The sequence below is a fragment of the Bradyrhizobium genosp. A genome, from assembly GCF_049949275.1.
Classification (GTDB): domain Bacteria; phylum Pseudomonadota; class Alphaproteobacteria; order Rhizobiales; family Xanthobacteraceae; genus Bradyrhizobium.
In genome coordinates this window covers 2407015-2522357 of sequence record NZ_CP188196.1, presented here as the reverse complement: position 1 = coordinate 2522357, position 115343 = coordinate 2407015, and the positions used below count along the sequence as shown (strand labels likewise).

Here is a 115343-nt window from a genome sequence, read left to right as displayed (position 1 = left end):
TTGCTGGCGGCCGTGTAAGCGACGAGCGACGTACCGAGCCCCAATGACTTGCAAGTTGGAAGACCGCATTTGGCGGGGAGCGTGGGGTTCGCTCCGCACAACGTGGTGAGGGCCCCATCAAGGGCGGAGAAGGGATTGACGGTCGGCGCCGGCATATACGTCAACGCCGTGTTGCAGAACGACGCGGCACCCGTGCAGCCACCGACAGTCGATAGCGAGCCGAGATTCATCGTCATCCCGCCGCCGGTAAAGTTTATTGCATTGGCGGCCTTATCGTTCGAGGCCATGCCGCAATTGGGCGCATTGATGTTCGGGCTGCCTTGGAAACTGATAGAGCCTGTCAATGTCAGAACGCAAGGCGGGAACGTCACAGTGTTTACTGTGGCAACGGCTGTCGCGGGTATCGTGACAGTATTCAAACCAAGCACACCCGCCAGATAGGTCGGCTGTGTTTGGCTAACAGTGGCCTGAACGAAAGTTCCGGCTGTCCCGTTCCATGAACCGAGCGAAGCGATCGTGACGGTCTGCGAGACTCCGGCCGGAAGGCTGGTGCCACACGTGGAGCCGGGATAGGAGGTACTGCCCGCGTTGCAGAACGAATTCTGTGCCGCGGCTTGCTTGGCGCGATAGTCCATTGTTTGTGTAACCGTGCACGATGATGGATCCGATAAGCACAATTGCTGAACGGCACCCGAATAGGCCGCCGCATCGGCCGCATTCTGCGCGTGTTGCCTGGTAACGTACCACGATCCCGCCTCGCCCCCGAGTGCGACCACGCCGACCAGCGGCACCAGGGCGATCAGGGTTGCGAATGCGGCTGACCCTCGGCGGCAACGGAGCAAGCTGCGCATGGAACACTCCTACTGAAACCGTTCTGCGTAAGACAATGTGAACGAACAAGGATCGGCGTTGCCACTTCGACACATCGCCGCGCTCAATACCAAGGGCGCGATGGTGACGGTCGTCGTGTACGTATAATGCTTGGGCGAATCAAAGTTGGTTGCGGAGCAGGCAGCCATGGAATCGCTGCAAACCACCTGGAGATTGTTGATGGGATAACCTGACACTGACGTGGGAAGCGTCGACTTCCAGCTCGACCAATTGGTAACGTCAGGTGGCGGGTTGTACTGGATCGTTTGCCCAAGGGCGCGCAATGCCTCCCATGCAGCTACGAACCGAAAGCCCGCGGCAGCAAGGTCGGCAAGCGGCAGCATCAGGCCCGTCCCCAGGATAAAGAACATGATCAGCATCTCGAACGCGACGGCGCCGCGCCGATCTGCAATGAAAATCGCTCTCCCGCGCGAGAGCCTATTTCGACAGGGCAAATGCAGCACGTTGGCACCTCAGTCAGTATCGGACCGGCGCAGATCACGACGAGCAACATATCGATCAGCAGCCATTTGCGGCCGCTCACCAAACATGAGGAATCAATCTCCAGCGCGACGCTTCGTAACGGGAATACTCAGGGCAATTGCGCCGAAGCAGGTCTTCTTCGTAAAGAATTCGGCAAACCTGGACGCCGATATGCAGGATCAGCACGATCACCGTGACCGATGACAGGTGTTGCAGCACGACGCCCAGCACCACGATTTCTTCCGACAAATAGAGCGGGTGCTTGATCCTTCGATAGGGACCGGTTTGCACCACCGATCGTGCCTGCGGCACCAGGCTGAACGCCCGCCCCAGGTGCCGGATCGTGACAAGCATCATGACCATGCCGATCAGCACGCAAGCGGTTGACAGCAGGTTTAGCGACGCCTGGTCGGTGGCGCCGAAAAAGCTGATCATCCATGGCAAATAGGAGCCGACGAACGCAGCTATTCGAGGCGGCAGGCCATCCGCTTGCGCCTTCGCCGGCGGCCGGGTCATGATCATCAGCGCCACGAGCACGTAGAAGATGGCAAGGCAAAAGCTCGACAAAAGCGATGGCCAGGGCTCGGTCAATGACCCAATTCTGACGGCGACACAAAGTGCCAGCAGCATGAACCACATGCTGCCAAACAGCTGCATCGTCCGCTCGTAAGACCAGTTTTTCGACAGGGCAACCGTGCTCATGGCTTACTTGCCCCCGATGCTGGAGAACGTACGCACGAGGTGCAGAAACGGACTTCCGCCCAGAATGACGAACATGGCTGGAAGCATGAACAACACCATCGGAATGGTCAGCTTGGCGCCCAGCTTGTGTGCTCTTTCTTCCAGATTGGTAATACGTTCTCGCCGAAGGTCGACAGCGATGCTGCGCAGCGCCTGGCTCAACGGCGTTCCATATTGCAGGCTTTGGCCAACCATGATGCCGAACCGGCGTAGTCCTTCGGACGTAGATGCCAGTTTCTCGAATGCCTCGGTGCGATTTGGCAATATGCGGAGATCATCAAGAAGGCCGCTTAAGACCCGGGTCATCGCAGGATTCGTCTGGTTCATTTCTTCTGCGACGCGTTCCAGCGCGCTCTCCAGACCCATTCCCGCCTCGCTGCAAACAACCAGCAAGTCGATCATGTCCGGCGTGCCCAGCCGAATGCCGGCATTGAATCGCCGCCTCATCACCAACAGGATCAGCCGCGGCCCTACAATTCCGATCACCACGCCAATGAGAGTGAAGATCAGCAGGTCAGTCAGAGACTTCCCAAGGAGCTGCGCAGCAAACAAGGCAGCGATCGGGAAAACGAACGTGCTGACTGTTTTGACACCGATCCAGATCGGCAAGGTTCGATGAGGATTGAAACCTGACGATTGAACGATTGTTCGGAGCTCCTCCAGATTTTCTGAAGAGTAAAAGCGCCGATACCGCTTGCCGAGCGATGAAAGCCAACCGGCCATGTCCCGGAAGGGCGCGGACTGGCCGGGAACGCCCATCACCGCGCTCGTCACCCGCATGTTCAGCGCACGAAGGTGCAGTTCGTGGATGATCAACACGAGAGTCGCAGTCGCAAGTGCTATGGCGAGGGCCACCAAACTGAGACCAAAGGTCATAGCTCTGTTTCCCTTCTGACCATCCAACGTATCACGAGGGACCCGATAATCACCGAGGCTGCTGCGTAAGCGAGGAGCCTGTTTCCGGTCGGATCGTAGAGCAGCAGATCGACCGTTTCCGGATTGATCGCGTAGAGTAACCCACCCACGATGACGGGCGAGACTGAAAGCGCGCGTGAGGAAAAGATCACTTCTCCAGCCAACGCTTTCGCGCGCGCGGCGAGCGCAACGCGCTGCCTCACAGTGTCTCCCAGAGTCTGCAAGGTTTCGGTCAAACTGCCTCCTGACTTCAGCTGGACCGCAAGTGTCACCGCGAAGATCCCATACTCGACCACTTGCGTTCGCCGATAGACGGCGTCTACGGCCTCCTCTGGAGGTCTCCCCATACTGATTTCGCTGCAAACGATGGCGAACTGTCCAGCTGTTGGTTGCGGCATCTCGCGAGCGATGGTTCGAAATGCTTCGTTCACGGGCAGCCCGGAGCGAACTGTACTTGTCACCAGCTGGATCGCGTCGGGTAGCTGTCGAAACAGTTGTTGGGCAAGCCGACGCCGCTGCCATCCGAACAGCCCCCGCACCACCATGACCGCCACAATTGCAGCCGCCGGATAGGCGTAAACGTCAGGAAAATGCAGCACAGTATTGGCATAAAGGATCGCGGCCGCTGCGGTCGCGCCGGCAAACAGCACGTATGCGGGGTGCCAGGCGTAATCCATCCCAACCTTGTAATCGACGATACGGTGGAGAAACTGCCACCGGGACTCGGCCTCCAACCGACGAATGGAGGGCAGGTCCGCCGAATGCGAAGCCGGCAGGGCCACTGCCAGCTGACGGTCGATGCGCCTTCCCCGCGCGTCGAGCCACAATGCCACGGCTGCCGCGTACAACAGGAGCACCAGGTCAATGATGGTCAACTCCGGCATTACAGTTGCCTCATGGCTTCGACCCAGGCTCGATCCAGCCCATAATAGGTGAGACGGCTCTTGAACTTCGGGATTGCGTTGGTGGACCGGTAGCTGCCCGATATCCGCCCGTGAACGTCTTCCTGCTCGTACTCGAACGCCGCGATGTCATTGGTGGTGATCACCTCGCCTTCCAGGCCGATCACCTCGCTGATTTGGATCACGCGACGCTGTCCATCCCGCATGCGCTCCACTTGCACGATGATATCCAGCGCAGCCACGATCTGAGATCGAATGGCCCGCAGCGGCAGATTCGGCTGTCCCATCTGCACCATGTTTTCAATACGCGTCAGCGCATCGCGGGCGGAGTTGGCATGCACCGTGGAGATCGAACCATCGTGGCCGGTGTTCATCGCCTGGAGCATGTCAAACGCCTCGGCTCCGCGCACCTCGCCTACGACAATCCGGTCAGGACGCATCCGCAGCGCATTCCACACCAGATCGCGCTGCGTCACCTGCCCCGTGCCTTCGAGGCTGGGAGGCCGGGTCTCCAGGCTGATCACGTGCGGCTGTTGAAGCTGCAACTCCGCTGCATCCTCGATGGTGACAATGCGCTCACTGTGATCGATGAATTGACTCATGGCGTTCAACAGCGTCGTCTTGCCGGACCCCGTACCGCCGGAGACCAGAACATTGAGCCGGGACCGGGCGGCAATTTCCATCAACTGTCCCATGGCCGCGGTCATTGAGCCGTTTGCGATCATGCCGGCCATGTCCAGGCGGCGACTTGGAAATTTTCGGATGGATATGCAGGGGCTATGGATCGCCAGCGGCGGGAAGATGATGTTGACCCGGCTTCCATCCGGCAAGCGGCAATCCACCATCGGACTGGATTCGTCGATCCGGCGTCCGACTTGTGCAGCAATTTTCTGCGCCACCGACGCGATGTGGCCATTGTCGCGGAATCGCACCGCGATCCGTTCCAGCTTGCCCTTTCGCTCGACATAAATGTTGCTCGGCCCGTTGACCATGATGTCGTTGATCGATTCGTCCAGCAGGAGCGGACGAAGCGGCCCGTAGCCGGTCATGTCGTCCGCCAGTTCGTCCGCCAGCTGAAATTGCTCGCGGCCCGACAGTTCGAGCCGCTCCTCGTTGGCGATTCCGTGGATGATCTCTTCGATCTGCCGCCGAAGAACGTCGCGCGAAACAGTTGCAGCCACCGATGGCTCGATCTGCTCGATGACGCGTTCGCGCAGCGACGCCAGCATCGCGGGCTGCTGAGTTGAAGGTTCGTCGCGCCTTGGCGTCGATGCAGCCAGGCTTGGTGCCGGTGCGGGCAAGCTTGGCGCCAATGCAGGCAAACGAGCCGGCGTATCGTCTTCGCGCCTACCAAATCTCTTCATAGCCCGAGCAGCCTCCTCAACCGTCCCTTCGGCTCGGCGCCCACGCCCGAGATCTCCCGTACAATCGGGGCGAGGTGACGTCGCAGTCCTGATACGTGTTTGAGAGCCGGAATTCCGAGATTGACTGCCTGGGTCATCCCTTTCCCGAGATCGGGAATCACCATGTCTGGTTCTGCGCCCAAAGCCTTGGCGATCGTGGCCCTGGGAAGGCCCCCGGGGCGACCGGCGCGATTGAGCAAGGTAAAGACCCGATCCTTGCCGGCGATGTTGGTGACGGCGGCGCGCAGTGCATGGGCATTGCGAAGTCCCGTCACCTCGGCTTCCAGCAGCACGAGCACATGGCGCGAGTGTGTGATCACCGGATGGAGGGACGGCGGAAACGGGACGGGCATATCGACGACAATGTAATTGAACCGCTGACGAAGCAGGCCCAGCACGTGCCTCACGCCCGCTTCGGTGATGTCCAGCTGCGCATCCAGGTCCTCATCGGCGGAAATCAGGCATACCCGTTCGTTGACATCGATTGCCGCGCGTTCAAGGAACAGCGTGTCCGCCCGCATCGGGTTTTCCAGAGCGATGCGCAGCCCTGGCCCTGGCCGAACGCCCAACATCACGGCTGTTTCGCCGCCTTGCAGATGAAGATCGAGCAGCGCGACCTTGGCCTTGGTGGTTTCGGCGAGTTGCAGTGCGAGATTGATCGCGACACTCGTCGCTCCCGCGCCCCCTTGCGCGCCGCAGATCGAGATCACGTGCCCGCCACGATCGGTCGGACCCGGCGCCACGTCGCCCAGCAGCTTCGGACGCAGCTGATCCAGCACGATGTCCCGCGTGAGCGGCCTCGGCAGATATTCCGTCAGGCCGATCTCCATGAGCTCGCGGTAGAAGGTGATCTCCCTGCTCTCGCCGATCAGAGCCACCTGGACGTCGGGTGGGCAGACACCGGCCAACCTTTCCAGTTCGGTGAACGGATCATCGATCCCACTGATATCAGCTACCACTGCGAACAGATCCGTATCGGTTTCGAGCATCCGTGTGGCATGGCGGATCGTGCCGCGCCTGATCGACAAGTTGGTGCCTTCGAGGCCCTTGCGCAGAGCTGCGGCACTAAGCTCGTCATTGACGAAACAGACGATCCGGTTGCGCGTGACGACGGATGTCGTTGCTTCGGCCGGCCCCACCTCTGCGATGTTGACGTTCACCATTGCCCCCTCCTTACCAACGAACGGCACTTTGTCGCGCAAATTCCGGCGAGACATCGCCACTCAACATGGTGCGCGCATTTCCTGTATCGTCTTTCCTGACCGAGTATTTCGTGCTGCCATTGCGGGCATAGACCACCACGGTGGTGTCCGAGTCGGCAACATCCTGTCGATCGACCGCGGATCGAACCGCCAGGGTGAGCTTGCCGAGCTGTGCTGCGACCGTAACTTTCTTGACCTGCTCTGGTGCGAGCTGCAGCGATACAGTATGCGCGACCTTTCCGACCGCCGCGTTGCCGGCCGGGCCGGCTTGCACGATCTCCTGGTCAATCGCGACAATGCGAACATTTTGAACGACGGTTTCGCTCAGCGTGCCATGCTGATGGTCTGGATTCTTGTTCTCGGCCGCCATCGCTGTCGTCGACTCCTGCGTCAACACGACGTCCACATAGTCACCCGGCCAGATCAGTCCAGAGACACCAGACGCCGCATCCACGTTGATGCTGACGGCACGGCTATCCGGTGCCAGGACGGTGGCGAGAAAACCCCGCTCGCGCGGGTGCAAGATGTCTTTTGATGTGACAGGACTACCGGTGTCGAGGAAGTTGCGAACCAGAGCTCCGCGAAGTCCGATCTTGACGTCGGCCGTATCAAGGAGTGCCCCTGCTGGAACGGCGTCCGACGACGGCACCGACCGCACTGTAAAATCGTCATCGCGAGCCAGCGTCCCCCTCGGTAGCGGGTGTGCCGCGACAAGGTATCCTACAGTGGGCGCCGGCGCCTTTTCCGTAACCTCCAGCACCGGGATCTGCGCCTTCGGCATGTTCATGTTGTAAGCAATGAGCCCGAGCGCAACAGTTGCGAGCAAGAACACGAAAATGATCGACAGACGCAGACTGGATGACATGTCAAAGTCCTCGGTTCAGAACGGTCAAAATGCCAGCGCACGCTATGGCGACTCCGTAGGGCAGCGGTGCACGCCGCAAATGGCGCCAACGCTCGATCGCGTAGACACGGCGTACGAATGACGAGCCGGCGGGTGCCAGCCTGGGATATGGCAAGAGGCGCATCATCAAATGCGCCAGGGCAAGAACGCCGCCGGCCATCGCGGTTACGGTCAACAACTGGATGACGCCTGTCAGCGGGAGGCCCATCGCCAAGGCAACCAGCAACTTGACGTCGCCGCCACCAATCCACCCCCGCTGATAAATCATGAACAGCAGCAAGAACAGGATCGCCGCCGCGATCAGGGATTCGACAAGTTGCATCGGGCTGACCAATTGACCGGCGATCCCGAGGAGCGCCAGCGCCAGGCAGATGTCATTTCGGATCAAGCGAGTCGCGACATCAATTGTTGCGACATACAGCAACAACAGGATTTCGAGAAACGAGGTTATGGGAACGATCCAACTCACGAAATGCAGCCTCAAGAAAAGCGAGCGCACATCAACACACTTAGAGTGGGGTCACATGAGAACTTTAAGAAGCGGGGGGGCACATTCCGATGCCCCTCCGGCGTCAGACAGCTTTATTACACGGCCGCAGTAAAAGCTGTGGTGATAGTGGTGATGCCGGTAGACAAGGCCGTCCCGATAGCACCACCGGCTCCCGTACCGAACGCAGCAGCTACTGCGCCGATGATACAAGCGGCGACGATGATGTACTCGAACGACACCACGCCGTCCTGATCGTCGCGCAGATTTTTCAAGGCCTCGGTGGTCTTGATGTAATAGTCCAACATCGGAGAATCCTTCTTGCAAGATGAACCACGACCAACCCTAAGCGGGAGGCATATTCCGATGCCCCCCTCCGGGTCAGATACCGTATTTATACGGCGGCGGTGAAAGCCGCGGTGATCTTGCCGATCCCGCCGGTCAGCGCCGTCGCGATGGCACCACCAGCTCCGGTACCGAACGCTGCAGACACTGCGCCGATGATGCAAGCCGCGACGATGATGTACTCGAACGACACAACGCCGTCCTGGTCCGTGCGCAGATGCTTCAACGCTTCCCTGGTCTCAATATAGTACTTCAACATAGGACAATCCCTTCTTTGGAGGTGACAGACATCGCAACCGTCGTTGGCAAAAACACCCTGCCGCCAACTGGATCGAGTTATAATGTCTGGCCCGAAGATTACGCGTGCTCCATAGAGTGGTAACGCGGATCAAAAGGAGTAATCCTCCCCTGCGTAAACCATCCGCTGACCGGGCATTCCGCACCTCGGACAGCGAGCGGCGCCGGCATGACCGATCGCCGGCCCTTCGCATGAAGCACGGACAGCAGCTGGCGGCACATCCCCTCTCACGCCGCAAGCTTCGCCTCGTGTGCGAAATCCCAATATAGCTTTCGCGCACGCGCATAAAAGCGCCCGGGCTTGAGTTGCCTGTCGTCGATCCGGATCACGGGCGCGACCTTGGCGAAGTTGCCGGTCGAAAAGATCTCGTCCGCGGCGACGAAATCGGCGTAGCGCAGCGTTGCCTCCAACACCGCGATGCCGTCTCCGCGCAAGAGTTCGATCACGCGCTGCCGCGTGATTCCGTTCAGGAAGGTACCATTTGGCGCCGGCGTATAGACAACGCCCGCTTTTGCCATGAACACGTTGGAATTGCCGAACTCAGCGACGTTACCGAGCATGTCCAGCATCAGGCAATTCTGGAAGCCGCGCGCGGCGGCCTCCTTGAGCGCACGGGAGCTGTTCGGGTAGAGACAGGAGGCCTTGACATCGGCCGGCGCGCATTCGGCGGTCGGTCTGCGGAACGGCGACATCGTAATCGCGCTGCCGACTGGCTCCGGGATCGGCGATTCGTAGATGCAAAGGCACCAGTCCGTCGTTTCCGGATCGAACAGCACGCCGCCGCCGATGCCGTTCTGGGGCCAGTACATCGGGCGGATATAGAGTTCGGCATTGGCCGGGAAACGGGCGATACCTTCACGCGCCAGTCCGAGCCACGCGTCGAGATCGACGACCGGTTTGAGCCCGAAGTTGACCGCAGATTGATTGACGCGGGCGCAATGACGATCGAGGTCGGGCGTAACGCCCTCAAAGGCGCGCCCGCCATCGAAGATGGTCGAGGCGAGCCAGAGTCCATGGGTGCGTGGCCCCATGATCGGCACGTTGCCCTCGTGCCACTCGCCTCGGAAGAATGTCCATGTCCTCGAATGGCTGACGGGCTTGGTGTCGGGAACCATGACGAACCTCCATTCTGGAACGACTGCGCTATGGCCCGTAGATCACCAGCTTAGAATCCGACAGATCGGCAAGCCGGGGGCAATGCGGACCCTTGAAGTACTTGCAGCCGATCGGCTCCCTGTAGAGGCCGACCAGGCCACTCACGGGGCCATTGGCGTCGAGTGCAATCGATATCCGGCCGCGCCGGAGCACGAAACGGCCGATGGCGCCGGCGCACACGACATAATCGGCCACATCGGGGCAATAAATCATCTGGAGCGCCGGCAGCCTGATGCGACCGACGTGCATCGACTGGAGGACGAACGGAAAGGCGAGGCCATCGGCGTCGCGGCATACCAGGCTGAGGCAGCCGTAGGCTGCATGACGTGCAAGCAGCGCGACGTCAGCTGCGGACAAGCCGTCGACCGCCTGCGCGTCCTGCCGCACGACCTCGACACGCATAGTCTTGACCGGACGCGACAGCGCTGGAAAGGAGAAGAACAAGCCGCCGCAATAGCGGCGGAATCCCTGCGCCTCGATAGCTTTCCAAGTCCATTGCGCCGGACTGATATTGACGTAGGTGACGTCGTTGTGGCGCTGCGCGACCTTGGTCAGCATCGGTGCGTAGCTGCGAAACGCAGGCTCTACATACCAGCTGGAGAGATTGCAGCGGATGGAGGTGCAGCCGCCATCGTTCCGTGCGGTGTGGATCAACAGCAGAGCGCCGACGGGCCTGCGGTCATGCTCGAGCATGTAGCCGAAGCGCGGGAAACTGTCGGGCGTCTCGCGCACGGACAAGCGCCGGAGTCCGTCGATCCAGTAGTCGCTTGAGCGGATCGGAAAGCCGCGTGTGAGAAGATCGGCGATGGCGCCAAGATCGGCTGTTCCTATCTCGCGGCATCGGATCATGGTCCGAACTCTCACTCATAATATCCGAGCCGCTTCTTGTTCTTGGTCAGGTTTAGCAAGCGCGCCAGGCGTGCGGATCGAGCGGCAACCAGCTTGCGTCCATGGCGACGCGCCGGAATTCCGGCTGCGGAGAGAGCCACTTCTCGCGCGCCCGACGGCTTTGAGCGCCCAGCTCGCTGCGACACCATGTACAACAACCAGTTGCGGTAGATGCGTTTGGCCGGCTGATGCCAGACGTTGCTCAGATCCTTCGCCGCCTGATCGGCTGGAAAGTCGGCGAACAGCTCCGGGCGCCTGTCGGAAAGGGCTTTCTGTCGGAAAGCGATCAGCATCTCTTCCGCCTTCTCGTCCAGATACCCACTCGGTATCGTCGGACAGACTTCGTTCTCTCCGCGGAGGAAGCGACCCATATCTCTCCTGTACTCGCCCAACAGGGTCCGGGTTTCGTATTCCGGGTGGCCCTGGAAATGGACGAAAAGGCTCTTCTTCTGCTGCTTGACGAAGCAGTCGACCCCAGCCTCCGCCGACCAGGTGAGAACCGAATATCCGCAGTTCGAGAGATCCTCCTCCTGCACCTCGTTCCACCGGGCATGCGGCATTCGGAAGGCCCTCGGCACATCTTGCATCAAGGGATGAAGACTCGTCTTCGTTTGAGCGAAGACGCCGAAGCATTTGGTAGGCAGCTTGTGGCGCGCCACGCCGTCCATGTGCAGGACGGCTCCATGGACGGCCAGACAGGAAAACACCGACGACACGGTATTTTCCCTGGCCCAGTCGGCGATCTCGGCGAAGGTGGTCCAGTATGGCTCTTCCGTCAGACTGGCGGCTCTCGGCTCGGCACCGGTCACGATCACTCCATCCAGGCTCCTGTTCAGCAGATCGTCGATGCCGCGGTAGTATCGACGCACGTAATCCCGCCCCCATTCCGAACGGGGGGTCGCCTCCATCGAATAGAAATGCAGCCTGACGAGAAGTCGTCCGGCCGCCGCATCGAGCAGGTCGAAGAGCTGGCGCTCGGTCGACATCAAGGCAGAATCCGACATGTTGTTGATGAGCCCGATGTCGAGGCACTCCACCCGTTTTCCCGATGACACCATTGCGCAAGTGCCTCCGCTCGGTACTCTCGAGAAGAGGTGGTGCTCGTATGAATCTATGTCGACTAGGACAGCCATCCGAATACCTTCATCGTTGACGTAACATCAATTCGCCGCACGGAGGGCCTGATCAAGATCTGCGACGATGTCGTCGATGTGCTCGATTCCAACGCTCAGCCTGATCATCTCGGGCCGCACGCCGGCTTTGTCCTGTTCTTTGGGCGACATCTGCCGGTGCGTTGTCGATGCGGGATGGCAGGCGAGCGTTTTCGCGTCGCCAATATTGACCAGTCGCTTGCAGAGCTTGAGCGTGTCGTAGAACCGCTTGCCCGCCTCGAAGCCGCCAGCCAGGCCAAACGTCAGCAGCGAACACGCCCGGCCACCCAGATACTTCTGTGTCAGCGCGTAATAGGGGCTGTCCTGAAAGCCCGCATAATTCACCCACCCGACACCGCGGTCATTGCGCAAGAACCGCGCGACCTTCTCGCCATTCTCGACGTGCCGCTCGACCCGCAGCGCGACGGTCTCAATGCCTTGGAGCAGCAGGAAGGCGTTCATCGGCGCCAGGACGGCGCCGGTGGTCCTCTGGGAGACGGCGCGGCAACGCGCAATATAGGCGGCGGCCCCGTAGCGCTCGGTGAAGACCAGTCCGTGGTACGATTTCTCCGGCTCGTTCATCATCGGGAAACGGCGGCGATGCTCCGCCCACGGGAACCTGCCGCTGTCGACGATAATTCCACCGAGCGTGGTGCCATGCCCGCCCATGAATTTCGTCAGCGACTCCACGACAATGTCCGCGCCATATTCGATCGGCCGGAGCAGGATCGGCGTCGGCACCGTATTGTCGACGATCAGCGGGACGCCGTGCCGGTGCGCGACGTCGGCCATCGCTTCGATGTCGCAGACGTTTCCGGCCGGATTCCCGACGCTCTCGCAGAACACCGCCCGCGTATCGTCGTCGATCAGTCTTTCGACGCTCGCCGGCCGGTCGTCGTCCGAAAACCGAACCGTAATGCCCTGCCTCGGCAGGATGTACGCGAACAGCGTATGCGTGGTTCCGTAGAGCTGCGGGACCGAGACAATATTGGTGCCCATCTCCGCGATATTGATTACCGCATAGTTCACCGCGGCCTGACCACAGGCCACGCTGAGTGCATCGATGCCTCCTTCCAGGGCGGCGACGCGACTCTCAAGCACCGCATTGGTCGGATTGCCGATCCGCGTGTAGCGGAAGCCGTCCACTTCGAGGTTGAAGAGCGCGGCTCCATGGTCGGCGCTGTCGAATGCGTACGAGGCGGTCTGATAGATCGGCACGGCGACGGCCTTGGTGACCGGATCGTCCTTGAAGCCACCGTGGACGGCGATGGTCTCTCTTCTCATGGAAGAGGGTCCTCCGACTTTTCGATCCCGGGCGATCTCGGGATGTCCCTGGCGCATCGCACGTCCTCCAATTCCAGCGCCGCCTACCGGCCGTTCCGCGGGAAACCGAGCAGGTCCCGCACCGCGATCGGCCAGCGGGTCGTATTTCCGCCGTGGGTGTGGAACATGGCGACCGCGAGACGGTCCATTCCGAACGCCACGCAGGCGGTATGGGCCGGCTCGCCGGCCGCATCCACGATGCCCCAGGCGGCACCGAAATGTTCGCGATGATAGTTGAAGCTCATGCAGGCAGTCGGCTGCTCCTCGGAGCGCAGAGGCACGAGCAGTTCGAATTTCAGCGACAGTTGCTTCTGGCTCAGGGCCATCATCTGGCCGACCCGACCGAAGAACGGATCGCTGGCGTAGTCGATCCTGAAGGTCAGCCCGAGATCGCGAGCGATCTCCTGTGCCCGCTCGATCCAGCGCTCCCGGAACGTGAAGGCCTGATCAGGGCTGCCGATGCAGACAAATTCACGCATCCTGAAGGACTGCAGCCGATCGAGATGGTGCGAGGGCTCGCGGCGGAAGCAATCGGCGGCTACGTCGAAACGCCAACCGCCTGCGGGTACGGGACCGCGACTCGCTGCGATCGGATAGACCGGATAGCAGGCTGCTGGCGACAGCACGAGGTCGGCCGGTGAAAGCGACTGCGTCCAGTCGCCGCCGGCCTCAAAGCGGCTGACCGCGGCGTGGATCTCGCTATCCGTACCGTGCAGGCCGCAAACGCAACCCAGGAGGTTCGGAAAGCTTTTCAGATAGCCCGACCTCTCAAGCTGCGCGCGATTCATGACGGGGGGGAAGCGCATCACCTCGGTGTCCGCTTCGCGATGCCGCGAGATCAGGACCGCAAGCCGCTCTACGACGTCTTCATAGAGCGCGGTACGACCATAGACCCCCGGGGAACCCATCTCGTGGAACAGCAAATCGGTAAGATGGTCCAGCGCATCGGACGGACGCGAAGCGGATTCCGGCGGTGTTGCAAACTTGGCTACGTTCATATCGAGCCCCATTTCCTTTCGAGGACCAAATATCAATCGCGCAGGGACTCCGGGACGGCGCTCATCAGCGTAGCGGTACCTATGCTGGCGAGGATGCGATCATTGTTGATCATGATCGGAGCGGAAAGCACGTCGCGCAGGTGGCGACCGATGCTTACGTCGGTATCGTTGCGGTAACCGGACAGGCCGCAGGCGCGCATTGCGTGCATAACAGCGGCGACCGCGAGCTCGGAGGCCTCCACCTTGAGAAGATTGATCGAGGACTGGAAATCGACGGACGACAGCGCGCGCTCATCGCGTTCGCGAGCTTCATAGAACTGGAGATTCGCGGCGATGATGGCGCGCAGTTTCGTCAGCGTCATTTTGGCGGCGGTGAAATGAGCCGCGCCGGGAGGCATATTGCCGCCCGCCCCGCGGGCGGCCTTGCGGATGAAGAGCTGCGCTCGGTCCGCCGCCGCAGCCGCGATCCCCGCCCAGACCGAGGACCAGCACAGGTGGGCGACGGGCGTCATTGTCAGGGCATGGATCCTTTCGTAGGCCACGGGGAATATCTGATCCGCAGCGCCTCTGAAATTCAGCTTGAACCCGGCGCTGCAGGTCCCACGCATGCCAAGGGTCTCCCATGCGAGAGTGGGTTCCAGCGTATAGTCGTCGCGGGTGATAGCCAGGAGCACCTGATCGGATCCGGCGGCAGAGTCGGAGCGGCGGGCGACGGTGACGATGCCGTCCGCCTCGGCGCCGTACGAAATCACCGTCGCGTCGCGCACCAGCGAAATCTCGGCGCCAGCGCGCTCCACCGCGGCCGAGCTGAACCGTATGTTTCCGCCGTTCTGGCCTTCCGTGGTAGACGATGCCAGCAGCAGCTGTTCGGCAGCCACGCGGCGCATGAGACTTTCGTGCCAGCCGCTGCCCGCGCCGTGGCGGACCAGACACGCGATCTTGGTCTGATGCATCGCGAAGATCATCCCGACCGAGGCGCAGGCGCGGCCGAGCGCGTAACACATATCGGTCACTTCGGAGATAGATGCACCGTCTCCGCCGAACTCGATCGGAATCTGAGCGCCCAGAAGTCTCTCCTTGCGCGCCGCGTCGATCGCCTTCCGCGGGAAGCGCGCCTCGCGATCGACCGCCTCAGCCTCCGTCGCAGCGACCTCCGCGACACTTGCCGTCCGATGCCGGAACGAGGAGCCGTCGGGAGAGAACGTTACTCGGCCACTTTCCGTGGCGATGTCGCGGAACTGGACTTCCTGCACACTCATGGCCCAAAGCCTCGCATTTTACGGTTGGACGACGCAGGTCGAGATGAATTCCGCCTAAAATTGACAACTAGCCCACTTCCCAGGCTGCGTCGTTGGCGCAAAAGTGGATGTCAAGGAGCTTCCACTCCCGAGCGAGGTACCTCGGAAGCGGAGCTATTGACGGGAAGAGCAGTTGGGTATCGTCGCCCCGATTGTGATCACGCGCGATCACGGCGAGGGCCGTTGAGATGCATAACTTTACCGTCAACGTTCAGAACCGTGTTCTAACCGTCGTCAGGAGCGTCCTCCAGCAGAACGCGATCACCGCCGATGTCCACCCGGAGTCGCGGCTGGTGGATATCGGGCTGAGCTCTATGGGCATGGTCGAGCTGATGCTCAAGGTTGAGGCCGAGTTCGATCTGATCCTTCCCCAACTCGCAATCACGCCCGAAAATTTTCAATCGGTGAAGGCGATGGAGCGGATGATCCTCGACCAGCTCGGACCCGGCTCGAGATGAAGCCAGTTGAACAGAGATGCTGCTTCGACAACGAAGCGGATGTCGATCCAACCCAACTGCTTAATCAGGTCGTGAAGACGGCCGTGATCCAGCGGGCGACCAGACGCGACGCGCCGCAGCGCGGACGCTCGGCTGCCAAGACCTGGCTGCAAGCCCTCGCGCTAACGGCGCGGCTCGAAGCCCGGCCGCATCGGTTGTTCGCCGACATCGTGGAAGAATGGGCACAGCGTCAGCCCGACCGACCTGCCTTGCTCTCGGACGGCCAATCGTTCACCTATGGAGAACTCACCGCCCGGATCAACCGGTATGCGCGCTGGGCGCGCAGCCTCGGCCTCCATGCCGGCCGCACCGTCTGTCTGCTGATGCCGAACCGGCCGGACTACCTCGCCTGCTGGCTCGGCATCAGCAGGGTCGGCGCAACGGTGGCACTGATCAATACCAGCCTGGTCGGCCGGTCGCTCGCCCACTGCATCGACGTCGCGCATGCCGATCACGTCATCCTTGCTGCCGATTGCGTGGATGCGTTCGAGTCCGCACGTCAGTACCTGCACCGCGTGCCGCAAAGCTGGCGCCTTGGCACCAGCGACCCAAGCGGCAATCTGGACGCGACGCTCGCCGCCTTCGAGGCACGCCCGCTGTCCTCCGCCGAACGCGGCGACGTCACGGTCGATGGACGCGCGCTCCTCATCTACACCTCGGGCACCACGGGGCTACCGAAGGCGGCGAACGTCAGTCATCGCCGCATTCTAAGCTGGGGCGGATGGTTTGCCGGACTGACGGACGCGTCCACCAACGATCGTCTCTACGATTGCCTGCCGCTTCATCACTCCGTGGGCGGCGTTGCAGCTCCTTGCAGCATGCTCTGCGCGGGCGGCTCGGTCGTGATTGCAGAGAAATTCTCCGCTGGCAGCTTCTGGGACGACATCGCGCGTTTCGACTGCACCGTCTTCCAATATATTGGCGAGCTCTGCCGCTATCTGCTGAAGGCGCCGGCATCTGAACGGGAGGCGCGACACGGGCTGCGGCTGGCTGTCGGCAATGGATTGCGCGGCGACATCTGGGAGATGTTCGCCACCCGGTTCGAGATTCCGCAGATCCTCGAATTCTATGCCGCAACGGAAGGCAATTTTTCGCTGTTCAACGTCGAAGGAAAACCCGGCGCGATCGGCCGTATCCCGCCGGTGCTGGCGCATCGCTTTCCCGCCTCGATCGTCAAGGTGGATGCCGACAGCGGCAACCCACTCCGCAGCGACGCCGGGCTCTGCATCGCCTGCGAACCTGGCGAGACCGGCGAGGCGGTCGGGCGTATCAGCAGTGCCGATCGCGGCGGCGTACCTTTCGAGGGCTACACGGATCGCGCCGAGACCGCGAAGAAGATTCTGCGCGACGTCTTTGCTGAAGGCGATGCCTGGTTCCGCACCGGCGATCTGATGCTGCGCGATCAGCAGGGCTATTTGTACTTCGTCGACCGTGTCGGCGACACCTTCCGCTGGAAGGGCGAGAACGTCGCGACCAGCGAAGTAAACGACGCAATAAGGGACTGTCTCGGCGTTCTCGACGCTTCGACCTATGGCGTTGCCGTTTCCGGGGCCGATGGCCGCGCCGGCATGGCGGCCCTGGTGGTGGATCGACGTTTCGATTTCGGGATATTCAGAGAACACGTTTCGTATCGGCTTCCGCGCTATGCAGTTCCAGCCTTTGTCAGGCTGTGCCGGGAGCTCGATGCGACCGACACTTTCAAGCAAAAGAAGCAGCGGCTGATCCGCGAAGGATTTGATCCTTCGGTGGTGGGCGATCCGCTGTTCGTGCGCGATCCGGCGACCGGCGACTATCGTTCGATCGACCGGACGGTCTACGCACGCATCGTTGCGGGCGAAATCAGGCTCTAGCATCGGCTCGGAAAGCCGAGATGTGAGGTGTACCATGACGGTCAAGTCGAAGATTTTCTCCGCGATGAAGCAGATCGCCGAGGAGCAGAAGGTCACCCTTCCGCCGCTTGAGGACGATCTGTCACTGAACGAAACCGGGTTCGACTCGCTGGCATTCGCCATCCTGGTTGCGCGGCTGGAGGACGAGCTCGGTATCGATCCATTCACCGTCGCCGAGGACGCAGCTTTCCCGTCTACCCTCGGTGAGTTTGTCAGAGCCTACGAGAATGTCCCCGCCTGACATCATCGCGCTGCGCCAGTATCTCGGGCAGGAGCCGAAGAACCGCACGATTTCCGATGCCCGGCACGTTGTATCGCTGACGGACATTGTCCAGCACAGCTGCTTGACTGGCAGATCCTGCGAGCTGTCCGGCCGCTCGGTACTGCTTGCGACGTCCGGACAGCTGCTGTCCGCGCTTGCAATGATCGAGCTCGACGGCGTCGCGCGCCGCATGCTTCTATGCCCGCCCGACCTCGATTGGGATCGCCTAGAGGTCCTGCTCGAGCAGGCCGGGATCGATACCATCGTCACCGATCGGCCGTTACACCGATGTAGTGCTGGCAAGTACAACATTATCGGCATCGACCTACCCGAACAGAGGATCGCGGGATGGGCGGCCGACCGTGCGACCGAATGGCTGATGCTGACCTCGGGAACGTCGGGACTGCCGAAGATTGTCCGGCATACGCTCGATGGGCTCGCCGGCGCGATCATCGCCGACGGGCCTGCGCGCTACCGGAACGCAACCTGGGCGACGTTCTACGACATCCGTCGCTACGGCGGCCTGCAAATCTTCCTGCGGGCCTTGATCGGCGGCGGATCGATGGTGCTTTCCGACCCCGGGGAAGCCATCGCGGCCCATGTGGCGCGGCTGCGCACCGGCGGCGTCACCCACATTTCCGGGACGCCGTCGCACTGGCGCAAGCTCCTGATGAGCGGCGCGGCCGCCGACTTCTCGCCGCACTATGTCCGCCTTTCGGGCGAAATTGCTGACCAGGCCGCGCTCGATGGCCTCGCCCGCGCATTTCCGCACGCGTCGATCGGCCACGCCTATGCCTCGACCGAGGCCGGTGTCGGTTTCAGTGTCGACGACGGGCGCGAGGGTTTTCCGGCCCAATTAATCGGTCGGAATCGCGACGGCGTCGAGATGAAGGTGGTCGACGGCTCGCTGCGGATCCGTTCCGAGCGCACTGCGCGCGCCTATGTCGGCGCCGATGCGCCGCCGCTCGCCGACGCCGACGGGTTCGTCGATACCGGCGATATGGTCGAGCGGCGCGGCGAACGATACCACTTCGTCGGCCGGCGCGGCGGCATCATCAACATCGGCGGATTGAAGGTGCATCCGGAGGAGGTGGAGGCTGCGATCAACCGGCACGCCTCCGTCCAGATGTCGCGGGCGCGATCGCGCAGGAGCCCGATCACCGGTGCCATTGTGGTCGCCGATGTCGTCCTCGCCGACGGCACCGATTCGGAGCGCCACGAGACGATCCGCGCGGAGATTCTCAGCCAGTGCAAGGACTGCCTGGCAGCATGGAAAGTGCCTGCGGTGATCCGCTTCGTCGACCGGCTCGACGTCACGGCAGCGGGCAAACTGGTGCGCACCGATGCGTAACGTCCTCGTCACCGGCGGCAGCCGCGGTATCGGTCTTGCCATTGCGCGCAGGCTCGCCGCGTCCGGCGACTATAATGTGGTCGCGGTCGCGCGCCGCGAGAGCGAGGAGCTCGCGGCTGCAATCCGCGAAGCGCAACGGCGCCTGCATTTCCGCGCCTGCGACCTTGCGGTGACCAATGCGATCCCGGTCTTCGCAAAATCGATCCGCGACGAATTCGGCGCGATCTATGGCCTCGTCAACAATGCCGGGATTGGTCCCGACGGGCTGCTGGCGACCATGCACAATTCCGATATCGAGGCCTTGATTCGCCTGAACGTATTGTCGCCGATGATCCTGACCAAATACGTGGCGCGCCATATGATGGCGGACGGCGCGGGGCGGATCGTCAACATTTCCTCTATCGTCGCCTCGACCGGCCACAGCGGCTTGTCCGTGTATGCCGCGTCCAAGGCCGCCATTGTTGGCTTCACCCGCTCGCTGGCCCGCGAAGTCGGCAGGGTCGGCATCACCGTCAATGCGATCGCGCCCGGCTTCATCGATACGGAATTGACCAGGTCCTTGGACGACGGAGGCCGTCGGCGTGTCGCTAGCCGCAGCGCATTGCGCCACCTGCCCGAAGCCGACGACGTCGCTTCCATGGTCGAATATCTTCTCGGCGAGGGCGGCCGGAACATCACCGGCACCGTGGTGACGGTCGACGCCGGTAGCACAGCCTGACCGCTGGAACTCGCCCGAACTCGAGCCTTAGGGCCGCGTCGATTGTGCGGCCTCCTCGGATCAAAACTACTCGAAGTCGACGTAGCTTGACCAGGCCGTGTACTTCATTTCAGCGACAGCCCCTTCAGGTACTCAAGCATCGTATCGCAGGCCTTCTCAGCCTCCGCGAAGGTTGCAAACGCCGAGCCGCCAATCTTGATCGCGCCGTTACTCCGATAGAGCGGCCGCCACGACGCCACATAGCCGGCACGTCCATGAAAGCCGGCACCAGCAGGGGTCTCATACGTGATTACAAAGGAAAAGCCGTCGCCGGTCGCGCTCCAAATTTCCATGTCCACGACGGCACGGTGAAACTGAAGGGACATCAGGATGCGCCCGCATACGCGCTGTCGGCTCAACCGCGGAGTTTAGTCCTGTTGGCAGGCCGTCTGTGGAGAAACGGCCCTGACCGTAGGGGGCAGCAGGGAGGGCCAGGGCCGCAACTCCAGATGTGCCGAGATCCAGTCGGCACATCTCTGCGATCGCATCTGGAGCCGTTCGCTATCGCCCGCGACTTCGTTCTACCAGACAACGGGCAAACCGCGATGGACCCAGAGCTGCAGATGACCAGTAAATATCACTTCCATCCCGATGCGTTGGCTGCGATTTTGGATCAGCCGCCTGCCCCGAGGGACTACCCCACCAAGAATGGCCGCGTAAGATTTTCTCAGCGCCCTCTACTTGCTGGCCTCAATCAGGAATGCGGGCCTTCTCCCGCGGGACAGTCGCGCGATCATGTTGCGAGATGGCGAGGGCCGCGAGCACCGTCCGATTGCTGATTTCGAGCTTTTGAAAGATGTTGTGCAGGTGCACCTTGATGGTGCCGTCGGCGAGGTTCAACCGCCGCCCGATTTCCTTGTTCGACAATCCTTCGGAGACCAGACGCATGATCTGACGCTCGCGGTCTGTCAGCGCCGTCAGCGCGTTCTCCGAATTCGTGCCCTGCTCGTGCGGCTCGATCGCCTTGGATGGGACCGACGGCAGCAGGTTTTGATTATTGGCGACGTGCCGCAGGGACTGCACCAGCGCTTCGGGCTCCGAGTCTTTCAGGACGATGCTACAGGTCACGGGCGTCGCCGCGAGCACCAGTTCGCAATCCTCACTCGCGGCGAAAAACACCACATGCGTCGAACGATTTTCTGAATTGACGGTCGAAAGAATTTTCAGCGCGCCGAGCTCGGGCATAGCGGGATCGACAATCGCGATATCGGGCGCCAGGTTCCGGATCGCCTCGATGCAGCTCGCAGCGTCGCTGCAAGATGCGACAATATTGAAATCCGCTACAGCACCAAGCACGTTGCTCAGGCCCTGCAATACCACCGGATGCCGGTCTGCAATGACTACATTAGTACGTCGCATCGGGCGCTCCTCAGCGTGTCGCCCCCAAAAGAAAAACTCCGTGTCCCCGCCACTATTTCACCGCTATCGATAGAATCATCCGAAAGTCCGAAGAATACAAGCCATTTGATGTCGCGGCGCAATACTTAGAGGTTAATGGGCGCACAGGTCTGCTCGCTTCCCGACTCTCATCCGGCAATTAGGCGGGCAAACACCCCGTAAGACTCCGGTGATCACCGCGCCGACCTCCGTTGCGAACGGGCCGGATAACCGCGAAATCCTCAACAGCGCATACTTTCGATATTTCCGCAACGCTCGATATGCACCGCGCTGTTAACTCGCTTGCAGAATGTGTTCGCGCAGACGTAGCACCGACGAACAAAAGCTCCGACAGGTTATTCAACGTTGAATTAACATCGCGACCTAATTCACGCAGAGACTGCGCCAGAAGCGGTTTTCAGGCACCGTAGTCATACGGAAGCATGCACGCCCGTCCCTATAACGAACGATATATAGGGCGATCGGATATTCGCATCTAACATTCATAGATACTTAAGCAATATGGAGCGATCGCCGGACAACGTTCGGCCAAGGACAAAAGAGGAGGATCGCGATCGAAGTACCTCGATATTTCTGAAGACTACAGGCGGAGCGAGAACGACCAATCTAACAACGATTCGTTCATCCGTCGGAAGACCATTTAGTTCAACCGTCCGTCGCTGTTGTGTCATTGCGTAGGCTGGAGGGTAAAATGAGGAGGCGGCAATCTTACGGAACGGTTCTTATTGGAAAGAACGTTCTGATTAGAGAAGGTATTGCTCGAATACTACACTCGGCAAATTTTCGTGTAGCGGTATCGGCGTCGAGCCCCGAGGAGCTGCCAAGCTCACTTCAAGAAGAGCAGCTGATATTTCTCATCGTCCATACCGGCGATGATTTCGATCTCGCGATAGAACACATCGGACATGTAAAAGATCGGTATCCGGACGCGCGCATCGCGATCGTCTCGGACAACTATCGGCCGGTCGAACTCGCTTCTGCATTTCGTGCAGGCGCCAACGGCTACTTCGTCAACGTCATTTCGTGCGACGCTTTCATCAAGTCGGTCGAGCTCGTGACGATGGGCGAGACCGTCTTTCCGCCGGCGTTCCTGTCGTTCGCTCTTGATGGCCATCGCGAACGCGAGCGCGAAATCACGCAGCCCGGCGGAAATGCACACGCGATCCTCGTCGCTTCAGAGAACGCGATCTCACCGCAGCTCTCTCCGCGAGAAAAGGCAATTCTATCTTGCCTTGTCGAAGGCGATTCCAACAAGTGCATTGCCCGAAAGATCGATATCGCCGAGGCCACTGTGAAGGTCCACGTCAAGGCAATCCTGCGCAAGGTCCGGGTTCAGAACCGGACACAAGCGGCGATTTGGGGAATGAACAATGGATCGCTGGTTCAAGCGGCAAGCGGTCGCGCGCTCACAGCCGTCGATCCAGGCAGAGGGATCGCGAAGCCTCTCGAGGCGATCTCCGAGATGGAGCAGATCAACGAGCCGGCTCCATTGGTCCCCCAGTCTAGCCATGTCGCGGCACCCCCTATCGACGGTCTACTCCGCAAGGGCGTGGACCGAGGGACTCGCGCGGCGGCACGGCTCTACAAGTAGGCGCAGGGACCGGAAACGACTGCCGTCGCGCGAACGATCCCATCGTGGGGCAAAGCTGCGACACTTTCGTCGACGTCCCCGACGTGCGGGCGCCCGACAGCATGTTCCCTGCTGCCCTTGCGTGAATAGCACGCGAGATCGGAGCAGGTACTCTCCTCGGGTTGACGACACGCAACGCGCAAGCTGCGGGAGCCGGTTTCTCTATCGCTCCCGCAGCGATTCCTGCGTGAAGCTCGCCAATGGCAACAGAAGGTAGCTGATGATCGTGCGCGCACCGGTCTTGACCTCGACCGTCACCGCCGAGCTTCAGCCTATCCTCGGACCTCGAACCTGCATGTCGGTCATGTCGAGTTGACGCGGGGGGCCGCGTGCCCGGACCAGAACCTCTTGGTTTCTAGGGTTTCGGAGGCTCTTCGCCTCGCGCAAGCGACAAATCAGAGCGGCGACCACGGGCTATTGTTGCGATAATAGTTTGTCGCCAAGTAGAGGTCTGGACTTCGACGTCGCGTCGCGCTGCCCCAAGATTCTGTTCCAGTCCTGGGGGCGCTCGCGCTCCTATTGCAGGGACTTTTGCAGCTCCACTGCGCTGCTTCCGCTAGTATGGTTCTGCTGGGACGCTTCCCCGCTTGCTTTCGCCGCCAGCGCGGCCGATTTGCGGCTCCAACCCTATCCGGCAGTGCCGTAGCTCAACCGACCATCGTAGTTACCTAATTATCGCCAATTCCCATCCGGTGAGCTGTAATGTACTGATTTGACCGGAGATGAGCACCTGGGTGGTAGAGTGTCATGGGTTATGCGTTCTCCACCAATTTGCCGGCCTCTACAAGATTTCCGGCACATTTGGTCGACGGCGGCAGGGCGGCCCCAGCAAGCGTCGGTAGGGGCCCGTTAGTTACCTCGCGCGACTTCGTCTGCCGCATCTTCCGCCAGCCGACGTTCGCCTTGGCAAATTGCGGCACATATTTAACTCGGGCATCGTCGCGACGCTTCCACCACCGATGGTACGAAAATGCTGCAGACCAATAGAACGGACAACTGGGTAAATCGGGACAATATGCCGCCTGAGTTTCGTCCGGCACCGGCCGTGTCCCTGGTAGAAGTGCTTGCCTTCATACGACGGCATTTCTCGATCATATTGCTGACAACCTTGGCAACGCTTGGCATTGCCATACTTTACGTCATCACCGCGGTACCCGCGTTTACTGCGAAGGCGGAACTCATCGTAGACTCGAAAGCGATCGACCCTACGTCGGTGTCAACGATCGTGGAAAGTCAGATCAGGATCATAAAATCTGAGAGCATCGCTAGTGCCGTGATCGGAAAGCTCGGCCTTGCTCAAGATCCGGAATTTGTGGCCGACCAAGCCAGCCTCTTGCACACCATGACCAGCTCGATATCCCGCCTGCTCGGCTGGAGTAAACCGGAAACGGAAGCTAATGCCGCGCGCTATATGATGGAATCGTTCCAACGCAATCTTTCGGCGAAACGTCTCGGCTCTACGTATCTTGTCGAGATTACCTTCGACTCCAGAGATCCTGATCGAGCGGCGCAGATCCTAAACGCCGTCGCAGAAAAATATATTACCCATCAAACGGACAATGCCGGCTTGCAAGATGATTCATGGGTTAAGGATCGATTGAACCAATTGAGCACTCAAGCATCAGCTGCCCAAAAGGCATTGGAGGATTACAGTAGAAATGGGAAAACTACGGCGGATTCCGCTGCCACCATCGATAGACTGTCAGCCGCTGCCGATTCATCCAAAAGCGCCTATGATAATTTTCGCCACGTGCTGCGTAAGATGGAAGCCACGCGGCAACAATCCTCGCCGATATTTGAGGCGACTCTCATCACTGGGGCGTCGCCTCCCCTGAGGGCAAGTTCGCCAAAAGCTAGAATCGTGCTTGGAACAGCGATCGTTGCGGGGGCGCTTCTTGGCATCGCTATCGGAATACTGCGCGATCTGTCAACACTTCTCGCCATCGGGCGGGAACCTCGTCTGAGCGCACAAGATGGCGGGATCGAGCGACCTATTCCGGACGTGGTTCGACCAGATCATCAATCTGAAGCATCGGCAAAGACAAGGCCAGCGCGCCTTACGGGTTCGGGGTGAAAGATGCACGAGGCGCTTCGGATCGCGCTTACCTGCGAGTAATACGTCCAGAAGCTCACCGGATGAGCGCATCATGGCGAGATTTTTGGGGCCGGCTTGATTTGAATGCAAGGAGGTTTTTGACAACAGGTGATACGTTTACGCAAAAGCAGGAGGCGGCATTCTTTGCCTCGATTCTTCAAGACCACCGACCACCATCGCCTCAATGATTTCCCGTAAGCCGCGCCAGACGATGGACGTTGGCGTATCTTTGGCGATTTCCTCGCGCGAATGGGCGGATGCTCGAACGCGCGCTGGCATTGATGTGGAAAACTTAGCGACGGACCTGTGCATGCGCCGGATTGAGATTCCCGCTTAGGCCTTCCTGTGTTTCATCGCTTACGCTACCCTGTCTCCTCTTCGGGACAGGCCAACTTTGCCGAACTCGTCGTGGGCGACACCGGCGGCCTTCTGCTCGGCCTTTGCTAGCTCGTCGTAGAGCGCGCGCCGGAACTCTGCTGCGGTCCTGTCGCGGATCGCCTTGAGCGCGGCAAGCGCCGCCTCGGCCTCCTTCGAATTGCTTTTCTTAATGAGGAGGTCCTGCTGTTGGCTCACCAACTCCTGGTATTCCGACAGATAGTTTAGTTTTGATCCAAGCTGCTTTGGTCGAACAGGGTCTTGCGGACATTGACGCGCTCCTGGAGCGGAGGGATGGTAGCCTCGAGCTTGGCGATGCGCGCCTCCTGCGAGAGCCGGTTTTCTTATCGCTCCCGCAGCGATTCCTGCTTGTACCTCGCCAACGGCGAGAGAAGGTAGCTGATGATCGTACGCGCGCCGGTCTTGATCTCGACCGTCACCGCCATGCCCGGGCCGAGCTTGACGAGCTTGTCCTCCACCTGCATGTGCGTGCGATCGAGTGAAATTCGCGCCGCATATTCCAGCTCCTGGCCCTTCGGCTCGCTGCTGCCTTGTGCCGTGCCCGACGCACGATCGTTCGACCCGCCCTGCGGCTTGTCGCGCGTGATGGCATCCGTCGACACGCTGAGCACATCCCCATGCAGGAGGCCATAGCGCGTGAAATTGAACGTATCGACCTTGATCTCCGCCTTCTGTCCGGAATGGACGAATCCGACGTCGCGGTTGGAGAGCATGGCCTCGATCTCGAGCTGAGTCTCGCTTGGAACCACGATGGCCAGCGCCTGCGCCGGCGTCACCACGCCGCCCACCGTGTGAACGGCGAGCTGTTGCACCACGCCGTCGACCGGCGCAGTCAACTGCTGAAGTTTCGTGCGCCGCTCCGCCTTGACCACTTCCTGCGCGGCGCTCGCCGCCTTCTGCTCGGCTTTGGCAAGTGCGTCATAGGTCGCGCGCCGATACTCCGCTGAGGTCCTCTCTTTCGTTTCCTTCAGCAAGGCGATGGCTGCGTCGGCTTCGTGCAGCCGGCTCTGCTGGAGCATGAGATCCTGCTGAAGGCCGACCAGCTCCTGATACTCGGAGAGATAGACGACCTTCGAAGCCAAGGCCTTGTCGACGAGCGCCTTGCGAATATCGACCCGCTCCTGGAGCACCGGTATCGTCGCCTGGAGCTTCGCCACGCTCGCCGACGTGGTTGCCCGCTCTGCTTCCTTCTGACCCTGCTGGCGCTCGATTTCGGCGAGCTTGGCGTTCTGCTCGGCGCGCTGGCTGATCAGAAACTGGCGATGCATCTCGGTCTCCGCGGCACTTGCGCTCTGCGGTGGCCGGAAAGCTGCAAGCGGATCCTCGGCGAGCGCTGCGCGCAGCCGCGCGACATCGAGTTCGGCCGCAACGAGATCGCTTCTCTGTCGCTCCTGATCGGCTTCCGTCATCGTCGGGTCGAGCTCGATCAGGACATCGCCGGCCTTAACGGTCTGTCCGTCGCGGACGTGGATGGCACGGACAACGCCCGTCTCGAATGGCTGGATCAGCTTGGTTCGTCCGCCCGGCACGATCTTGCCCGTCGCGGTCGCGACGATATCGACGCTGCCGAACGACGCCCACGCCAGCGCCACGCAGAACACCGCGATGATGCTCACCCCGATTGCGCGCCCGACCGGTGATGGCGGCGATTCAGTGATCTCGAGCGCCGCCGGCAGGAACGCGATCTCGTGCTCGCGGCGGCGAGGCTCGCGTCTCGGAAACGGAACGATGTTTCGGCTAGCGGATGTCATGAATTCCGGCCTGCAAATAATGGAGGTTTGCGTAACGCCCGTTCGAGCGGATCAGTTCGTCATGGCTGCCGTCCTCGACGATGCGGCCATGCTCGAGCGTGATGATCCGGTTCGCATTGCGCACGGTCGAAAGTCGGTGCGCGATCACGAACACGGTCCGTCCGGCGGAAATCCGTCTCATGTTCTGCTGGATGGCGCGCTCGCTTTCATAATCAAGCGCACTGGTCGCCTCGTCGAGGATGAGGATGCGCGGATCGGTGATGAGCGCGCGGGCGATCGCGACACGCTGGCGTTGCCCGCCGGAGAGACTGCTGCCGCGTTCGCCGACCACGGTGTCATAGCCCTCCGGCAGCTCCAGGATGAAGTCGTGAGCGCCCGCGAGCGACGCCGCCTCGATGACGCGCTCCATGGGCATGGCCGGGTCGGCCAGTGCGATGTTCTCGCGGATCGAGCGGTTGAAGAGCACGTTCTCCTGAAGGACCACGCCGATCTGGCGTCGAAGCCAGGTCAGGTCGACCATCGCGAGGTCAACGCCATCGACCAGCACACGGCCGCTCTCCGGTACATAGAGACGCTGGATCAGCTTGGCGATCGTGCTCTTGCCCGAGCCCGAAGAGCCTACGATGCCGATCACCTGACCGGGCTCGACGTTGAAGGACACGCCGTGCAGCACTTCGGGACCGTCGACGCGGTAGCGGAAGGTCGCGTGCTCGAACGTGATCTTGCCGCGGATCGGCGGCAAGGCAGCGCGCGCCGGACTGAAGCTCGGCTCGGGCATGGTGTTGAGGATGTCGCCGAGACGATCGATCGACAGACGGGCCTGGTGGAAGTCCTGCCATATCTGCGCAAGCCGAAGCACCGGCATGCTCACCCGCCCCGCCAGCATGTTGAACGCGACGAGCTCGCCGACGGACAGCTCGCCGCCGATCACGAGCCTGGCGCCGAAGTAGAGCGTCGCGGCGGTGACCAGCTTGTTCACCATCTGGACCGCCTGGCTCGCCGTGTTGTTGAGGCTGAGCACGCGGAAACTCGCGCCCACATAGCCCGCCAGCTGCTCCTCCCAGCGTCGCTGCATCTGCGGCTCGACCGCCATCGCCTTCAGCGTCTCGACGCCGGTGACGCTCTCGACCAGGAAGGCCTGATTCTCCGAGCCGCGATTGAACTTCTCGTCGAGGCGCCGGCGGAACAGCGGCGCGACACCGGCGGAAATACCGATGTAGAACGGGAACGACGCAATGACGATCAGCGTCAGTGGTGTGGAGTAGTAGAACATCACCGCAAGGAAGACGCCGGTGAACAGGAGATCGATAACCAGCGTGAGCGCCGAGCTCGTCAGGAACTGACGGATGTTCTCCAGCTCGCGAACACGTGCAACCGAATCGCCGACGCGGCGCGTCTGGAAATAGGCGATCGGCAAGGCCATCAGGTGACGGAACAGCCGCGCGCCGAGCTCGACGTCGATGCGGTTCGTCGTGTGCGCGAACAGGTAGACGCGCAGCGTGCCGAGAACGGTCTCGAACACGGTCAGCGCGACGAGGCCCATCACCAGGACGTCGAGCGTGCTCATGCTTCGATGCACGAGCACCTTGTCGATCACCACCTGGAAGAACAGCGGCGATACGAGCGCGAATACCTGAAGGAAGAACGACGCGAACAGCACTTCGCCGAGCAGGCGGCGATACTTGTGGACCGCGCCGATGAACCAGCCGATATCAAATCGCCGGGAGAGATCCGTCAGAGCCGCACGCCGGGTCATCAGGATGATGTCACCGTCCCAGATGGCCTCGAGCTCAGCCTGCGTGATGGATTCAGGCCGGGGCGACAACGGGCGCTGAACCAGAAGCTTGTCGTCGATGACCTTGCCCAGGATCAGGAAGCCGCCGTCGCGCAGCACGGCAATTGCCGGCAGCGGCGTGACCGCAAGCCTGCTCCAGCTCGACCCCTGGGCCCGAGCCTTGAGCCCGAACTCCCTGGCACAGCGCAGGATTTCGGTCACACCGACCCGCGCTGTGCCCATGCGATGCCGAATTTGCTCCGGGTCGGCCGCAATGCCATGGCAACGTAGCAATATCGCCACCGCGATGAGCCCCGACTCATCGCCGCTCTCGGGTTCGGCGGCCGCTGTCTGGACAGCGACATCGGGTCGATCGGGTGACCGCGTGCGCATCATGATATCGCGGGCACGCACGAAGACATCCCGGGCGTGCGTGAACATATTGCCGGCATGCCTCGCGGCATTGCCGACACGCCGCGCCAGATCACGCCCCGGGACATTCATGCCGACAAGGGACTGAAGCATCCGGTGCACGAGATTCCGTGAGCCAGCAAAGATTAAACGGCCGTCCCAGACCTCTTCGAACTCCGCGCGCGTCATCATCTTCGGACGCGATGCGGTCGGATGCAGCACAAGTGCTGCCTGATCATCGACCTTGCCAAGAAGCAGGAATCCGCCATCACGCAGCGACGCGATTCCGGGCAGCGTGGTACGCGCAAGTCGCTTCCAACGCGTCGTGCGCGAACGGACTTCGACTCCGAGCTCATGGGCGCAGCGAAGCATCGCGCTGATGCCGATCTCGCGCTCTCCGCATCGGTCGCGGAGCTGGTCGGGTTCGGCGTTCACGCCATGAAGGCGCAGGAACAGAGCCAGGGCCTGAAGCCCGAGGTCTGCGGCATGGGCATTTCCATTCTGGATCGCCATTTTCAACTCAACCCTCCGCGGCTACCGACCGCGTATGAAGTTCCTTCTCATGCATTCACAAATATTGACGGCGCCGCACCCAGACGCTGAGCCTGGGTGCGGCGAGGCACTAATGTTGCGGTCTGGCCAGCAACGATTCCTGACCCAAACCGATCGCGTGCGACACAGCCGCCACGATCTGACCGGCATCCACCTGGCCGGCGTGACCGGCCAGGTACTGGTTCAGCAGCGCAAAGCTCTGGCTTGCCAGGGACGCCATGCCGGTCGCAACTGGATGATCTGCCGCAGTGATCGACTGCGGCGCAGTCGTTGCGAGAGCGCTGGTGGCCGGGTCAAAATGCTGCTGGAGCAGCGCAAAGCCACGGCTTGCCAAGATCCCCGCGTTTGCAACGGTCGCCTGCGGATGATCCGCAGAGTCGATCGGCTGTGGCGAAGTCGGGGCCGTCGTGGTGGCAGCAGGCTGATGATCCGTTGCGGTGTGGTGGTGGTGGTGGTGGTGGTGCGACGATGTGGAGGTCGCGACGGCCGTGGGTCGAGGATCCACCACGGTGATGGTCTGCGGCGAGGCCGTCGAAACCGCACCGGTGGTCGGATCCTTTGCGCTTGCGGTCAGCGTAAGTGTCGCAACCGGATGACCCCCGCCCCTGTAGTTCGACGTCAGCGTCAGTCCGCTGTCGACCTGCGCCGCCGTCAAGGTGATGTTGTTTCCGCTATACGTATGACCATCGAGCTTGTCGGTGATCGTCTCGTACCTCGGCAACCCCGTGATGTTCACGGTCACGACATCGTTGGAGTCGGTCGTTGTCACCGTGGTCCCCAGGTCGACGGTACCGCCTCTCCCGGCTACCGAGAGCGAGTTATGCGCGATGGTCAGGACCGGCTGGGTCACGGACGGGGTAGTCGGCGTCGATGACGTCGGATCGACCTGGAGGCCGGAGAACGTCTTCACCGCGCCAGTGAGGTTCGCAGCGGCACCGCTCGCGTCCTTGATTGTCGCACCGCTCGGAAGGTTTACGCCGGTGATGGCAAGCGCCGAGGTGCTGGTGTTGGTCGACGCGACAGTCGTTTTGAAGGTGAGCGTACCCGTGCCCGAGCCACCGACATAGGTGGCCGTGCCGCCGTCATTGAGCGCCAGCGTGGGCGTGCCCGTCACCGTCACGGCCTCGTTGAAGCCGAGCGCCAGCGTGATCGTGCTTCCCACGAGTTCGGTGCCCGTTCCAGGCGAGGCCGTGGCCTGCGTCACCGCTGGCAAGATCGGATCGATCTGGAGACCGGAGAACGTCTTCACCGCGCCCGACAGGTTCGCCGCAACACCCGATGCATCCTTGATGCTCGCACCGCTCGGAAGATTGACCCCGGTGATGGCGAGCGCCGAAGTGTTGGTGTCGGTCGACGCGACAGTCGTTTTGAAGGTGAGCGTACCCGTGCCCGAGCCACCGACATAGGTGGCCGTGCCGCCGTCATTGAGCGACAGCGTGGGCGTGCCCGTCACCGTCACGGCCTCGTTGAAGCCGAGCGCCAGCGTGATCGTGCTTCCCACGAGTTCGGTGCCCGTTCCAGGCGAGGCCGTGGCCTGCGTCACCGCTGGCAAGATCGGATCGATCTGGAGACCGGAGAACGTCTTCACCGCGCCCGACAGGTTCGCCGCAACACCCGATGCATCCTTGATGCTCGCACCGCTCGGAAGATTGACCCCGGTGATGGCGAGCGCCGAAGTGTTGGTGTCGGTCGACGCGACAGTCGTTTTGAAGGTGAGCGTACCCGTGCCCGAGCCACCGACATAGGTGGCCGTGCCGCCGTCATTGAGCGACAGCGTGGGCGTGCCCGTCACCGTCACGGCCTCGTTGAAGCCGAGCGCCAGCGTGATCGTGCTTCCCACGAGTTCGGTGCCCGTTCCAGGCGAGGCCGTGGCCTGCGTCACCGCTGGCAAGATCGGATCGATCTGGAGACCGGAGAACGTCTTCACCGCGCCCGACAGGTTCGCCGCAACACCCGATGCATCCTTGATGGTCGCACCGCTCGGAAGATTGACACCGGTGATGGCGAGCGCCGACGTGTTCGTGTCGGTCGACGCGACGGTCGTCTTGAAGGTGAGTGTGCCCGTGCCCGAACCACCGGCATAGGTGGCGGTATTGCCGTCATTGAGCGACAGCGTGGGCGTCCCCGTCACCGTCACGGCCTCGTTGAAGGCAAGCGACAGGGTGATGGAATCGCCGGCATGCTCGATTCCGGTTGCCGGAGAAGCTGTGGCCTGCGTCACCGCCGGCTGGACCGTCGGCGTCGGGGGCGGGGGCGAGCCCCCGCTCACCGCCTTGAGCATTGGAAGGACCGAATTCAAGTCCAGACGGAGGGCGTTCATCGTCGTCGCATCATAGGCGTTCGCCTGAGCGCGAATAGCGGTCTGGTCGACTCCGGTGTCGATCACGTAGGCGCCGTATTGCTGGAGGGCGCGGAACACCTCCTGGCCGAGCGGCGAAAGGCCGGAGGGCATCGGCGTTCCGGGCGCAATGGCCAGAAGCTCGCCTTCCTGCAAGGGAGCGCCGACAGTGTGGCCGTCGCTGCCAATGGCGGGGGAAACGTAACCTGGCGCCAACATCGAGTCGGGGACCGCGAGCTGCAGGGCATGGTCGATCGTGCCGGTGTCCGTCTGCGCCTTGACCAGGAGCCCGCCGAGCTCGCTCGCGCCGGCGGCAACGATGCCTGCGCCTTGCGAGGCGTCGCCCCAACCGGTGCCCGTGACCACGTTCGCGTCGCCCATCGCCGAGGCGGTCGCGGTCGTGTTGCTCGTGCGGTTGAATTGCCAGAAATTGTAAGCGATGTCGCCGTCGATGACGACGAGCGCGGCGTCGGTGTTAGGCCCGCCGGTCGCCCCGGTCGGCATATGGACGCTGTAGGTCCCGGCGGGAACCCAGCTGTCGGGGACAGACACCTGCACGACCGGGTCCGACGACGAAGCGACGTAGACTGGTGGCCCGCCTGCTTGCGTCCCGGCCCCTGCGCCGCTCCAGCCCACGGCGTAGTTCCATCCGGTCGCGGTGGGCCAGTTGAGCGACGTATATGTTGCTCCGGTATTGACCTGCTGGTTCCAGGCCGAGCTCGACGAAAACGGAGTAGATGACAAGTTGAACGACATGCGTAGCCTTTCGTTCTGTTTACTGAGTTTGACGTTTACAAGGAATTCCACTGCCGCGCATCACGAAGGCGCGTGACATACCACGTGCTCGCAACCTCAGGCCGCGAGCAGATTCCAACGCAACGCGGTCTCGGACCGCGAGCGGATTTCAACGCATCGCAGTCTCAGACCGCGAGCGGATTCCAAAGCAGTGGGATTTTTGAAGGTGCCCCCCGACTGCTGGGTCGGTTGGTTAGAGAGCAAAAATGGCGAAAAAACTTTCAAAGTGTGATTTATACCCAAGTATGTAGCGCCCGGAACTACGCGCCTATATTGCGCCACGTATTGAGTTAGTCGGTTCAAGACACGCGTATTCAATTTTTCTATCAGCTTGTGTCGCCGTCGGAGAGGCGCAGCTGGGTCCGATGCCACGGCGGGAATGTCGCGCAGGCGAGCACATCAGTTTTGGGCGCATTCGCCTGCCGCATCTTCCTTGGGCGAACGGTGGTGATGGAAGCGGAGACGACGCGCCGTCAGCTCTTGCCCGCATGCGCCAGCGCGTTGCGCATGAAGTGCACGTGGCAACGCTGCGCCTATAAACATGCAATGTGGCGTTGCCGCTTGTCGATCTGTTTGGAGCAAATGGCGTTGGGAGTCCACTGGAGCGGCATGGCGATGTCATCTTGCCGCCGAACAGATTGCGCTCCAGGGTGACCCGTTATTGCGATAAGGCTGACCTCAAACGATCTGGAAGTTGAACGCGTTACCGGCAACCTGCGCCTAGCATTCGGAAGAGAGGCGAACCGGGTCGCCTTCCAAGTCGCGCGGCACACGGCGGCGCGAAAGTACCGCGCACCGTGGGTCAAAAATGATCGTTATATCTGGTCGGCGGTGAGTCCACCGACACGCCGCCATCGGACAATGTTTGCTCGCTCCATGGAGTATTTGCGCTACCAGAGAAGTCCGCGACGTAGTAGGGCCTCCATCGACGCCACCCTGCGTTTGGTCTTGACCCAGGTGAGATGGAAGTCAGGACGCCGCCGTTCGGTTGCATCCGGTCGAGGTCAGAGAAAAGGCGCTGAAGACCTACCCTGTTCGCTGCTTCGCGCCTGTCTCGGCAAGTCGGCGGAGCGAATTGATGCCGGGTAGGTCGACGATGCTGCGGGAGTCGACAAGGCTACAAGATTCCGAGCCCTTGACGCCATTGCCAACGAGAAGCAGGGCCTCAAGCGCGTCGCAACGCCGCCATACAAAATGATAGGCGGAAGGAGACGCGCCGAGCACGAAGACGGCAACCGCAACGACTTGCGGCGATCAGAACCTTTCGCAGCAAGCAGCCGCTTCACCTGAAACTCCGTTTTCTCAACAGGCGCGGCTCGCACCCGTCCGCTCTGTCTAATCGAGGAAGCGGTCTGCTGCGCCTTGACAAGTTTTCCAAGCGTCGAGCGTCTCAGGGAGATTAGCGCAGCGCAATGCGATAGAGATCGCGTTGAAACAAGCGGACAAGAATTGAAAGAGGTAGACCAAAAGAGGTACTCACATCCGACAGCGCGGACTTGCCGCAGTCAGGAGCCAAGATCCGGACATTGCGCTCGCGATCCAATCGGCGAGCTCGCGATCGGTCACAGCAGTTCGCCCGCGCCACTGATTACTTCCGCTCTTAGGGAGCATTCGTATTGGCTGGTGTCCCTGCTTTCCTCGTATGCGCACGTGCGCGCCTCGGCACCAACCTCGCATAGGCGGCCAGAAGAGAACTCTTTTCGACCTCCCACTGAAATTCGCCGTAGGCACGCTCCCTGCCGTAGTTCCGCATGCGCTCGCGCCCGGCCTCATCCTCAAGCAGCGCGACGATTCCTTCGCCGAGCGCCCGCGGCGTCGGCTCCGTCACCACCAGGCCAGCGTCGCCCGCATCATGCCTCGCCTGTGCCAAGTCGAACAGGACGAACGGCAGCCCGAGGGCCATGTATTCAAAGACCTTGATCATCGACATAATCACGTTGCAGGCATTGGGCGGATCCGGAACAACACCGATATCGCAAGCCGCCAGCATGGCGGGAAGCGCATCGCCCGAAATGTAACCGGCAAATTCGACATTGTCGGCAATCCCGAGTTCGCCTGTGAGCGTCCTGACCCGACCTGCTTCCGGCCCGTCGCCGATGATCAGGCAGGCGATATCCGTTCGATGCATGCGCTTGACGATGTGTTCCATCGCCTGGACCAGGAGGTCTACTCCGTCCTGCTCGGCAATCACTCCCACATAGCCGACGAGATATCGAAAGGTCCGCCTGACCGACAGTTCGGGTTTGACCTGGCTGAAGCGCCCAACATCGGGGACGCTTCTGACAATCCAGACCCTGTCTGGCGGCATCCCGCCTCGCTCCACGGCCTGCTGCTTCAGGGTAGGGTTTGTCGCGAGGACTCCGTCGGCCGAGCGAAACGTCCAGCGTTCAAACAGGAGCAGGAGACGATAAAGGAAATCCTGGCGGCCGAACTTGACCTCATAAAGTTCGGGCGCGGGATCATGCTGATCAAACAGAAATTTCTTGCCAAAGAAGAACTTGTAAAAAATCGCGATCAAAAAGATCAAGTCCGGCGGATTGCACGCATGTAGAATATCGAATCCATGCCTGTACGCCACCTTCAACGAGAGAACGAATTGCCAAAAAAGGGCGACAGTATACTCGAGAAGATAAGTCACGGCGCCCGAGCCTTCCACACCCCGTGGATGGCGGTAGATATGCACACCGTCTATCTGCTCGTATGTCTTATCAAATCCCCTCCCTTTCGGACAAATGACCGAGACGGTGTAACCAGCCTGGTGCAGCGCCGTAGCCTCCGGCCAGACCCGGCGATCGGCCGGCACCGGCAGGTTCTCGACGATGATAAGGACTGCGGCACGTGATCCGCCCGGCGCAGACATGTTCGCTGAGAGCCCCATGGCGCCTACCTCCGTCAGTGGGAACACGGCGAGCTTTCGTATAGGACTTCCTAAAGAGGAGCAAACTTCAAACCGGATTAAGCCAAAAGGGCAAGGTCAATTCGTTCCAGCGGGATGCTTATCCAGTATGATGCTATTATAATGAGGCGACGCGAGTTCATCTCGCTTCTCGGCGCAGCAATCGTGTGTGGCCGCTCCTGGCGCCCGCGCAGCAGCTCCGCCAGATGAGACGGATCGGTGTAGCTGATGGGCGGCTTCGACAGAAGCGATCAGAAAGCGCAGTCCTGGGTCGGGGTGTTCCAGGAAGAGCAGCAAAACGCACCGGTTCTGGAAGATCCAAGGACCAACCAGCAACGCGGAAAGCGCGTTCTTGACCTCATGGTCGCCTGTCCGCTGCTATTGCTATGTGCACTACCTATGGTGGGATTGACCATCCTGATCCGGCTTAGCAGTCGCGGACCGGCCATCATTCGGCAAATCCGCATAGGCCAGAACGAGCGACCCTTCACAATGTTCAAGTTCCGAACCATGTATCTCGACGCTGACGACACGCCTCTGAGGCAAATGAACATCCGAGAGCTATTGGGGGGCAAGCCAGGAACCAGCGATGGCGTCTTCAAATTGGAGGCAGACCGGCGGATTACGAACGTGGGTCGCCTTCTTCGGCGGTTCAGCTTGGACGAGCTCCCACAATTGTTCAATGTGCTTCGCGGCGACATGTCAGTGGTCGGGCCTCGGCCATCATTGCCGTGGGAAGTCGAGCTGTTCACAGCCGAGCAACGCAGGAGGCACGACTGTCTCCCCGGCATTACAGGGTTGTGGCAAGTTAATGGCCGCAACCGGCTATCGATGCCGGAAATGCTGGCACTGGACCTGGCCTATGCTCGATCACGATCGCTATGGCTTGATCTCTGGATCCTTTGCCGCACTCCTGGAGCGGTTCTATTCGATAGAACCGTTAGGTAAACCGAAGAACGGCAGGAGCCGGGAATTAACGGGGATGGGAAAGATACGCATGCTCGAGCATATCGATGGACAGCCCGAAATGTGGCGCGCGATTGCGCATCACCCGTTAAACAGTTTGTTCTCCTCGCAGGGTTGGACGGAGACGGTAGCCCGGACGTACGGATTCAAGGTCTCCGTATCTATGAAAGGCATTCAAAATGACGGCAAAGCAGACGGGGCCATTCTCTATTGTCACCTCTCCGATCTGAAGGGCGACCGGATTGTTTGCGGACCATTTTCAGATTACTGTGATCCACTAACTAGTGATGTCGACACGTGGCGCGAACTTGTTGCCCCGCTGATTTCTTTGGGTCTTCCGATCACGCTTCGCTGTCTTGGTAATCAATTGCCCGCAAAAGATGAGCGCTTTGCGAAGGTCAGCGAAGCGGGTTGGCACGGCGTCGACCTCGCTCGGCCGGAGCTTGAAATATGGGACGGCTTCTTGGGGGCAGCTCGTCAGAATGTCAGGAAGGCTGAGCGGAGCGGTGTCAAGGTCCGTGCGAGCCAAGAGCTCCATGATCTTCATGTCTTCTATGAGATGCATTGTCATGTTCGAAAATCCAAATATCGTCTCCTGCCGCAACCCTTCGCTTTTTTTGAGAACCTGCATGCTTCGTTTGCAAAAAGTGATCAGTTGACGGTTCTTCTCGCCGAGGTTGACGGATCCCCGGTCGCCGGCACTGTATTCATCGAATGCGGGGGCACGCTGTATTATAAGTTTAACGCCTCCCTGGACCGCGGCTTGTGTCCGAATGACCTTCTTGTCTGGGAAGGCATCAAAATTGGACGGCGCCGTGGCCTTAAGCTGCTCGACTTTGGCGCATCTGACCTCGATCAACCCGGATTGCTTCGATTCAAGCGCAAATTCGCTACTGTGGAGCAGAGAATTTTCCGGCTGCAGTTTGAGCCGGAGGGCTATCTCGATCGACGAGCCCCGGCGATCAACAAGGCTCTGAGTTCCCTTACACATTGGCTCACCGATCCCAGCGTGCCAGATCCGATCACTCAGGCTGCGGGAGCCGACTTGTATGCCACGTTCTGCTGAGCGTGTAGCGCCGCATGGCGATACGGCCAATCTTGATAAGTCGCAACACTTCGCCGACTTGCGAGTCTAATCCTCGCAACGACCACCTCTGCCCTCGGCTAATTCTTTGGGAAAGGCGGTGGGCCGGTTGCGGGCCACAACGCCGAAGAGCTCAACGTTCGGATCGGTGCATATTCGCAGATCGCGACGGGCGCCGATATGCCCTTGACCAGTTTGGAGCCGATGGCGCGGACGCAAACCGTGTTCTTGCAACCGTCCCCTTCATCGACATTGTACAGTCGACCGAGCGCGCAAGCGTTCGGGGACGCGCGCTGGCCGGACCTTGTCGACAATTATCAGCATCAAGTTGGCAAGGAAGTCGCCCGCCGCGGCGGCCGGGTAGTGAATACCGCGGGCGATGGTGTCTTTGCAACCTTTGACGGCCAAGCGCGTGCGCAGCAAGTGTGCCCACGCGGTCAGGGCCGTAGTTAGCGCATTGGGACCGGCAATCGGCGGCGGTATTCATACCGGCGAGTACACAACTGAAGGCCGTACCCTACCCATTTATAGCAGTTCCCCCTCCGTGACCCGAATGGTACGGACAATCCTGCTCCATTAACTCGGGCGGACGGAGTGCTAGTGGTAGAGTGATATGAGCCAGATGCGTCATGGCCACAACAATGAGCCCAGTCGCGCGCTGAAGTTCCGTTCGATGACCGTGATGGACGGCGACAATTTCACCCCGGTCGTCAGATACGACCCACGACCCGTTCGGGACGCTTCTTGCGCCGCACCAATATCGATGAGCTTCCGCAGTTGTTCGATGTTCTGGCTGGCGACAAGTCGATCATAGGGATGCAGCAACCGCGCGAAACGAAGGTCTTCGCTCAGCTGATTTCGTCATTTTCCAGTCGCCACAGCAGTTGTCCTGGTTTTCTGCTGCACGTTGGGCTCGCCGACCTGCCGACGAACAAGCGGGATCGCATCCCACGAAGGGGTTCGGATCATGATCCGATGCCGTGAGATAAGAGAGGTCGATCTTGACGCAATCGCTGATCTTCTGGCGCGCGGCTTTGCGCCCCGCTCGCGCGACTACTGGATAGCCGGGCTCCGGCGCCAGGCCGTGCGCGATGTCCCCGGAGGTTTGCCGCGGTTCGGCTATATGCTGGATCATGGGGGCGCGCCTGTCGGCGTTCTGCTGTTGATCTATACCGCACGGGACGATGGTGGCGGGACCTCCATCCGCTGTAATGTCTCCAGCTGGTATGTCGAGCCTGACTTCCGCCACTACGCGCCGATACTGAGCGCGATCGCGCAGCGCCAGAAACACGTCACCTACGCCAACATTAGCCCGAAGCGCTGGACCTGGCGGACCATCGAAGCCCAGGGATTCCGTGCCTATTGCGGCGGCTTGTTCTTCTCCTTTCCGGCACTCTCGCGGCCTGCGAAAGGCATGCACGTCGAAGTCGTCCCGCAGGACGCGCGCGCGATCGACGGCCTGTCCGAAGCCGACGTCGCGCTGCTTACGCGCCATGCGGCCTACGGCTGCCTCAGCCTAGTGTGCCGCGCGGCCGACGGCCGCAGCTTTCCATTCATCTTGCGACAGATGCGCATTCGCAGCGGCCAATTCGCGCCACCAGCGATGCAGCTGATCCATTGCCATGACATCGCCGACTATGTCGCCTGCGCCAGCACCATTGGCCGCTATCTGCTTACCCGCGGCAAGATCGCGGTCGTGCTCGACGCGAACCAGCGCATGGACGAGCTGACTGGCTTCTACACCGAGGTGCGCGGCCGCAAATATTTCAAAGGCCCGCAATGCCCACGGCTTGGGGATTTGTCGGATACCGAGCTCGCGATTTACGGGCCGTGATCTCCGATCACTCCGTCATTGCGAGGAGCGGAGCGACGAAGCAATCCAGTGCCCCGCGCGCGACCCGGGATTGCTTCGCTTCGCTCGCAATAGGGTCCGCGGATGAAGGCGTTATCGCAGACGACAACTGTGATCGCGCTGTCGACCTCCGACTTGATGGACCGATACCGTAGCTGCAATCTGCGAAAGGTGCTGCCATAACCCGCGCTCTATTTCCGCAGCTTCAGCAAGCGAGCCGGGTTGCCCGCATAGGTCCCGACTGCCATGATATCGCGAGTGACAACCGAGCCCGCGCCAATAACCACGTCATCGACGATGCGCACCGGCATGATCGTGGCATTGGAGCCGATCGAAACCCGGTTTCCTAGCACCGTCTCGCGCCACAGCTCCTTCTTGCCGCGCGCAGGTCCACCGCTCGCAAAGGTGTCGTTGATAAACATCACGCCGTGACCAACGAAGCAATCCTCTCCGATCGTCACCAGCTCGCAGATAAAGGCATGCGATTGGACGCGGCTGCGCGCGCCGATCGCCGCGCCCTGCTGGATTTCGGTGAAAGGTCCGATAAAGCAGTCGTCCCCGATAGTGCAGCCATACAGGTTGCTGGGCTCGACCACCCTGACACGCGCGCCGAAGGCGACATTGCGAATGCCGGCCTTCTGCAGCTCGACTCTGCTCACGACACCACACCCAGCCGGCACAGCCTCGCGCTGAAGAAGGATGATTTGATCATACAAAGGACCTTCTGTTTAGCATTCGTTCAGGCGGAGCGCTGCTCCTTTGTTCGTCGTATATTAAAAAGCCGTACTTGTAAGGCAAGCCCGCGAGCCGCAAGACCGGCAAGGTGCTGGGTCAGCACGAGCCACTCCTAGTCGCTTTCATTCAACAGTAATGAGCGGCATTATTGGGGCACGCCCGATCGCCGAGCAAAATCACCTTCGCCCAGATGCGCGACCCGGGCGTCCGAGGCAGCCTGATCTATTGCCCCGACTACCATTCAACATTCGATCGCGCTCAACGCCCCAAGCGCCGCGCGGTCCCGCAACAAAATTCCAGTTTATGTTGCGGTAGGCCCAACGACCCCTGAGAGAATCCAGAGGTCTTAAGGCTATGAACGTTAGAGTTAATCGTTCGATGAGAGCATGCGCTGCGCAGGACCACTGTACGTCGGCTCAGATGAGCGGCGCCGCGCAGTTGTGGTCGGGATCAATCATCGCAGCCGCCATCGCCTTTTGCGTGAGGAGGAGGTTGGAGACGCAATAAGTACTCGGCATCTCTCCACGTACTATTGCAAAATGAGTGCCCTCCCCCGGAGATACCCGTTAAGGTCTTCAATATTGAACGGGCCGATCAAGCCTTAGAGGTTTCCGACGCTAAGCGGCTGAAGGCGCTTGAGGACGAGAACGGACGGGCACTCGGCACCAGCGCGCCACAGGCGATCCCGCAAGGAGCCAACCAGCGCTGGAGCCTCAACTTCCTGTCGGATGCGTTCGCCGACGCCAAGTTTCCGGATTCTGGCCGTCGTCGACGACTTCACCCCGTGAAATGGCGCTCGTCGCCGGTAACGCGCTGCCGGGCCTGCGGGTCGTACGTGAGCTCTGCCTGGCGCGGTTGATCGGCGATGTGCGTGACAACGGACCCGAGCTGACCGGAATGACCGTGCTGCGCTTCAGCCAGGAGAGGCAGATCGAGTGGCGCTACATCGCGCCCGGCAAGCTGCCCCAGAACGCGTTCATCGAGTTTCAACGCTCGCCTGACGCGCCGGCAATGCACGCGGTCGCGGGCTTTCGCGACCCGATGCACCTCAAAAACCCCGTTTGATGGCCAAATAGGGGAATCACCCGTTTTCCTGCGAACTTCTGGAAGTCGCGGTGCTCTGAAGAGTGGGAAGCCAGGTCGGTGGGCAAGCTCTGAAACTCCGGCGGCCGCCAGGCGAACGAACCGATGCCGGCCGCAATCACTACCCGCCGGGCAAGAAGTGCATCACCGTCGGCCAGTAAGAGCCAGAACCCTTTCGGATGCGATTCGAGATGGGTGACTTTCCGGCGATCAAGGTCAGGCACCGCCTGGCGTTGGTACCAAAGGCCATAACGGACGAAGTGCTCGATCGGCACTGGTGACGCGAACTTGAGGCCATGCGCCGCTTGGTATGCTGCCAAGGTCAGCTGATCGTCCGGATCCGCTATCTGCGTCGCCGACCAATTCGAGCGGAGAAACATGCCGACGGGCATGTTCTGATCCCAGAACGACATGGGTTCACCAAATATGCGAAACTCCAAGCCCTTGACGGTGCGAAGGTGCGCCGCCGCAGCCAGTCCGTTAGGGCCCGCGCCGATGATCACTACATCAAAGATCGTCATTTTATGGGTACTTCAAACAACGTTTACGCGATAGTTTACGCCTTGCCGCCGATCTGAAGCCCGCAAGACCATCGGACCCTCATTCTTTCTGAGTCTTGCGGCATCAGTTCAATAGGAATCGGCAGTTGATCTCCGTGTTGCACGATCTGGTCTTTACCACCGCAGACCTAACCGAGGAAACCGGCTTTCGAGGTATCCCATTCGGCGTAGGTCATAGGATCGCTGCTTGAGGGATTCAGGATTCTCTTTATAGAACTTGATACCTTCAATCCGGTTTTCGATTCCGAAGTCGGTAAAAGCCGTGACCACCTCTGATGACCCCGTCCTCGATCTCCGTTTTCAAACGAGATGTCGCGCGGCCAGTCGCCGTCTTCGTCGAGGTCCTTCGCAATCTGAGTAATGGTGCTGACATGATGGATCGACGCGCGTGGTTCAGCTTCTCATCAATTTCGGAGAAGTCAGAACTGCGCTAACCCGGGAACATAGACGCAATACGATCGCGCAATCGCAGGGCCTGCGGAACGATTTCATAACCCCAGAACCGGCAATCGCTGTTCATCTTCCCTTGTAATCTTCAGCACTTCCAAGCCACCACATCCGATTTCGGCGATCGTCTCGGCGCGGACGCTTTGATCTTCGCGCCTAGCTCTCCTCGGCTGGATTAAAGGCTTGCCGTCACCCTCAGAATTCTGCACGGGCGCAGCGGCAGAAGCGGTGTCCATCTCATAAACAAGTTGATCATTCACCCGGACCGCATACGCAACCCTGGCTCGCTCGCTCCCCTTACCGACAATCCTCCAGGAGCCGTCTAAGTTAACGAGCGCCATCTCGCTCCGGACCTTCCACCATTCCGCGATTTGGCCGGGCAAGGCGACGCAGAGCTTGCCCAGGGCGCGCAACTTAGAAAGGTGTGCGAGCAGCTCGACGTAGACCTTTCGGGGGGCCTGATCGATCACGTAATCCGGGTGAACGATGAAGCTGATCAGGCCGTGCTTGGCACTGATCCGGCCGATTTGCTCCTGCCAGAGCCGGGTCGAATAATCCTTGAGGATGTGAAACAAAGAGTAGTCCTGCGTCGTGGTCACCGGCAGTTCGACGGTTGTACCGACGAAAAAGGGAAAAACGGTGCAGCACCCGCCACGCTGCGGGTCAAGGTGCGCCACATTCGGAATTGACATGTCATAGGCGAAACCGAGTGAATCACACCAGTCCGCGTTCCGGTAGAGCACCGCCGAGCGGAAGCCCGAAGCCTTGAATTCCCGCGCGTAATGTTTGATCCGTTCGGCCCGGCGCAGAAACTCTTTGTGGTCGGCAAAAAGATGACCGTCGTGGTTCAGGTCGTGGACGTTCACTTCGAACCCTCGCTGCCGGATGTCATCCAGAACCCTGGGCGGCAGCGCGTATCGCCCTTCCGGCACAAGCTGGAAAGAGGATTTGATGGCGAATGAATCGTTCAGATCCATGAGTTGCGGGCAGAAATTCAGGCCAGCGCGCGTTTCGACGTCATGCGTTACCATCGCACAACTCTCGTGGCCATCCGGCCAGAACCAGATGAACGGAACGCGCTCGAGATCCCGGGATTTCATCGCCAGAACCAGCAATCGCTCCAGAATGTTCTCGACCGTCAGATCCACCGGCCAGAAGGGAAACGGAATATTTTCCCAACCGCGCAAGTACCAGGATTGCAGGTGTTTCCGTATCGCGACGGACATGAATGGGCGCGCCGAGTAGTACAGGTTTCGTACAACGTTGTGAGCCAGGCTGGACCGTTACGCGTCGCCGGTATGCCACTATATCGCTCCAGGCGCAGGTTGTTCACCACCTGGACCGGGTCGAAAGGGAGTAAAACCGTATCAGCCTGCGCGCGTATATGCACATAAGCGTCGGAAAGATTTCTCGCCGGCAAAGTCGACGAAACCCCGAAAGAGCATTGCCCGAAACAGACCGTTCCGGACCCGAACTGAAAATAACCCGGTGCCTGCGGAAGATCTCCTGTGATCGAGAATTCGGCCAGATCGTCGGGACAACGATAGTGGCCCGACAGGAGGCGCACCGTCGCGTCAGCGTTGTGCCCCGGTGTCATGCACTCTTCTCCTTGATGCATCGAGGGCAGCTTTAATTTCTCCCCACAGACCACTCGCCTTGACGAGCAGTTCGTGCTGGTCCGCATCGTCCGGGACGCAGATCCTGCGCAATCTGAAGAGCGGAGTCTTTTTCGAATTGAACCCGCGATCCGTGCTCAAGGCGCAGCTGTAACCCGCCCTCTCCGCCAAACGTAGCTCGCGTTCGGAATAGTCGCCGTTTGGATAGGCCAGCGCATACACCTCGTGGCCGAGCTTAGTCTGTAGGTCTGACCTTGATCCTGCGATCTCGGCCTCCGCCTTCTCTTCTGAACAGCGTGGCAGGACTGGGTGGAAGACGGTATGCGATTGAAAGTCCGCCTTGGTGTTCAGCTGTCTGAGCTCGGCGATGGAAAGGACCTGCCGGTCGTCGAACTCTTTCGCCTCCTCGAAGCCGGTCCGACGCAGGGTCGCGAGGCGTTCGTTGTCAGGCACGGTCTTGAGCTGTTGAACGAGCGCCGGTGACATCTCATGCAAGAACCAGAACCTTCGACGCGTCCCGATGAGACCGCTGCAAAGAAAGATCGTGATCGGGACGTTTTGCCGCTCGAGAACCTTTTTCAATGCGAAGTTGCTGCGATGTCCATCGTCGAGTGTTACGACCAATGCCTTCGGCGGTAGCTTGCTGAAATCACCCGTCCGCCTTGCTTCGACATAGGCCGATAAAGGAACAATATTGTAGAGGCGTCTGAGCACGCCGATCTGTGCATCGAAGGCCTGCGGCGTTGGAGCGTGATAGACGAGAATCGTGACTTTGTTGCGCTGGAATACCTCTCGAAATACCAACGGAAGCAACGTCAACCGCAATGCCAGAAACGCGAGTTTCCGCATCGCCGTACTCTCAGGCCTCCAGGAGAGTGCATCTCGCCGTACTGGGGTCATCTGATCTGCGGCAAGCGCCTGCCCACCGCCCTCCCTCTGAAATTGGAGAGAACTTCGGTATAAACGCCGACGATCTTCCCGACGGTGAGCGCCTGGTCGTATCTTGCCATTGCAGCCCGCCCCTGGAACGCTCCGCGGCGCGCCCCGTCAAGAACCTCTTGAAGATTGCGAGCGATTGCGCCGACTTCTTGCGGACAGATCCGTGTTCCCGCCACGCCGCTGAACAGCTCACGGACGTCGCCGACGTCCGTCGACACCACCGGGAGATTGCACGCGAGAGCTTCCTTGACGGAGGTCGGGGACCCTTCTCGATCCGAGCAGAGAAGCATGGCGTCGGCCGCGCTGTAGCACCACGGCATTTCGCCGTTCGCCACATCGAAGACCGTCATCAACTCCGCGTTGACGCCCTCCTGCACTAGTCGCTCGACTGACGCTCTTGCCACATCATATCTCTTCACAAGGCGCGCCGGATCAAATGGAAACAGAACGATATGCCTGTCTATCGGCCACCCCAGCCGAGCACGTGCTTCGTCGCGATCGTATGGCTTGAATACACCGAGGTCGACCCCGCAGGGAATCACGGTTCCCGGAATCCATCTTCGCATCTCCTCCGAAACGACGATGACGGCATCGGCGAAATGCGAGACAGCCCGCGTGCACAACCTTTCAAAGATATTTCCGAGCACGTCGCTCCCGTGCAGCGTGATCACGAGCGGCGCCTGCACTCGAAACGTTGCAGGATATGCCGAATACCCGTAATGCGCATGGACAATGTCGTATGCCACCGCTCTCGTCATTCGCATGACATCAAGAGTGCACCTCAGATAGTTCACCTTGGACTGGAATCCGAGAATATTGATGACATCGACCGTGTGGCCGAGCCGGCGCAGCTGCTCTACCTGGTGGCACACGTAGGTTCCGGCCCACGGTCGCTGCGGATTCGGATACGTGTTGGTGACACAGAGTATCCTCACGATTGGTGTTCCCTCAACGCTTGGCACGAACTGCCATCGAGGCACTGGCCTGCGCCGCCAACCCCTTTGCGCCGTCGTCCGATCCCGCCGGGACGCCCATCACGAGCGCACCGTCGGGCACGTCCTTCGTCACCACCGCGCCATCACGCGAAACAGCGACAGACGGATATGGTGAACGGACATATTCCAATCTGTCAGGGCGGAGACCAGCGGCCATCGACATCCTTGCGCCGCGCATATTGCAGCTGACACGGATGTGCTTCGCACCCCGGTAGCCGCAACCGATGACGGCGAGCGACGGGCCGTTTTTCGCGGTCTGAATTTCCGCGTCCTCATTTTCCGCCATGCTGGCTTCCTTGTTTGAAGGCCCCCCTCGTGAGGTTATTCAAGATAACCGACTGGGCGCGCTGGCTGTTGAAGAACGTGGACAATGATCTACGCTCTTACGGGGTACTCCCCGCGACCAGGCCAGCGCCGGGAAAATGACCCTTTGAGGAAAGGCGGGAAACTCTGGCGGCTGGTCAATTTCGCAATTCGCAAGCCCAAAGGAAAGTGTGGCTTTGACACATCTGGAAAGAAGCGCTGCCAAGCAAATGATTTGGATTCTGGTTGTCCGGCGGAGCGAGGTAGCGGGCGGGCATTGCTTTTGTTGCTAAGGGCTGCCAGGCGGTGTCAATGTTGCATCCCAAAAGTATGCGCCCGCGGTGTGGGCATGAATGATCTTGGTGCCATCCGGCGCAATATCCGAGCCCGGCAACTGACTGCCCGCCGATCTTCACAGTCGACCGCGCAGAGGAAGCTCTCCCCCCGGACTGAGCGCGCCGATAACTGGAGTCGTCGACCGCTGGGCGTGAGCGACCGTCGTGGTAGCAGCAGCGGCGCTGCCGAGAAGCCTTATGAATTCACCTTACTTTATTGGGCGTCTCATCGGCGTTGGCGAGCAGCAGCAAATGAGGATCATCGCCGCAGTTCTTACACCGACGGAAAGTTCTAACTCTCTCTGCATTTGCACCCACCCGGGTTCAAGTTGCAAACAGCCCCTTCGCTAGTTCTTGCAACCGTGCCTTTGCGGGCATCTGCTCCAGGCGACGGAGGTTGAACTCCAGGTGCTCTTTCTTGAACATCGAAAAAAGCGTGATTCCATCTCTGTTGGTCGCAAGTGCGTAATCCGCCAGGAACGCCGCGGCAATATCCTCGCTGCTTCCACGATAGCCAGCTTCACGCAACACCTGCAGTCTGATCGCGTTCGACCCGATCAGTTCGCGCAAGCGATCGAGAGCCCCAAATACGCCGTAAGCGCTATGCGTTACAAATGTGATGGGTCGTTCCGGCGGCTGTCGTTTGGCTGCCTCCTCCAGGGACGGCTCGAACGGGTTGTTCGCGACCTGAATGACCTGGTAGATGCTCGAGTGTGCAACACCGAGCAAGCCAGCTTCTAAAGAGGAGGCGATGGAGATCGTCTTTGCCTTGCCGCTTCTGACGATTCGTTCTAGTACCGCCAGAATATCGTCGCGTACGACCTCATTCTCGTCGACTTGGTGTAGGGCAAGAACTTCGACGTGATCCGTTCGCAGTCGCTGCAGGCTTTCGTCGAGACTAGCCGAGATTAATTTCGCAGTGAGCGGTAGACTCTTCGCTTTCGGACGCGCGCTGGTTACGTATTTTCGGACGATTGGAACGACGTCGACGATAACGCGAGCCACCGGTTTTGCTGCACGCAGCAGTAGCGGCGTTCGTGCCGGCCGGATCCCCACCTTCGAGCAGATCCTTAACTTGTCCCGCCTTCCTTGCGCAAAGTCCCCAAGTATCGCCTCGGCTTCAGCATCGCCGTATGACGGTGCCACATCAAACCACGTGATCCCGGCATCCCACGCGCGAGCAAGCGCGTTGAGACCCTCCCGGCGACTGACGCGTGAGCCGAGGGAGGCACATCCCATGCCGATTTCGGATCTAGGACCGGTATCCTTTACGCTGAGCTGCATCACTATTTGTCCGTATTGCGCTGCCGGATTGCTTGCTTACCGATGGCGCACTTTGACTTCATCCGCACGGTAAACCGTGAACTTTCCAACGTTCTGCAAGACGCATGGCAAGGGCAATCGCTGTTAAGGTGGGATTGGCTTGCCCCGACGTCGGCAACACTGCTGTGCTGACTACGAAGAGATTGGCGGAATCGAATGTACGCAGATTTTTGTCGACCACGCCCTCATTCCTGTTGGTCCCCATTCGAATTGTGCCAATCTGATGTGCGCCGTGCCTCGCTTGGCTGAGAACTGCGCCCACGCGATGGTCAGGCGGGACATTCCATTCCAGATAACCGAAACCGGTTCTGCTCAACCAATCAGAAAGCAGCTCATGCGTACGCACCATCGAGCGCGCGTCGGTTTCATCGAATCGAAGGTCTACGCAAATTTTTGCGAGGCCGGTGCGATCGGCATCCTTTGAAAGCGTCACGCGGCTGCTCGGTTGCGGGGTCTGTTCCGCATGATAGGCGAGACGGTAGCGGAAATCCTTGCTGCGAATAAAGAAGCCAGGCAGCCGCGACTTCGCCATGTAATGGCGCCACACGAAGTCGGTCGAAACGGCTATCGCGCTCGGAATTCCCTTCAAGACATTGAGGATATGGGCATGGAAGTTGACCCGCTCCGGGGGAATGTGGTGCTTCCTAATCACCTCTGCGACGATAAGACGGCCGACAGGAGGGTAAGCCAGAGCCAAGTAGACCAACGACAAAATTGCGCTACCATGTCGGGGATCGGATACAGCGGGCACTACCGGATACATTGCGCTGTTTAGAATTCCCTCGCGAAGCTGGGTTGTTTCGCTAGGAACAAACCGGCGTCTGACATAGGAGCCATGCGAGTCGATAAAGTAGTCGAACGCGCCAGCGAGTGCCGAATTGCGAAAGACGATCTCGCCGACGTGGCCAGTTACGTGGCCCATGTAATAGCGGCCAAGCGGACCATTGATGCCGCCGAATCGATCGGACGAGTCGCGTTTAGCGGCAAGGAGCAGCCGGGTACTCTCTAAGCCACCGGCCGCGATCACGAGATGACGCACCGGTAGTCGCAACCGTAACAAACTGTCGGAACGGACGATCTCAACCGCTGTGACGAGGCCGTTCGGGGCGAAATCAATGCCCACCACCGTTGCGCAGAGACGAACATCGATGCGGCTGCTGGTTGCTAGGGTTTTCCAATGACTCTGCTGCAACTTCTGGCGGTTGACTGCGCGCTCCAACGTATGAAAACTGAAAGTGCCGTCGTCGGTCGTAACGCCTGGAACTGGCAGTTCAAAAATCGGCTCACCTGATTGAGTGTACCGGCAAGCCTTGCCGTAGTGCGGAAGCAGCTCCTCGTAGGTGATCGGCCAGCGCGCGCCAACCAATCCCGGTCGCTTCGCGAAATCGATCGGGTCAAATCTTACGCAGATGCCCCCCCATAAATTCGACGTTCCGCCAAGTTGGCGTGATATCGCAATGCGCATGTCATGGTGGATGTCGGGTCTGACAATATCGGCGTCGGAAAGTTGTTGGATGTAAGGATCCGCCGCTCTACGACCCGATTCAAGAAGCAGGACCCTGAACCCCAGGTTGTCGAGTTCCACCGCAAGACATATTCCAACGGGTCCAGCGCCAATAATACAGACGTCGTGGGAGGCGTCGCTCAATCCATCAAATGTTTCGCAGATCATGCTAGATCCCATCGAGCCATAGGAGATGAGATACCTAAAAGCATATTGAGCAGAGAATGGCTAAGCAAACGAAATCCGTCAGGTGGTATCGCATATCCCCCCAGTCGAGGAATTGAAACACTCTTCTGATCTGCCATAGGTAGGTAGTGTGGACTCGAAGGATTCCCTTTTGGGATCAAATCAGATTCAAGGCTGCTTTTTTGGAGGCGGTCTTGGGTTTGATGGATCGATTGGATTGAGCGACGCGGCGTGGGATCGGATGGCCCCGCTGATCATAGGTCGGCCAGACGAGAAGGGCTCAAACCCCAGCTCGCAATCAAACTTCAAAAGAAAGCGCCACTGTTCCCGCTTGCCAATCGCCGAAACAGCTCAACGTGCTTCTGCACCATTTGCTCAATCCCGAACTTCTGCTCGACGAGTGCCCGTCCTGCGCGACCGAACGCGCTTCCAATGTCAGGACGGTCGACAAATTCCTTTATCCGCAGCGCCAGCGCATTTTCATCTCCGAGTGGTACTAGATATCCATTCTCTCCGTTCTTGACAATTTCGCGATTGCCCGCCGCGTCTGTCGCTATGACCGGCTTTTCCAGTGCCATGTACTCCATAATTACATTGGAGATTCCCTCGCCGTTTGTTGAAACCAATACTCCGACGGAAAACGTTTTTATGACTTCTTCGACCCGTTTTCTGGCCCCCAGAATGCGTATATTCGACTGACCGTCGCGCTTCAAACGCGCCATGAAGCTTTCCAGATCCGGTCCTTCGCCCACAGCAACGAATGTAATGTCCTTCCGCTCCCTGCACAGCAATTCTGCCGCTTTGAAAAACGTAGTGTAGTCTTTGTCTCGACAGAATCTTCCGATCATGCCGACGACGTGTTTGGTTCTTAGATCCAACGAGCGCTTGACGTCCTCGACGTCAGGAAGATTTTTTGTTCGATCAAAATCAAAACCGTTATGTATACAAAGACCTTTTTTGCCATCTACTCGGAAAGATCTAAGTCCCGCTAATGAATTTGCCAATATTACATCTGAAAATGGAGCTGTCAGAAGTAAACGTCGGTACCCACGATCCTTCAAATTCACAAACGGCGGTGCGTTTTGTATCATCCCGTTGACCAAAGCCGATCTGAATATCAACGCAATTGGCGATGCATACACCGAACACATCGACTCCCACGTATATATTATGTTCGGTCGATATTGCCTCGCCAGATCATATAGCTTTTCGAGAGTACGAAAATCCCATGGTCCGCTTCTTCTGAAGATGTGTATTTTTATTCCCAGCGATCTCACCTCATCGTAGTGTATGACATCTGAAAGAACGACTAGTTCGTTGATGAACCCGTCCAACTTGCTGAACCCGCGCAACAGTTCAACCAGTTGCCGCTCCTTCCCTCCAGAGGTCAACGTGTCGGTTATATGCAGTATCCTGATCGCGGACCTTGACGAATTCAGCATTCCATCACCCGACCGTTATGACCGCAGTTCCAGCGTTGTGACCGTCCCGCTCGGCAGCAGCGCGCGCAATCGCGGCGACACGGCGCACCTGGTCGCGTGTGAGCTCGGAGAACATGGGCAGGGACAATGATCGCGCGGCCATCGCTTCGCAGCATGGCAAGTCGCCCTGCTTGTAGCCGAGATGGGCGAGAGCAGGCTGTAGGTGGAGCGGCAACGGATAGTGGATTCCGGTCGCCACGCCGGCCTCGTCGAGCTTGATCCGCATTGCGTCACGATCGTTCGTGGTGATCACATACAAATGGTAGACGTGCGTCGACCCCTTTCGAACGAACGGCGTCTTGATCCCCGACTGCGTCAACTCCGCAGCGTACCACTCCGCAGCGCGCCGCCGATTGGTGTTCCATTCATCCAGACGCCGGAGCTTGATCTGCAGGACTGCCGCCTGGAGGGCATCTAACCGGCTGTTGAACCCGATCTCGGCGTGGCTGTAGTGGGTGGTTCGACCGTGGTCACGCAGTCGTTCGATCCGCTCGGCGATCGCGGCACTGTTGGTGGTGACCGCTCCGCCGTCGCCATAGGCCCCGAGGTTCTTCGTCGGATAGAACGAGAAACATGCGACATCGCCGAGCGCCCCGGTTCGGACCCCCTGATATTCCGCCCCGTGGGCCTGGGCCGCGTCTTCTAGCACATAGAGGCTGCGCCGCCGTGCGATGTCCTTGATTGGACCCATGTCAGCCGGCTGTCCGAAGAGGTGGACTGCGATGATCGCTCTTGTACGATCCGTTACGGCGCGCTCGATCATCTTGGGATCGATCGTGTAGGTGTCCGGATCGATATCGACGAAAACAGGCCGCGCTCCCGTCGCCACGATGGCGGCCGCGGTGGCGATGAAGGTATGGGCGGTTGTAATCACCTCGTCGCCATGACCAATACCCAAGGCCCGCAGCGCCAAATGAAGCGCGTCCGTGCCGTTCGCCACACCGCGCGCATAACGCACCTGGCAATACGCGGCGAAATCTCTTTCGAACGAGGCAAGCGCCTCGCCGCCTACGAACTGAGCGGAGTTGAGAACGCCCCGAATTGCTTCGGCCACCTCGTCCTTTAGCGTCTCATATTGTGCTTTGAGATCGACAAACGGAATGTGCATTTTTCGAACCTTATGAGAATCCGTCTTTGTTTCTTGAGAACGTCATCGGGCACCGTGCCCCCGCAGTACCGCGGGAAACGTCAGGGCAATCAACTTCAGGTCGGTCCATAAGGTCCAGTTCATTGCATATTCGACGTCCATCTCGAGCATCACCTCGGGGCTGACACGACCCCGACCGCGCACCTGGCAAATTCCGGTTATTCCGGGCTTCACAATGTGACGCTTATGATGCCACTCCCGGAAGTATTCGAGTTCATAAGGAATCGCCGGCCGCGGACCGACGATGCTCATTTCGCCCCGCAATACGTTGAGGATTTGAGGCAGCTCGTCGAGGCTGGTTCTCCGCAGCCACCGTCCCACGGGCGTCACGCGAGGATCGTCTGTCAGCTTGTATGGGGCATCGGGGTCGTCCGAGAGGGTTTCATTCGCCCAAAATCGCCGGATCGCCTCGCGATGGACGTTTTCGTCGGCGTTGTGGCGGAGCGTCCGGAATTTGAAACAGTTGAACGGCTTCTCGTCGCGTCCGATCCGACGTTGGCGAAAGACCGCTGGTCCGGGACTATCGAGACGGATTGCTATCCACACCACCATGAAGACCAGGGCCAGCGGCACGATCGCGAGAACGCCGATCGCGACGTCGAGCGCGCGCTTGCCGTATTCCCGCGGGGTCGCTTTCCGTCGCGTGGCTTCATGCGACGGCAATTTCGGGACCTCCCGCCGGCATGTTCCGCCGCCGAAACATCCGTTGATCCTTACCGTTGCTATGGTGTTTGTGCTTGAGCCGTAGACACGCCGATGCCGCCTCGAGCGCTTCGACAACACGCAGCCCGTGCATTCCGTCCGCGCGCGGACGTTCCCCGGTCATGATCGCGTTGACGAAGTCGAGCACCTCGAGTTTCAGCGGTTCGCTGCTGGATATTGCGGGAATATGAACGTCGCCATGATGATAGGCCGATTGGAAGTCGGCGTAGGAGTCGCCGTCGATCCGCGGCCTGAACCGCTTCTGATATACGCGCACTTTCTCGGACGGCGCCACGTCGTCGAACACCAGCATCGCATCGCTTCCGACGATCGTGATCTGGCGCACCTTGACCGGGTCCAACCAGGAAACATGCACGTGGGCGGTCGGGCCGCTCTTGAAGCCCATCTTGGCGTAAACAACATCCTCAACGTTGGGCAGAACGTGCGCGCAACCCCAGGCGCCGATGGTTTGCGGCACCTCCTCGAGCAGGCAGAAGATGATCGAGAGGTCGTGTGGCGCCAAGTCCCAAAGGACATTGGCGTCCTGCCGGTAAAGACCGAGATTCAGGCGCCGCGAATCAATGTAGTAGAGCTCACCGAGAGAGCCGCTCTGGATCATCTGGCGCATGACACCGACCGCCGGGTGATATTCGAACGTGTGCCCGACCATCAGAACACGCTTGCGCTTTTCGGCAATCGCGTTCAACTCGCGGCATTGCGCGCTCGTCATGGCCAACGGCTTCTCGACGAGCGCGTGCTTACCGGCCTGGAGCACCGTCCGCGCCAGTTCAAAGTGCGTCTCCACAGGGGTGGCGACAATGACCCCGTCTATGGAAGGGTTATTCAGAACCGCGCCGATATCACGCGAAACGGCGACAGAAGGATACTGTGAACGGATATATTCCAATCTGTCAGGGCGTGGATCAACGGCCATCGACATCCGTGCGTCGCGTATATCGCAGCTGACACGGATGTGTTTCGCACCCCAGTAGCCGCAGCCGATGACGGCGAGCGACGGACCGCCTTTCGCGGTCTGAATTTCAGCGTCCTCATTTTCCGCCATGTTGGCTCCTTGTTTGAAGGCCCTCATCGTGGGTTCATTCAAGATAACCGATTGGGCGCGCGGGCTGTTGATGAACGTGGATAATGAACACGCTCTTTTGGGGTACTACCAGCGAGGGTGATCGGCCTGTTGCAACTGCGCGCGCGGCATCGACAAAACAAACCCGCGCGAGAGACATAGTGTCATGGCCGACGCTAGACCGCAGAGGGGACTATTTCCAGCTTACCGAGATAGCGCCGCGGCCCCTTCTCGGGCCAGTAATTTGCATCCGGCCCTGCACCATGCCGATGGATCAAAGCGGATCATTGAATGCTGAAAAAACATCCTTCCCAGGGCTTATAGATTTGACCATCGAGCGTCACCATAGGCCGGGAAGCCTTCCTCCACGGCTGATTCCAAACATGATTCGCGCTACAACGGAAACGGGGAATACAAGTCTATATTTGATCATGCTTGATATTGATCCCCTATATGAGCGTCTTCGGCTTTCTCTGCCTTCCTCGCTTTCATGCCACGCGCTCTCTGCGTAGTCGCTCTGCTGCGGGATAACCAAAGACTGCAAGCGTTTTGATTTCCTCGCAATGGCGATAAGCTGCAGAGGTTCACCGCTGTAGAACTGGTACCGCGTTCCCGCTCGGGAAGGGTCGACTCATTTCAGCCATTTAGCAGGACGAACCGTGGTGACCAAGTACACATGAATTGAGTCAAATCCGTTTGCACTAAGAACTCGAAAAAACAGCTCTGGCGAAAATTGATAAAACTCATGTCCACATTGATTGTTGGCAGGCGGTGCAAATAGCGCGATGCCGCCCACCTTGAGCAAGTCGAATACATTCTTGAATGACGTGGCTACATTGAAAACGTGTTCCAACGTCCCTCCGTCATAGAAGAAAGAGGTGGTGTCCTGCAGGTGTTCAGGAATTGGCAGATTGAGATCCTGGACAATGTCCGCTCCCTCGAAATCGCTGGCGTCAGTGGCTCGACTGACTTTGAAGCCGGACAGGTTGAGAAACGTTTCCGCCGAAGGGTCCTTCACGCTTGCTTCCATCTGGCTTTCAGTCCAGCCTGCACCCACATTCCTGTTGACGCTGTGAAGGTCCTTCAATGAAAATGAACTGTCCTGCCGTCCCAACGAGAGGATTTCGTCCCCCAAAAAGTTGTTTGCCTTTAGATACGCTATAACGTTGGCAACCTGCGCGTTTATACCCATGCGATGCATTCCTCTTCAATGAATTGGTCTTTCCAATCACGGCAACAGCCCCACCATGCGCCCTTCCGGTTAAGCTTGTTAGCAAACTGACGATTGGCTTCGATGTCGTAGCCGGACGCCCCAAGCTGCCAGCTGTAGCAAGGCGGCCGCGGTGGCCATCAGGGTGAAGGGCAGATATTCAACGAGACGCCGAATTCCTCCGTGCGACGGATTACCGAAATCATAGAGAAAAACGTAGAGAATGTAGTTCATTCCGATTGTTCGCAATAATTGCCAGCCCTTCGGACCAAGCAGCGCGTGCAGATTTCCCAAGGAGAAAAGTGCGAGAAGAAGGGTAAAAGCCGCAGCAATTCCGAAACGGATGAGTATGGCGAGTGGCGGCACTGCGCCGATCCAGCAACGCCAGCTGACCAGGGCGAGATGAACAAAGAGCGCGGCCGCAAAGGCGAGGCCAAACTCGCGACCGCGCTGCTTCAGCGGCAGAAACGTCGCACCAAGCAGGGTGGCCAATGCCCCTCCGGCATAGGCCGCCCAGAACCAAAGAAACGCGACGCGTCCTGTAGCGAAAAGAGCCGCATCAGTGCCGTGAGCGTCAGCACCGCGAGCCACGAGTATCATGACCGCCAAAAACAGATTGGCTGCAAAGGCCGCGCCCACCCACCATTTTGCAGATCTGGATCGCATGTCCTGCGCCTCGACGCCGAATGGCTCTGAACAGCAGCCAGATTGGTATCCTTTTCAATTTGCGCGCGCCCCGAACGGCCCCGCAACGTCGTGGAAGCGGGGCCGCCTAGCGCGCCGGACGCAGAGCCCTATCGCCGGCGCTCAAACAATCTATTGCAAGTCTTCGCGCGAAATGAGACTCCCAAAAGGAGTACCTCAAGATGAGAGTGGAGACGATGGACTCTCGCCTCGCCTCTAGTTTGAAGACGTGGCGTGCTCCTTGGTATGAGCCGGTTCATACCACCGCGAAAGCATGGTATCGTTCGGCTGCCTCCGCTGACCAAACGGCGTGAGGGTGGCATCTCGCCGAACTAGGAGGATGGTGCTTAACCGACGAAAGACCGTTCCTCATGCGTTTGATTCCCGTGATCAGAGGCACTGCGACGTGCATTCCCGGTCTATACAACGCTGTATCCAAATGGCGGAAGGTAGGGACGCGAGGGACAGATACCGCCCCGTATTGCTATGAGGTGTGGCTGAAGCACCTGGCACTGCTCTGGACCAACGGCCTGCGCGCCATTCCCGATACGATTGCTGAACTAGGGCCGGGAGACTCGCTAGGGACCGGTCTGGCAGCGTTGCTGTCCGGTGCCAACCACTATTATGCGCTGGATATCGCTCACTACGCTAACACGACTCGAAACCTAATGATCTTCGATCAATTGGTTGACCTTTTTCAACGGCGCGCCGGGCGCCCCAGTAGAGGCTGGCCTGATTACGATCAACACCTCGACTCAAACCTGTTCCCCAGTCACATCCTGACCCAGAGTTTGCTGGAGCGCTCCCTCGCCCCAGATCGTATAGCTGCCATACGCTCTGCCCTAGTGCACCCCAGCCTGGATACAGACCGCATCACCATTCGCTATATGGTGCCGTGGAACGAGGCTTCTGTGATTCGCGAGGCGACGGTTGATCTTGTCTTCTCCCACAGCGTTTTAGAGCACGTCGTCAACCTGGAAGACACCTACCTGGCGTGCGCGCAGTGGCTCAAGCCTGGCGGTTGGATGTCTCACCAGATTGATTTCACCGCACAGTACCTGGCGAAAGTATGGAATGACCACTGGACCTACCCGGACTGGATATGGAAGATCGTCATGGGCAAGCGTTCCTATTATCTCAATCGGCAACCGTGCTCCCAGCATATCCAATTGCTACGCGCCAGTGGATTTGAGATCATATGCCACCTGAACGCGATAAGAATTGACGGGATCAAGCGCTCTCAACTCGCTCCGCGTTGGAAAGGCCTGTCCGAGGATGACTTCACCTGCGCGGGGGCATTCATTCAAGCCCGTAGCTCTGATCGCGCACCGAAGGCCACGCCACCTCCCAATTAGTGGTGACCAGCCGGTGAGAGGCAAGGAACTGGAGCGTTCAATAGCTAGCCGTTACGTCAGTTTATGACCCTGGATCGCGGTAGGGATGCCCGTTGTTGGGCACCCCCCGCACAGATCGGGACAAGCCCGATTCGAGCATCCGGCTCCTACTCGAGTGTTTGACGGCGAAGCGCCGGTCGGGCCAGGGATGAAGGATGCGCGGCGGGGGAAGCCAGCCGGCGACCAGCTTCGTCATCCGGTCCCACGTGAAGCCGTCTTTCAGGCTGCGCCGCCGAAGCGTGCGGCGCCAGAGGTCGGCCACGTAATGCCGGAACGCTGAGAGCGCCCGACTATTTGTGGGCACGGCATAGTAGGCGAAGTGGCCTGTAACGACTTGTCTCAACCAGTGTCCCTGAGACGGGATAGACTGGTGCATTCTTTGCCGCAGCTCCGTCTTGATTTCCTGCAGCTTCGCCCACATGCGGTCGCGCCGGGTCTTCCGTTGCAATTGGAAGGTGCCACGTCGAGATTTGCCGCAGATGAAGGTGAAGCCCAGGAAGGCGAAGGTCTCCGGTCTACCGATGCCGCGCTTCTTGCGCTCGGCTGCCGCGTGGCGGCCGAACTCAATCAAGCGGGTCTTACCCGGATGGAGCGACGGCGAGAATGCCCCCACCGCTCGCGCAGTGCATCGAGGAAGCGACTGGCGTCGTCCTCATGCTCGAAGCCTACGACCAGATCATCTGCGTAACGCACGACGATCACGTCGCCGCGGGCCTCTTGCCGTCGCCGGCGTTCGGCCCACAGATCGAACACGTAGTGCAAGTAAATGTTGGCAAGGAGTGGTGAGATCACCGAACCTTGGCCAGTTACACTGTCAGCTATGGATACGGCCCCGTCTTCGAGGATGCCCGCCTCGAGCCAGCTTAGGGATCAGGCGGATGATGCGCTTATCGCCGATGCGGTGTTCGAGGAAGCAGATCAACCAGTCGTGGTTGACGCTGCCAAAGAAGTCCCGGATGTCGGCGTCGAGTATGTGGTTCACCTTCCGGCTGGAGATCGCCACCTCCAAGGCATCCAACGCATCGTGCGGCCCTCGTCCAGGTCGGAACCCGTACGAGGACCCGAGGAAATCCTCTTCGTAGATGGCGTTGAACACCATGACGCATGCGCCCTGGACGATCTTGTCTTCCAGGGGCGCGATTGCCAGCGGCCGTTGTCGACCACGTCCGGCGCGATGGATGAGGCCGATACGCTCCCCGATGGACTCGGTGGAGATCCTCGAGATTGCGCTCGAGGTTTACCTCGTAGACCTGCCAGGTTACCCCGTCGACCCCGGCGGCAGCTTTGCGTTTGAACGCGTAGAATGCCGCTCGGAGCGTGTCGACGTTGACATGGTGGAGAAGCGCGGTGAACCGCTCCTTCTTCCTTTGCCTTGCGGCTTGCCGTACGCGGTTCAGCGCTTGGGTCACGCGCGCCCGGGTCTGCGTCCGGTGTGTGCTTTGCTGATCAGCGTTCCTCTTGGTCCCTTCCCTTTGCTCCGCCACCTCCGCTGCCGGTGGTCCGGCTTTGTTCGGCGACTTCCCAGCTACTACGCAGAGTCTGACTTCTCCGGATCGTGCATCGGCGGCTACGGCTCCTCGCCTTCCCGCCGCGGGCCGTCCGCCCCAAGGGACTTTCGACCAACCCGGAGATCTCCCGGTTCCCGTGCGAGGAGCGTGCGTGCATGCCAGGTTCTTCGACCATGCCGGGTCACCCAAGCGCTTGCGATGACCTCTTGGGCATGTTGCCTTCCGCTACACAGACAGCGTAGGCACCCGGAATCACTTTTCTATCGCGGCTCAATGGTTGGCCTGCACGTCCCCCTGCCGACGCTTCGCCGACATCCTCGCGGAGGCCTGCGCACGGCTCGGGGTCGATGTGGTTCGCTATTCCGTCATCGTAGTGGACTTGCACCACCTACTCCTCGCCGGTCTCCCGGCGCACCTGTGCGAAAACGCAGTGCTGCTGTTATGATTCTTCCGTGATTCTGCGGGGGAATTGATGAGGCGCTTCGTTGAAGAGGCCGATCGTGGGCAAAGGACGCTATTGCCCGAATGCCTCGATGATTTCGTTGACGAGAGCAACCCTGTTCGCGTGATCGACGTGTTTGTCGATGCACCCGATTTGGCTGAGATGAGCTTTGAGGGAGGTGGAACCGGCGGCGACTGGTCGGCCATCGTACCATCCCTCGGTGCTCCTGAAGCTTTACATTTACGGCTATCTGAACCGGGTGCAGTCGATTAGGCGGCGCGAACGAGAAGCTGGACGCAACGTCGAGGTCATGTGGCTGCTGGGTCGGCTCACACCTGATCACAAGACGATCGCAGACTTCCGCAAAGACAATGGCGTGGCGCTGCGCAAGGTCTGTGCGCGCTTCGTCGAACTCTGCCGTGAGATGGGCCTTCTCGCGAAGGCGAGCGTCGGCAGCAAGCTCAAGGCTGTGAACAACCGGGACAAGAACTTCACGCGCGCGAAGGTGGAACGGCGGCGTGCCCAGCTGGACGAGATCGTCGCGCGCTATCTGAGCCAACTTGATACGGCCGATCGGCAAGAGCCGACCGAGGCACTGGCCGCGAAGGTGACGAGGCTTACCGAGAAACTGACGAAGCTGAACGAGATGGCGGCGATCGTGGCCTAAGACTGAACGGTCCTGGCTTCTCACCGACTTCCCCGGGAAGGGCGTTTTAAACGGCCAAGACCCTTCGCGCACGCAGCCCCCTGTTGGTCCGCTCTGTGCCAAGATCGAGCATACGAAGTCGGATGAGTTTACCGCCGCGGCCCGCGCAATTATGCGCACGCAGGCGGCGGCCTTGCGCGCCGCTGCGAGCACGTGTCGGAGAAGTCAAAAGGATTACCCCCGATTCGCGGAGCTCACGCAGTATTAGACGCTTGCATATGAAGCATGAGACGGCGAATCTCGCGCACCATCTCAATCTGGTCACGAATGACATCAGCGATGGCCGGGGATGCTTGTGTCGAGCTTAGCTCCTTTTTTTGCGCTCCAGATCATGGCTGCTCACCTCGTCAGCCACGAACTCTCCATTCTGCAACATGCTGCTCTGCTTACGATCTCGCGGACGCCGATGCGGCACGCAAAAGGCATTCGACAAACACGGGCCATCGATAGATGAACGGCTCCCGCTCAAATTCCAGCTCTGTCGTGCCGTTGCGAGCCGACACTCTATTCTTGATCCTCATCGGGATATTTGTCGCGATCACAGGCGGATTGACGGCAATGGTCGGGGAAACGATTGCCCTTGTTCTTTTTTTGATGCCGTTTGCTGCGGCGGCGGTTCTCGCCAACTACCGGAATGGAGTTCTGGCTGCTGGCGTTACTGTTGCCCTTCGCGTCAACCCAATTGGTTCCACGTCAGGTGTTCGGGGTCACGGGACTAAATTCGGAAAATTGCCTGCTCGCGCTCACGTTCTCGTCGTTGTGCTTGGCTTCGCTCTTAAGCCCCGTTCGGTTTCCCCGCCTGCCGCTGGCACTACTGGTTTATGTCGCGCTGATTGCACTTGCCGCCTACACGGGCTCCGGTTCGGCAGAGCGCGCCATCACGCTTCCAGGCGAAGAGCCGGTAACAGTAAAGAGCTACTTGTTGGACGATTTCGCTAAGCCGATGATTATCCTTGTCGTGGCGTGGCTGGCGGCTGTGGTCTCGCGAAACGGAAATGGGCGATCTCTGATCTGGGCGCTCGCAGGTGCCTACGTTGCCTTGTTCGTGATCATTATGGGTGACCTTGTTGTAAACGGCATCAGCCTGGACAGTCTCGCGTCCGCACAAGAACGCGGTTTTCTCAGTTGGACTGGAATGCACGCCAATGAGATCGGCCTTATGGCGAACTTGGGGTTTGCGATCCTGCTCAACACGGCGGCCGCCACCGCCCGTCCGCTTTCACGCCTGACGCTTTTTGCATGCGCCACCGCCGCCGCCACGACGGCGGCGCTGACCTTTTCTCGAGGCGCCTTTATCGGCCTTGCCGTCATCGTTGGACATTATCTGATCACGCGGCGCCGAACAGGCCAGATTGTTCTTGCGCTGTCCCTAACCGTCGCTGTCGCCTTGATATTGCCCAACGCATTCGTCGAACGAGCGACGACGGGTTTCGCCACAGAGGATGCCCAGGCAATCACGGCTGGTCGCCTCGACACAATCTGGCGCCCACTATTGCCAACGTTCTGGGAAGCGCCCATCCTCGGGCATGGCCTCGGTTCGACCATGTGGGCCACTCCCAATCTTCACGGGGACATGCTGCCGGTCGGACACCCCCATAATGCCTATCTCGGCGTTCTTCTTGATATGGGCCTGGTGGGTGTCGCAGTTGTCACAGCCTTCTTCTGGTCGGCATGGGCCATGTTCAGACGCCTCGCGAAGAACCATGGTGATCCCCAATGGCGCGGTGTTTTCCAAGGAGGAGTCGTTTGCCTGATATGCCTCGCTGTCCAGGGATTGACGGACGACCGATTGGTGCCGACCTACCCGCAGGTGGTCCTTTGGCTTTGTTATGGGCTCGCCCTGGGCCAGGCCCAATCAACCTGTTCGACCGAAAGGACGCAGCCATGAAGGTGTGTTTCGTCGGTCTTGAAAACCTCCCGGTCCTTGCCTCCGAATACAATCACCATGGTATTGGCGGGGAGCAGGTCCAGCAGACGCTGCTCGCGAAAGCACTCGTTGCTCGTGGATACCAGGTTTCCATGGTCGTCGGCGATTACGGTCAGTCCGACGCAGCAGCGTGGCACGACGTCACGACCTACAAAACCTATCGTGCGAATGCGGGTCTTCCAGTACTTCGTTTTGTTTATCCCCGTTGGACCGCAACGTGGGCGGCGTTGATGCGGGCCGATGCCGACGTCTACTACACCAGTTGTGCCGGCATGCTTGTCGGCTTGGTCGCGATGTTCTGCCGTCGGCATGGACGTGGGCTCGTCCACCGATTGGCACATGACACGGATGCTGATCCGGAGAAGTTGTTGATACGCTACACACGGGACAAGAAACTCTACGAATACGGATTGAGGAGGGCTGATAGTGTCCTTTGCCAGCACGCCGGCCAGCAACGCGCTCTCTTGGAAAATTACGGATTGACGAGCGTTATCGCTGACATGCTGGTGGATCCCCCGGATAGGCAGCTGGATCGTGATCAGCGCGACTTGGAAATTCTTTGGGTCAACAACCTGAGTGACTTCAAGCGCCCCGAGCTCGCCATTGAGTTGGCGCATCGCATGCCCTCGCGGCGTATCCACATGGTTGGCGGTCCGCAACCGGGTTTTTCCGATCTGTACAGCAAGATCGAGTCTGCCGCGAAGAACCTGCCGAACCTGACGTTTTTCGGTCGCGTGCCTTATCACGATATCGGTGACCTCTATGACCGCGCCAAGATTTTCGTCAACACCTCGCACACGGAGGGTTTTCCCAATTCCTTTCTTCAGTCCTGGCGTCGCGGCGTTCCGGTAATATCATTTTTTGATCCTGATGGACTTATCAAGCGCGAAGGCCTGGGGGCCTCGCCCCGGTCCATCGATGAGATGGCTCACGTTGCCGACCACTTGATTGGCGATGAAACAGAATGGCGGAAGGCGTCCGAGCGATGCAGGAGCTACATGGACCGGATGCATGGCGATCAAGTGGTGCTGAAGCCCTACGCCGCGGCAATTCAGGAAGCGGTTCGCCGAACGAAGAAATCACACGCGTCAAGCAAACCGGTGTGGCGATGAGGGTCCTGATCGACGGCGATGGACGCAGGAGGGATGGCATGCATGCGCGTCAGCGCGTCCATGGCCTCATTTCCTTATGACCGATGCGCTGGAAGCACGACAGCCTGCTGGACGAGGCCGCATAGAGCGGGGCGCGCGCGGCATGACGTCAGGGATTCGCCGCAAGGCTGCTTTTCTGGCTGCTGCAGGGCTGTTCGAGTATGCCCTGCAAATGGCGCTCCCGGTCATCTTGGTCCGCCACCTGACCCAGCAGGAGTTTGGGGACTACCGCCTGATGTGGTTGGTTGCCTCGACAGGGTTGATCCTGTTTCCCCTTTTCTTGCCGCAGTCCCTGCTTTATTTCCTGCCACGTGCTGCTCCCGGAACTCGACCGAAGCTGGTGGGGAATACGCTCGTAAGCCTGTTCGCGCTCGGCGGTCTTTCGGTGCTCTTGCTTCTGGTGCTGATGCCCGTCTTGCCTGGTTCGATCGCCGGCTTGCAGCGCTACTCGCCGCTCGTGCAGATTTTCGTCGGCATCTGGATATTAGCGTCGATTCTCGATGTATTGCCAAACGCGGATGGAAAAGCGGAGTGGCAGGCCTGCGCAACGATCGCCCTTGCGATACTCAGGGCGGCGGCATTGGCAGGTTCGGCAGTCGCGTCGGGCGACGTGGGCTGGGTTTTAGTGGCCATGTGTGGCGTGGCTATGGTGAAGGTCGGGATAGCGCTCGCCTATGCCCTGTTTGCCGCGCAGGAAACGGGACTCGGATACGAGGGGCAGCTCGCACGCATGCAATTGAACTATTCGTTACCCTTTGCTGTCGCCCAGGGGCTTTTCGCTTTCCGCGTGCAGGCCGACCAATGGGTAGTGGCAGCGAACTTTTCGAACGCGGCCTTTGCACTTATCTCGATTGCGTCGACGGTTCTGTTGATCGGAACGTTGACCCGCCAGCCCCTCAATGATGCTCTTCTGCCCAAGATCAATGCCTTGGTCGGCGCGGGCAAGCTTGATGACACCCGCGCCCTGATACAGAAAGGATACCTCGTACTGGGACTTATGCTGCCCCCAATTCTCGGGTTGCTGATCTCGACCGCGAACGAGTTCGTCGAACTCATATATACCCGCGAGTATCTGGGGGCGGTGCCGCTCATGCGGATTTATCTCTTGGGACAGATGGCAACCGTCTTCGCGGCGGGCCATCTCCTTCAGGTATTTGGATTCGGCCGGCAGGCTGCAATAGTCGGCGCGATATCTCTTCTGCTATCGATTGCTTTGAGCATTCTTGGTCTCCAGTTTTTCGGACTTCCCGGCACGGTAGCAGGAAGCACCATAAGCCTTGTTCTTTGGGAGTTCTGGGCCTTGAACAAGGTCGCCAAAGCACTGGGAACCAGCATCGCTCAAACGACACGGCTCGATCAGATTTTGAAAGTCATCGTTGTGGTCGCGGGCGGTGTGCTCGTCGTGCACATCCTCTGCTCCGGACTGGATGCATCCGTCTTTCTGCGTCTCTTGGTGAAGTCCTCGGTCTATGTAATGGTCGTGCTGCTTGGGTTTGTGCTCACGAACATGCATTGGTCACTAATATCTCTCCTTCGTGAGCGGCGGAAGTGACGCCCGAAGTCGGGATCGCGTGCTCGCGGTTCTTGCAGGCCGCAGCGACGGCCTTGCGCCGGTCGATCTGCTCGTTGAGGAGGTTGGCAGCCTCGGTCGCGCCAACCAGTTCCAGGCTTCGTGCTGGCGCTGAACCGGCACAAAGACTCGAGAGTTGAAGTTCACTGGCACTCGGGAGGAACCATGGAAGAACAACGACAGCGTGCAACAGCCGTACGAGCGGCGACGATTCGCACTAGGCGGTGCGGTCCGTTCATGGCGCGGGGTGCTGGTGAGCGGGCCGGAAGATACGTAGCCCTGGCAAAGAGTGGCTGGAGCGCATGGTTCATTCATCGAGCGTGTCTAGCAACGCTGCTGGCGGCTTTGAGCTTCGCCGCTGGGCATGCAGGCGTTCTCAAGAGCGAGCCATACATCTGGACAAACGTGAAGTGGGGCGGCGGCGGATACGTCACCGGGATCGTCGCACATCCATCCGCCCCCAACTTGCTCTACATCCGCACCGATGTCGGCGGATGCTACCGGTGGGATGCTGCCAATCAGCGGTGGATTCCGTTGCTCGATTGGCTCCCACTCTCGCAACAAAATCTATTCGGCGGAGAGAGCATCGCGATCGATCCATCGAACCCTAACAACGTCTACTTCGCCGCCGGGATGTACAATTGGTGGCGCGGCGGACCGTGGGATGTGCTTAAGTCTAAGGATCAAGGCAAGACATGGGAGCGCACTAATCTGAACGTGGTAATGAACGGCAACGATTTCCCCGGCGCGCTCAATGGGGAGCGCTTGATTGTAGATCCGAACGACGGCAACGTCCTTTACTTTGGCTCGCGCAACGACGGTTTGTGGAAGAGCACAAATGCCGCAGCAAGTTGGCAGCGGGTCGAGAGTTTTCCCAAAGTCACGGGAGGAGTCGGGACCACCTTCGTTGCCATCGATCGCACGACAGGCAGGGCGGGATCGCCTTCTTCAACAATCTATGCCGCTGTACGTGGCCAGGGAGTTTACCGAAGCATGGACGCAGGGCGCTCGTGGGCCGTCATGGCCGGCAGCCCGGTTGTCCCTCACCGCGAAGCCATTGCCTCTGATGGAACCCTCTACGTGACCCACGACGACGGCGTCGCAAAATTTTCCGGGGGCGCCTGGACCAACATCTCGCCACCTCAGCAGAGGCGCAATTTTTCGGCCATCAGCGTCGACCCGACCAATCCAAACGTCGTGGTGACCATGGAGAGCCACTACGGCTGGTACCGCTCCACTGACGGCGGCGCCAGTTGGACCTTTTGGAATGTGAGCGCCACTTCTTCGGTTCCGTGGATGCCCAATAGTGAGTTCGCCGATGGGCCGTCGGCGATGGTAATTGATCCCGCCGATCCGAAGCGGGTCTGGTTCACGGATACCGGTGGTGTGTGGCGCACCGACGACATCACCGCCAAGCGCCAGATTTGGCACAGCTACGTAAATGGGCTGGAAGAGATGGTCGTCTTCGACGTCAAGTCCCCGCCCCGGGGCGCTCCACTGCTCTCGGCTGTAGCTGACCATGTCGGGTTCAGAAACGCCTCTCTCACCACGCCACCGCCCAACGAGTTCGGATATACACCTTTCGGCAACTCCACAGGAATCGATTTCGAGGAGGCGGATCCAGACTTCGTTGTGCGGGTAGGACATCCTGGAGAAACCTCGCCGGCCGGTGGCTATTCCACCGACAATGCGCAGACTTTCACGGCTTTTTCATCCAACCCAAACGGAAACTTCGACGGCAGAGTGGCGGTTTCGGCCACGTCACGGCGGATCGTATGGCTGCCGAAAGGAAGCGCTCCCTACTACTCGACCGACCTGGGCGTCTCATGGACGCAGTCGGTTGGAGCGCCATCGGCCGCCGTCGAAGGAAAAGACTCCAAGAACAAGCCGCTGGCCGCGGACCGCACAGATGGGAGCAAGTTCTACCTGTACGACTACAACGACGGGCATTTCTACCGCTCGACCGATGGTGCGGCGACATTCGAGAGCATCTCAACTATTCCGTCCTTGGGCTGGCGACAGCAGGTCGTAGAGGCCGCCTCAGGAATGGACGGGGAGGTTTGGATGAGCAACGGTGCCTCGGGCCTTTATCGTTCGTCGAACGCAGGTGAGACGTTCGCCAAGCTTGCCAACGTCCACACCGCCTTCATGTTCAGTTTCGGAGCGCCCCCGAACGGGTCGAAAGTCCCGACGGTCTTTCTCTACGGCACAGTAGAAAACACGACGGGGATATTTCGGTCCGACGACATGGGCACCAGCTGGATTCTCATCAACGACACCCAGCACCAGATGAGCGATCTCGTGAACGGAGCTGGGGCCATGGCGGGCGACCGGCAGCTTTGGGGCCGCGTGTACATCGGGACCGACGGACGGGGCGTCTTCTACGGTGTACCGTCTGATGCAGTCCCAAGCTCGCGGATGCAGTGATTGATTTTGTTCGCTCGTTTACCCGTGGATATTTGACGAAGAGCGCCACTCGTAGGGTGACCGGCCTGCAAAACCTCGACTACGAGCCTCTCGGTCACATTGTCCGTCGCCCAAATCAGTAGAGTCCGAAGTCACTGGTTTGGAAAGGCTATAAATAGGTAACTACGATGGTCCATTGAGCCGCGGCGCTGCAGGATTACAGTTCAAGCAGCAATCTGCTTGAATGCACATCCAGGCGGTCCAATTGGCCGGAATTGATGATCAACAGAGACCCGAGCAATCGAGGATCGTCGGGTGAGCACTGAGCACTGAATGGCCAGCGCCAATCAGAGAACAGAAGACTAGTTTCGCGGATCGGCTGCCCGGACGTCAGTGTCGTTGTCGTGTTGCCGCTCACGAACGGACTTACGGACTTGAAGGATTTCGCCCAGTGACCACGTTCCGTATCGATATCTTCGCCAATAACCTAGGTCGTTGCATCAAATGGGGCTTGGCGGCTGTTGGCCTGACACTTTCCGTCATTCAAGCAAAGGCCGACTATCTGGTAAATATCGGAGATGTGCTAGAGGTCGCGGTCGCGGGCGTGCCGGAGCTGCGGCATCGTGCCCCCGTCCAAATGGACGGCAACGTTTCGTTACCATTGGTGGGAACGCTTCCAGCGGCCGGCCTGACCTTACCGCAGATCCGCGCCAAAATCGGGGCTGCGCTGGCGAGCAAGGTATTTCGACAGAGGGCCTCCGATGGCCGCGAAACGGTCATAGTGATCGACGCAGACGAGGTCACGACGGTCATCGCGGAGTACAAGCCCATATACGTAAATGGGGATGTATCGAAGCCGGGCGAGTACCCTTATCGTCCGTCTATCACCGCACGCCAGCTCGTCGCCGTGGCAGGCGGCTACGACATCATGCGTATCCGAATGAGCAACCCGTATCTCGAGTCAGCAGACCTGAGAAGCGAGTATGGTTCGCTTTGGACAGACCTGGCCAAAGAACAGGCGCGTATGTGGCGCATCAAGACTGAACTTGGAGAGGGAGCCCAGATCAGTTCCGGTGCTCTGATGGATGCGCCCTTAGCTCGATCGGCGATTTCGGACATCGTTAATGCCGAAAAGGAATATCTGAAAACCAAGCAGAGTGATTATCAGCAGGAAAAAACGTACCTTCAGCGCGGCATTCGGCAGGGAGACGACGAGGTCCGCGTGCTGTCAGAGCAACAGAAGAAGGATGACGAAGGACTTCAGGCAGATCTCGAAGACCTGCAGAAAACGACCGAGCTCTTCGGCAAGGGGTCGTTGGTCAGCCCTCGCGTTACGGATGCGCGTCGCGCGGTGCTGCTGTCATCAACCCGGAAGCTGCAGACTTCTGCGCAACTGATGCAGGTCAAGAAGCAGCAGGACGAGTTCGTCAGGAAGCTGGCAAAGCTGGATGACCAGCGGAGGCTCGACCTGCTCCGTGAGCTGCAAGATACCAGCGTAAGGCTCAATCAAATTCGCGAAAAGCTGCAGAGCGTCGGCGAGAAGCTTCAGTACACCACGATGGTTCGATCACAACTCGTGCGAGGAGCCGGCACCAACGCGGAGATTGCCATCGTCAGGAAGGGCGATAAGGGGTCGGAACGGATCATCGCAAGCGAAGATACCGAGCTGCAGCCGGGTGACGCCGTCGAGGTCAGCCTCCACTACCAGGATGGTCCTGCCGTCTCTCCTCGAAGGCTAAGCAATTCAAATATTCCACCAGAGGCAAGCCGGAGCGATGCGACCGCTGGCGATTCGCTGCGCGTCGGGCAGAGATGATAAGTGCCCACGTAATTCGGAGACGGGAGATAGCCGTCGCCTAGGCAGGTAGATTGAATCGCGCCCACGGAAAGTTTCCGAGATGCGTTGCTGGCCGGAGACGCTGGTTGCATTCGGTCGCATGTCTGCGTGGGTGTGCTGGATGCCGGGTCGACGTCATCGTATCGACAAGGTACTCCGCTCCTATGGAGTGACCGTGGTCTATCAGCTTGCAAGGGCTGAAGGCCGTGGAATGAAAGCCAACCATTGCATTCTTTCGCGGCGACCAGGTGCGCCGACGGCGCGCAAGCAGGAAGAGCGTATCTTGTCGTCGTTGGAGACAATTGATCCATTCCGCCCGCTGAGGCGTCTTTTCGCAGTGCTGAATTCGAGGCGATATAGAGCGTGGTGAAGATCTGGTAACGGGTGGCGCCGGCTATATCGGAGACCACACCTGCAAAGTATTGGCGCGCCATGGATACGAGCCGGTTGTGTACGACAACCTCTCACGTGGCAACCGTTGGGCCGCGAGATTCGGCATGTTTGAATTGGGCGACATCGGTGATGCAGCTCGGCTGCGTTCGGTCCTGGAAAAATTCCGTCCTTCCGCAGTGGTTCATTTCGCCGCCTATGCCTATGTCGGGGAATCCGTCGCAAACCCTCTGCTCTATTATCTGAACAACGTCGGCGAAACCGCCTCGTTGCTTCCGACCTTGATCGATTTCGAGGCGACGCCGGTCGTGTTCTCATCGAGCTGCGCAACCTATGGCTTCAATCGACTTCCGATCTCGGAGGATCATCCGCAACAACCGATCAATCATTACGGCTACTCGAAGCTTGTTGTTGAGCGGATGCTTAGAGATATCGATGCGGCTCACAACCTTCGTTCGGTATCGCTCCGTTACTTCAATGCGGCGGGTGCTGACCCCGAAGCAGAAATCGGTGAAGCTCACGAACCGGAAACCCATTTGATCCCATTGGTCCTCGCCGCCGCCCGTGACGGCACGGCGATCAAGGTGTTCGGGAATGACTACGACACGGCTGACGGAACTTGCATCCGCGATTACGTCCATGTGCTTGATATCGCCGACGCGCATGTGAAGGCACTCAAATATCTCATCGACGGCGGGGCCACTTGCGCAGTCAACTTAGCCAATGAGCGGGGCTACTCGGTACTGGAAGTCGTGGCGACGGCTGAACGCGTTACGGGCAAATCAATCCACGTCGAGCTGGTGCCGAGATGGCCTGGCGATGCCGCAGTCCTGATCGGCGCTCTGGAAAAGGCACGAACCCTGCTCGGCTGGAAGCCAGAGCGATCTGACCTGGAAGTTCAGATACGTGACGAAATGGATGATGCGACGATCGTGAGCGCTCGATGGCCTGCTCTCGGCGGATGGCGCCACCCGCGATGCAGTCCATCAGAGGTAGCTCATAAGGCCCAAAATCTCCACGCCTCATGGGCGCGACTTGCAAGTAATGTGGTGTCGTGTTGGACGGAGGCTCGCTGAGCGAAAGCGGAAGGTGTCCGAGATGATCTTGGTGACCGGAGGTGCTGGATACATCGGGTCCCACGTCTGCATCGCGTTGCTGGACGCCGGCCTCGACGTCGTCGCCGTCGACAATCTCTCCAACAGCAACAAGGCCTCACTCGAACGGGTGCGATCCATCTGCGGGCGATCGCTCGTCTTTCGGCACGCAGATATCCGCAATGAAGAGGTGATCTACGACATACTTCGGGCCTGCGGAGTGACTGCGGTCATTCACCTTGCAGGGCTGAAGGCCGTCGGCGATTCCAACGTCCGGCCCATGACGTATTACGAGAACAACGTCTTCGGAACGATGCGGCTTGTATCGGCCATGAGGAGGGCGAATGTAAAGACGCTCGTCTTCAGCTCGTCCGCGACCGTTTACGGGATACCAAAATACCTGCCGCTCGACGAGATGCACCCTCTTTGCCCGACCAATCCGTACGGCCGCACAAAGCTCGTTATCGAAGAGATGCTGAAGGATCTCTACAGGTCCGACGACGATTGGCGGATCGGCATTCTGCGCTACTTCAATCCGGTTGGCGCGCACGAGAGCGGCCTCGTCGGAGAATGCCCGCTGGGTGTTCCCAACAACCTGCTACCGTTTGTGGCGCAAGTGGCGATTGGACGGCGGGAGAAGCTACAGATTTGGGGAAACGACTACGACACGCCTGATGGCACCGGAATCCGCGACTTTATTCATGTGGTCGATCTCGCATCCGGGCATTTGGGTGCGTTGCGCCACCTCGGACAGCCCGGTGTGCTCACGGTCAATCTTGGAACGGGCAGCGGCAGCAGCGTTCTGGACGTCGTTCGCACATTTGAAGCAGCGAGCGGGCGATCGGTCCCCTATGAAATCAGGGAGCGCCGACCCGGTGATGTCCCCGTCTGCTATGCCGACCCGACCCTTGCGCTGGAGGCGTTGGGCTGGACATCGACTCGATCGTTGCAGCAAATGTGTGCGGATCATTGGCGTTGGCAATTGCAGAACCCCGACGGCTACGATGGTAGCGAGCTTCCGAAAGTCCAGGAGCGGTCCGGGCATTTCCGCCGTCACGGCTGAGTATGCGCGCCTGAGGTATTCGAACGGGCGCCAAGGGGTCTGACGGCATGAGCGGGTCGGAACAAGCCGCGGCGGCAGGCATACCGCCCATCAGAGGTAGCTCGTAATGACCCAAAATCTCCAAGCCGTGGAGCAACGCCGAAGGTAAGATGCTGTCGCGTGGGGATTTGCGATGCCACATTATCGTGCATTCGTTCTGGACGAACACGGCCAACTGGGGAGCGTGGTGAACCTTCACTGCCCTGACGACGCGTCCGCAACCGAGCGGGCCGGGCGGTTGGCGGACGGTCACGAGGTTCAGCTCTGGCGGCTGGTCGCCGAGCTCAAATTTGACGATCAGGGACAACGACACAAGCGACGGCGGAGCGCCCGCGCACCAGTGCACTGAGCGCTCGATTGACACTTGCGCGTTCGCCTCGCGGACAGCTCCGCTGACAATTCGCATGCGGTTCGACTGCGAACCACTCACCGGCTCGCGTTCCTGCAGAACTCGCAGCAGCCCCAACGCCTTGCTTTCGGATGATCAATCCCCTCACCTGCGGATAACTCGCCTTGGCCCATGAAGTCGGAGACTCGGCATCACAAGGCGACTTCCTCGTCCTTGGACGCGACGGCCGCCGGCGCATCGCCGGCCTTAGCGCGTTGCGCCGCCTGCCGGAGGCCGAGACGTCGCTTCCATGGTGAAATGTCTCCTTGGTGAAGGCGGCAGGAACATCACCCGTACCATGTTGGCGGTCGATACCGGTAACACCGCCTGACCGTCGCTGCGGCTGACGTGCGCCGTTACGGCCCACCGCGCTTTAGAGAAGGTGCCGATCCGTACGGGGCATGTGACTCGCCAGAAGCCTTGGGCGGAGAGATCAGCCTGCTCATCAAGGACGATCGCGTGTCAACGGGTCGGAATCTTCGCCGAATTGCGCCATCATCCGGTCGGCCGCGGCGGACAGCGCGAAGCCGACGCAAGCCGAGAGCGCACCGACCACAAAATCCTCGAACCTCGCGTGCCGTCCCGGCACCCATAGTTGCATAATCTCAAGCAAACCGATCAGGACAACGGCGACCGCAGAAACAGTCCAGCGCCGCCGCGGATAGGCGAGACCAAAGGCAATCCCGACCAAAACGAAGGCGAGCGCGTGATCGCCATGCTGCCCGAAGACACGGTGGGGCCGAAGCTCCTGAGGTCCGAGCGTTGCGAAAGTGACGGCCGCCGCAAGCAGCCACGCGACGAGCCGAAGAAGAGCGGTAATAACCACCAAAGCGCCTCGATTGCTAGCCCCCGGCCTTGGCTCGTCATTTCTGAGACTCGATTTCAAGAGCATGCTCCCTCCACTCAACGCAAACGCGCAAGGTCAACACTCGTAACCCTTCAGCAAATATTCTTCGCGCCGCGCCGAGCCGCGAACCTTGAACGACCCAGTCGGCTGGAGCGCTCCCAGCTTGAGCCACATCGACCTGCCAGTTTCCACGCTGAGCTTACGCGATTGCAGCAGGGCTGTTCGTGTGCAGTGGCATTGATCTAGGTGGCGGCGCAGGTGCTCTGCGGCAATCCCGATGTCCTGCTGCGAATCCCTTCGACCAAATTCATGCCCCACCTAAGCGGTGGATCGCTAGGTCAAAAGTTACCACCTCCTCCCATGCGTGCAGAATTCCCGATGTGCGTGGACGAAAGGAGATTAGTCCGAAGGGTTCGGACATTGAGCCAAAATCCAAATGTGGCCCTGCTGCAACGCATCGACGCTGCGGGCTTACGCGCCTACTCTGGATAGCCACACGGCCCCTCGACGGAACGCCAACGAAAGTCTCAGCAGACCGCGAAACGATCCATACCCATGCGCCTGGCTTTAGTGACGCACTCAACCGGGAAGTCGACCGGCATCGGAATGAGATTTTCGAGAAGCTGCTGCCGTTCTTCAAGCAGCAAAAACGAGATTTCTAGCACGGTGTGGTTGCCTGTGAGAATTGTCGACCCGTTTGTTTCGGCCAAACGGAGCACCAACCTGTAGTGCTTGCCCAGCGCCCGTTTTCGGGCGCAATGGAAGCGCGCTTGCTATTCTTGTTCTTGGTGCTTCCTGAAGGCAAGCGCGGGAATGGACGGCCGCAGGCTCCAGCCCGCTGGGGCCGTGTCATTGGCGAAGACGGCGGCCCGCCACGTTCGTTGGCGATTTCACTTCGCGAAATACGAACTACACGGGAAGGAACTCTGAGCAGTTCACGGCTTCGATGATCTTACACAATCCGTAGCCTAACCCAAAAGTGGTGGGGAGGGTCCTCCATACGAGCTATATGATTGGCGCAAAGAAGGAGGGCATAATGACACATCTGAAGGAAGTCGTATCTCCACGCGACAAGTGATTGCAGATGGGTCGCACGGTCATGCTCAACAAGGAAGTGAAGATCTCCCTCACGCGGGGGCGATGTGCACCCCTGTGGATGGCAGCGGTTATACTCGCTATGACATGGGCGTCGGAAACGGAGGCTTCCCCGGGTCAGGCGCAGCACCTCGCAGACGCGCAACAGGCGGCGACTGCCCGCAATCTCGGCTCTGACGAGTTCGAGACTTCGCTGCCGCGTCCAGGCGGCAGCGACAAATCGATACAGGTTGCGCAAGCGACGACTAGCGACACAGGAGCCCTGCAGCCTCCCGAACAACACCGCGACTGGGCAGAATCCCTGTCCTGCGAACTTGCGCTTGCAAGGCGCGACATAGAGTTGCTGCAACATCTCGAGCAGGAGCACGATCGGGCCGAGTGGCTGGTGCAAAGTCTTGACGCTGCGCGGCGCGAGGTCGAAACCCAAAAGGCGTTGGCAGCAAAGGCCGTCGAGGAAGCTTCCCGACTAAAGGATGCTTCCCAGCTGAATCAAGCGGGCGAGAGTGGCGCGGCTGAGCTGCAGGCATCACTTCAGCAGGAGCGCGAGCGGTCAGCGCGGCAGGAGCAGGACCTCGCGGCCGCCCGGCGCGATATCGAAACCCAGAATGCGCTGGCGACGAAAGCAGGTGAGGAGGCGTCCCGGCTGAAGCAGGCGTGGGAGAGCAGCGTGGCGGAGCTGCAGAAGTCACTTCAGCTGGAACGCGAGGCTTCAGCGCGGCAGGAGCAGGACCTCGTGGCCGCCCGGCGCGGCATCGAAACCCAGACTGCGCTGGCGACGAAAGCAGGTGAGGAAGCGTCTCGGCTGAAACAGGCGTGGGAGAGCAGCGTGGCGGAGCTGCAGAAGTCACTTCAGCTGGAACGCGAGGCTTCAGCGCGGCAGGAGCAGGACCTCGTGGCCGCCCGGCGCGACATCGAAACCCAGACTGCGCTGGCGACGAAAGCAGGTGAGGAAGCGTCTCGGCTGAAACAGGCATGGGAGAGCAACGCCCTGGAGCTGCAGAACGCCCTGCAACAGGAAAGCGAACGTTCGGCGCGGCTGGAGCAGGACCTTGCAGCCGCGCGGCTTGATGTCGAGTCCCAGACCGCGCTGGCGGCAAAGGCGAAAAAGGAACTTTTGAGGCAATCGATGCTGAAGGAGCGCGACAGCGCCGAGGCGCTGGCACAGGACCTCTCTCTGACGCGAAGCGCAATTGATGCATACGAGGCGCAGACCGGCAAGGCTGGAGACGAAACTGCCGAGCTCAACCGGACGGGTGCAAACGCCATACCGCCGCTCTCCAAATCCGCGCAGGACGCGCGCGATCGGGCGACCCAAACGGCACTGGCGGCGAAAGCCAGCGAAGAAGCGTTCCGACTGAAAGCGGCAGGGGAGAACGGCGCAGTGGAGTTGCAGAAATCGCTGCAACAGGAGCGGGATCGGACCGGGCAGCTGGAGTGGGCGCTTGCGGCCGCGCGACGAGATATCGATGCGCAGACGGAGCGAGCGGAAAAGGCTGGCGACGAGGTCGCCAGGCTGACGCAAGCAGCACAGGCTGGCGCCGCGGAGGAGAGACGTTCGATGCAGAAGGAGCACGAACGAGCCGATGCACTGGCGCAGGATCTCTCGATGGCGCGCAGCAAGATCTACGCGTACGAAGCTCAAGCGGCGAAAGCCAGCGAGGAAGCAGCACAGCTCGAACATGCCGAGGCGAGTGACACCGCCGACTTGAAGCAATCGCAGCAACGCGAGCGCGAGCGGGCTGAGCAGCTGGCCCGGGATCTCGCAAAGGCAGGCCGCGATCTCGACGCGGAGACCCAGCGAGCATCCAAGGCGAGCGAGGAAGTCATGCGGGTCGAGCAGGCCGGAAAGCGAGACTTGGCCGATTTGGGCAGCTTGTTGCAGCGTGAGCGCGAGCGGGCCGAAGGACTGGAAAAGGATCTTGCACTGGCGCGTCATGACAACGGCGCGCTTGCGGCGAAAGATCCCTCCGCGGCGTTCAAGCCGGCGACCACCGGCCAGGCCGCGCGCGAGGAGCCGACCGCAGCACCGGCACGACCAATCCAGAACCAGCCGGTCCAAGACAAGCCCGTCCAGGACCAAGCAGCGCGCAACCCGGGCGATGCCCAGGTCAATTTTGACGAAGGGGTACAAGTGGCGAGGCTGATGGCGCGCGCGAGCTTGCTGCTTGAACAGGGAGACATCGGCGCGGCACGGATCGTGCTGGAGCACGTCGCCGGGATGGGCAGTGCGCAGGCAACCTTCGCGCTCGCGGAAACCTACGATCCGCTGATCCTTCTCAATTTTGGAACGTATGGAACTCACGGCGACACGGCCAAAGCGCGCGATCTCTATGCGCGGGCCGAAGCTGGAGGAATCAAGGAGGCGAAGACGCGGTTCGAAGCGCTGCGTCGATAGCACGGTCTTGTGCGGCGATTTTCCAAATCGGGCATGCGCAATCAAGGATCGAAAGCGCCGACACGGATGCAGCATGTGTAGAGGAGCGGGTCGATGAAAAGGTTTACAGGATGGCGTCGGCTGCTCTTGCTCGCGGCGTTCGCACCGTTGCTCCTGGCCATTCAGCCTTGGGCGGATGCGCAGTCACTGGATTTGCGGCCCCATAAGGCTCACCGGGTTCGGTCCGTGCCGCCGCAGCCAAAGCCGGAAGTGATTTCCATGAACGCCTGGACTGTCGGCCTGGCCGGAGGTCTCATCGAGGGAGCGCCGATCCGTCTCGCGGCGGAGATCGCGCGCGTGGTCGACGATGGAGACAACCTGCATGTTGTGCCGGTCGTCACACGCGGGGCCACGGAGAACCTGAATTCCCTGCTCTATCTGCGCGGCATCGACGCGGCGATCATCAATTCCGACGCGCTCGAGGAATACAAGAGCCAGGTGCCGGACATCCAGCGACGAATTGCGTACGTCCTGAATCTGTTCCCGTCCGAACTGCAGATCTTCGTTCGACCGGAGATTCGGAGCTTGAACGACCTCGCCGGCAAGAAGGTCAACTTCAACACCCAGGGCACCGCTGCGGCCTATTCGGGGCCCCTGATCTTCAGCCGCCTCAATATCGAGGTGGAGAAAACGTTCATTCCGCACCAGGTCGCGCTTGAGCAGATGCGCAAAGGCGAGATGGCAGCCGTTGTCTTCATTACATCGAAGCCGGTGGATGCTTTCGTGAAGGGCCGGTGGGAGCCAGGCTTCAAGTTCCTGCCTGTTCCGTACGAGAGCAAGTTCGAGGACTACTATCTTCCCGCCTCTCTCGACGCGACCGACTATCCCAATCTGATCAAGCAGGGCGAACGGGTTTCGACGATCGCTGTGCCGACCGCTCTGGTCGCCTTCAATTGGCCGGCCAAATCGAACCGCTCTGAGCGCGTCGCGCGCTTCGTCGACCACCTGTTCTCCCGGATCGACAGGTTGCAGGCGCCCGGCTTCGATCCGAAGTGGAAATCCATCAACCTCGCTGCGACAGTTCCGGGTCTCACGCGCGTCCCTGCGGCGCAGGCGTGGCTTGATCGTCAGCCCCGCACAACACACGCATCGCAATGAAACGCGCCGCAACCCTGCTTCTTCTTGCACTCGGGGCTACAGGCGGCATTGCGTTTGCTCAGGATCCAATGACGCAGCTCCGTTCCTGCCTTCAGAAGGAACGCGCCGAGCGCCTAGGGTGTCTGGATAAATTGACGCGTGTCATCGCGCCTCAGCGTGGCCTGACGCCCGAAGACGAGTGGATCGTCAGCCAGACGACGTCGCCCGTAGACTACTCGCCGATCGCGACCGCCACGACATCATCACGCAGCGGGACCGGCGAGTCGGCGATGCAGCTATCGATTCGCTGTCGCGGTGGTCGGACGGAGCTTGTGCTCGCGGGACCCGACATTTCCCACGGAGGTGGGGATGATGCAATCTCTTATCGTGTCAACGATAATCCGGCGGTGCAGGTCGCAGCCGCCGTGCCGGCATTCGGTCCCGGCATCGCGTTCGCGGGGGATGTTGTCCGCTTGCTGCAGTCGCTTCCGGATCATGGGGAGCTCCTCGTCCTTCTCTCGCCTCGAGGCGGGACTGCCCATGACGGGACGTTCTCCCTCGCCGGGCTGGACGCGGCGCGCGCGAAGATGGCCGCGGCGTGCAAATGGCCGCGCGCCATCGCAACACCCAACCGTTGATGGTGTGAAAATGATTGTCTTCGATGGAGGCGCATAATGATCGGGTTTCATCGTATTGCCGCGACGGTCGCGGTGGGAGCGATCGCCGTTCTGGTTTCCGCGTCATTCGCGGCCGCGGAGCAAGGTAGAAAATATTGGACGCCGGCGGAAGGGCCGCCCGTCGCGCATAAGGCAAGCCCTGCGAGACACCACATAGCGAAGCCAACGACGGCGCCGCAGATGCGATCCGCGCTTGCCCGTATGGAGGATCCCACTGCAACGAAGAAGAAAGAACATCGATTGATCCTGCAGGTGAACACCAATGACCCAGCGGCGATGAATCTCGCGCTCAACAACGCAATGAACGTTGCCCAATACTACAAGGACGCTGGCGAGAAGGTGAAGATCGAGGTCGTCACGTTTGGGCCCGGCCTGCACATGTTGCGTGACGACACCTCGCCGGTAAAGGCGCGTATCGAGGAGATGGCCCTGAGCACGCCCGAGGTTTCGTTCAAGGCCTGCGGCAACACCCAGGAGAAGATGCAGAAGGCCGAAAGCAAGGACATCCCGATTGTGCGGCAGGCGGAGGTCGTCAAGTCGGGCGTCGTGCGCGTGATGGAGTTGCAGGAGAAGGGCTGGACCTACGTCAAGCCGTAAGCCGGACAGATCGGCGATCCATGGCAATTCGATCGACGTGCGGCCGAGTAGTCAGGCGCCCGCCGAATTAGAAGGCGCTCGTATCTCTGAAATTGATGATCGTCAGGTCACCCGCGACGAAGTCTACAGATTTGCCTGGGGTTGTATAAAGCTCGGCCGGCCTGAGCCGGCGGCTGTCGCGGTCATTTGCTTTGAGTGGCTGCAACGGCCGGAGAACGTAGTGGCCGGATTTTTGACCTGGCCGGACTATCGAAGCAAGAATTGGCCACATGCGGTGCGGATCGAACACCACAAGACGTTGGTTTGGCATCCGCTCGAAGAAGTTGTCGATCGCGAGATCATCAAGTTCTATGCCGAAGCGGAGGAATTCCTAAGCCATCTCGCGAAGCTCGGTGTTCCCATGATCATGCGCCGGATCGAGCGAGGGGGGCATAAGGGTGAAGCGAAAGTCTGGTCTTACCCGGGCATGGAAAAGGTTGTGCAGCAGATGCGCAAGAAGATCGATGGCATGTCAGTGCTGTTCACGCTTGACGCATGTCGGCACGGCGGCATGACCGAGCTGGAGGAAGCCGAACTGACGGACGGCCAGGGTCGTGCGCTTTCCGGGCACAAGACCGCACAGGCCTATCGCGGCTACGCCAAGGAAACAATGCAGCGAGCGTTGGCTGCGACCCGCAAGCGGCATGCGCACCTCTTGGCGCAGAAGCAGTTCGAACAACAAGACACCGATGCAGCTGTTGTTCGAGCTCAGCCTGGCGGCGACGGCGTGGTTCGCCAGAACGCATCGTAACCACAGCCGAGGCAACCACTGCAGCTCGCGGTTGCGATTGCGATTGCACGCGCACTGATCAGATTTTGCGCGCGTCATGCGCCGCATCGCGCAACCAACGCTGCATCGCAATTCCTGTCATGGATCGAGGAAAACGAATCCAGCACAGAATTTCCAAATGACGGGCCAAACGAATTTCCAAATGCGCCCAAAAACGCGCATGAGAACAAAGCCATTTCAGTTGAAAATTCAGGATGTTGACGCTGGCTGGGGCGGGAGGGTACTCACCTCTCCGCGAAAATCTCAAAAGTAACTGAAATCACTTTGTTTTTCGTTGCAGCACACCACTGTGTAGCAGTCGTGTGAAGCATCTAGCAAGAGCATTCTAATGGGCGCCGGCGCGGCCAGTGGAGACCGCGCCGGCCGTCCTCTAGGTGATATCGCCACCGCGGACGAACGTCACCCGCAGCCTGTCGCCGGCCGGATCGACGGTGATCGAGAGGCGGCGGTGGCCATCCACGATCCCCATCATGGCGGGGCTGCCATCAGCGTCGCTCTCCACCAGGGTCAGCGCCCCGCACTTGAAGAGGCGATAGGTTTCCTGGGCCGCCGCCGGGTCCTCGATGTCGACGAAGAGCGGCGCCACAGCAAACTGGTTGCCGTCGATGATCGCGACCTTGACCGGGATCGGCGTGCCGTTCGTGGCGGGCGGCTGGTGCCGCACCGAGGCAATGGTCCCACCGATCAACTGATCGGCGAGATCCGGCCGCCCGCAGAGCAAGGAGAGCAAAGCAACAGGGTCCATAGTCATTTCCTTCTAAGGTGGGTGGATCTCGCGCCCTCCCGCCGAGCTCACCTAGAGTTTCGACATCGTGGCGCCTCTCCCTCTTACGGCGGACCCGAACCCTGAATTTTAGAGGTCAAACCCTTCTCGATTTAACCTCTAAAATTCCACGCTCCGATCGCCCCCAAAACGGCCTCCTCTCAGGGGGACGTCCGTGGTCGCGAGCATCGCAAAAGGAACCTCGGCGCGATATTATCTGCGCCAAGCCGAATATTACCTATCGGGACGCGAACCCGCCGGCATATGGCTCAGCACATCATCTGCGCTTGGAATTACCGCAGGCGATCAGGTCGACGCCGAGCTATTTGAGAAGCTGCATGAGGGCCTCGGAAGTGATGGCAAGGCGCTGCTGACAAACGACGGCGGCAGAAACGACCGCGTGTCCGGCTACGACATTACCCTCAGCGCGCCAAAATCTGTGTCGATCCTCTACGCTCTAGCAGATTCAACGACGCGCGCCGCTATTGAACAAGTACAGCTCGAAGCAAGCCGCGCTGTGTTGGCCGTCCTAGACAACGAGGCAGCCTTCACACGCCGTGGGAAGGCCGGGGCCATCATCGAGAAGGCCTCGTTGGTCGTGGCAGCTTTTCAGCACGGAGAAGCTCGACCTTCGGCACACTCTGATGGTCGGGTGTTTGCTGACATGGCCCTCCATACGCATCTCTGTGTCGCTAACGTTTCTGAGCGTCCTCGCGACGCGCCCAACGAAAAGGTCTCCTTTGGAGCCTTAGACGGGCGCGCTTTGTACGCACACGCCATGCTCGCAGGAAGTGTGTATCACTTATCTCTCTCATCCGGGTTGAAGCGACTTGGCTTTAGCGTCGAGGTTACCGGCAGGAACGGAATCTTCGAACTGATAAGTCCCACCGGCGGCCCTGCTGTAGACGAAGCAACGACGCGCTATTTCTCGTCGCGCCGCAACACCATTGAAGATAGGCTCGCGGAGTACGACTTGGTTACAGGAGAAGCTCGATCACTTGCTGCTGCGGTCGCTCGTGCGACGCGCCTATCAAAAGCCGATTCCAATCAAGATCGTTTCGAGCAATGGGCCGAGCGCGCAGCTGCTCAAGGCGTCGACGTTCCTACGTTCGCTCATCGTCTGCGACGACATGACCGGCAACATGAACAAGTTCCCGAACAACTGATTGCCCAGCGTTTGGCGCAGCTCCCCCGCTCGCTCACGGAGCACGAATCCGTATTCGAGCGCCGCACGTTGCTGGCCGCAGTCGCGAGCGCTCTCGTCGGAACGGGAGTTGGACTCGACCGCGCTAATGCCGAAGTTGATCGCCTAATCACCTCTCAGCAGATTGTCCCGCTGAGCCACGATATCTACGGCCACGGCCTCTACTCGACACCCGAGTTGATTGCAATCGAACGCAATCTTCTCACCATCGCGCAAATGCAGGGAGCACGGCGCTGGTCGAGCGCGGATCGCGACTACATCGAGAGAGAATGCCGGCGCCGCGGCTTGTCGGATGAGCAGCGAATTGCAGTGCACGCGGCGACCGGAACGGAATCTCTGGTCATAATCGAGGGCAGTCCAGGCGTGGGAAAAACAGTGGCCATGAAATTAATCAAAGATGGCTATGAGGGAAAGAAAATACTTGCTGGAGCCATGGCGTGGCGCACGGCAAGGATGCTTCAAGAGGATTTGGGCGTAACGGCCCTCGCAATCGATAGCTTGCTGGCTCGAATTAACGCGGGTCAGCAATTGCTCGATAAGGACACTCTGCTGCTGATTGACGAGTGTGGTCAGATTGGTTCGCGGACCATGAAGCAGCTTTTACTCGCCGCGAGAGATGCACAATCTAAAGTTGTACTTGTGGGCGATCGCCAGCAGCTGCAACCGATCTCCGCTGGGGCGGCGCTTAAAATTCTCACTTCCGCGCTCGCGCCGACCCGGATGGAGAAGATCGTGCGCCAGCGTGAGCAATGGGCGCAACTGGCCGCCATGGCGTTTGCGAAGGGAGATGCCGCAGCAGGCCTGGCGGCTTACTCCGAAAATGGCTTGCTTCACGGCTGCACAGGGGCAAAGGCCACGATCACGGCCGCGGTCGATCAATACATGGCGGCCAAGCGGGACAATCCCGCGCACCCCCACCTGCTCATCGCAAAATCGAACAAAGTCGTTCGCGCTCTGAACGTGGAAGTTCGCAGACGAATGAGAGCAGAGAGTTCTCTGGTCGGGCCGGATTACACGATCGCGGCGAGCGATTCTTCCGGCCGAGCATTCACGCTGTCACTTGCAGTTGGCGATAGCATTCGTTTCGGTGTCCGCCAAGATGCCATCGGCGACGGGGTCATTAACGGCACCGTTGGCCGGATCGAGAACGTTCGTGAAGTTGACGGCGGTCACCTTGCTATCACGGCAATGATCGACCAGAAGCGCGTTTCGTTTTCGACCAAGCAACTTCACGATAAGACCGGTCGAATTCGAATGAGCCACAATATCGCGTCGACCGCCTACAGCTCGCAAGGCCTCACGGCTGAGACCGCGACGGTCGTACTCGATGCCGGATTTGATCGTCACGATAGCCTTGTCGCCATGAGCCGATCGAGGGGAAATACATCGATTTTTTACGATACAGATTTGTTGGGAGCTCAAATGAAGGCGACGCAGGATCTCGGGTCAAAAACACTGGAAACAAGCGAGGAAGAGAGACTCTCGTTTATGGCGCGCAGCATTGCGCGAGCCAATTTGAAGACATCAACTCTGGCTTTCGAACACCATGGCAGCCGCAACACGCACCGAGTTGCTGAGAACACCAGGGGCAACGCCGAACGAACGCGTTAATTGTTATCGTCAGCAGTGCGGCATTCCCCGAGGCGACCGTAAAGAATTCCCGCGCCACAACACCGCATCTCTCGTACGGCCACGGGACTCTGGCTCAACGTAACGTCGACCCCCTCGATCTCGAAGAGGTAACTAAATACCGCCTTTTACGGTATTTAACCTCTAAAATTCCAAGCGGAAAAACGAGCATTTCTCAGATCACGTCGGCGAATGGCGCCGGCCCAATGAGAGGTTGCTCCCATGACCAAGACCTTCCCCCTGCCTCCGCCCGTAGCGCTGACCACCGCTTCTAAAAAGGGCGGGACCGGCAAGACGTTCCTGATGGCGACCATCGCGGACCTGATGACGCTGAACGGTTATTCTTACAGCGTGTTTCAGGCTGACGATAAGAAGAGGCTTAGTTCGCTGATCGGCGCCAAGGTCGTAGACCTCAGGCCGAATCCGGACCTGGTGATGGGCGATCCCTCCCTGGTGCGGAAGGCCTTCACGCCGTTCTACACGGCCTGCAGCGAGGCGACCCAGAGCACCAAGTCGGTGCTCTTCGATATCGGTGCTGACGAGGTCGAAAATGCCGCGAATTTTCTTGCGGATGTCGAGATCGACGAAGATCTCATCACGTGGCAACTGCCGATGGTAGTTTTCGTCCTGGTGCAGGCGGAGACCGATGCCATCGCGTCGGCGGCCGAGACCATCCGACGCTTTCGGTCGGCAGTGCCGAGCGCACGCCTGGTCCTGGTCGAAAACTTGCTGGATCGCGGTTCGCTTCAGGCGCTGAAGACCACGGGGCCGGCACGGCATCAGTTCGAAAAGGATCTGAAGCCGCTGCTGGCGGGCGTGACCTGCATCACGATGCCCGCGATCCTCCCGGACTTTTGGGAGCCATTCGAAAACGCCGGTCTGCGGTTTTTGAAAGCGCTGGCAATGGATCCCAAGGAAGGCGCCAAACGCCTCAACATGGAAGTGGGCGACCTCAAACTCGCGCGCCGTGCTGTTGCGATCTACTTCAGGGCTATGCATGCCGCGCTCTCGAAGCTGATCGTGCTACCGAAAGGCGGTGCGTAATGACTATGCCTCTGGACATCAAAGGATCGGCTCGAAAGCCGATCCTGATCCCGCCGCTCCGAGTGATCATTCGGGAGGGAAGCGACGAGATCCAGCGGCAAATCCACGAAGCCGTTGAGAAGGCGGTGACGTCCGGTATTGCCGTCGATCCGGTTCGCCTGCGCAAGTGGGGTCCCAAGGGCGCGGAGTACTTCGCCAGGACGTTGCGGGAACGCATCATGCCGACGTCCGCGGCTGTCGTTGCCAAGGCGGAGCCATCATCGTCCGCGCTCAAGACACATCATCTCGACGCAACTACGGGATCAAGGCCGGCGGAGCGGCCGCGTCGAGTCGCGCCGGTAGTCACGACGGAAAAGGACTGGATGCACCAAGAGCGCAATCGCTGGTCGATTGCAACCCGCGCAATTTTCCGCGGCATGATCGTCGCCATGAGCCTTTTGCTGCTCGCGATTGCCATCCCGCGCATCTGGTCTTGATCGACCTCTCTCGCGCCATCAGTTCCGATAGGAATATTCCATGTCTGGTCTACCTACGCTGAAGTCTGGTCTCGAACTGCAGCGCGCCAAAGCGCCGGCGGTTTTCACCGGCGTGATGGCGCTTCTCTTGGCGTTGGTGCCATGTGTCATTGCTTTAATGACTGTGCCGACCATCACGGAAACGCTGTCGGTCTCCACCTGGATTCACAACGGCGAAGAGATGTTCAAACACCTCCCCCTATGGGAGCTGCTTCGCGCACGATGGCCATATCTCATCACGGCAATTGTCATCAGTTTGATGGCGGGTGCGTACGCGGGCTATGATGCCTGGGAACAGGCGCCTTTGGTCGAGTCCTTCCTGACGCCCAACCCCTCTGATCCGCGAATTTACTACGATGAGAATGCGCGCCTGAAGCTGCGCACGCAGTTCCAGATGGAGGCCGGCCGCTTCGCTTCGAGAGGCATTTGGATTGCGCCATTCCTGAATCTTCCGTTCCGACTGGAGACGCGTAACCTGCTCGTCGTTGCGGCGTCCGGCCATGGCAAGTCCAATATCGTCCGCTCTTTCGCGCACCAGATGATCCGTCGCGGCGACAAAGTCATCCTTCACTGCAATAAGGGCGACGTCACGCAATGCTTTGATCTCAACGATGTCATTCTGATCTCTCCGTCCCATCGCGATGGTTGGGCCTGGCATGTCGCCGCCGATATTGATGGCCCGGCCGCAGCAGCAGAGTTCGCAAAGGACGTTATCCCGGCCTCGGATCAGCCATTTTGGTCGGACTCCGCACGCCTTGTCCTCGCCGACACGATCAGCGCGATGGCGCATGAGCTGGGAACCGAGTGGGGACCAGGTGAGCTGTTGCTCACGCTGCTGAGCAAGCCCCAGAATCTGAGGGATCGGATCGCCTCAATCGATCTGAGTGCTAGTCCCTTGCTGGGCAACGGCGACGACGACAATGGGGTCGACAAGACCGTGCAAAGCATCATGTCAACGCTGTTGTCGGCGGCGGTCTATGCATTGCGACCGATGGCCTACGCCTGGACACATCTGCCTCCAGAGAAGCGTTTTTCTGTGAAGGCGTGGCTCAGCGATACCAACAGCCAATCGAAGATCGTCATCGTTCAAACTTCTCCGAATTTCGAAGAGATGTCGACGGCAGTCTGCGGCGGCATCTTGCGCCGCGTCTGCAAGGCGCTCTCCGATGCATCCGTCGCAATCGATGCCAACAGGCGCGTAAGCTTGGTCCTTGATGAGATGTACTCATTGGGGCGTGTCGAGGGTCTCGCCAAGGCGCTGTCCGTCGGCCGCGAGAAGGGTCTCGTCTGCCTGGCCGCGCTGCAGTCGCAGCAGCAGCTCGACGAGCTTTACTCAAAAGAAGCGAGTCTGCTGCTGGATCTGTTTCAGATCAAGATCTACGGCCGCCTCACCGCAGGTCCCAGCGCCGAGCTCGCCGAGAAGACGATCGGATCCCGGGACATAATTTGGTCGGCACCGAACAAGCATCCGGAAAAAGATGACAAGCGCCGATACGTCATGAAAGAGGCCCACGTGCCCGTCGTGACGTCCACGCAACTGAACCGGGACTTCGGCGTGTTCGAGGGCGACGACGGCAAGGAGTACGTCCGCGCCATCGTCCATTATGCCGGCGCCGCTAACCGGCTCGATTGGCCGCTGACGGTCTGGAATAAGGTCGGCGAAGGCTTTGTCCCTGCAGAATGGACACGCTACATGCGGCAGGCAGGTAAGCCAGCAGAAGGCGCTACGAAATAGCGTCCTGAGAGAGTGATGGCCATGGCCGCTTTTGAGGCCGCCACGGCCCACCATTCACGCAAGTTCGAAACCTTCAAGGTCCGTGATGATGTCGGCCTTTTCTTGCCAATATTCCGCCTGCAGAGTCGGAAAGCAGAGCAAGGGGCCCTCGAGCGCTAGCATGTTTTCTCGCTCTTCACACTTGAACGGTTGAACCCGATCTTGGGTCCAAGCGTAGGTCACCTCAACCTCTGGCATATCGCGGTCGGCTTCCATGGCTTCGCAGATCTCGACTAGCCGCCGCCATGTCGCTTGCGGAAATTGGCTGAGTAGCAGCGGTTCATATTCTTGGGAGCGCCGCCAGAACGAGAGGATGCTGTCGGCGGTCCAGGCGTCTATAGTGGCGGCGCGCGTCCGCTTGAGCCGACCGATCCAACGCGCCAGCGACGCCGTGAAGATGTCGGGATTAGAATATGGGCTCTCGCCAGGTTCGTCATGGGAGTCGTATGTTGCCCCTATTAGCCCCGCCAGAACTTCTTGATCCCAAGATACCGTGTGGGTCATGACTTGGCCGGGAACCACCGGCCCGATGAGCCTGGCCACGAGCTCATTCGTCCGATCGACAATGAGGTCATCCCACGACCGTCCACTCCCCGGAAGACGGTCGGGGGCACCAAGCGCGAAGCCGTGGACTGCTTCTTCCCGATGCAATGAATGGGATGCCAATGAAGGGTCTTCCTGTGCGGTGACGAGCCAGCAGACTTTCCGGATGCCAGCGATAGCTTGACCATACCAGGTCGCGATCATTGCCGGCGTGACCTCCGCGGGGTGCGCTTCGGCGTCCAGCAGCTGCGGTCGGAACAAGTGTCGGACGTTTGCTGCCTCGAATTTGATCTGATTCTTGATTTCGGTGGGATGGAGACCAAAGAGAGCGTCGCATTCGTAGTCCCTCTGTCCTGCGTACCAAGCCGACAGAGGCGTCATCTCATAAGCCCAGTGAATAGCACGCGCGACTCGAAACGCCTGCGTGCCGAGAAGAAGCCCTTCATGCTCGACAAGCGGGAAGATTTGAGGCTCGATATCCACGGCTGCATTTTCGGGTGCTTCCACCTCCGCCCTAACGCGCGCGTCTCGCTCATCCTGGTGAAGCGTCAGTTTTCCCATGACGGGGGCCATCGCCTTCCAAACCTCCCGCCAACGCGCCTTCGCGTTTAAACGCCGGTTGAGACCGCCGATGGGTTGCTTGTTCAAGAAAGTCGCCATCATCATGGCGTTGACCGTAAGGGCCGCCACGTTGCGCTTGGCGTACCGGGACTGACTGATGCCACCCTGATCGAATATTCGTCCCTCAACGTTGGCGACGTAGCCTTGTCGCAGAAAGCGGGCTTCGCTCTCCGGAAAGGGCGACAACCGCTCATAGTCGAGCGAGTCTTTGTCGAGTTTGCGCATGTTGATTTCGCGACCGCCGTACTCCTGCTCCATGCGAATTCGCAGTTCATGGAATGCGGCATCGTCCCTAATGACTTCGGGATCATAGAACACAGTGACGCAATAGCGCGGATCCGCTGGAAATATCTCCGGTTCAACTGGCTCGACCTCATCATCCGGCGGATCCTGATCGGGCACAGCGTCGATCTCCTCATACGGTGGAAGTAATCTCAGATCTTCAAACGGCGGCATGCAATTCCTTCTTCACTTTTTTGGGGACAATTTACTGAGGCGCGAGAGCGCCAGCGCGATTTCGTCGTCAGAAACGTCTTCGTAAGCGATCGAAGGCGACTGAGGCTTCGGCAGAATTTTGACCACAGCTGTGGGGATTGCGGCGGGAGGCGGTGGCGACGTCGGAAGCTTGGCCACCGACGCGGGTCGCGGCTTTGCGCTGCCTCGTTGCCTGGTGATCTGAGAGGTGCCCGTGGGCGGCAAGTCGGCGGCGGCCTTTGCCGCATGGCTGACGAGCCGAGCATAGCCGACCCGCAACTGGTCCGCAGAGATCGGACTGCCATCTGCCCGACGAGCTCCGGCGCGAATGAGGAGAGATGCTAGGCTCCGCCACGTCAGACCTGACGTAGAACGTATTCTTGAGATTTCGTCGAGGTGACGAGCGAGAACCCGCTCGAACGGAACACGCTCTCCGTCAACTTTCAATTGGGCAGCGAATGTTTCAGCCCAGGATTTAGGATCGGTCGCCATATCCGTATTTTACGGACCGAGCTCCTCCTATCGTTTGAAGCAAAACCGAGCAAATTGAAGCAATTACAAGATGCTCTCTTATGCTACAGAAAAGTACAAATTTCTCTTCTCACACCGTTGCACCCGCGTGCTTTAGGTATCAAAATACCTTGTTGCTGACGCCTGCAATCTTTTGACGATTGGCAGAACGTCGGAAGCTCGGATGGTGAATTGCGTTGCTCCGAACGGAGGGTTGCAGAGGTACCAGGACCACGTGCTAAAGCCTGGCCTCAAAAGATGAGCTGTTGAAGCCAACGGCTCAATGTCCTCTCGTCTCTGCCGACGATCGCGGTGCAAAATTGAGCTTACTGTCGCTGTGTGATTCGTCGGCGCCATTGCTTGTCATTGCGCGAACGGCAGTTACTTGAGATTGTCCAGCTCGGTCGACACAGCTCAGAGGGGAAACGATGAACGGCAAAACTTCAGAGCAGGGCGAGCATGGGGTCAAGCGAATCGCCGCACTGAGGTTGGCAGTCGGAATGCTTGGCGAGCGGGACGCCGCTGGATGGTGGACCTCGGCATTCCTATCCCCAACGAGCACTTCATTTCTTGCTCCTGTATTCGGGGGCAATACTTTTCAGGCTCGTTACCACGGTGTCCTTGAGGCCGCCAGACGAGTCCATGATGAACGGATCGGCGTCGGCCTCGTCTTCCACCTCTTCCGCCTTCCCGAGAGCATGGAGCAGCGTCTATTCGAATCAGTCCAGTTGGGGAGCTCCGATCTGGCTAAGACGATATCATCACCAGAATCCGCCAAGGCGACGCTACAGAGCTTCGTTACCAAAACAGTTGCCGCGAAGTCCGGCCCGGCACTCATGGCTTTGCCTGAGGCAATCGAAACTGCCGGATGGGTCTCTGAGGCAGCGTCCTTGTATTTCGCCGGGTTCGGCGCTGGTGTCCAATGCTTTCCGTATTTTCCAAGCGACCGATGACGGACACGCTAAAGTTTACGACGCAGCTCCAGGCTGGCCTTGGGCTCGTGCCTGAGACCTTGAAACTGCTGGCTGCCTGGGAGCCTGGAATGGGTGGGCAGGACCTGTTCAAGGCAGCGCTCGCATCTGGTGATTTCCCAGGAGTCACTGCGAGGCGTTTGCAGAACATCGTGACGGAAGCGTTTCGCTCCCGATACCTCGTGGATGGCGGCGCGCCAGCCAAGCTTCTAAAGGCGGTCTCAACAGCCCTTTCCCGGGACGACTTCCGGTCGCTCTGTTTCTTGTTCACCTGCCGTGCGAACCCGATCCTCGCCGAATTTGTACGACAGGTTTACTGGCCGCGCTATGCAAGCGGCGGAATCTCGGTGTCGAAGAATGACTCCTTGCAGTTCGTCTCCTCGGCTGTTTCCGATGGGCGGACGACCAGCCCCTGGTCGGAGACGACTGTCACCCGAGTCGCAAGCTACCTGCTTGGGGCATGCGTGGATTTTGGTCTGCTTGGCGTCATGAAATCCGGCGCCAGGCCGATCTTGGCCTTCCGCATCACGCCAAACGTGGCGTCGATTCTCGCGCACGACCTGCATTTTCGTGGGCTGGGCGACAACGCGCTTTTGCACAGCCCTGACTGGGAGCTCTTTGGGCTTGAGGCAGACGACGTTCTTGGCGAGCTGAAGCGGCTTTCCCTGCGCGGGGAGCTGATCGTACAGTCGGCCGGAGGCCTCATACAGGTGTCCTGGAAGCTGAAGTCAATGGAGGAGCTTGCCGATGGCATCATTAAAGGCTGACTTCGACGAGCTGATCCGACGGATCGAAACCGGGCGCGAGTTCGCACACGCCAGTTTTGAGCCAATTTTCTATCTGGTCTTTCCGCCACGCGAATTGCTTGAGGCGAAACGTCTCATGCCCGCATGGAAGTCGAAATTGACCAACGCGGGCTGGCAGGTCGAGACTTTTTCCATTGCAGAGCAAATCGCAGACATTCTTCAGAATGCCCCCCTCCGCAAAGTTTGGATGGAGGCCGACCGAAAAGCTCCGCTCGCGTGGGAACGAACAAATGCCTCGCTGGCAAATGCGCTGACCGCTCAAGGACGGCTTCAATCCCGGCTAGAGGAGCGGCTTTCTGCTCTGGAAGGCAGATCCTCAACGATCATGCTGGTGACCGACCTTGAGGCGCTGCATCCGTACATGCGCATCGGCGCAATCGAAGCGCAGCTCCAAGGTAAATTCCATGTCCCCACTGTCTTCTTTTACCCAGGCACCCGAACAGGAAAAACGCGCCTGAGGTTCCTCGGCTTTTATCCTGAAGACGGCAATTATCGCTCTGTGCACGTCGGCGGCTGATCACTTTAGAAAATAAGAAGGCATCATGACCCAAATTCGTAACCTGTTCGACCCCGGCAAGAACATCCAGCGGACAATCGAGAAGGTCATCACCTATCAGGCTTCGCAAGAGCAGAGGCTGAAGGCCGAAATTTCTGAATATATCGCGACAGACAGCATCGAACAGCAATTGGAGCAGCTGCTGGAGAAGATGCAGGCTGCAATGGAGGCCGGCTCCAGCCACGAAGTCGGCGTTTGGGTTTCGGGCTTCTATGGCTCGGGCAAGAGCTCCTTCACCAAATACCTGGGTCTCGCCTTCGACCAACGAGTCACCATCGACGGCAAGCCATTCCTTCGTCATCTGCAGGACAGGCTCCATCGACCAACCACCAAGGCCTTGCTCTCGAAACTGGCGGCCAGCTTTCCGGCTGCCGTTGTCATGCTCGACTTGGCAAGCGAGCAGATCGCTGGTGCCTCGCTCGCTGAGGTTTCGACGGTTCTTTACCACAAGGTCCTGCAGTACGCCGGCTATTCCCGGAATATCAAAGTCGCGGCGCTCGAGCGGCGGCTTCGCAAGGAAGGCCGCTACACTGAGTTCGAGCAGGCGTTTCAGAACGAGACCGGCGAAAAATGGGCCGATTATCGGAATGACGATCTTGTTGTTGACAGCGTGGTTCCAAGGCTTGCCCACAAACTCTATCCGAACCTGTTCTTGACCGATCAGGCCTTTTCGACCGCCAGCACCGACATCGTTTACCTGATGAACAACCGTGTGCAGGAAATGATCGACGTGGTGCGCGAAGCCTCAGGCAAAGAGCACATCATCTTCATCATCGACGAAATCGGCCAATATGTCGGCAGCCAGCAGACCAAGATTCTTGATCTCCAGGGTTTAGCGCAGAACCTGAAAGATCTCGGGAATGGCAAGGTTTGGATTGTCGGCACCGCACAGCAGACATTGACTGAAGATGACCCAAGGGCAGCGATCAATTCTCCAGAACTCTACAAGCTGAAGGATCGCTTTCCGATCACGGTCGCGCTTGAATCCAGCGACATCAAAGAGATCTGCTTTCGTCGCCTGTTGGGTAAATCCGCTGTCGGAGCTACAGAGCTCGGCGCGCTGTTTGATCGCCACGGGCAAGCCTTGCGCCAGCACACCAAGCTGTCGGACGCTAAATTCTATGATGCCGGCTTCGACCGCGAGACGTTTACCAACCTCTACCCTTTTCTACCTGCCCATTTCGACATTCTGCTTCATTTGCTAGGCGCCCTTGCCAAATCGACCGGCGGTATCGGTCTACGTTCGGCGATCAAGGTGATTCAGGACATCCTCGTAGAAGGCGCGGGTTCTCTGAAGCCGGTCGCAGATCGCGAAGTCGGGTGGCTCGCGACTACTGTGACGCTCTACGACGCTCTAGACAAAGACATCCGCCGCGCCTTTCCATCGATCTTCCATGCCGTCGAGAAGGCGGTTCTCTACCGGTTCAACGACGATGAGCTGTGCCAAGGCGTCGCCAAAACTGTAGCAGTCCTTCAAATTCTAGGAAACTTGCCGGTCACCGTCGAGAATGTGGCGGCTCTCATGCAGCCAGGGATCGCATCGGCTTCCATTGCGGACAATGTCAAGGGAGCCATCGACCGGTTGCTCAAGGATCCAATCGTTCCTTTGGGCGAGAAAGACGGCTGGCTGCGCTTTTTCAGCGAAAAGCTCAATGATGTGGAGCAGGAGCGCTCCCAGCTCGCACCCCGCACGGCGGACATCCGGCGAGTTTTCAATGAAGCCTTGAAGGCTGTCTTCGATCCGCTGCCTAGCGTTCGGCTCCATGGTTCTTTGACTGTGACGACAGGGCTGAAGCACCTGAACGCAGGCCAACAGGTCTCGCTCGCGGGTGAGCGGGAAACCGTCCAATCTATTCTGACCTTCGCCGATCCGACGGATTACGAGACGGAAAAAACCCGGCTCAACAATGAATCCATCCATAGGTCGTCGGAAAACAGTATCTATGTGCTTGGCCGCCGCTCCGTCGAAGCCGATGATTTGGTCGCGGAAATCTGCCGCTGCGAGCGGATCGTCGAACTGCACAGGAATGACCCCGATCAGGAGGTAAAGGAATATTGTCAAAGCCAGATGGATCGCGCCTCGCGTCTTAATTCTGAGCTCATCAAGAAAATCGCGCGCAGCCTCACTCAGGGCTCCCTCGTGTTCCGAGGCAAAGTGACGGCGGTTGCCAGCCTCGATCAATCGCTCGCGACCGCTTGCAAAAAACACCTCGCAGAAGCTGCCGAGCGGGTGTTTGACCGCTACCCCGAGGCGGCCGAGCGCGCCGCGACTGATCTCGCTGAGAAATTCCTGCGGGCGCCGAACCTGCGCGCGATCTCCTCCGCCCTCGACCCGCTTGGGCTCGTACAAGTCAGTGGAGGCTCGCCCAGTATCAAGACCGACCATAAAGGTCTTGTCAGCATCAAGGATTTCATCGAGCTGAATGGCACCGTCGAGGGCAAGAAGCTGCTGGATGTGTTTTCCGGCGCGCCTTTCGGCTGGTCGCAAGACACAATCCGCTACATGGTTGCCGCCTTGCTCGTCGCTGGTGAAGTGAAGCTGAAAGTCTCCGGTCGCGAGGTCACCGTCACAGGCCAACAGGCCATCGACGCCCTGAAAAATAACAATAGCTTCAAATTGACTGGCGTCGCCATGCGCGATGATCGGCCTTCGATGGAAGTCTTGAGCCGCGCGGCAGAACGTTTGACCGATCTCTCTGGAGACCAGGTCGTGCCGCTAGAAGAGGATATCGGCAAAGCCGCTCAAAAGCTTTTACCCTCGTTGCAGCATCAACTGGCGCCTCTGGCGGAAAGGCTGCAGACCCTGGGATTGCCCGGCGTCGAGACCGTTCGCTCGGCCAACCAGCAAATGGCCGATATGCTGCTGTCCGACGCGTCTGACGCGCCGCAGCGTTTTGGCGCGGAGCAATCGCCGCTTTATGACGCACTGAAATGGGCAATTGCCGCCAAGCTGGCTTTCGACCATGGCATTGCCGGCACCGTCAAGACTTTGCGGAGTCTTCAGCGTGGCATCGATGAATTGCCCTATACAGGTGCTCCAAAGGAATTGCGCGACGCTGCGGGTGAAGATCTGGTCGCTGTGGCCGATATTTTGGCTCAAGACGACTTCTTCAAGCGCAAGGCGGACCTTAATACGCGAAAGACGACGATAGAAGCGCGGGTCGCCGAGGCCGTTACCGCAATGCACGCGGCACAAGCCGAACGTCTCTTGGCTGCCGAATCCGAGCTGGCATTGATTCCTGAGTGGTCTGAGTTCACTGTCGAAGAAAAGGCGGGCACTCTTGCCAAGATCCAGGCTTTGTCGGTCGAGGTCATGCCCGACATTGTCGGTGTCCAAAAATTGGTAGCGCGGCAATTCGACATCGAGGGCACCATCGCCGAAACCAAGGCTAAAGTTGTCCAAGAGGGTAAGGCGCGCCGTCAGCAAGTTCTCTTTCCCAACTCTTCGAACACGCCTGTACAAGGTGTGCAGGAAAAGCGAAAAAAAACGATCACGATTCCTGCGCGTATCGGCACCCCTGCCGAACTTGACGCGCTGATTCGCACCTTGTCGGATCTGCGGCGCGAATTGTTGGACATCGACCTTGATTTTGTCGTGCAGGAGAACTGAGCCGTGGCGTTCGACGACGCGACGCGGGGGCGGCTTCAAACCTTCGTGACGAAAGCCCGCTTAGTCCTAACCGACGAGTTCGCCACGCAGTTCCAGGAGGATTTTGGCCTCGATCCCGAGTCCGGGACTGTGTCGCCCTTGGAAAGCTTGTCCCATCTCGACGATCAGCGCATGGCAACGGCGCGCCTGCTGCGCGAGATATTTGATCACTACTTGCCCGCAGCCATGAGCGACGGGTCGCAGGCGCGCAAAGCGACGCTCGACCGCATGGTGCGCGAACAGGCGTTCACAACGCTGAACCGTCTGGCGGCCTTGCGCATGATGGAGGCGCGCGGTCTGGTCAGGGAATGCGTCGGCAGGGGCTATCAGTCGCAAGCCTTTCAGTTGTACCAGCGCGTCGCCGGGACGGCGTTGGGCGAAACCGGCGACGCCTATAGGGTGTTCCTGTTAAGTCTTTGCGATATCTACTGCACCGACTTACCGATTTTGTTCGATCGGCATTTCCCAAATGGGCGGCTGTTTCCGCGCGAGCCCGCGCTGTTGCCACTGCTCGACCTGATCAACGCCCAAGACATCGCGCCGCTTTGGGGCGAGGACGAAACCATCGGCTGGATCTATCAATATTTCAACAGCGGTGAAGAGCGCAAGGCAATGCGCGAGGCCTCGCAGGCACCGCGAAACAGCCGCGAACTGGCGGTGCGCAACCAATTTTTCACGCCGCGCTATGTGGTGGAGTTTCTAGTAGACAATACATTGGGCCGGCTGTGGTTCGATTGGACAGGCGGTCAGACGAGCCTGCGGGACACCTGCAAATATCTTCTGATCAAACCGGATGAGAGACCTGAACTCGCCCGGCGCTTACGCGATCCACGCACGATCAAGTTGCTCGATCCTGCCTGCGGCTCCATGCATTTCGGCCTTTACGCCTTCGATCTCTTCATGGACCTTTATCGCGAGGCCTGGGCCTGGGAACAGCTGCATGGTCCCGGCAGTTTGGATGTCGAGACGGACGGAATGTCCGATTGGAAACCGCTTGGCCAGACCTACGCGGATGAAGACGCCTTGTTACGCGACGCGCCCCGGCTGATCATCGAGCACAATATCTATGGCGTCGACATCGACCCGCGCGCAGCGCAGATTGCCTCGCTGGCGCTGTGGCTCCGGGCGCAGCGCGCGTGGCACGAGGCCGGCGTTAAAGCGCCGGACCGGCCCGCGATTGGGCGCGGCCATGTGGTGGCGGCGGTGGCGCCTCCGGCCGAATTCGAGCTGCGCCAAACTTTCATGGAGACACTCGATCCGCTGGATGCGGAATTGTTCGAAAAGGCGTTGTTCGTGCTCAAGGGATTGCCTGAGCTTGGCGTCCTGTTGCAGGTCGAGAACGAAATCCCTCGCCTCGTCAAGCAGGTTTTTGGTGACCACGGTGGGATGTTTCGGCAGCAAGATGAAGCGCAGTGGGAAAAGGCCGAGGCGCGACTGCAACAAGCTCTGGTCGATTTCGGCCACGCCGCCCGCGCCAGCTACCAGGGAGGGTTGTTCGTCGAGGATGCTCTGGGGGGCCTGCGAATGATCGACGTCTGCCGTGCGCGCTTCGATGTTATCGTAATGAATCCACCATTTGGAAAGCCAAGCAAGGGAACTGCAAAGTATCTTTCGACAACGTATCCACACTCGAAAGCTGACGTACTAACAGCCTTTGTAGAAAAAGGACTTAGATTCTTGACCATAGAGGGCAGAATTGGAGCGATTACGTCTCGTACTTGTCTTTTTGTTGGACGTTATCAGTCATGGCGCGAGAATATAATCAACGTCAATTCTGAATTAGAATGCATTGCTGATCTAGGTCATGGAGTAATGGATGAGGCAATGGTCGAGGCTGCGGCTTACGTTATTAGGAAGATCGCATGACGATTGCCATACGAGCACTGTCTGCAAGCGACAAGTCCACTATGCTGTTGGACTGCATTCGTCATTTCCGCGAAGGCTCCGATGCGAAGGATATTTTTAGATTTAGTGTTGATGATCTCAAGGCTATTCCCGGCACACCATTCGCTTATTGGTTACCTCCGGGCATTATCAAAGCCTTCAAGCAATTGCCCCCATTCGAAAGTGATGGACGCATAGCTCGGGCCGGCATGCAAACCTCGAATGACTTTCGGTTTGTCCGAGCATGGTGGGAGCCGGTTCGTAGCAACGATGGATGGCCGCCGTTTGCCAAGGGAGGGCGTTACTCCCCGTTCTTCACTGACCTTGGTCTGGTAGTGAATTGGAAGAAAGATGGCATTGAGCTGAAAGCATTCAATGGAGCGCTCTACGGCGGAGGTCATTGGTCTCGCAACCTTCGCAACGTTGAACTGTATGGCAGAGCTGGCTTCACTTATCCAAGACGCCTGAGCAAGCTTTCTGTTTCCCCACTGCCCAGAGGATCGGTGATAAGCATTCGCGGCAGTGGCATCTACGGCCCGGAAGGCGATCTGCTCGCAATGGGTGGCCTGCTTTCTTCATCACCTTTTGATTATCTGACCAAATCGATGCTGGGTAGATTTGCGCATCCGCAGTTTGATAACAGCGTTTTATCCAAGGTTCCGGTCCCAGTTGATTTTTTGGGGACGTCCCAGGAACTAGCGGAAGTAATGAAGGAATCGATCTTGCTCGGTCGAAGACGTTTTGAGGATAAGGAGACAAGCCATCAATTCTTGCTTCCTATCTCTCTCTTACCGCGGATACCGAGCCGGGGGTCATTTCCGCAAGACAGCGATTTTGAGCAGTTGCAAGCAAAGATCGACGAGATAGCATTTCGCCTGTATGGGCTCCAAAAAGATCGAGCACTTATTCTGAAGACAAAGGAGGAAGAAGCTTCCTTTGTGTCTGATGATGATGACGACCATGAGGAAATTGAAGAAAATGAAGGCGACGAAGATTCAGAGGAAACTGCGCAGGACCGCATTGCGTCGGTTCTGTCGTGGTGCGTGGGTGTAGCAGTCGGTCGTTTCGATTTGCGTCTCGCAACCGGAGAGCGCGATGCGCCGCCCGAACCTGACCCGTTCGACCCACTTCCGACCAAAAGCCCAGGCATGTTGCTCGATAACGCAGAGCGCTACCACGCTCATTCAGGCATTTTGGTGGATGACCAAGGTCACCCGCACGATCTCGTTCAGCTGATTGAGGATATTCTCAGAAGGGCTAAGCTTGAAATCACCACAGACGTTCGCCGGTGGCTAAAACGCGAATTTTTTCCTGCGCACCTTAAGCAATATAGCTTAAGCGGTCGCAAGGCGCCGATCTACTGGCCGCTTTCGACGGCATCGGGCGCCTATACGCTTTGGCTCTATTACCCCAGCCTAACCAGCCAAACGCTCTACAGCGCTGTCAACGATTTCCTCGAAGGGCCTAATGGCAAATTGAAGCAGGTGGAGCAAGAAGCCGTCGCCCTGCGCAACAAGGGTAACGCTCGCAGCCGAGACGAGGATAGGAAACTCGAAGCGCTTCAGCTCCTCCAATCGGAACTGATCGAATTGCGCGACACTTTATTGCAGATCGCGCCGAGCTATCGGCCCAGCCATGACGATGGCGTGCAGATCACCGCCGCGCCGCTGTGGCCGCTGTTTCGCCACAGGCCCTGGCAGAAGTTGCTGAAGGAAACTTGGACCAAATTGGAGAACGGCGACTACGATTGGGCCCACCTCGCTTTTGGCTATTGGCCCGAGCGCGTGCGCGAAAAATGCAAGACCGACAAATCGCTTGCTATCGCGCATGATCTCGAACTGTTTTATGTGGAACCCTCGCCGAAGCCCGCTAAGTCGCGCGGCAAAAAAGGAGCGGGCGCATGAGCGTCGCCGCCTTTATTGTCAACCAGATTTTCCTCCCACGGCTACAAAAGGCCTCGGTGCTGGCTGTTTATGATCCTGATCGCCGCTACCACGGCCTCTGCCAATCGCTGGCTGACGGCGACACGACATTGATCGACGCCAGCCTTAGTAGCATTTCGGCTCGTGAAGGCGCAATGTTGGCGCTTGCCCGTCTGGGAAACACCGGACAGCCAAAAAAGCTCCTAGTCTATATTCCCGCCAAACGCCCCGTGACAGATGAAGAGCGGCAAAAGGACCCCTACGCCGTCTATTCCGCCTGCGGCGCAGTTTTCCCCGACGGCGATGGCGATGAGTATGAGAGCCTTTGCCTGAAGGCTAAGCCCGACCACGCCACTGAAATCCGCCGGCTGTTCGGCGAAAACCCATCGCCGCCCTTCGCCTTGATCGACAACGTTGGCGGCGGTCTCTCCTGGCCAACCTTGCGTACTTGCCTCCAGGCGGAATCCGCCCGCGAAATCCTCCTCGCTTTGTTGGTGCCAACTGAAAAGCAGACCGACGTTTTGAAAGCCAGTGAAGGTTGGGTGCCCGAGGCCAAGGCGCTGCTGGCCAAGGCATTAGGCCTGAAGCTGATGACCAAGGGCAAAACCCTGTCGCCCATCGCCGACGAACTATGGCGCTACCTGCTGTTCAGCGAATTTGCCTTTGACCTGCCCTCCGGCCTGCCGCCCACCTTGTCCAACATTCCCAAGGCGCCGACTGAAGCCAAGATCTTGGTCGAAGATCTGTGCGACACGTTGCGCGGCAATATCATGAGCCGAAGCGAATATATCGCCCGGGCCGAAGGCGTCGAAAGCGAACTCGACCTGCCCAATGTCTGTTCTGGCCTCAATGACCTCGGCAAGCGTGACACGTTCCCGTTTGAGGGGCGGACTTTTCTCGCCGAAGCGGCAAAGGCTCTTTGCGCCGGGGAGATGGACCGCGCCAAGCAGATCGTAAGCCGACACGGCGCTTCAGTCTGGATTGGCAAGGGCGAAAACCAGGCGCAATGGGGGCTGGTCGATGCTGGCCTCCGGCTTGCCGAGGCTTGCGACGACGCCGAGCGCCAACTTGCCGAAAACGCCCGCAGCCTTGAGACTCTGGTCGGTTACTATACGACCGCGCTTCAAGACGTCGATCGGTTGCAACGCGAGTTCGAGCAGGCAGTGGGTGATTACATCCCAGATGACAACGCGCTGGCGGACGCCGTCGGACACGCCCGCAAGCGCTATGCGAAGCTGGCCGAAAGAGTTCAGACGCTTTTCGCCAAGCAATTGGAGGCGACCGGCTGGCCTATTCAGGGCCAATTGTCCAATGGCGATCTGTTCGACAAGATGGTCGAGCCTGCGCTGAAGGAAAGCGGTCGCAAGGTCGCCTATATCATGGTGGACGCACTTCGCTATGAGCTCGGCGTGACCCTGCACCGGCAGCTTGCTGACATCGAACAGGCTGAAATCCGCGCCGCCTGTGCGCTCCTGCCGACAGTGACGCCGGTCGGCATGACCTCGCTGCTGCCAGGTGCCGCGGCCGGCCTAAGGCTAATGAAGGAAGGAGCCGGCTTCGCTGTGGCTCTGGACGGGGCCAAGCTGGCTTCTGTAACCAATCGGATGGACGTGCTGCGCGCCCGCTACGGCGACAGGTTCGCGGAAGCCCAACTCGACACCTTCGTCCGGTCGAAAAACAAGCCGGCATCGACGGTCGAACTGCTAGTGCTGCGCAGCGTCGATATTGACGCGCATTTGGAAAACACGCCGTCAGGGACGCTGACTACGCTCAATCTCATCCATCAATCCTTGAGATCGATACGCATTGCGGTCAATAAGTTGAAGAGCGAAGGCTTTTCCGACGTGGTCATCGCCACCGACCATGGCTTCGTTTTGAATGCCCATGCCGAAGCGGGGGACGTTTGCGCCAAGCCCGCGGGCACCTGGCTAGTCGTGCACGACCGCGCCTTGCTTGGCGAGGGCGAAGGCGACAATGGCAATTTCGTGCTACCCGCCGAAAAGGTTGGCCTGCGCGGCGATTTCGGAAAACTCGGGGGCCCGCGCAGCCTGGCACCCTATCGCCGCGGACTGCTGTATTTCCATGGCGGCGCATCACTGCAAGAGGCTGTTGTGCCCGTCATTACGATCAAGCTCAGGCAAGCGAAGCAGCCGCAAATGGCGGCGGCGAAAGTTACCCTCGCCTATAAGAACGGCGCGAAGCGGGTCACCACGCGCCTGCCTGTCGTCGATCTTTCCGTCGAGGGTGAAAACATGTTTTCGCTAGGCGAAACCTTCGAAATTTTGCTCGAAGCCTGTGGCAAGAAGGGCGAGATCATTGGGGAGGCGAAGCGCGGCGGTTACGTGGACGGCGCGACGGGAACCGTGACCCTCAAACCCGGTGAGAGAGTGCAGGTGACCATCAAGATGGCGATGGAATTCGAAGGAAAGTTCACGCTGAAGGCGCTAAATCCCGTGACGCTTTCGCAATATGCCGCGATCGAGTTGGAGACCGATTATGCCGTCTGAATATGTCGAGGACGTTCTCGATGCGAAGCTGAACCAGGCATTTGACGGCAAGGTCGTCCGCAAGGACCTGCTGCACCGGATCAAGAAGGGCACAAATGTGCCAACCTTCGTGTTGGAATTTCTGCTCGCGCGTTATTGCGCGAGCAATAATCCGGCAGAAATCCAGGCCGGCCTGGAGGCGGTGCTTGCAACCTTACATGAAAATTACGTCCGCCCTGACGAGGCCAACGCCGCGCAATCCCGCGTCGCGATGAAAGGCAAGCACAAATTCATCGACAAGGTCCATGTGCGCTATGTAGAGAAGGAGAAGCGGCATTGGGCGTCGCTCGAAAACTTCGCATCGCAGCGCATCGCCATTGGTGAGAAATTCTATCGCGACAATGACCGTCTGCTTGAAGGCGGCATCTGGGCCGAAGTCGTCATCGCTCACAACGATGTCGACGCCGACGCCTACGCCTTTTATGTCGAGGACTTGCGCCCGATCCAGCTCAGCCGTTTCGACTTCGCCTCCTATGGCGAGGCCAAAAAGGCGTTTAGCCGCGACGAGTGGGTCGACGTGGTACTGCGTTCCGTCGGCTTGGAGCCGAGTAAGCTGACCAAGCGGGTCAAATTGCATTTCATCGCCAGATTGGCCCCACTGGTCGAACCCAATTTCAACTTCATTGAGCTTGGCCCCCGTGGCACCGGCAAATCCTATTTCTTCAGCGAGTTTTCACCCTATTCGACGCTGATCAGCGGCGGCCAGGCGACCAAGTCGGTGCTGTTTTACAACAACGCTCGGCGCAAGGTCGGCCTGGTTGGGTTCTGGGACACGGTCGCGTTCGACGAGGTCGGCGGCATCAAGGTCAAGGATCCCGACACGATCCAGATCATGAAGGATTTTATGGCCAACGGCCGCTTTTCGCGCGGTGTCGAGGTCATTGCCGATGCCAGCATGGCCTTTGTCGGCAATATTGACATGTCGGTCGAGCAGATCGTCAACTCGACCGAATACGACCTATTCCAGCCGCTCCCCGACCAGTTCGACCTCGCGGTTATGGACCGTTTCGCCTGTTACCTTCCCGGCTGGGAAATGCCAAAGAACAGCAGCGCCTTTCTCACAGAACGGTTTGGCCTAATCACTGATTTCCTTGCGGAGGCGTTTCATTATCAACTCAAGCACAGCAATCGCTACGAAGAGGTCGGCAAGCGGCTGAAACTCGGCCCAGCCGTGGAAGGGCGCGACGAGAAGGGCATCAAGAAGACCCTCTGCGCGCTGCTGAAAATCTTGCATCCGGCGGATTCGCCCGATGATGCTGAATTCGACGAGTACGTGGCCTATGCCATCGAATGCCGGCGCCGCGTCAAAGAGCAAATGAACAAAAGAAAGCCTGACGACGAGTTCGCGAAGATCGGCCTGTCATACATCGACAAGGGCGGCCGGGAGATCGTCGTCCATTGTCCTGAAAGCGCGAACGCTTCGGCGACGTTAGAACCCGCGCGTCGTCTCCTCAGGACAAGTGTGCAGCCAGGTGAACTCCCAGCGGCGCCAGGCCAACCATCGACCGTGGAAAAGACTATTGAGGCGCCCTCGTCAGCCGAAACCTTAACCGTCAATTCGTCGCTGCAGCCCAGCGACCTAGCCGAGCTGCACTATACCATAAACTATGGCGACACGGGTCATTCTTACGATACGATTTTTGGCCCCTATTTGGCAGGCGCTAAGTCGATCATCGTGGAGGATCCATACATTCGCGCGCCGCACCAGATCGCAAATTTTGTTCGTCTCTGCGAGACGATGCTCAACGCGTCGTCTGTTCAAACCATCACCTTGATTACGTCCTACGACCAGCAAACCGACATGGCCGACGTCCGGGATAAGCTCGATGAATTGAAGCAGAGCTTGCTGGAGCATGACGTTGCTTTAGACGTAAAGCTGAACGCCAATCTGCATGACCGTGAAGTGCGCCTCGACAATGGCTGGGTCATCAAGATCGGGCGCGGCCTGGATTTTTATCAAAAGCCTGATGGCTGGTTCACAGTCGGTGCGACGGACCTTAACCTACGCCGCTGTCTCGAAACGAAAGTGGACATTTTTAGGGCCCCTGGGAACACGTGAAATCAGCTCCGATCGCCCCTCGTGTTGTTAGCGCCGAGGAGAGACCGGGTAGGTCTACAGCATGACCATTCCGGTATCGTCTGGTAAAATGCTGCGGCGAATAGAGACCTTCTTGCCGCTCAAGACCGAAAGGACGGAACGCAAAACCTACAGGAGTAGAGACGAGGCGCTCCGGATGTGGCGGTCACATAAAGAGGTTTTACAACACGACCGCAGGCACTCCACTATCGGCTAAACCAAGCTAGATGAGCTTGGACGCGCCCCAAAATTTCAGGGTGTTCGGCGGCAAACTTTAGCTTTTCGACATCATCGAAGCCTAGCCGAACTGCTGTAGAAAGACTTTCAACGACCTCACGCTCCAAGTCGTCCTGGTCGCCAAATGGATCAAGATCCAGCACCGTGTACGAAACGATACTAAGAACAAACGATATTGCCCGCGGAATAACGGATCCAATCAACTCGCGAGAGCGAGGGCATGTCCGGGCCGTCGCGGAAGAACTGTCCGGATCGCCTCCCAATATGACTTCAATTTCAGCAACGGTCTTACCTCTCACCCAGCCGGTGATTGCTTGCCGGACCTCCGCGAGCACGTCCTCGTCAACAGGGCCTGCCTTCTTACGTCCCGTAGCGGCTCTCGCAGCTCCAGCTACGTCAGTAAGCAGCAATGCGCGAGCCTCTTCGTCTTCCTTCAGCCAAGTGAAAACCCAAACGATCCATTTACGAATGGACGTTGGCAAGCCACCTATCTGATCGGTGATACGTTTTCTCAGCCGCACCAGGACGTCTATGGGGAGGCCGCTCTTTGACGCGAGGGCGAATACCGCCGCATCAGTGCCGTCCTCCACATCCTCTTCGATAGCCTTCTTCATCAACGCCACCTTATCATCGAACTCCTGTTCTTCGGTGGCTTTGCGGGCAGCATAGGCTGCGAGCGATCGATTGAAATCAAACATCGACGGCTCGTGATCCTCGCCGTCCGCTTCCCGTAATAGAGCCATACGGTTAATCGTATAGCGAACATCAAGGTCCAATATTTCTCCATTCGCGAGACGATCTAGCACCACTTCCAGTGGGTCTGAGATGGTCACGCAGCGATCGTTCTCCGGCAGTACCGCCCGCAGTTTGTTGATTACGTCCTTCTTCAGGTTCTTCCCCTTAGTGAAGGCGATTATCGGCTCCGGTATCAGCAAGACGACACCGTTTGCTAAGTGACCGGCACGGCCCGCTCTTGCCGCGGCATTGAGAATCTCGTGCGCTTCCAAATTTTCCCGACCCTTCTCTTCCGATGCCCGCTTGTCACCAGCCAGAATGGCCAGCTGAGCCGGAAGGTTCAGTCCTTGAGCAAGCGTTGGCGTGGCAACTATGACGGTCGCGCCGTCGGCTCGGCGAAACATCCCTTCAGCTAGTTCTCGCTCGAGACGAAGCATCGATGCATTATGCGGAACGGCGGCCGCTGCACCATTGAGAAGTGAATGCTTTACGTCGCCGAGCTCCAACGTAATAGCATCCCACAGTGCCTGCTCCTCCACAGTCGGCGAGATGGTGATTCCCAATGTAGTCGCGATGTCTGAAGCAGTAGAAACCGCATCGTGCTTGGTGTTTACGAATACGATTGTCTTCAGACCATTGCGGGCGGCGCCCGCCGCGATTGCCGCAGCAACGCTGTTTGAGTTTGGCTTTAGGCGGATACGGCCATAGGAGAGCTCTCCGCTCAATCGCACGGGCGAGTTCAGCAGCGGCGTGAACGAGCAATATACCTTTTTTTCAACGAGCCAGTTGTGCTGTAAACCCCAGATGGCCATGGGCTGTACCGTCAGCTTGCTGGTGGCCGCGGTGCGCAGGCCCTTGGCGCGCTTGCCAGCATGCTGGTCGCCAGCCGCCTGCGCTTTCAGGGCTTCCTTCTCAATGCTAACAAGCTCCTCGTCTTGATAGATCACGACGCCGCGCGCTTGTCGGCTTGGCTTCCAAAGCAGGTCGACATGCACGCAGCTTCTTGTGGTCAGTTCAGCTATCCAATCCGCAAATTCTGCGGCGTTCTTCAGCATCGCCGATAGAAATAAAAAGTCAGCTTGGGGCACGACATGATTGAAGGCCAGGACGCATAGCATGCTGTCCAGCGCCCTTCGGATTTTTCCCGATTGCGGGCTTAGAAGATGGCACTCGTCGAAGACGAGAAGACCGACTTCGTCGAACGCACTGGAAGCGAAGGATAACATCGCGAGACAGCGCTCGGGGGTCATGACTTCGATTTCCTTGAGCTGCGTATCCGACAGCATCAGCAAATCGAAATCGCTCGAAACGACCGAACCAAGTAAATCCTTCGGAAACATTGATTGCAAATCACGCGTCAATTGCTCGACCAACGCATGTGTGGGCGCAAGGAACACTACCTTCTTCTTCTTAGCGAGAGTTCCGGCGATCTTCAAAGAGGACACCGTGGTTTTGCCTGCACCGGTCGGTAGCACGACAACCGCTGACCTGCCACTCTCGTAGAAGTTCTTGTTGATCGCCTCGCGGTGATTGGGCCAGACATACGGAGCGTTGTCGGCCCGGTGCCGGAGCCACTTCTTCCAAAATTTGGTGTCGGCGCCTCCCGGCGGCTTGAGCTTGGTCAGCGCCGCTTCGCTCACTCCGTCGGATGCGGACAAGAGCAAAGAAGCAAGATGACGTGGACCGGCATAAGTCGTGAACAGCTCACCTGCCATCATCTCATCGCCTTCGGCCGAGTGTGACGATAGCTTAAGGACCCGGCGGAACGCCTCCTCCGCGCTGTCAAAACGGCCGCCGGTGGCATCGGGCACCGGCACCGAAAGTAGCTGTGACGCAAGCAGCTCGATTCCAGCAATGAGAGCTTCCAGCAAGACTCTCAAGGCTCTCCGCTGAAGCTCTATCGTGATACTATCCGGCCGACGCCAGCGCGAGGCGCGAGCGATGATGGCGTTCAAATCGCCGCGAGCCAAATCCCGGACGTTGTCGGCAAGAATTCTTGCTTCGTAGAGCTGATCTCGCGGCTCATTTCCGATCAGTGTCGCTGCTTCGTAAGCGTCTGCGTATTGTTCGGCCGCAAGAAACAGCAATGCCGCTGCTATAGTCGGGTCCACTTGATCGCGATCGACAAACGGTCTCAGTGTTGCCTCTTCCGGAGGCGGTTTCCGAGCAAGTATCTGCTGCGCCGTTCCGGCAACGAATGCGGATGCACGGCGAATGCTCGCATCGTCGTGTACAGATGTGATTAGCTCATATGTGTCCGCTATCCTTTCAAGGGGCCATTCGTCCGTGCCGCTTGGCTCGCTCCCACCTCCGCCCCGTAAGCGCTGAGACATCAATTGGGCGTAGTGGCGAGTGAGCCTGCGGGGTAGGTCCTGCGAGTCGAGATCAGGCAGGCTCGGTGCCGAGCGCAGCATCGCGGAGGTTACGGGATCAAACACCGCCGCTCTCCTTTGCCATCTCATCCAAAGCTGTCATGGCTCGCTTGGCAAGACTATCAAACCAATCTCGCAAGTCTCCGTCTATGACGAAGGTCGCACCAATCCGCTGCTGCGCGGTAATACCATTGAGCTTATCGTAGCCCTTAAATAGTGCGACCCGCCCCTTTTCAGAATCATACTCGGTATTTACTGCAAGCGATGCTCGGTAACGGCGATACGCAAGGTCGAGCACGCGCGAAGCGGCCTGAACAGCCGCTGTCCCGTCAATACCGCTTTTCTCGATCAATGCGGACGCGCCGGACACAAGTTCCGGGCCGCGAAGATTCTTGTGATGATCACCGAATGCTTTCATCACGTCTTGACGAAAGATGGCTCTCGGATTTTCAGAGCATTTGTCTTCGAAAATCGTTGCAGAAGTAATTTCAGGCGCGGAAGCCGCCAATTCAATCATCAAACCGTCGATGCCCTGGGTCGTCGATTTGATGTGTGGATCTTTCATGTAAACCCGCGACTTTCCGCCTTGACGAGCCGCAATCCAGGAGATCGCTTCAAAAAGAAACCCATCCCGACGCCACCGTGACGCATCTCTTTGATCGTCGGTCTTGCCGGTAATTCGAAGCTGCCTTCTAGCCGCTTCGGTCAAACTGGCGGCAGTGATGGCAGACGAGGTCGGCGAGAGGTCTTCGATGATCTTTGCCGCATGCAATGCTTGACCCATGGCGATAAGCGCGATCAAACGTGCAAGACGATTAAGGTCCTGCACAGTCCACCGGCTACCGATCGAATTGCTGTCAACGACAACGGTTTTTGTAAGCAGGGCATTCTTCTCCGCCTTGCTTACATTTTTCGGTTTCGCGGTCTTCGCCCCCGTAGCACTTGTCATTCTTGCAGGATGTTTCCCAAGTGGCGCAAGCTTAACGCCGTCGTGGTTTGTTGTTGAACTCAAACATAACGAACTGCTGCAGGCCGCCGCGGATCAGCTCGGGGAAGGCCTCAAGCGCGTTCTGCACGAACGCCCGCAAATCGTCGGCCTTGTCTGGCCACTCGGAAATATTAAGCTCAAATCGTGCGGGCTCGTTGGCGATGGCGTAAGCAAAGCGGCCCCGACCCTGCTGGGTTCGATTGACGAAGGCGTGGCAGCGCTGGACAGGCCGGTTGTCCGGTTCGCGGATCTGAAGCGTGAGCCAGATGCCGACCGGCTCTTTTGGCGGCTGACCGGCCGGGGCGACGATGGCTTTGCGGTAGAACGCAAATTGCAGCGCCGTGATGCGTTCGTGCGCGCCCTCGTGCTGAAACGTGATCTCGTGGCCATCCAGCGCCTGGGATTTTGAGACCCGGCCCATCACAGTTGCGCCGCGCGGATTGAAAGGCTGCGCGCCGGATTTGATCAGGCCCGGCTCGGTCAGCCGCGCCGCATGAGCGGCGAGCTCGCCATGCACCAACGCGAGAATGTCCATGTGGACATCATTGAACCACGCCTGACGCCGCTTCTCTTCGTCCGCTTGGTCCTGGACACGCGAGCGGTCGGCAAGCGCGGCCTGCTTGAGACGGTCGATCGCAGCCGTATTGAAGGCATGGGGCGGCTCGGAAGCGGCCTCGGCGGCAATGGATTCAAGCCTGCGGATGACCTCAGGCATGGTTTGGATGCGATAGGGACGGGCGCAGATCATCTGGCTCAACAGAATCTTTATCCGGAGCAGCCGGCCGCCTGCCGCAAAGGGCGCGGCGTATGCCTCTTCATGTAGACGCTCACGCGGCATGCGCACGCCGCCCGTGATCATGTAATAGATGACTTTGCCCAGCGAGTAGATGTCGGCATCGGGGGTGACGGCCAGTTGACCGCCGTCCTCAAGTTCCGGCGCCATGAACACCGCGGGGCCCACCACTTCGCCGTCTCGGGTGTTGCGCTGCTCGCGCGCCTGGATAAGGCAGATGCCGAAATCCGCGACCCAAATCGCGTGTCCCTCGCCGGGAAACAGGATGTTCTCCGGCTTGACGTCGCGGTGGATGATGCGGGCCGCGTGAGCGGCCTGAAGGCCATGGGCGATCTGGATGGCGACCGTCAACACGTCGTCGAGCCTGCCCCGGTAGCGGCCCACGGCTTTGGCCAAGTTGCCGCCCTTGGCGCACGGCATGACGAGGTATTGCCGCGCGTCGTCCCCGGGAACGGCATCGAGCGCGGAGTGATCGAGCAGCGGCACGATGTTAGGGTGCGAGAGTATCTTGATCGCTTCGACCTCGTCGCGGAAGCGCTCATGACGCTCGGCGTTGAACACGCGCTTGAGGGCACAGGGCCCCTGGTATTGTCCCATAAGGTCTTCGACCAGGATAACCTGGGCCTGGCCACCCTGATCGAGCGTGTCGCCGCTCTTCCATCGGCCGCCGTAAGGGCCCCTTGTTTTTGCCATGGGCTTGTTCCCGCTAGACCAGCCCCAAGGCCTTCAGCCAGGCCTGCACCTGTCCGAAAGCGTCCTGTTGCCATTGATCGGGAGTACGGTCTCCGAGGAGATGCGTTTCCTCGACGAACTTCCGCACCGACGTGGGGCCGTAGGCATCTTCCTTGTCGAACTTCCCGGCGATGTGGGCGTAGCCTTGTTTGCCTTCCGCCAACTCGAGCAGCGGCTTGCAATCCGCGGCGAGCGCCTGCGGCCCGCCGGGGTAATTGCGAATGCAGTAATAGATATCGTAGGCGTCCTTCTGCTTATGCCGGTTTTGGATGGCATAGCCCTTCATGGCGAGAAGCGCCGGGATCGAGGCGATCGCGATCTCGACGCGGTTCTTGCCGCCCGCGGGCATCGAGCCGTCGATCGCTACCATCTGATAAAACTGAAGCGCAAGATCAGCGCCGTCGGCGCGCTGAACGGCAAAATTCTCAATGAGGGCCGGCTTGTTCTTGGTAAGCTCGACATGGCGCGGCATCAGGAAATCGACGATCACGTCGATGGGCGGGCCGCCGTCGTTGGGGTCAACCTGTCGCACGAGCTGGAACTTCTTGAGCTCAGTGCGCTGGTCGTAGCCGTTCTCCATTAGACTTTCGATGAGCGCCTTGTATTCGGCGTCGTCCTTGAGCGCGGCGGCATCGAGCGCGATGTCGATATCGAGCGTGCCGACATGGGCCATGTCCTCGTTCTCAAGCAGGAGCCACGGTACAGCGCCGCCGATGATTGCGAACTTGCCCTTGAAGCTGCCGAGGATCTGGCCCATTTCGATCAGCACGGATTTCACGGCCGCCGTGGTGCGCTCTTCGTAGTCGGCAGCGGACTGCGGCTCGGGCTTCACTTCTTTTGCCATTGGAGCTTTTCCTCCCGGAGATGCTCGGCAGCTTCCCTTCCGCGCTCTCCGGCTACGTAGAGGTCAAGGTAGGTCTGGACTGGGCTGGTGCACCGGACATGCGGCGCGGGCTCGACGGAATCCCGAAAGAGTCCCTCGTCCTCGACTTGCAGGACGGTAACATTCTCACCGCGTGCCGGGGAGGACAAACCAAGGCGCTCTTTGAGTACCGAGAGGCCCTTCTCGTCGGCGTAAAAATAGTTGGTGCTTATACGGGCGTATGGCGCGAGCCACTGCGCCGCCGAGAAGGAGGCCAGCATGGCCTCGCCCTTGCGGTTGGCCTCTTCGAGGACGTCCGGCAGGCATTGTTGCAAGGCGCTGCCGTGTGAGGTGGTGTAAAAGAGAAGCTGCTGGCCCGGTGGCTTTTCATAGACCTCCCGCCAGCTATCGAGCAGCGCGTCGGGGTGAATGAGGCTAAGCCCTTCGCGGTCGGTGCTTGCCCATTCGCGGTCAATCAAGGCGCGGCGGACATTGCTGACATGGCCGAGGCTCACATTAGCTTGTTCGGCAAGTTCGGCGACCTTCCAGGCACGTTTGGGGTGGCGAAGCAGCAGACGGAGAATCTGGGCGGACTTTGGTGCAAAGATTGATTTGATTTCGCGGCGCTCCGTCGCGGGCTTGAGAGGAACGGCGCGTTCGATGAACACGCCCCCGAAGACCAGACGGCAGTTGCCTTCAAAGTCCAGGAAGCCAATATTCTCTTCTCGGCAAAGTCCCTGCGCGGCGGGCGACAGGTAGGGCGCGATGACGACGCCGTACGCGCCTTTGTCGAGGGGCTTTACGTAGTGCCGGAGCTGGTCAATCGCGGCCCGCACGATGCGGGGCTGGCCATTGCTCTTGAACTCGCAAACGATCTTCTGAGGGCATCCATTCGACTTGACCTCAACGATCAGGTCGAGCTCCCGGCGGTGATCAGGGTCAATGGCGTTCTGCTTGACGGCCTCCACGGTGAGGAACGGGACTTCGGCCAAAACGGCTTGCAGCCGGCGGGCGGCTTCTTTTTCGAATTTCACTCCAGAGTATGGTTTCAACATTTGCTGAAAGTAGCTACGCCAATGAAAATAATCAAGCGATTTCACTGATTTTATCGTTTTCAGCATACCGCTGAAATGTCGATTTCGAATGAAATACACCGTAATGATTTGATTTTGCTCAACTCCGGCACTCTAACGCAAGCCGAGACCTCCCCACCAACCGGCTAGTGATCGAAACCTCTAGATGACGGCTCGCGAGAGCCGCTCCCGCTCGCGGGACGCGCCCGAAGGGCTCGGAACCCAAAGACCGGCGGAAACGGTTTCCCTCCGCCCTCCTGACTCTACCGAGCTACACGTCGGGCAGCGCGGCAGACCCAGCCCCGGCGCCGGGCCAAGTAGCGGCTCTCGCTCACTTCCAGGGCGGACACATTCTCTCCGGCAGCTCCCACGAGGCTCATATGCTCGGCGCGGGCACCTCGGGCGGTAGCCAATCGCCATCCAGCGGGCGGACGACTTTGCTTACCGAGTTAGACCACCCCGGGAAGGCGACCGCAGCCTCTCCCCTCCTCGCTAAGCACATCCTTCAGAGTCTCGGGATTGAAAGGCCTGCATGCTTTCGACCTGAAAACAGTGATCGAAGTTGATAGGGACGTCACATGAACTTCAAACTACAAATTTCTATTCGTCGGAGAGACGTAAACTATCATCTGGGTTTTCGATATAGAGCCGGTTAGAAATTCGCTGACTTTTCTGGTCGAGAAGATAGATCCACTTCTTTCCACTAAATTGATCTTTTGGATCGTCGCTTTGCCAGTATTGACGGCCGCAGGCGCGTGAATCAATTTTTTCACGGCCCCTAGTGAAATCATCCTGCACTCTGTACCGCTCTCCATTATTCCCTTGCTGGAATGTTACTTCGCCCAACCGTCGAGGTGGACAGTCGGATCTCGAAATCCATGACACGAGACCGATCGCCGCGGCAACAAATGCTGCGCCGCCAGCCAGACATTTTGCCACAGTTGCCTTGCACGTGGGAATGATAACGGTTGAATCTGGAGGTCCAATTTATCTAGAGTAGACCTACCACGGCCCCTTTTTTGGGTGCCCGGCTCGGGGGGTGCAATGTTTCGGAAATTCATCTCGATTTTATTGTCTTTCGCGCTGATAATGAGCTCACTGAGCCCAGCCTATGCGGAATCCACTTCATCAGCTTCTTCGAGAGTGAATCCACTAACAAAGACTGCGGCTCAAAAGACGCCTGGGGGTGCGCCTGGAACGAATTCGTCTATCGAGGCTTTTTTGCCTGATCTTTTCCATGGCACCCCCAAAGTCGAGATACCACTGCTGCTCCCTCCACTTCGTTCGCGCCTAAAACTTTCATTGAATCCACAATACTCTTTCGGACAAAGAGGCATACTCGGCTACGGCTGGGACATTTCGATTCCAAAAATTGCGCGAAAGCGAGACCGAGGCATCAACTACAATTCTAACAGTTTTGTTCTTTCATCGCCGGAGGGGGCGGCGGAATTAGTCGAAGTAAGTGCGGGTGTGTTCAACCTCGTTTCCGATGACAAATTTATCAAAGTCGATCGATCGATCGATGGGGGCTTCCTACTTACCAACCGAGAAGGAACCGTCACTCGATTCGGTAGGACAAGACAATCGAGGTTGTATGATCCCGGGGCAGACCAACGGATCTTCAGTTGGATGGCCAATCAAATTGAAGATCGCGATGGTAATATCGTCGATTTTGACTACGAAAATCTCGATGGCTCTCCATACCTGGTCTCCGTAACGTACGGGTCCAAAAGGGATCAACAAGCAGTTTTCAAAGTCGCGCTATCTTACAAAACCATAGACGCGACGCCGACCACCTTTGAGCTCGGATTCGCAACAAGCAGGGCGCGGTTACTTGACGAGCTTATTGTCCGATCTCTCGGCACCGAGCTGCGTCGATACAAATTTGAATACTCACAGGAACGATCAACCGGTAACTATGTCCTTGCATCAGTCATCGAAAATGCGGGCAGCCGATTCCATTCTCGTCGCTACTCGATGAAATACAACTTTTCAGAACAATTCGGCGCAACAGCGGAATGGCAAGAAGGTCCTAAGCCGGTAAACTTTTCGCAACGGTGTCTAACCGGGAATTTTGCAGGCCACGGGCGGACCGACTTTGCTTGCTATCTCGACGGTGGCAATTGGGAGATGGGATTGTCGGACATCGACCAATGGCACACCGAATTTGTAGATGAAGCCAGTGGTCGAAAAAAAGTATCCAATGTATGGCGCGAGGGACCAGCGATCGGCTTGCGCACCGACGTACAGCAGCCGCCATTTGGCCCAAAAATTACAATCGAGAAGAGCATCGCCGACTTCTGCTTCGCAGGTGACTTCGAAGGCAAAGGCAGAACTGGTATCGCTTGCTACACGGGTGGTGGAAAATGGCAAGTGGCCCTTTCGAACGGCGTCGGTTGGCGTCTCTCGACTTGGGCCAACGGAGCTACTCCAGCCTCACCATTTGTAGCTGATTGGAATAATCGAGGTACGCCCGTTAGTAGCTCCTGCACAATAGGTGATTTCGTAGGGCACGGGCGCGCAGCAATCGCATGCCATGTTGGCAACGGAAAATGGCAGGTCTCGCTTTCCAACGGATCAGGCTGGAGCACGACAATCTGGGATGCTGGAGCGTCTTTTTCGGGCGCGTTTGTCGACTCTTGCGTGGCCGCTGACTTTGACGGCAGCGGACGCACTAGCATTGCGTGCCGATCTAGCGGAACTAATTGGCGGGTCGCTATTTCGACAGGATCCAGCTGGCTTACCTCGAATTGGGATTACGGCCCGGACTTCGAGGGGGCAGTCGCGCAAGCTTGCTTTGCTGGAAACTGGAATGGCGGCACAAGCCTAGGTATTGCATGCTTTTCCGAAAAGCGCGGCGAGTGGCAAGTTGCCTCCTCCACAGGACGCAGTTGGACAACTTCTGCTTGGCGGAATGGACCGGTGACAAAATTGCCGCTCCGTGATCATTGTATCGTTGGCAATTTCAACGGAGACACGAAGACTGGGATTGCATGCTATACGGGCATCGCGGGAGATTGGAACGTAGCTTTTTCAACTGGTGTAGGATGGAGCTCAAGCATTCGGCATGAGGGACCTTCAACTGCACTACCAGTTGGATCTAATTGCATGGCAGGTGACTTTACCGGCTGGGCCAAGACGCGTGTAGCCTGCTACTCTGGCGGGGGCGTATTCAAGGTCTGGCTATCAGAGCCGACCGTTACAGCTACTTTGAAATCAATCACATTCCCAACTGGGCTTGAACTCGTCTATTCGTATGATTGGTTGGATCCCTCCACACAAACATTATTGCCAAGTGTTTATCCGGTTGTGAGCGGGCTCAATATCCGGGCTGGTGGCACGTCACCAGACACGCAGGTCACCTTCTCGTTCATGGAAGGATATTTTGACGCCCTCCATCAGGAATTCCGAGGCTTTGGGAGGGCAGTCGTCAAGTATCCGCGAGCAGAGGACGGTGATCAAAAAACTGTGGCTATAGCCTTTCACCAAGGCGCGACGGGGGCCTCAAACAATTCAGATTTCGATGCTGCTAACGCCGTTATGAAGGGTCGCATCTATTCGACCGTCTCAACCAATAAGGAAGGCCTGAAACTAGAATCGTCAACAATCGACTACTTAATCCGTCCGGGCTTAAGTACGGTCGTTCTCCCCGCGAAGCTTGAAAGCGATGTCTGTGACGGTTTCAGGTGCTATCTAAAGACGCAAAGAGAATTCGAATATGATGAGTATGGTAATAATACAAAGGAAACGACTGCCCGCAGGTATGACGCAGACTTTTCGCTGGTAACCGTCGCTCGGACCTTCGAGCACGACATGCGCGTCGGCGTACTGGGCATCCTCAAGTCCGAGAGCATATCGGACGAGCAAACCCGGAAAATATTGATCTCCACTCAATACAACTACGACGAAGACGTTTCCTGCGGAGGCGATCTCATCAAGCATGCGCGCGGGCGGTTCGCGTTGACTTCGATAGTCGCGGCTCCAGAAGGCCGAAAGGCCAAGAGCTGGTACGCATACGATCAATATGGCAATCTTCTATGTCGGCGACTGCCCGAAGGAGGCGTTTTCAAGAACAAGTACGATGCGAGCGGCAATTGGCTAATAAGCATTCTGAACCCACTGGGGTTTGTGACGAGATTTGAATACTACGGTATTGAAGGCGTCGAGCTAGACGGTGGGCCTGTAGGCTCTCAGAAAAGCATTT

At 59.0% G+C, this 115343-nt stretch carries 88 protein-coding genes and 4 pseudogenes (2 of these 92 only partly in view); 41 read left to right on the top strand and 51 right to left on the bottom strand.

All coding sequences use genetic code 11. From position 1 onward, the window contains the following. The 17 genes from ACP2YP_RS11760 to ACP2YP_RS11680 all read right to left on the bottom strand — a co-directional run. A protein-coding gene (locus tag ACP2YP_RS11760) for a pilus assembly protein TadG-related protein (protein ID WP_426424287.1) crosses the window boundary here: on the bottom strand, nt 1–851 show its 5' portion. Its footprint begins 532 nt before the window's first position; 851 of the gene's 1383 nt are visible here — the first part of the coding sequence; it begins with the start codon at nt 849–851; the stop codon falls past the left edge of the window. Between the two features lie 9 nt (nt 852–860). Further along, complete coding sequence (locus tag ACP2YP_RS11755) at nt 861–1250, bottom strand: hypothetical protein (RefSeq protein WP_426424286.1); 390 nt, start codon at nt 1248–1250, stop codon at nt 861–863. 160 nt (nt 1251–1410) lie between these two features. Beyond that, a complete protein-coding gene (locus ACP2YP_RS11750; RefSeq protein ID WP_426424285.1) occupies nt 1411–2055 on the bottom strand; it encodes a methyltransferase family protein in 645 nt (214 codons plus the stop codon). 3 nt (nt 2056–2058) lie between these two features. Continuing rightward, nucleotides 2059–2970 carry a type II secretion system F family protein gene (locus tag ACP2YP_RS11745; protein WP_426424284.1) on the bottom strand — a complete coding sequence of 304 codons (912 nt, stop codon included), beginning with the start codon at nt 2968–2970 and terminating at the stop codon, nt 2059–2061. Beyond that, nucleotides 2967–3893, bottom strand: a complete 927-nt coding sequence (locus ACP2YP_RS11740; RefSeq protein WP_426424282.1) for a type II secretion system F family protein — start codon at nt 3891–3893, stop codon at nt 2967–2969. The genes ACP2YP_RS11745 and ACP2YP_RS11740 overlap by 4 nt, the downstream gene beginning before the upstream one ends. Then, nucleotides 3893–5275, bottom strand: coding sequence for a CpaF family protein (locus tag ACP2YP_RS11735; RefSeq protein WP_426424281.1), 1383 nt, complete (start codon nt 5273–5275; stop codon nt 3893–3895). The genes ACP2YP_RS11740 and ACP2YP_RS11735 overlap by 1 nt, the downstream gene beginning before the upstream one ends. Beyond that, nucleotides 5272–6477: an AAA family ATPase gene (locus ACP2YP_RS11730; protein ID WP_426424279.1), complete on the bottom strand. Its 1206-nt coding sequence runs from the start codon at nt 6475–6477 to the stop codon at nt 5272–5274. Before ACP2YP_RS11730 ends, ACP2YP_RS11735 begins: the two co-directional genes overlap by 4 nt. Nucleotides 6478–6487: 10 nt before the next feature. After that, nucleotides 6488–7381, bottom strand: a complete 894-nt coding sequence (cpaB, locus tag ACP2YP_RS11725; RefSeq protein WP_426424278.1) for a Flp pilus assembly protein CpaB — start codon at nt 7379–7381, stop codon at nt 6488–6490. A gap of 1 nt (nt 7382) precedes the next feature. Further along, nucleotides 7383–7898: an A24 family peptidase gene (locus ACP2YP_RS11720; protein WP_426426111.1), complete on the bottom strand. Its 516-nt coding sequence runs from the start codon at nt 7896–7898 to the stop codon at nt 7383–7385. Between the two features lie 107 nt (nt 7899–8005). Then, the gene (locus ACP2YP_RS11715) at nt 8006–8215 is read right to left on the bottom strand and encodes a hypothetical protein (RefSeq protein WP_426424277.1); all 210 of its coding nucleotides are present in this window, start codon (nt 8213–8215) and stop codon (nt 8006–8008) included. Nucleotides 8216–8301: 86 nt separating this feature from the next. Beyond that, nucleotides 8302–8511 carry a hypothetical protein gene (locus ACP2YP_RS11710; RefSeq protein ID WP_426424276.1) on the bottom strand — a complete coding sequence of 70 codons (210 nt, stop codon included), beginning with the start codon at nt 8509–8511 and terminating at the stop codon, nt 8302–8304. A gap of 266 nt (nt 8512–8777) precedes the next feature. Continuing rightward, nucleotides 8778–9665, bottom strand: coding sequence for a branched-chain amino acid aminotransferase (locus ACP2YP_RS11705; protein WP_426424275.1), 888 nt, complete (start codon nt 9663–9665; stop codon nt 8778–8780). A 28-nt stretch (nt 9666–9693) separates the two neighbouring features. Continuing rightward, nucleotides 9694–10554, bottom strand: coding sequence for an acyl-CoA acyltransferase (locus ACP2YP_RS11700; RefSeq protein WP_426424274.1), 861 nt, complete (start codon nt 10552–10554; stop codon nt 9694–9696). Between the two features lie 11 nt (nt 10555–10565). After that, nucleotides 10566–11726 (bottom strand): homoserine O-succinyltransferase MetA, encoded by a 1161-nt coding sequence (gene metA / locus ACP2YP_RS11695; protein WP_426424273.1) that lies wholly within the window; start codon nt 11724–11726, stop codon nt 10566–10568. Between the two features lie 27 nt (nt 11727–11753). Further along, nucleotides 11754–13028 carry an O-acetylhomoserine aminocarboxypropyltransferase/cysteine synthase family protein gene (locus ACP2YP_RS11690; RefSeq protein WP_426426110.1) on the bottom strand — a complete coding sequence of 425 codons (1275 nt, stop codon included), beginning with the start codon at nt 13026–13028 and terminating at the stop codon, nt 11754–11756. A gap of 83 nt (nt 13029–13111) precedes the next feature. Continuing rightward, entirely contained in the window at nt 13112–14065 is a 954-nt protein-coding gene (locus ACP2YP_RS11685; RefSeq protein ID WP_426424271.1) for an amino acid--[acyl-carrier-protein] ligase, read from the bottom strand. A gap of 32 nt (nt 14066–14097) precedes the next feature. Continuing rightward, on the bottom strand, nt 14098–15324 hold the full coding sequence (locus tag ACP2YP_RS11680) for an acyl-CoA dehydrogenase family protein (protein ID WP_426424270.1): 1227 nt from the start codon (nt 15322–15324) through the stop codon (nt 14098–14100). Between the two features lie 227 nt (nt 15325–15551). Here ACP2YP_RS11680 and ACP2YP_RS11675 point away from each other — a divergent pair, with 227 nt between their 5' ends. Genes ACP2YP_RS11675 through ACP2YP_RS11655 form a run of 5 tightly spaced genes read left to right on the top strand, consistent with a single transcriptional unit; the run spans nt 15552 to nt 20080 of the window. Beyond that, nucleotides 15552–15821: a phosphopantetheine-binding protein gene (locus ACP2YP_RS11675; RefSeq protein ID WP_426424269.1), complete on the top strand. Its 270-nt coding sequence runs from the start codon at nt 15552–15554 to the stop codon at nt 15819–15821. Beyond that, nucleotides 15818–17710 (top strand): long-chain-acyl-CoA synthetase, encoded by a 1893-nt coding sequence (locus ACP2YP_RS11670; protein WP_426424268.1) that lies wholly within the window; start codon nt 15818–15820, stop codon nt 17708–17710. Before ACP2YP_RS11675 ends, ACP2YP_RS11670 begins: the two co-directional genes overlap by 4 nt. A gap of 34 nt (nt 17711–17744) precedes the next feature. Further along, nucleotides 17745–17990, top strand: a complete 246-nt coding sequence (locus ACP2YP_RS11665; RefSeq protein WP_426424267.1) for an acyl carrier protein — start codon at nt 17745–17747, stop codon at nt 17988–17990. After that, nucleotides 17977–19362 (top strand): class I adenylate-forming enzyme family protein, encoded by a 1386-nt coding sequence (locus ACP2YP_RS11660; protein WP_426424266.1) that lies wholly within the window; start codon nt 17977–17979, stop codon nt 19360–19362. Before ACP2YP_RS11665 ends, ACP2YP_RS11660 begins: the two co-directional genes overlap by 14 nt. After that, nucleotides 19355–20080, top strand: coding sequence for an SDR family NAD(P)-dependent oxidoreductase (locus tag ACP2YP_RS11655; protein WP_426424265.1), 726 nt, complete (start codon nt 19355–19357; stop codon nt 20078–20080). Before ACP2YP_RS11660 ends, ACP2YP_RS11655 begins: the two co-directional genes overlap by 8 nt. Nucleotides 20081–20184: 104 nt before the next feature. On the opposite strand, the gene ACP2YP_RS11650 is transcribed toward ACP2YP_RS11655, so the two are convergent. Both ACP2YP_RS11650 and ACP2YP_RS11645 read right to left on the bottom strand, forming a co-directional pair. Next, complete coding sequence (locus tag ACP2YP_RS11650; RefSeq protein ID WP_426424263.1) at nt 20185–20445, bottom strand: hypothetical protein; 261 nt, start codon at nt 20443–20445, stop codon at nt 20185–20187. 364 nt (nt 20446–20809) lie between these two features. Further along, nucleotides 20810–21478, bottom strand: coding sequence for a LuxR C-terminal-related transcriptional regulator (locus ACP2YP_RS11645; protein WP_426424261.1), 669 nt, complete (start codon nt 21476–21478; stop codon nt 20810–20812). 730 nt (nt 21479–22208) lie between these two features. Between ACP2YP_RS11645 and ACP2YP_RS11640 the strand changes: the two genes are divergently transcribed. Together ACP2YP_RS11640 and ACP2YP_RS11635 are read left to right on the top strand one after the other, a co-directional pair. Then, nucleotides 22209–23108 (top strand): LuxR C-terminal-related transcriptional regulator, encoded by a 900-nt coding sequence (locus ACP2YP_RS11640; RefSeq protein WP_426424260.1) that lies wholly within the window; start codon nt 22209–22211, stop codon nt 23106–23108. 1009 nt (nt 23109–24117) lie between these two features. Next, nucleotides 24118–25221 carry a Wzz/FepE/Etk N-terminal domain-containing protein gene (locus ACP2YP_RS11635; protein WP_426424259.1) on the top strand — a complete coding sequence of 368 codons (1104 nt, stop codon included), beginning with the start codon at nt 24118–24120 and terminating at the stop codon, nt 25219–25221. A 378-nt stretch (nt 25222–25599) separates the two neighbouring features. Here the strand turns inward: ACP2YP_RS11635 and ACP2YP_RS11630 are convergent, their stop codons facing one another. The 5 genes from ACP2YP_RS11630 to ACP2YP_RS11610 all read right to left on the bottom strand — a co-directional run bounded on the left by ACP2YP_RS11630 (nt 25600) and on the right by ACP2YP_RS11610 (nt 36137). After that, a complete protein-coding gene (locus ACP2YP_RS11630) occupies nt 25600–25815 on the bottom strand; it encodes a hypothetical protein (RefSeq protein ID WP_426424258.1) in 216 nt (71 codons plus the stop codon). A gap of 146 nt (nt 25816–25961) precedes the next feature. Continuing rightward, nucleotides 25962–27389 (bottom strand): HlyD family type I secretion periplasmic adaptor subunit, encoded by a 1428-nt coding sequence (locus tag ACP2YP_RS11625; protein ID WP_426424256.1) that lies wholly within the window; start codon nt 27387–27389, stop codon nt 25962–25964. Beyond that, complete coding sequence (locus ACP2YP_RS11620) at nt 27376–30087, bottom strand: type I secretion system permease/ATPase (RefSeq protein WP_426424255.1); 2712 nt, start codon at nt 30085–30087, stop codon at nt 27376–27378. The genes ACP2YP_RS11625 and ACP2YP_RS11620 overlap by 14 nt, the downstream gene beginning before the upstream one ends. 109 nt (nt 30088–30196) lie before the next feature. Beyond that, nucleotides 30197–33220, bottom strand: coding sequence for a beta strand repeat-containing protein (locus tag ACP2YP_RS11615; RefSeq protein WP_426424253.1), 3024 nt, complete (start codon nt 33218–33220; stop codon nt 30197–30199). A 1639-nt stretch (nt 33221–34859) separates the two neighbouring features. Next, a complete protein-coding gene (locus tag ACP2YP_RS11610) occupies nt 34860–36137 on the bottom strand; it encodes a glycosyltransferase family 4 protein (RefSeq protein ID WP_426424252.1) in 1278 nt (425 codons plus the stop codon). Nucleotides 36138–36383: 246 nt separating this feature from the next. On the opposite strand from ACP2YP_RS11610, the gene ACP2YP_RS11605 reads away from it, so the two are divergent. From ACP2YP_RS11605 to ACP2YP_RS11590, 4 genes are all read left to right on the top strand, one after another. Then, complete coding sequence (locus ACP2YP_RS11605; RefSeq protein ID WP_426424251.1) at nt 36384–37103, top strand: sugar transferase; 720 nt, start codon at nt 36384–36386, stop codon at nt 37101–37103. Next, nucleotides 37018–38187 carry a lipid II:glycine glycyltransferase FemX gene (locus ACP2YP_RS11600; protein ID WP_426424250.1) on the top strand — a complete coding sequence of 390 codons (1170 nt, stop codon included), beginning with the start codon at nt 37018–37020 and terminating at the stop codon, nt 38185–38187. Before ACP2YP_RS11605 ends, ACP2YP_RS11600 begins: the two co-directional genes overlap by 86 nt. Before the next feature lie 762 nt (nt 38188–38949). After that, nucleotides 38950–39189 carry a sugar transferase gene (locus ACP2YP_RS11595; RefSeq protein ID WP_426424249.1) on the top strand — a complete coding sequence of 80 codons (240 nt, stop codon included), beginning with the start codon at nt 38950–38952 and terminating at the stop codon, nt 39187–39189. Then, nucleotides 39173–40039 carry an acyl-CoA acyltransferase gene (locus tag ACP2YP_RS11590; protein ID WP_426424248.1) on the top strand — a complete coding sequence of 289 codons (867 nt, stop codon included), beginning with the start codon at nt 39173–39175 and terminating at the stop codon, nt 40037–40039. Before ACP2YP_RS11595 ends, ACP2YP_RS11590 begins: the two co-directional genes overlap by 17 nt. Before the next feature lie 209 nt (nt 40040–40248). On the opposite strand, the gene ACP2YP_RS11585 is transcribed toward ACP2YP_RS11590, so the two are convergent. Next, nucleotides 40249–40716, bottom strand: coding sequence for an acyltransferase (locus ACP2YP_RS11585; protein ID WP_426424247.1), 468 nt, complete (start codon nt 40714–40716; stop codon nt 40249–40251). 728 nt (nt 40717–41444) lie between these two features. Between ACP2YP_RS11585 and ACP2YP_RS11580 the strand changes: the two are divergent. Continuing rightward, a pseudogene (locus tag ACP2YP_RS11580) lies at nt 41445–41776 on the top strand (IS3-like element ISMamg1 family transposase); the annotation flags it as partial. 2 nt (nt 41777–41778) lie between these two features. Here the strand turns inward: ACP2YP_RS11580 and ACP2YP_RS11575 are convergent. The 7 genes from ACP2YP_RS11575 to ACP2YP_RS11545 form a co-directional block, all read right to left on the bottom strand. After that, on the bottom strand, nt 41779–42396 hold the full coding sequence (locus tag ACP2YP_RS11575; RefSeq protein WP_426424246.1) for an FAD/NAD(P)-binding protein: 618 nt from the start codon (nt 42394–42396) through the stop codon (nt 41779–41781). Nucleotides 42397–42923: 527 nt separating this feature from the next. Continuing rightward, the gene (locus ACP2YP_RS11570) at nt 42924–44108 is read right to left on the bottom strand and encodes a hypothetical protein (protein ID WP_426424245.1); all 1185 of its coding nucleotides are present in this window, start codon (nt 44106–44108) and stop codon (nt 42924–42926) included. A 348-nt stretch (nt 44109–44456) separates the two neighbouring features. Continuing rightward, entirely contained in the window at nt 44457–45347 is an 891-nt protein-coding gene (locus ACP2YP_RS11565) for a polysaccharide deacetylase family protein (RefSeq protein ID WP_426424244.1), read from the bottom strand. 47 nt (nt 45348–45394) lie between these two features. Then, nucleotides 45395–46399, bottom strand: coding sequence for a glycosyltransferase (locus ACP2YP_RS11560; RefSeq protein WP_426424243.1), 1005 nt, complete (start codon nt 46397–46399; stop codon nt 45395–45397). After that, a complete protein-coding gene (locus ACP2YP_RS11555; protein ID WP_426424242.1) occupies nt 46386–46718 on the bottom strand; it encodes a hypothetical protein in 333 nt (110 codons plus the stop codon). The genes ACP2YP_RS11560 and ACP2YP_RS11555 overlap by 14 nt, the downstream gene beginning before the upstream one ends. A 676-nt stretch (nt 46719–47394) precedes the next feature. Further along, a complete protein-coding gene (locus ACP2YP_RS11550) occupies nt 47395–48354 on the bottom strand; it encodes an aldo/keto reductase (RefSeq protein ID WP_426424241.1) in 960 nt (319 codons plus the stop codon). A 58-nt stretch (nt 48355–48412) separates the two neighbouring features. Next, on the bottom strand, nt 48413–50065 hold the full coding sequence (locus ACP2YP_RS11545) for an FAD-dependent oxidoreductase (protein WP_426424240.1): 1653 nt from the start codon (nt 50063–50065) through the stop codon (nt 48413–48415). A gap of 221 nt (nt 50066–50286) precedes the next feature. Between ACP2YP_RS11545 and ACP2YP_RS11540 the strand changes: the two are divergent. After that, nucleotides 50287–50366, top strand: a pseudogene (locus ACP2YP_RS11540) (IS5/IS1182 family transposase); the annotation flags it as partial. A gap of 22 nt (nt 50367–50388) precedes the next feature. Here the strand turns inward: ACP2YP_RS11540 and ACP2YP_RS11535 are convergent. The 6 genes from ACP2YP_RS11535 to ACP2YP_RS11510 all read right to left on the bottom strand — a co-directional run bounded on the left by ACP2YP_RS11535 (nt 50389) and on the right by ACP2YP_RS11510 (nt 56370). After that, the gene (locus ACP2YP_RS11535) at nt 50389–51225 is read right to left on the bottom strand and encodes a glycosyltransferase (RefSeq protein ID WP_426424239.1); all 837 of its coding nucleotides are present in this window, start codon (nt 51223–51225) and stop codon (nt 50389–50391) included. Between the two features lie 304 nt (nt 51226–51529). Next, a complete protein-coding gene (locus ACP2YP_RS11530; RefSeq protein WP_426424238.1) occupies nt 51530–52672 on the bottom strand; it encodes a DegT/DnrJ/EryC1/StrS family aminotransferase in 1143 nt (380 codons plus the stop codon). 42 nt (nt 52673–52714) lie between these two features. Further along, nucleotides 52715–53374, bottom strand: coding sequence for a sugar transferase (locus ACP2YP_RS11525; protein ID WP_426424237.1), 660 nt, complete (start codon nt 53372–53374; stop codon nt 52715–52717). Next, nucleotides 53361–54476: a Gfo/Idh/MocA family protein gene (locus ACP2YP_RS11520; RefSeq protein WP_426424236.1), complete on the bottom strand. Its 1116-nt coding sequence runs from the start codon at nt 54474–54476 to the stop codon at nt 53361–53363. Before ACP2YP_RS11520 ends, ACP2YP_RS11525 begins: the two co-directional genes overlap by 14 nt. A gap of 649 nt (nt 54477–55125) precedes the next feature. After that, nucleotides 55126–55686, bottom strand: a complete 561-nt coding sequence (locus tag ACP2YP_RS11515; protein WP_426424235.1) for a hypothetical protein — start codon at nt 55684–55686, stop codon at nt 55126–55128. A 78-nt stretch (nt 55687–55764) separates the two neighbouring features. Next, nucleotides 55765–56370 (bottom strand): hypothetical protein, encoded by a 606-nt coding sequence (locus ACP2YP_RS11510; protein WP_426424234.1) that lies wholly within the window; start codon nt 56368–56370, stop codon nt 55765–55767. Between the two features lie 509 nt (nt 56371–56879). Here ACP2YP_RS11510 and ACP2YP_RS11505 point away from each other — a divergent pair. Further along, nucleotides 56880–57743 (top strand): methyltransferase domain-containing protein, encoded by an 864-nt coding sequence (locus tag ACP2YP_RS11505; protein ID WP_426424233.1) that lies wholly within the window; start codon nt 56880–56882, stop codon nt 57741–57743. Nucleotides 57744–57804: 61 nt separating this feature from the next. Here the strand turns inward: ACP2YP_RS11505 and ACP2YP_RS11500 are convergent, their stop codons facing one another. Genes ACP2YP_RS11500 through ACP2YP_RS11490 form a run of 3 tightly spaced genes read right to left on the bottom strand, consistent with a single transcriptional unit; the run spans nt 57805 to nt 58902 of the window. Continuing rightward, nucleotides 57805–58353 (bottom strand): hypothetical protein, encoded by a 549-nt coding sequence (locus ACP2YP_RS11500; RefSeq protein WP_426424232.1) that lies wholly within the window; start codon nt 58351–58353, stop codon nt 57805–57807. Next, nucleotides 58350–58574, bottom strand: coding sequence for a reverse transcriptase domain-containing protein (locus ACP2YP_RS11495; RefSeq protein WP_426424231.1), 225 nt, complete (start codon nt 58572–58574; stop codon nt 58350–58352). The genes ACP2YP_RS11500 and ACP2YP_RS11495 overlap by 4 nt, the downstream gene beginning before the upstream one ends. Nucleotides 58575–58596: 22 nt before the next feature. Continuing rightward, on the bottom strand, nt 58597–58902 hold the full coding sequence (locus tag ACP2YP_RS11490; RefSeq protein WP_426426109.1) for a reverse transcriptase domain-containing protein: 306 nt from the start codon (nt 58900–58902) through the stop codon (nt 58597–58599). 860 nt (nt 58903–59762) lie between these two features. Here ACP2YP_RS11490 and ACP2YP_RS11485 point away from each other — a divergent pair. The 8 genes and pseudogenes from ACP2YP_RS11485 to galE (ACP2YP_RS11450) form a co-directional block, all read left to right on the top strand. After that, a pseudogene (locus ACP2YP_RS11485) lies at nt 59763–60378 on the top strand (transposase); the annotation flags it as partial. Nucleotides 60379–61072: 694 nt separating this feature from the next. After that, a complete protein-coding gene (locus ACP2YP_RS11480) occupies nt 61073–62326 on the top strand; it encodes an O-antigen ligase family protein (protein ID WP_426424230.1) in 1254 nt (417 codons plus the stop codon). Beyond that, the gene (locus ACP2YP_RS11475) at nt 62323–63477 is read left to right on the top strand and encodes a glycosyltransferase family 4 protein (RefSeq protein ID WP_426424229.1); all 1155 of its coding nucleotides are present in this window, start codon (nt 62323–62325) and stop codon (nt 63475–63477) included. The genes ACP2YP_RS11480 and ACP2YP_RS11475 overlap by 4 nt, the downstream gene beginning before the upstream one ends. A 76-nt stretch (nt 63478–63553) precedes the next feature. Beyond that, on the top strand, nt 63554–65068 hold the full coding sequence (locus ACP2YP_RS11470; RefSeq protein WP_426424228.1) for a lipopolysaccharide biosynthesis protein: 1515 nt from the start codon (nt 63554–63556) through the stop codon (nt 65066–65068). Nucleotides 65069–65251: 183 nt separating this feature from the next. Continuing rightward, nucleotides 65252–67513: a WD40/YVTN/BNR-like repeat-containing protein gene (locus tag ACP2YP_RS11465; protein WP_426424227.1), complete on the top strand. Its 2262-nt coding sequence runs from the start codon at nt 65252–65254 to the stop codon at nt 67511–67513. A 430-nt stretch (nt 67514–67943) separates the two neighbouring features. Beyond that, a complete protein-coding gene (locus ACP2YP_RS11460) occupies nt 67944–69308 on the top strand; it encodes a polysaccharide biosynthesis/export family protein (protein WP_426424226.1) in 1365 nt (454 codons plus the stop codon). A gap of 443 nt (nt 69309–69751) precedes the next feature. Next, a complete protein-coding gene (gene galE, locus ACP2YP_RS11455; protein WP_426424225.1) occupies nt 69752–70795 on the top strand; it encodes a UDP-glucose 4-epimerase GalE in 1044 nt (347 codons plus the stop codon). A 22-nt stretch (nt 70796–70817) separates the two neighbouring features. Next, nucleotides 70818–71876: a UDP-glucose 4-epimerase GalE gene (gene galE, locus ACP2YP_RS11450; protein WP_426424224.1), complete on the top strand. Its 1059-nt coding sequence runs from the start codon at nt 70818–70820 to the stop codon at nt 71874–71876. 872 nt (nt 71877–72748) lie between these two features. Here the strand turns inward: galE (ACP2YP_RS11450) and ACP2YP_RS11445 are convergent. Both ACP2YP_RS11445 and ACP2YP_RS11440 read right to left on the bottom strand, forming a co-directional pair. After that, complete coding sequence (locus ACP2YP_RS11445) at nt 72749–73129, bottom strand: VanZ family protein (RefSeq protein ID WP_426426108.1); 381 nt, start codon at nt 73127–73129, stop codon at nt 72749–72751. A 548-nt stretch (nt 73130–73677) separates the two neighbouring features. Then, a complete protein-coding gene (locus ACP2YP_RS11440) occupies nt 73678–73860 on the bottom strand; it encodes a hypothetical protein (protein WP_426424223.1) in 183 nt (60 codons plus the stop codon). Nucleotides 73861–74234: 374 nt separating this feature from the next. Between ACP2YP_RS11440 and ACP2YP_RS11435 the strand changes: the two genes are divergently transcribed. From ACP2YP_RS11435 to ACP2YP_RS11415, 5 genes are all read left to right on the top strand, one after another. Continuing rightward, on the top strand, nt 74235–76640 hold the full coding sequence (locus tag ACP2YP_RS11435; protein WP_426424222.1) for a hypothetical protein: 2406 nt from the start codon (nt 74235–74237) through the stop codon (nt 76638–76640). A 93-nt stretch (nt 76641–76733) separates the two neighbouring features. After that, nucleotides 76734–77777, top strand: a complete 1044-nt coding sequence (locus ACP2YP_RS11430) for a TAXI family TRAP transporter solute-binding subunit (protein ID WP_426424221.1) — start codon at nt 76734–76736, stop codon at nt 77775–77777. Beyond that, nucleotides 77774–78394: a hypothetical protein gene (locus tag ACP2YP_RS11425; RefSeq protein ID WP_426424220.1), complete on the top strand. Its 621-nt coding sequence runs from the start codon at nt 77774–77776 to the stop codon at nt 78392–78394. The genes ACP2YP_RS11430 and ACP2YP_RS11425 overlap by 4 nt, the downstream gene beginning before the upstream one ends. A 36-nt stretch (nt 78395–78430) precedes the next feature. Further along, entirely contained in the window at nt 78431–79030 is a 600-nt protein-coding gene (locus ACP2YP_RS11420) for a hypothetical protein (RefSeq protein ID WP_426424219.1), read from the top strand. 220 nt (nt 79031–79250) lie between these two features. After that, nucleotides 79251–79820 (top strand): hypothetical protein, encoded by a 570-nt coding sequence (locus ACP2YP_RS11415; protein ID WP_426424218.1) that lies wholly within the window; start codon nt 79251–79253, stop codon nt 79818–79820. Nucleotides 79821–80229: 409 nt separating this feature from the next. On the opposite strand, the gene ACP2YP_RS11410 is transcribed toward ACP2YP_RS11415, so the two are convergent. Next, nucleotides 80230–80604, bottom strand: a complete 375-nt coding sequence (locus ACP2YP_RS11410; RefSeq protein WP_426424217.1) for a hypothetical protein — start codon at nt 80602–80604, stop codon at nt 80230–80232. A gap of 193 nt (nt 80605–80797) precedes the next feature. Between ACP2YP_RS11410 and mobF the strand changes: the two genes are divergently transcribed. The 4 genes from mobF to ACP2YP_RS11390 all read left to right on the top strand — a co-directional run bounded on the left by mobF (nt 80798) and on the right by ACP2YP_RS11390 (nt 86749). Beyond that, nucleotides 80798–83437, top strand: a complete 2640-nt coding sequence (mobF, locus tag ACP2YP_RS11405; protein ID WP_426424216.1) for a MobF family relaxase — start codon at nt 80798–80800, stop codon at nt 83435–83437. Between the two features lie 240 nt (nt 83438–83677). Further along, entirely contained in the window at nt 83678–84499 is an 822-nt protein-coding gene (locus ACP2YP_RS11400; protein WP_426424215.1) for a hypothetical protein, read from the top strand. Further along, entirely contained in the window at nt 84499–84975 is a 477-nt protein-coding gene (locus tag ACP2YP_RS11395; RefSeq protein WP_426424214.1) for a hypothetical protein, read from the top strand. The genes ACP2YP_RS11400 and ACP2YP_RS11395 overlap by 1 nt, the downstream gene beginning before the upstream one ends. 40 nt (nt 84976–85015) lie before the next feature. Beyond that, a complete protein-coding gene (locus ACP2YP_RS11390) occupies nt 85016–86749 on the top strand; it encodes a type IV secretion system DNA-binding domain-containing protein (RefSeq protein ID WP_426424213.1) in 1734 nt (577 codons plus the stop codon). Between the two features lie 54 nt (nt 86750–86803). Here the strand turns inward: ACP2YP_RS11390 and ACP2YP_RS11385 are convergent, their stop codons facing one another. Further along, entirely contained in the window at nt 86804–88408 is a 1605-nt protein-coding gene (locus ACP2YP_RS11385) for a hypothetical protein (RefSeq protein ID WP_426424212.1), read from the bottom strand. A 956-nt stretch (nt 88409–89364) separates the two neighbouring features. Here ACP2YP_RS11385 and ACP2YP_RS11380 point away from each other — a divergent pair. From ACP2YP_RS11380 to ACP2YP_RS11340, 9 genes and pseudogenes are all read left to right on the top strand, one after another. Next, nucleotides 89365–89889: a BrxE family protein gene (locus ACP2YP_RS11380; protein ID WP_426424211.1), complete on the top strand. Its 525-nt coding sequence runs from the start codon at nt 89365–89367 to the stop codon at nt 89887–89889. Then, nucleotides 89859–90674: a BrxA family protein gene (locus ACP2YP_RS11375; protein WP_426424210.1), complete on the top strand. Its 816-nt coding sequence runs from the start codon at nt 89859–89861 to the stop codon at nt 90672–90674. The genes ACP2YP_RS11380 and ACP2YP_RS11375 overlap by 31 nt, the downstream gene beginning before the upstream one ends. Further along, on the top strand, nt 90655–91230 hold the full coding sequence (locus tag ACP2YP_RS11370; RefSeq protein ID WP_426424209.1) for a BREX protein BrxB domain-containing protein: 576 nt from the start codon (nt 90655–90657) through the stop codon (nt 91228–91230). The genes ACP2YP_RS11375 and ACP2YP_RS11370 overlap by 20 nt, the downstream gene beginning before the upstream one ends. Nucleotides 91231–91255: 25 nt before the next feature. After that, a complete protein-coding gene (gene brxC / locus ACP2YP_RS11365; RefSeq protein WP_426424208.1) occupies nt 91256–94879 on the top strand; it encodes a BREX system P-loop protein BrxC in 3624 nt (1207 codons plus the stop codon). Between the two features lie 3 nt (nt 94880–94882). Then, entirely contained in the window at nt 94883–96784 is a 1902-nt protein-coding gene (locus ACP2YP_RS11360) for an Eco57I restriction-modification methylase domain-containing protein (RefSeq protein WP_426424207.1), read from the top strand. Further along, nucleotides 96781–98706: a hypothetical protein gene (locus tag ACP2YP_RS11355; RefSeq protein ID WP_426424206.1), complete on the top strand. Its 1926-nt coding sequence runs from the start codon at nt 96781–96783 to the stop codon at nt 98704–98706. Before ACP2YP_RS11360 ends, ACP2YP_RS11355 begins: the two co-directional genes overlap by 4 nt. Continuing rightward, nucleotides 98703–101231 carry a PglZ domain-containing protein gene (locus ACP2YP_RS11350; RefSeq protein WP_426424205.1) on the top strand — a complete coding sequence of 843 codons (2529 nt, stop codon included), beginning with the start codon at nt 98703–98705 and terminating at the stop codon, nt 101229–101231. Before ACP2YP_RS11355 ends, ACP2YP_RS11350 begins: the two co-directional genes overlap by 4 nt. Beyond that, complete coding sequence (gene brxL / locus ACP2YP_RS11345) at nt 101221–103329, top strand: BREX system Lon protease-like protein BrxL (RefSeq protein WP_426424204.1); 2109 nt, start codon at nt 101221–101223, stop codon at nt 103327–103329. The genes ACP2YP_RS11350 and brxL overlap by 11 nt, the downstream gene beginning before the upstream one ends. A gap of 109 nt (nt 103330–103438) precedes the next feature. Further along, a pseudogene (locus ACP2YP_RS11340) lies at nt 103439–103564 on the top strand (IS3 family transposase); the annotation flags it as partial. Here the strand turns inward: ACP2YP_RS11340 and ACP2YP_RS11335 are convergent. The 6 genes from ACP2YP_RS11335 to ACP2YP_RS11310 form a co-directional block, all read right to left on the bottom strand. Further along, nucleotides 103554–106757: a DEAD/DEAH box helicase gene (locus tag ACP2YP_RS11335; protein WP_426424203.1), complete on the bottom strand. Its 3204-nt coding sequence runs from the start codon at nt 106755–106757 to the stop codon at nt 103554–103556. The pseudogene ACP2YP_RS11340 and the gene ACP2YP_RS11335 sit on opposite strands and share 11 nt — an antisense overlap. Next, the gene (locus ACP2YP_RS11330; protein WP_426424202.1) at nt 106750–107640 is read right to left on the bottom strand and encodes a hypothetical protein; all 891 of its coding nucleotides are present in this window, start codon (nt 107638–107640) and stop codon (nt 106750–106752) included. The genes ACP2YP_RS11335 and ACP2YP_RS11330 overlap by 8 nt, the downstream gene beginning before the upstream one ends. Before the next feature lie 31 nt (nt 107641–107671). Then, nucleotides 107672–109069 (bottom strand): protein kinase domain-containing protein, encoded by a 1398-nt coding sequence (locus tag ACP2YP_RS11325; RefSeq protein ID WP_426424201.1) that lies wholly within the window; start codon nt 109067–109069, stop codon nt 107672–107674. Between the two features lie 109 nt (nt 109070–109178). After that, nucleotides 109179–110048 (bottom strand): hypothetical protein, encoded by an 870-nt coding sequence (locus ACP2YP_RS11320; protein ID WP_426424200.1) that lies wholly within the window; start codon nt 110046–110048, stop codon nt 109179–109181. After that, the gene (locus tag ACP2YP_RS11315) at nt 110033–111166 is read right to left on the bottom strand and encodes a type IV toxin-antitoxin system AbiEi family antitoxin (RefSeq protein ID WP_426424199.1); all 1134 of its coding nucleotides are present in this window, start codon (nt 111164–111166) and stop codon (nt 110033–110035) included. The genes ACP2YP_RS11320 and ACP2YP_RS11315 overlap by 16 nt, the downstream gene beginning before the upstream one ends. Before the next feature lie 573 nt (nt 111167–111739). Continuing rightward, nucleotides 111740–111937: a hypothetical protein gene (locus ACP2YP_RS11310; protein WP_426424198.1), complete on the bottom strand. Its 198-nt coding sequence runs from the start codon at nt 111935–111937 to the stop codon at nt 111740–111742. Between the two features lie 246 nt (nt 111938–112183). Here ACP2YP_RS11310 and ACP2YP_RS11305 point away from each other — a divergent pair, with 246 nt between their 5' ends. After that, nucleotides 112184–115343: the 5' portion of a SpvB/TcaC N-terminal domain-containing protein gene (locus ACP2YP_RS11305; RefSeq protein ID WP_426424197.1), read on the top strand. It continues 2957 nt past the right edge of the window; only the first 3160 of its 6117 coding nucleotides appear in the window; it begins with the start codon at nt 112184–112186; its stop codon lies beyond the right edge, outside the window.

Excerpts from the sequence above, each read along its gene's own strand:
- ACP2YP_RS11660 (WP_426424266.1), top strand. The coding sequence starts at position 17,977 with ATGTCCCCGCCTGACATCATCGCGCTGCGCCAGTATCTCGGGCAGGAG.
- ACP2YP_RS11745 (WP_426424284.1), bottom strand. The coding sequence starts at position 2,970 with ATGACCTTTGGTCTCAGTTTGGTGGCCCTCGCCATAGCACTTGCGACT.
- ACP2YP_RS11370 (WP_426424209.1), top strand. The coding sequence starts at position 90,655 with ATGGCATCATTAAAGGCTGACTTCGACGAGCTGATCCGACGGATCGAA.
- ACP2YP_RS11705 (WP_426424275.1), bottom strand. The coding sequence starts at position 9,665 with ATGGTTCCCGACACCAAGCCCGTCAGCCATTCGAGGACATGGACATTC.
- ACP2YP_RS11690 (WP_426426110.1), bottom strand. The coding sequence starts at position 13,028 with ATGAGAAGAGAGACCATCGCCGTCCACGGTGGCTTCAAGGACGATCCG.
- ACP2YP_RS11395 (WP_426424214.1), top strand. The coding sequence starts at position 84,499 with ATGACTATGCCTCTGGACATCAAAGGATCGGCTCGAAAGCCGATCCTG.
- ACP2YP_RS11665 (WP_426424267.1), top strand. The coding sequence starts at position 17,745 with ATGACGGTCAAGTCGAAGATTTTCTCCGCGATGAAGCAGATCGCCGAG.
- ACP2YP_RS11510 (WP_426424234.1), bottom strand. The coding sequence starts at position 56,370 with ATGCGATCCAGATCTGCAAAATGGTGGGTGGGCGCGGCCTTTGCAGCC.
- ACP2YP_RS11400 (WP_426424215.1), top strand. The coding sequence starts at position 83,678 with ATGACCAAGACCTTCCCCCTGCCTCCGCCCGTAGCGCTGACCACCGCT.
- ACP2YP_RS11685 (WP_426424271.1), bottom strand. The coding sequence starts at position 14,065 with ATGAACGTAGCCAAGTTTGCAACACCGCCGGAATCCGCTTCGCGTCCG.
- brxC (WP_426424208.1), top strand. The coding sequence starts at position 91,256 with ATGACCCAAATTCGTAACCTGTTCGACCCCGGCAAGAACATCCAGCGG.
- ACP2YP_RS11565 (WP_426424244.1), bottom strand. The coding sequence starts at position 45,347 with ATGCGGAAACTCGCGTTTCTGGCATTGCGGTTGACGTTGCTTCCGTTG.
- ACP2YP_RS11420 (WP_426424219.1), top strand. The coding sequence starts at position 78,431 with ATGATCGGGTTTCATCGTATTGCCGCGACGGTCGCGGTGGGAGCGATC.
- ACP2YP_RS11425 (WP_426424220.1), top strand. The coding sequence starts at position 77,774 with ATGAAACGCGCCGCAACCCTGCTTCTTCTTGCACTCGGGGCTACAGGC.
- ACP2YP_RS11650 (WP_426424263.1), bottom strand. The coding sequence starts at position 20,445 with ATGTCCCTTCAGTTTCACCGTGCCGTCGTGGACATGGAAATTTGGAGC.
- ACP2YP_RS11670 (WP_426424268.1), top strand. The coding sequence starts at position 15,818 with ATGAAGCCAGTTGAACAGAGATGCTGCTTCGACAACGAAGCGGATGTC.
- metA (WP_426424273.1), bottom strand. The coding sequence starts at position 11,726 with ATGGCTGTCCTAGTCGACATAGATTCATACGAGCACCACCTCTTCTCG.
- ACP2YP_RS11625 (WP_426424256.1), bottom strand. The coding sequence starts at position 27,389 with ATGACATCCGCTAGCCGAAACATCGTTCCGTTTCCGAGACGCGAGCCT.
- ACP2YP_RS11730 (WP_426424279.1), bottom strand. The coding sequence starts at position 6,477 with ATGGTGAACGTCAACATCGCAGAGGTGGGGCCGGCCGAAGCAACGACA.
- ACP2YP_RS11750 (WP_426424285.1), bottom strand. The coding sequence starts at position 2,055 with ATGAGCACGGTTGCCCTGTCGAAAAACTGGTCTTACGAGCGGACGATG.
- ACP2YP_RS11715 (WP_426424277.1), bottom strand. The coding sequence starts at position 8,215 with ATGTTGGACTATTACATCAAGACCACCGAGGCCTTGAAAAATCTGCGC.
- ACP2YP_RS11590 (WP_426424248.1), top strand. The coding sequence starts at position 39,173 with ATGATCCGATGCCGTGAGATAAGAGAGGTCGATCTTGACGCAATCGCT.
- ACP2YP_RS11385 (WP_426424212.1), bottom strand. The coding sequence starts at position 88,408 with ATGCCGCCGTTTGAAGATCTGAGATTACTTCCACCGTATGAGGAGATC.
- ACP2YP_RS11430 (WP_426424221.1), top strand. The coding sequence starts at position 76,734 with ATGAAAAGGTTTACAGGATGGCGTCGGCTGCTCTTGCTCGCGGCGTTC.
- ACP2YP_RS11615 (WP_426424253.1), bottom strand. The coding sequence starts at position 33,220 with ATGTCGTTCAACTTGTCATCTACTCCGTTTTCGTCGAGCTCGGCCTGG.
- ACP2YP_RS11320 (WP_426424200.1), bottom strand. The coding sequence starts at position 110,048 with ATGGCAAAAGAAGTGAAGCCCGAGCCGCAGTCCGCTGCCGACTACGAA.
- ACP2YP_RS11530 (WP_426424238.1), bottom strand. The coding sequence starts at position 52,672 with ATGCACATTCCGTTTGTCGATCTCAAAGCACAATATGAGACGCTAAAG.
- cpaB (WP_426424278.1), bottom strand. The coding sequence starts at position 7,381 with ATGTCATCCAGTCTGCGTCTGTCGATCATTTTCGTGTTCTTGCTCGCA.
- ACP2YP_RS11620 (WP_426424255.1), bottom strand. The coding sequence starts at position 30,087 with ATGGCGATCCAGAATGGAAATGCCCATGCCGCAGACCTCGGGCTTCAG.
- brxL (WP_426424204.1), top strand. The coding sequence starts at position 101,221 with ATGCCGTCTGAATATGTCGAGGACGTTCTCGATGCGAAGCTGAACCAG.
- ACP2YP_RS11475 (WP_426424229.1), top strand. The coding sequence starts at position 62,323 with ATGAAGGTGTGTTTCGTCGGTCTTGAAAACCTCCCGGTCCTTGCCTCC.
- ACP2YP_RS11740 (WP_426424282.1), bottom strand. The coding sequence starts at position 3,893 with ATGCCGGAGTTGACCATCATTGACCTGGTGCTCCTGTTGTACGCGGCA.
- ACP2YP_RS11435 (WP_426424222.1), top strand. The coding sequence starts at position 74,235 with ATGGGTCGCACGGTCATGCTCAACAAGGAAGTGAAGATCTCCCTCACG.
- ACP2YP_RS11600 (WP_426424250.1), top strand. The coding sequence starts at position 37,018 with ATGCTCGATCACGATCGCTATGGCTTGATCTCTGGATCCTTTGCCGCA.
- ACP2YP_RS11330 (WP_426424202.1), bottom strand. The coding sequence starts at position 107,640 with ATGACAAGTGCTACGGGGGCGAAGACCGCGAAACCGAAAAATGTAAGC.
- ACP2YP_RS11550 (WP_426424241.1), bottom strand. The coding sequence starts at position 48,354 with ATGCAGCTCAGCGTAAAGGATACCGGTCCTAGATCCGAAATCGGCATG.
- ACP2YP_RS11675 (WP_426424269.1), top strand. The coding sequence starts at position 15,552 with ATGCATAACTTTACCGTCAACGTTCAGAACCGTGTTCTAACCGTCGTC.
- ACP2YP_RS11355 (WP_426424206.1), top strand. The coding sequence starts at position 96,781 with ATGACGATTGCCATACGAGCACTGTCTGCAAGCGACAAGTCCACTATG.
- ACP2YP_RS11520 (WP_426424236.1), bottom strand. The coding sequence starts at position 54,476 with ATGGCGGAAAATGAGGACGCTGAAATTCAGACCGCGAAAGGCGGTCCG.
- ACP2YP_RS11605 (WP_426424251.1), top strand. The coding sequence starts at position 36,384 with ATGGGCGGCTTCGACAGAAGCGATCAGAAAGCGCAGTCCTGGGTCGGG.
- ACP2YP_RS11555 (WP_426424242.1), bottom strand. The coding sequence starts at position 46,718 with ATGGCGGAAAATGAGGACGCGGAAATTCAGACCGCGAAAAACGGCCCG.
- ACP2YP_RS11655 (WP_426424265.1), top strand. The coding sequence starts at position 19,355 with ATGCGTAACGTCCTCGTCACCGGCGGCAGCCGCGGTATCGGTCTTGCC.
- ACP2YP_RS11410 (WP_426424217.1), bottom strand. The coding sequence starts at position 80,604 with ATGGACCCTGTTGCTTTGCTCTCCTTGCTCTGCGGGCGGCCGGATCTC.
- ACP2YP_RS11680 (WP_426424270.1), bottom strand. The coding sequence starts at position 15,324 with ATGAGTGTGCAGGAAGTCCAGTTCCGCGACATCGCCACGGAAAGTGGC.
- ACP2YP_RS11545 (WP_426424240.1), bottom strand. The coding sequence starts at position 50,065 with ATGATCTGCGAAACATTTGATGGATTGAGCGACGCCTCCCACGACGTC.
- ACP2YP_RS11380 (WP_426424211.1), top strand. The coding sequence starts at position 89,365 with ATGAACGGCAAAACTTCAGAGCAGGGCGAGCATGGGGTCAAGCGAATC.
- ACP2YP_RS11465 (WP_426424227.1), top strand. The coding sequence starts at position 65,252 with ATGGAAGAACAACGACAGCGTGCAACAGCCGTACGAGCGGCGACGATT.
- ACP2YP_RS11735 (WP_426424281.1), bottom strand. The coding sequence starts at position 5,275 with ATGAAGAGATTTGGTAGGCGCGAAGACGATACGCCGGCTCGTTTGCCT.
- ACP2YP_RS11375 (WP_426424210.1), top strand. The coding sequence starts at position 89,859 with ATGCTTTCCGTATTTTCCAAGCGACCGATGACGGACACGCTAAAGTTT.
- galE (WP_426424224.1), top strand. The coding sequence starts at position 70,818 with ATGATCTTGGTGACCGGAGGTGCTGGATACATCGGGTCCCACGTCTGC.
- ACP2YP_RS11640 (WP_426424260.1), top strand. The coding sequence starts at position 22,209 with ATGAGGAGGCGGCAATCTTACGGAACGGTTCTTATTGGAAAGAACGTT.
- ACP2YP_RS11570 (WP_426424245.1), bottom strand. The coding sequence starts at position 44,108 with ATGTCCGTCGCGATACGGAAACACCTGCAATCCTGGTACTTGCGCGGT.
- ACP2YP_RS11635 (WP_426424259.1), top strand. The coding sequence starts at position 24,118 with ATGCTGCAGACCAATAGAACGGACAACTGGGTAAATCGGGACAATATG.
- ACP2YP_RS11700 (WP_426424274.1), bottom strand. The coding sequence starts at position 10,554 with ATGATCCGATGCCGCGAGATAGGAACAGCCGATCTTGGCGCCATCGCC.
- ACP2YP_RS11470 (WP_426424228.1), top strand. The coding sequence starts at position 63,554 with ATGACCGATGCGCTGGAAGCACGACAGCCTGCTGGACGAGGCCGCATA.
- ACP2YP_RS11325 (WP_426424201.1), bottom strand. The coding sequence starts at position 109,069 with ATGGGACAATACCAGGGGCCCTGTGCCCTCAAGCGCGTGTTCAACGCC.
- ACP2YP_RS11755 (WP_426424286.1), bottom strand. The coding sequence starts at position 1,250 with ATGCTGATCATGTTCTTTATCCTGGGGACGGGCCTGATGCTGCCGCTT.
- ACP2YP_RS11515 (WP_426424235.1), bottom strand. The coding sequence starts at position 55,686 with ATGGGTATAAACGCGCAGGTTGCCAACGTTATAGCGTATCTAAAGGCA.
- ACP2YP_RS11480 (WP_426424230.1), top strand. The coding sequence starts at position 61,073 with ATGGAGTTCTGGCTGCTGGCGTTACTGTTGCCCTTCGCGTCAACCCAA.
- ACP2YP_RS11350 (WP_426424205.1), top strand. The coding sequence starts at position 98,703 with ATGAGCGTCGCCGCCTTTATTGTCAACCAGATTTTCCTCCCACGGCTA.
- ACP2YP_RS11575 (WP_426424246.1), bottom strand. The coding sequence starts at position 42,396 with ATGACGATCTTTGATGTAGTGATCATCGGCGCGGGCCCTAACGGACTG.
- ACP2YP_RS11390 (WP_426424213.1), top strand. The coding sequence starts at position 85,016 with ATGTCTGGTCTACCTACGCTGAAGTCTGGTCTCGAACTGCAGCGCGCC.
- ACP2YP_RS11710 (WP_426424276.1), bottom strand. The coding sequence starts at position 8,511 with ATGTTGAAGTACTATATTGAGACCAGGGAAGCGTTGAAGCATCTGCGC.
- ACP2YP_RS11645 (WP_426424261.1), bottom strand. The coding sequence starts at position 21,478 with ATGCGACGTACTAATGTAGTCATTGCAGACCGGCATCCGGTGGTATTG.
- ACP2YP_RS11610 (WP_426424252.1), bottom strand. The coding sequence starts at position 36,137 with ATGGGGCTCTCAGCGAACATGTCTGCGCCGGGCGGATCACGTGCCGCA.